A 115,343-nucleotide genomic window follows, 5' to 3' on the forward strand; every position below is an offset into this window, starting at 1 on the left:
GTGTCGACACCGGCCTGCGCCTGCAGATGCCGGGCAGCGGCGAGGCCGGCCCCGCCGGCGGACCGAACGGCGACCTGTACCTCGAGATCAAAGTGAAGCACCACGATGTCTTCAGCCGCGACGGTGACGACCTCCTCTGCACCCTCGAAGTGGCGATGACGGATGCGATCCTCGGCACGCACGCGAAGGTCCGGGCTCTCGATGGCGACATCGAGATCGAACTGAAGGCCGGCGTCCAGAGCGCAGACATCATCACGGTGAAGGATCGCGGGATCACGCACCTCCGTGGCAGCGGACGCGGCGACCTGCGGGTCGGCATCCAGGTCGTCACCCCGACGAAGCTCGACCACAAGGAGCGGGAGTTGATCAAACAGTTCGCATCCACGCACAAGCAGGAGGCGCCGGGCCTGGCCCGGTTCCAGCAGGGGTTGTTCGCGAAGCTCCGCGACCGTTTCCTCAACGTCTGAGCGCGGCGTGAGCTCCCTCTACCTGCGCGAGGACCTCGTGTCGACGTCGGTCGGCGAGCGGTTGTCGATCGTCGGCGCCGAGGCGAAACACGCGGCGACGGTGAACCGCACGCGACCGGGCGAAACGGTGACGATCGGGAACGGGCGCGGGCTGATGGCGACGGGGTCGGTGATCGCGGCGACGCCATCCGAGCTCACGATCGAGGTGGGTTCGGTCTCGCGGCTCGAGCGGCCCACTCCACTGCTCTCCCTTGCCCAGGCGCTCGCCAAAGGCGATCGCGACGAACTCGCGGTGCAGGCTTCCACGGAGCTCGGGATCGACGAGGTGCTCCCGTGGGCGGCCGAACGGTCTGTCTCGCGCTGGGACGGACCCAAGGTGGCGAAAGGCCGGGAACGCTGGAGCGCGATCGCGCGCGAGGCGGCCAAGCAGTCCATCCGCTCCTGGGTTCCCGAGGTCGGGGAGCTGGTGACGTCGAAGCAGCTCCCGGCACTGGCGAAGACGGTGCGGATGCTCGTCCTCGAGCCGACCGCGGAGGTGCCGCTCACCTCGGTCCGCCCGGACGGACGGGACATCGTCGTCGTCGTCGGTCCCGAGGGCGGCCTCTCCCAGGCCGAGCTCACCCGCTTCGCCGACGCCGGTGCCGAACTCGTGCGGCTCGGGGACACCGTGCTGAGGACGTCGACCGCCGGTCCTGCATCCATCGCAGTCCTGAACGCGGTGCTCGGTCGCTGGTGAACCCCTCGGTCTCACGCGCAGAGCCCTTAAGATAGACGTATGGCAACGGACGAGCGATCGATCTTCACGCGCATCATCGCGGGCGAGATCCCGGCCGACATCGTGTTCGACAACGAGCACATCATCGCCTTCCGTGACATCGCCCCCAAGGCGCCGGTGCACCTGCTGGTCGTGCCCAAGACGGAGCGATACCGCGACGTCGTCGAGCTCGCGGCGGGCGACCCGGGCCTTCTCGCCGAACTGGTCGCGACCGCGAACACCCTGGCCGAGGAGCACACCAACGGCGAGTTCCGTCTCGTGTTCAACACCGGCGCGAGCGCCGGCCAGACGATCTTCCACGTGCACGCACACATGCTCGGCGGACAGCTCGAGGAAGGAACCCTTGCCCAGTAGCGACTTCCCGTCCCCCGAAGGCCAGGCCGAAGCGCGCCTGCACATCGACGGTGTCGCCATGGTGCGCCTTCTCGGCCCCCAGGACCGACTGCTGACGACGATCGAACGCCAGTACCCGATGGTCAGCGTGCACGTGCGAGGCAACGAGATCACCCTTTCCGGCGACCCCGCACAGGTGGACGCTTCCCGACGACTCATGGAGGAACTACTCGTCATGGTGAAGAACGGCCAGGAGATCAGCCCGGCAGAGGTCACGAGTTCGGCGAAGATGCTGAGCACCGACCTCAATCTCAGCCCGGCGGATGTGCTGAGCCAGGCCATCCTGACGGCGCGCGGCAAGAGCATCCGGCCGAAGACCCTCGGGCAGAAGCAGTACGTCGACGCGATCGATCACAACACGATCGTCTTCGGCATCGGGCCTGCGGGTACCGGCAAGACGTATCTCGCGATGGCGAAGGCGGTCCAGGCGCTGCAGCGCAAGGAGGTCAGCCGCATCATCCTGACCCGTCCGGCTGTGGAGGCCGGCGAGCGACTGGGCTACCTGCCCGGCACACTCACCGACAAGATCGACCCGTATCTCCGGCCGCTCTACGATGCGCTCAACGAGATGATGGACCCTGAGCTCGTGCCGAAACTGCTGGCCGCCGGCACCATCGAGGTCGCGCCTCTCGCATACATGCGCGGCCGCACGCTGAACGACTCGTTCATCGTCCTCGACGAGGCGCAGAACACCACTCCCGAGCAGATGAAGATGTTCCTCACCCGGCTCGGTTTCGGTTCGCGCATGGTCGTGACCGGCGACATCACCCAAGTCGACCTGCCGACGGCCGCGAGTGGGCTGCGGCTCGTGACGCGTGTGCTCAAAGACATCGACGACATCCATTTCTCCCGACTGACCAGCGACGACGTCGTGCGGCACACCCTCGTCGGCCGCATCGTCGACGCGTACACCGTCTACGACGAGCAGAAGCAGGCGCTGCACTACGAACGCGAGCAGGCATCAGAATTCGCCAATCGTGCGGAACGCCGCTCCGGCATCCCACGCGACCGCCTTCCCAAGAGACGATAAGGGTCATTTCGTGAGCATCGAAGTCAACAACGAATCAGCGATCCCGGTCGACGAGGCGGCGCTGCAGAGATTGTCCGCGTACGCGCTCGAGGCGATGCACGTGCATCCGGATGCGGAACTCGCGATCGTGCTCGTCGACGAGGCGGCGATGGAACAGCTCCACGTGCAGTGGATGGACGAGCCCGGCCCGACGGACGTGCTCAGCTTTCCGATGGACGAGCTGCGCCCGGGCACCGAAGACCAGCCCACCCCGGCCGGTCTGCTCGGCGACATCGTGCTCTGCCCGCAGGTCGCGCAGGCTCAGGCGGAGACCGCCGGCCACAGCATGATGGAAGAGCTACTGCTCCTGACGACGCACGGCATCCTCCACCTGCTCGGATTCGATCACGCGGAGCCGGAGGAGGAGAAGGAGATGTTCGGCATCCAGCGCGACATCCTCGTCGGCTTCTCGATGCACGAACGACGACGATAGGGGCGCGTATGCTCGTCGCTGTCTTCTTCATCGTCGCCTTCCTGCTCGTGGCGTTCGGTGGCCTCATGGCTGCGGTCGACGCGGCGATCTCGGTGCAGTCGCGGGCGGATATCGCCGATCTCGCAGAAGGATCCCGGTCGAAGCGGTCGCTCCTGGCGATCGCGGCCGACCCCGGTGCGCACTTCAACGCGATCAACTTCATGCGCATCATCGCCGAGACCACGGCGGCGGTGCTGGTGACGCTGGCTTTCGCCATGATCTTCGAACAGTGGTGGCTGACGCTGCTGCTCGCAGCGCTCATCATGACGGGTGTCTCCTTCGTGCTTGTCGGCGCCAGCCCGCGCAGCGTCGGTCGTGCCAATGCGAAGATACTGCTGCGTCTGACGGCGCCACTCGTGCATTTCATCCGCGTCCTGCTCGGCCCGATCGCCAACGGGCTCGTCGCGCTCGGCAACCGCGTGACCCCGGGCCGGGCACGCACGGCCACGGTCGCGTCCGAGGAACAGCTGCTCAGTATCGTCGACGAGGCGACCGAACTCGACGTGCTCGAAGAAGACGATCGGGAGCTCATCCATTCGATCTTCGAGTTCAACGAGACGGTCGTACGAGAGGTGATGATCCCGCGCACCGACATGGTCACCATCGACACCACGGCGGGCCTCGGAAACGCGATGGGCCTGTTTCTCAGCAAGGGCGTATCCCGGGTTCCCGTCATCGACGGTGATCCGGACGAGGTCGTGGGAGTGCTCTATCTGCGCGATGTCGCGAAGCTCAGCTTCGAGAGCCCCCTGGGCGTCGACGACGTGACGATGGGTGAGCTCGCGCGCCCCGCGCTCTTCGTGCCCGAGTCGAAGAAGGCCGACCAGCTGCTGCGCCAGATGCAGCTCGAATCGAATCACCTCGCGATGGTCGTGGACGAGTACGGCGGCATCGCGGGCCTCGTGACCCTCGAGGACCTGATCGAGGAACTGGTCGGCGACATCTCAGACGAGTACGACAGGGAGGTCGAGCTCGTCGAGGAGGTCGGTGAGGGGCGTTACCGCGTCAGTGCGCGCCTTCCGGTCGACGAACTCGGCGAGCTGTTCGGGCTCGAGCTCGACGATGAGGATGTGGACACGGTCGGCGGACTGTTCGCAAAGGCGCTCGGACGGCTTCCCGGGCCCGGTGCCGTGGTCACGACGAGCGGACTGCACTTCACGGCCGACCGCACCGAGGGCCGACGCAAACGACTCAGCACCGTGCTCGTCGAGCGCGATGCGGCACTGATCAACGCGCAGGATGCGCTCATGAAGGAGAACGAAACATGAACGACTACCATGCGGGATTCGTCTCCTTCGTCGGACGTCCCAACGTCGGCAAGTCGACGCTCACCAACGCACTCGTCGGCGAGAAGGTCGCCATCACCAGTTCGAAGCCCCAGACGACCCGTCGCGCCATCCGCGGGATCGTGCACCAGAAGAACGGCCAGCTGATCCTGGTGGACACCCCGGGCATCCACCGGCCGCGCACCCTCCTCGGCGAGCGGCTCAACTCGCTCGTCCAGTCGACACTCGGAGACGTCGACGTCATCGGGATGTGTGTCCCTGCGAACGAGAAGATCGGCCCGGGCGACCGCTTCATCAACGACCAGCTCGACGAGTATCCGCGCGCGAAGAAGGTCGCGATCGTCACGAAGATCGACACGGCCAGCCGCACTGCGACGGCCGAGCAGCTGCTGGCCATCTCGGCGTTGCGCGAGTGGGAGGCGATCGTTCCGATCTCGGCGACCAGCCGCATCCAGCTCGACACGCTGACCGGTGAACTCGTCAGGCTGCTGCCGGTCTCACCGCCGCTCTACCCCGACGACGCCATCACCGACGAAGGTATCGAGGACCGCATCGCCGAGTACATCCGCGAAGCCGTGCTCGAAGGCGTCGACGACGAATTGCCGCACTCCCTCGCGGTCACGATCGACGACATCGTCGAACGCGACGACAAAGATCTCGTCGAGGTGTATGCGAACCTGTTCGTCGAGCGCGACAGCCAGAAGGCGATCATCATCGGCAAGGGCGGAAGCCGCATCCGCGACATCGGAGCCCAGGCCCGCCCGGCGATCGAGAAGCTCGTCGGCAAGCACGTCTTCCTGTCGATCCGGGTCAAGGTCGCCAAGGACTGGCAGCGCGACCCGAAACAGCTCGGACGCCTCGGCTTCTGACGAAACGTACATCTCGAGGATGAATTCGACCCGCTCGACGGGGCCAAACCGCACGATGGCCGCCGTCGGCACGTCCCGCGAGCCGTACGGTGGGAGGGTGTTCCACCGTTTCGTCGCGTTCCGCTGGGTGCTGGAGCCGGCAGTCGCCGTCGTGCTGCTCGTGTGCTGGCTCCTCTTCGGCTCGGTCGCAGAGGTGCAGAGCGCAGCGGCCGTCTCGTTCTTCTGCGGTGCGGTGGCGCTGTCGCGGATCGCGCCGGGCGTCGCGCTGGCCCTGGCATGGTGCGCGGCTCTGATCTCTCTTGTCGGGTCTTCGGTGCTGGCGTCGGCATCCGGCTGGATGGCGTACGCGGCTCTGCTCCTCACCCTCTTCGGTGTCGCGGCTCACGGAAAACGCGTCGTGCTCTGGCTGGCGCTCGCCAGTGCGCCGCTGCTCGGGTTCGCCGGAGCGATCGTGCTCGGGCGTCGGAACGCGGTCACCTTCCCGCATTTCGGTCCATCGATCGGCGGAATCTACGCAAGCGACGGTGTCGCGCTCCTCCTCACCTGGCTGGTGCTCAGCGCCGGACTCTGCACCGGCTGGTTCGTCGGCTACCTGGTAGCCCGTCAGCGCGTGAGCGAAGAGACGGCGGGCGCATCCGTGCTGGTCTGGCTCGCCCAGTCCGGTGGTGCGCCGCCCGGAGAGCCGGGCCAGGAGTCCGGGATGCTCGTCCGGCGCCTGACGACACGGCAGCTGCTCGCCGATGTGCTGATCGCTGTCGTCTTCGCCCTCGGTTGCGCAGTGGCAGGCGGAAGCGACCGCCCGTGGATCTTCGTCACGGTCGGCTTCACCGTCGCGGTGGCGCTTCGGCGGATGTCGCCGGCGGTCGCATTGGCGGTCGCCTGGTTCGCCGCGATCGTGCAGATGACCTCGGGGCTCGGCGTGCAGTTCAGCGACGTGGGCGTGCTGATCGTGCTCTATGCGACCGCGGCCTACGGCGACCGCATCGTCCGCTGGGCAGGCCTCGTCTCGGCCGGTGTGGGCGCTGCCGTCGCCGCCCTGTACCTTTCGGTGAGCGCGGCACTGGAAACGGGATATTTCGACCTGGTCTCCAGTCGGATCGCGTCCCTCGCGTTGCAGTTCGCCTTCCTGTTCGTCGTCTCGGCTACGGTCCTCGGACTCTCGTGGGTCCTCGGTCTGCTCATGCGCACCTGGAGGGCGGCCATCGCCAGCAGGCGGGCTCAGGCGGAGGCCGAGGTCGAGCGGCTACGCGCCGAGGAGGACGTGGTCGTCGAGCAGGAGCGCACGCGGATCGCCCGCGACATGCACGACGTGGTCGCCCATTCGCTCGCAGTGGTGATCGCGCAGGCCGACGGCGCGCGCTACGCGCGGACCAGCGATCCGGATGCTGTCGACGAGGCGCTGACCACCATCGCGGCCACTGCAAGGGAAGCACTCGGCGACGTCCGTCTGCTTCTCGGCGAGCTCCGGCACTCCGAGGCCGAAGGACCGCAGCCGGGCCTTGCAGACCTGGACCGCCTCGTCGATCAGCTCCGTGCATCCGGCCTTCCCGTCGAATTCGCGCGCACCGGGGAGGACGTGCAGCTCGGATCGGCGCATCAGATCGCTGTCTACCGCATCGTGCAGGAAGCCCTGACGAACGCGTTGCGCCACGGCGACACGACACGGACTGCCACCGTCGACATCGTCGGCGAATCGAACGGAGTGACGATCACAGTGACGAATGCCCTCAGGAACGCGGTGGCCGACGAGGGCCACCCGCAACGGGTCGGCCACGGGCTTCCGGGCATGCGCGAGCGGGCTGTACTGTCCGGCGGGTGGCTGAGCGCCGAGCCGAGAGACGATCGTTTCGTGGTGACGGCGTTCCTGCCTGCGCCCTCGGCCGTTCGGCAGGGAGGAGCCGCATGACCGGCGACCGCATCCGTGTCGCGCTCGTCGACGACCAAGCACTCTTCAGGGCGGGGATCCGGATGCTCGTGTCGTCGCAGCCGGATCTCGCGTTCGCAGGCGAGGCGGCGAACGGTCGCGAAGGCGTGTCCCTGGTGAGGGATGCGCGCCCCGACGTGGTGCTCATGGACATCCGGATGCCGGTGATGGACGGCATCGCCTCCACGGCTGCGATCATCGAGGCCGCCGATCGCGAAGGCTTCCGTCCGCCCAGGATCATCGTGCTGACGACGTTCGACCTCGATGAGGCCGCCGCGCGTGCCATCCGGGTGGGCGCCAGCGGCTTCGTGCTCAAGGACGCCGAACCCGAGTTCCTTCTCGCGGCGATCACGACCGTGCACGCGGGGAGTGCCGTGATCGCCGCGGGAGCCACGCGCGAACTCTTCCAGTTCTTCTCAGACGCCCAGCCCGAGAAGCGCCGCCCCGAGTCGTTCGGCTCGCTGACCTCCAGGGAGCGCGAGATCTTCATCCTCGCAGCGCGCGGGCTGAGCAATTCGGAGATCGCATCATCCGAGTACCTGAGCGAGGCGACAGTCAAGACTCACATCAGCCGGATTCTCGGAAAGCTGGGCCTGCGCGACCGCGTCCAGCTCGTCGTCTTCGCGTTCGAGCACGGGCTGACCTCCTGGGAATCATCCTGACGATGTAGGCCGTGTCGGTCCTGCGCCCGATTCGTTCGGCGGGTGCGCGACCGTAGCGTCGGAGCATGGATATCGAGAACACCGAAACCGGCCTCGTCGCGCGCGTCGCGAACGCCACCAAATCGTACGGAGCCGGAGCGGGGAGCGTGCACGCACTCGACGACGTCTCGATCGGTATCCGGGCGGGCCAGTTCACCGCGATCATGGGGCCGAGCGGGTCGGGCAAGTCGACGCTGATGCACGTGATGGCGGGGCTCGACTCAGTGAGCGCGGGACGCGTGTGGCTGGGCGACACAGAGATCACAGCGCTGGGGGATGCGCAGCTCACCGTCCTGCGCCGGCGTCGGGTCGGCTTCGTGTTCCAGTCGTTCAACCTCGTACCGACGCTCGACGTCTCCGGCAACATCCTGCTGCCCTTCGAATTGGATGGCCGCAAGCCCACCGCTGAAGAGCGTGCCTGGATCGACCATCTGATCGACTCCCTCGGTCTCGCCAACAGGCTCACCCACCGCCCGCACGAGCTGTCCGGCGGCCAGCAGCAGCGGGTGGCGATCGCGCGTGCGCTCGGGACGCGGCCGGATCTCATCTTCGCGGATGAGCCCACCGGCAACCTCGACTCGCGCACTGGACGCGAGGTGCTCGCCCTGCTCGCCGCGGCCAGCGTCAGCTACGGCCAGAGCATCGCGATGGTCACCCATGACCCGATCGCCGCGAGCTACGCGGACCGGATCATCTTCCTCGCGGACGGCCGGGTCGCCGACGAACGGACGCGATCGACCCCCGAAGAGATCTCGGCCTACATGCTCGGCATGGAGCAGCGGGCATGAGCGGCGCGATCACTGCTGTCCGAACGAACGGGCGCGAGCATCGGGCGAGCATCCTGGTCTCCGCCCTGAGCTCGGCATTCGGGGTCTCTCTGCTGGCTGCGACCGGGATACTCGCGACTTACGTCTCGCAGGATCGTGTCGGTCGGCACGGTGCTGTCCAGGTCGCGCTGTCGATCGTCGCCGGCGTCTTCATCGTGATCGCGGTGTACGTCGGTGCGATCGTAACGACGAACACGTTCGCGACGATCGTGGCCGGGCGCACGCGCACCATCGCACTCCTCCGGCTGATCGGTTCGAGTTCGCGTGCGCAGCGGCGAGCGGTGGCGGGCGAGGGGCTCGTCGTGGGCGTGATCGGAGCCGTCGGGGGAGCGGTCATCGGGGTCACCCTGACGATCGTCGCCGTGCGTATCTTCGTGGCGACGGGCACGTTGCCAGACCTCGCCTATCCGCTCGTCGAGCCCGCGTATTTCCTGCCCGTCGTCGTCGTAGTGCTCACGACCTGGCTCGCGTCGTGGGTCGGCAGCCGTCGCGTGCTCTCCGTGACACCGATCCAGGCGATCGGTGCCGCCCAGGAGCCGACAGGGGATGAGATCAGGCGCAAGCCGGTACGCAACGGCGTCGCCTTCGTTCTCATCGGCATCGGGCTCGTGCTCCTCGCCGGAGGCGTGCTCCTCGGCATCGTCAGTGCGCTCGGCGTCCTGGTCGGACTGGTCGGGGGAATCCTCTCCTTCACCGGGATCGTGCTCGCAGCGCACCTCTTCATGCCGTCTGTCCTGCGTGGCGTCGGGCTCCTGTTCGGTCGTTCGGCTCCGGCACGGCTCGCAGCTGCGAACGCCGTGCGCAACCCGGAGCGGAGCACGCGGACCACCATCGGGCTCGTGATCGGGGTCACCCTCATCACGATGTTCGTCGTCGCGTCGTCCTCGTACCAGCAGATGATCACACGCGCCGAGCAGACCGATCCTCAGCTGTACCAGGGTGTCGACAGCGTCCTCTCGGTGACGATGATCGTCTTCTCCGTGCTGGTCGGCTTCTCTGCTGTGATCGCCGCGATCGGCGTCGTCAACAACCTGTCCCTCAGCGTCCTTCAGCGCACCAGGGAACTCGGACTCCTCCGCGCCCTCGGGTTCAGCGCCGGGCAGGTGCGCAGGCTGATCCTCTCCGAAAGCGCCCAGCTGACCATCGCTGCCGTGCTCGCCGGGCTCGTCCTCGGTGTGCTGTACGGCTGGGTCGGGGCACAGTCGCTGCTCGGGTCGATCCCGGGCGGGGGGTTCGTGCCACCGGTCGTGCCGTGGGCGCTGCTCGTCTCCGCCGCAGTCGGGGCCGCGGGTCTGGCAGTCGTCGCATCCGTCGCGCCCACCCGGCGCGCCACCGGGGTGTCGCCTGTCGTGGCCCTCGCGGTCGACTGAAGGCTTTCTCAGACCTGAACGGCCCATTTGCACAGCCTTGACATCTCCTGCGAGCCGATAATGAGTCGGCACATCGATGAGAGGGGATGAGTTGGGCCCGCACTGGATAATGACGCTTCGGATCGATCAGCGTCCCTTCCTGACGACGATCGACCTCGTCGCCGTGGCGTTCGTCGTCTATCTGCTGGTGCGCAGGCCGAGCATCCGCTGGATCGTCACAGCACTCGTCGCCATCGCCGCGGGCATGGGACTCGGATTCGCAGTGTGCTGGCTCCTGGTCGATGTGCTCGACATCTTCGGAGTCGACCTGAGCGCCATCACGCGGATGTGGGTCGCCCTGGCATTTGCGGGCGTCGCCCTCGTCATCGTCAACCTCTGGCACTCGCGGTGGTGGCGCAAGGCCATCGCCATCGCTGCCGTCCCGCTGATCGTGGCCACGGCGGCCGCGGGGATCAACGTCGACTTCGGCGCCTACCGCAACCTCAACGACGCGGTCGGAGTCAACCCGTACAAAGTAGTCGCCGTCGGCCGGATCAGCAGGCCCGTGCACACCGCATCGATCCCGACCCTGAGTACCTGGACTCCGCCCGCCACGATGCCGAAGGCTGGCAGGATCGCATCGGTCGAGATCCCGGGAACCGTGTCGCACTTCGCAGCGCGGCCCGCCACGATCTACCTCCCGCCCGCCGCGCTCACCGTCGATCCGCCCGCGCTACCGGTGCTGATCACGATGGCCGGACAGCCCGGGCAGCCGTCGGACATGTTCACGGCCGGACATATCGGTACGGTCGTGGACGCCTACGCCGCCGCGCACCACGGCATCGCCCCGATCGTCGTCGAGCCGGACCAGCTCAGCAATCCGGAGCACAACCCGATGTGTGTCGACGGACCTCTCGGCAACTCGGCGACCTACATCCTGACCGATGTCGTCCACTGGATCAAGGCGCATTTCCGAGTGATGGCCACCCCGGACGGCTGGGCGGTCAGCGGATTCTCGCAGGGCGCGACCTGCGCCGTGCAGTTCGCTGCCGGGCACCCCGGCGTTTTCGGGACCGCGCTGGCCATCTCCAGCCAGCTGGGGCCGACCGTGGGGGCCGATACCGTGCAGAAGGGCTTCAGCGGGTCGCAGGCGCGTGCATCCGCTGCGCAGCCGACGGCACTGTTCGTCGCCCACGCGCCATACAAGAACTCGATGCTCGTCCTCGCAGTCGGTGCGGACGACTCGAAGTACCTTCCATTCGCGCGGGTTCTCCAGCAGTATGCGAACACGGCCGGGGTCGAGACGAAACTCATCGAATCCCCGGGCACGACGCATGACTGGAACACTGTTCGCTATGCCATCCGGGTCGGGATCCCGATGATCCTGCCGCACATGGGGCTCGCACCATGAGCGGCACGGCCCGAGGGGCGGCGAAGAGACCGATCTCCCGTCCCGACAGTGGGGGAGTCGGTCGCACGGCCGGCGCCCTGAACGGGATCGCCCGGCTGGTCGCCGGCCGGCCGTTCACGAGTTCGGTCGTGGTCGCCATCCTGACGCTCGCGCTCGTCACCGGACCGCTCAACGGTCCGGGCATCCACGTGCGCTCCTGGGCGGGAACAGGGTTCGAGCCGGTCGTCGAGGGCGGCCGATGGTGGACTCCGCTGACCAGCGTGTTCTTCACGGACAGTCTGTTCGAACTCCTCACCGTGCTGATCCTGGCCGTTCTTCTGCTCGGCTGGGCAGAGCGCCTCATGGGAACCAGGCGGACGGCGCTCGCGTTCGCGGCGACCACGATCGTGGGGACCCTCGCAGGCATCGGCCTCCAGGCGCTCGGCGCTCGTGGCGGTGAGCTGTGGGCGCATGGGGTGATCGAACTCGTGACGTTCGACCCGCTGACCGCGATCGGCGGTGCCATCGCTGCGGGGAGCGCCTTCGCAAGCGCTCTCTGGCGCCGGCGCATCCGGGTGCTGATCGTGCTCGTCTCGGTGATGTTCCTGCTGTACTCCGGTCAGCCGGACGACCTGTACCGGTTGCTGGCCATACTCGCCGGGCTCGGTCTCGGCGTGCTGCTCCACGACGGCAGGGTCTCGCGTACCTGGGTCCGCAGCTCACATCACGAAGTCCGCGTGCTTCTGGCGTCGGTGGTCCTCATCACCGCCCTCGGGCCGGTGATCGCGCTGCTGTCGTCGTCGCGCTTCGGACCGCTGGCGCCGATCGGCATGCTCTTCAGCAACGAGGTGCCCGCCCCGGGCGACGTCGTCGATCGCTGCCAGGCCTTCGCCGTCACCCGGGCCTGTGTGCGCGACGTCACCCTCGAGCGCATCAACGGGCTCGGACCGATCCTCGTGTCGGTGCTACCGCTGCTCGTGCTGCTCGTCGCGGCCTACGGTCTTCTGCGCGGGCGCCGGTTCGGCGTGTGGCTCGCGGTCGCGGTCAACCTGCTGCTCTCCGGCCTGTCTGCGGTCTACTTCGGCCTGCTGCCGCTGCCGGCCGCAGCCTCCGGCCCGCGCACGTCCGGACGGTATGCCGAACTCACGGTCGATTTCGCCGTCTCGGCGCTGCTGCCCCTCGTCATCGCCGTCGTGCTCATAGCGATGAGAAGTCATTTCCCGGTGCTGGCGTCTTCCGTGCGTCTGCGCCGGTACCTGCTCATCGTCGTGATCGCCGGTCTCTCCCTTGCTGCGCTTTATGTCTCCGTCGGCTGGGTGCTGCGCGAAACGGGGTTCACGCGCCCGGTCGGCGTTGAGGACCTGCTCAACGACGTCGTCGAACGGTTCATCCCGGTCAGTTTCCTGCGTCGCGAACCGGTCGGCTACCTTCCGACGTCCGCGCTCGGGACGATGGTCTACCACAACGTCGGCACGGTGTTCTGGCTGATCGTGGTGCTGGCGGCCATCCCTGTGATGCGCGACGACTCGACGCGGAACCGCGGGGGAGACGCAGCCCGGGCACGGCGGCTGCTGGGCGGCGGCGGCGACGCGATCTCCTTCATGTCGACCTGGCCGGGCAATTCGTACTGGTTCGACCCCGTCGATGAGGTCGCCGTCGCCTATCGGGTGATCGGGCGGATAGCGCTCACGACGGGTGGACCCTTCGGGGCCGCGCCTGGCCATGACACGCTCGGCCGCTTCGCACGGTTCTGCGACGACAACGGCTGGGTCCCTGTCTTCTACAGCATTGACGACGGCACGCGGGCGCGGTTCCAGTCGATGGGCTGGGAGACGATGGTGGTGGCCGAGGAGACGGTGCTTCGTCCGCAGCAGTGGGAGATGACGGGAAAGAAGTGGCAGGACGTCCGCTCATCCATCAACCGGGCGCAGCGCGCAGGGATCCGCGCCGAATGGACCACGTACTCCGAGCTTCCGCTGGCAACGGCGAACCAGCTGTCGGAGATCTCCGAGCAGTGGATCGCAGAGAAGGACCTGCCCGAGATGGGATTCACGCTCGGCGGACTCGATGAACTGCGAGATCCGGCTGTGCGGCTGATGCTCGCCATCGGCGACGACGGCCAGGTCGAAGGCGTGACCAGCTGGCTCCCGCGCTACCGGAACGGCGAGGTGGTCGGCTGGACGCTCGACTTCATGCGCCGCCGGCCGGGCAGTATCAACGGCGTGATGGAGTTCCTGATCGCCGAGGCGGCCATCCGGATGCGCGCCGACGGGGTCGAGACGATGAGCCTGTCCGCGGCACCGCTCGCGCACACCGCTCGCGGCGGAGACGCGGATCGGTCGGTGATGGATCGTGTACTCGGCTTCATGAGCGCCTCACTCGAGCCTGTGTACGGTTTCCGATCGCTGCTGGCGTTCAAACGGAAGTTCCAGCCTGAATATCACCCGCTGATCATGGCTTTTCCTGATCCGGTCGCCCTCCCGGCCATCGGTGTCGCGCTCGTGCGGGCCTACCTTCCCGGCATCTCGATGCGACAGGCGGCCGGCCTCGCACGCGGCCGCGGATGACGGGCGCCCTCGCAGGTGGTAGCGTTGACTTTGTGTACGGTCTGCTCCTCCTTAGCTGCCGCGACGAGTCCTAATCTGAGGCCTCACTCGTCGCGGAGTCTGTCGTTGGCTCACATCCACTCGCGAGGAGAACAGAGACCATGAAGAACAATCAGGCGCCGAGCGCCATGCCGATCCACAAGTACGCGCCGTATCACCAGCAGTTCTCGGTGAAACTGCCCGACCGCACCTGGCCGGATGCGACCATCACGAAGGCTCCGCGCTGGTGCGCAGTCGACCTCCGCGATGGCAACCAGGCCCTCATCGATCCGATGAGTCCCGAACGCAAGCGGATCATGTTCGACCTGCTGGTGCGGATGGGCTACAAGGAGATCGAGGTCGGGTTCCCGAGCGCGAGCCAGACCGACTTCGACTTCGTCCGCAGCCTCATCGAAGAGAACGTCATCCCGGACGATGTGACGATCCAGGTCCTCACGCAGGCGCGCGATCACCTGATCAAGCGCACCTACGAGTCCCTGGTCGGCGCGAAGCAGGCCATCGTCCACCTCTACAACTCGACGAGCATCCTCCAGCGCGAAGTAGTCTTCCGCACCGACAAGCAGGGCATCATCGATATCGCGCTGCACGGTGCCCGGATCTGCCGCGAGATGGAGTCGATGGTGCCCGGCACCACGATCTACTACGAGTACTCGCCCGAGAGCTACACCGGCACCGAGCTCGAGTTCGCCGTCGACATCTGCAACCAGGTGCTCGAGGTCTTCGAACCGACCCCGGAACGCAAGGTCATCATCAATCTGCCCTCGACGGTCGAGATGGCGTCACCCAACGTGTATGCGGACTCGATCGAGTGGATGTCACGCCACCTCGCGCATCGTGAGAACGTCATCCTGTCCCTGCATCCGCACAACGACCGCGGCACCGCGATCGCGTCCGCGGAACTCGGATACATGGCCGGCGCCGACCGCATCGAAGGCTGCCTGTTCGGCAACGGGGAGCGCACGGGCAACGTCGACCTGGTGGCGCTCGGGATCAACCTGTTCACGCAGGGGATCGACCCCCAGATCGACTTCAGCGACATCGACGCGGTCAAGCGCACCGCCGAGCACTGCAACCAGCTGCCCGTCCACGAGCGGAGCCCCTGGGCCGGCGACCTGGTCTTCACCGCCTTCAGCGGGTCGCACCAGGACGCGATCAAGAAAGGCTTCGAGGCCATGGCCGCGGACGCCGAATCGCAGGGCAAGTCCGTCGACGACCTGCAGTGGGCCGTCCCCTACCTGCCGGTGGACCCGAAAGACCTGGGTCGCAGCTATGAGGCGGTCATCCGCGTCAACTCGCAGTCCGGCAAGGGTGGCGTCGCGTACCTGCTGAAGACCGACCACTCGCTCGACCTGCCGCGCAAACTGCAGATCGAATTCTCGGGTGTCGTGCAGGCCAAGACGGATGCGGAGGGCGGCGAGGTCACCAGCGAGCAGATCTGGGAGATCTTCAAAGACGAGTACCTGCCCGCGCCGATGGAGGACGCCGACAACAAGTGGGGCCGGTTCGAGCTGGCGAGCATGAGCACGTCGAGTGACCTGAGCGGAAGCGTCGAACTGACTGTGACACTGCGTGACGGCGACACGGTCTCCAAGGCGGTCGGAGCCGGCAACGGACCGATCGCGGGGTTCCTCGACATCCTCAACCATCGCGGCGTCGACGTCCACCTCTACGACTACTCGCAGCACACGCTGTCGGCGAGCGAGTCGGCGTATGCGGCCGCCTACGTCGAGCTCGAGGTCGACGGCCGTCGCCTCTGGGGCGTGGGCATCGATGCTGACACGTCGACCGCATCCCTGAAGGCTGTCGTCTCCGCCGTGAACCGCGCGGTTCGCTTCGAGGCTCCCGACTTCGCCACCGCCGAGCCCGTCCACGCGTAGGTCTCGCCGAGAACAGGGTTCTTCCTGTTTCGCGTCGCGCCAACAAGGAACAACCCTGTTCTCGACGTCCTACTGGTCCGGGTTCGAGATGCGGTAGCGGGGGGAGCGTCGCGGCCAGCGCGGACGCGGGATGCGGCTGAGCGTTCGCTGCTCGGGCAGGCTCCATCCGAAACGCACGGCGAGCAGGCGGATGATCGTCGTCACGATCACGCAGACGATGGCCGCAACGCCGATCGGCACGTGAAGGTCGACCAGGACGACCAGCGTCGCCGTGCCCGCACCGGCCGCGACCGCGTAGAGAGACCCGACGTGCATGAGTGCGATTGGCAGGGTGAGCAGAACGTCGCGCAGGATCGAGCCGCCGACCGCCGACACGACTCCGACGAAGACAGCCGGTACCTCCGGGAGTCCGAGCGAAAGGGCTTTGGTCGTGCCGATCGCGCCGAACAGGCCGATCGTCAGCGCGTCGAGGAACGTGATCAGCGGGTCCAGGCGCCGGAAGACGCGTGCGAGCAGCATCCCGAGGAGGGCGGCGACCACCGTCATCGGGAGATACCAGTTCGTCGCGAGTGCGACCGGAGGCGTGACCAGCAGGATGTCGCGCATGAGACCGCCGCCGACACCGGTCGCGACGCCGATGATGGCGATGCCCAGCAGGTCGAGCCGTCTGTCCCGGAAACCCGACGCGAACATCGCGCCCTGAAGCGAGCCGACGCCGACCGCCACGAGGTCCGCCCAGAGGGGAATCGTGAAGACCGTTGCGCTCATAGCTCACTTTGTAGCATGCGCGGCACCGCCGCTCTGTCAGGCGGGCGGGGGATACTGGGAGGGTGCCCAAGGTTTACCGTGATGAAGCCGTCGTGCTCCGCACCCACAAGCTGGGCGAAGCCGATCGCATCGTCACGATGCTCACGCGCCAGCACGGCAAAGTGCGGGCGGTCGCCAAAGGCGTACGGCGCACGGCGTCCAAGTTCGGCGCACGCCTCGAACCGTTCATGGTCGCGGATGTGCAACTCTACGAAGGCCGCAGCCTCGACGTGATCACGCAGGCCGAATCGATCGGCTCGTACGGAGCCGCGATCGCCGACGACTACGCCAGCTACACAGCTGCGAACGCCATGGTCGAGACGGCCGATCGCGTGACAGAGGCGGAAGGCTCGCTCCAGCAGTACCTGCTGCTCGTCGGCGCGCTTCGTTCGCTCGCGCGCAAGGAGCACGGTGCAGCGCTCACGCTCGATTCCTACCTGCTGCGCGCGCTTTCGATGGCGGGATGGGCTCCCAGTTTCCTCGACTGCTCCCGCTGCGGGGCTCCGGGCCCGCACTCGGCGATCGTCGTCCAGCTCGGAGGTGTCGTGTGCGACGACTGCGCTCCGCAGGGCGCTCCACGACTCGACGAACCCACGGTCGCGCTCCTCGGCGCGCTGCTGACCGGCGACTGGGACGAGGCCGAGGCCGCGACCGACGCGACCCGGTCGAAGGCGAGCGGTGTGGTCGCCGCCTACACCCAGTGGCATCTGGAGCGCGGTCTGCGCTCCCTGCAGCACGTGTCGCGGGAACGACGCGATGACGCCGCACCGACCGAGACCGCACCCAGCGCATCCCAGGGGAGCCGATGACGCCGAAACCGTACACGCACAAAGACGCGGTCGAGTTCCGAACGCTCGACTGGACCGGGGTCTATCCGCCCGCCATTCCGCTGGCGGCAGTGCCCGACCATGTCGCGATCGTGATGGACGGCAACGGACGCTGGGCGAATGCCCGTGGCCTCACGCGGATCGAAGGGCACCGCGCGGGGGAGGCGTCGCTGCTGGACGTGGTGGCCGGCGCCATCCAGGTCGGCGTGAAGCATCTGAGTGTGTACGCCTTCTCGACCGAGAACTGGAAACGCTCGCCCGACGAAGTCCGTTTCCTCATGGGATTCAACCGCGACGTGCTGCACCGTCGGCGCGACCAGCTCAACGAGTGGGGTGTGCGCGTTCGCTGGGCCGGGCGCAAGCCGCGGCTGTGGTCGTCGGTGATCAAGGAACTCCAGTTCGCCGAGCGGCTCACAGCCGGCAACGATGTGCTCACGCTGACGATGTGCGTCAACTACGGCGGACGCACCGAGGTGGCGGATGCGGTGCGCGCGATCGCGGAAGATGTCTCGGCGGGCCGCCTCAAGCCAGCCGCCATCACCGAGCGGACCATCCAGCGGCACCTGTACACACCCGACCTTCCCGACGTCGACCTGTTCGTGCGGAGTTCGGGGGAGCAGCGCACCAGCAACTTCATGCTCTGGCAGAGCGCGTACGCCGAGATGGTGTTCCTCGACACGCTGTGGCCGGACTTCTCGCGCGTCGACCTCTGGCAGGCGATCGAGCTGTATGCCGGGCGCAACCGCCGGTTCGGCGGCGCGGTGGATGCGCCATCCGTCTGAGCACCTGACCTGCTTGTCGGAGACGGGCAGAATCTTGCGGGAATGAAACTTTCCGACGCCGGGTTGCCTCTTGCGTGAGTGAACCCATCAAAGTAGACATCTGGTCCGACATCGCCTGCCCCTGGTGCTACATCGGAAAGCGCAAATTCGAAGCGGGCAGCGGCCTGTTCGCCGGTTCGGGCGACGACCGCGGCGTGGTCGTCGAATACCACAGCTACGAGCTCTCGCCCGATACACCCGTCGACTTCGACGGAAGCGAGGTCGACTTCCTCGCCGGCCACAAAGGCATTCCCGCCGGCCAGGTTCAACCGATGCTCGAACGCGTGAGCGGAATCGCGTCGTCCGTCGGGCTCGAGTACGACTACGACAACCTCAAGCACACGAACACTGTGAAGGCGCACGAGCTGCTCCACTACGCCAAGGCGAAGGGCGCGCAGCTGGAGATGTCGGAACGCTTGTTCAGCGCATATTTCGTCGAGGGCCGCCATGTCGGTCGCATCGAGGATCTCGCCGACCTCGCCGCGGAGATCGGCCTCGACCGCGACGACGTCGTGCGCGCACTCGAGTCGGAGGAGTTCCTGTCGGACGTCCGTGCCGACCAGTCGACGGCGATCGAGTACGGCATCCAGGGCGTGCCGTTCTTCGTGATCGACGGGCGCTACGGTGTGTCGGGCGCACAGGAGGCCCAGACGTTCGCCCAGGTTCTCGAGCAGGTCTGGTCGGAGAAGGCCGCGGTGACGGCGTGAGCGCCTCGACGGATGCGACGCCCGCGCCCCTCGCATCCCCTGCTGTACTGTCTGCGCCCTCAGCCTTCTCGCTGACCCCTCTGGGCGATCCGTCCGCCGCCGCGTGCGACGGCGACGCCTGCGTTCTCCCGTAGCCGCCTCACCGGATGGGTCAACTTCCGCTAGTTCCAGTCTCGCGGACTAGCGGAAGTTGCCACTTGCGTGCGCGCGAAGGGCCGCGCGGACGCGCGCAACCGCTATCGCCGCCCCGTTGGCCATGTGCGAACGGTTGATTCGGATCGTCCTCCATCCGAGCTCATCGAGCATCCAGTGCCGATCGATGTCCCGGTCGTATTGCTCCTCGATGATCCGGTGATGACTGCCGTCGTACTCGACGACGACGCGGTGTTCACGGAACACGAGGTCACACAGAGCGACGAAACCGCCGAAAGTGTCAGAGACGATTCCGTTCACTTCAGGCAGGGGAAGGCCGGCCCGTCGAAGGGCCAGCCGCAGTCGCGATTCCATCGGGGAATCGGTGCCGGGGTGGGCGAGCTCGAGGGCCTTTCGCGCACGCCCTGCCCCTGCGCGACCCGCCATCTCTGCGGCCGCCGAAAGTAGCGCGTGGACGCTCGACAGTGGCCGCTTCCGACGAATCAGCCCGTCAGCGGCCACTGCGAGATCGTCGATGCTGAGCATCGATGCGAGTTCGGACCATGTCTCTTCCGGTGCGGCCAGTTGAAACCCGTCTCGTTCGACGACAAGGGTCGGTGAGATCGTGAGCTTGTGACCCCTGACGCCGGCGCGCCTCAGCGCGCGTGCCGGCGCGATCGTCGCGACATGCTCGACCCCCTCGTTCTCGAGGCGTCGAGGCAAGGGGATGCCCCAGAGGAACGCTGCTGTGGTGTGACTGAAGAAGTACCGGGCGCCCATCCGCCGGCTGAGGGCCCGGCACCGGTCCAGGCGGCCGTCCTGAGCGGAGACAGGAAGCCGTGTGCCCCAGAACGGTGTTGAGAGGTCGGATGCGCGCAGTCGAGACTCCGGCACGTCGGCCGATAGCGCCTCGGATACTGAGAATGCGCGATCCTGCAACCCGGGAGGGAGAGCGTTTCGACGGGGCATCCGTCCATGGTCACGCATCGTGACGTCGTGCGTCATTTGCTGTCCACAGCCCAGGTCGGTGCGCGACACAGGTGTCAGGTTCCGTTAGTTGCGGGATGCTGCCACTAGCGGAAGTTGGCCCCTGTGATGTTTGGGAACCGGCAGACGCTATTCGGGGTCGGAGATGTCGGCGACGGTTGCGTCGAAGGATGCGATGAGAGCGTCCGCGTCGACGAAGAGGGAGTAGCCGTGGGCGCCCGCGCCCATCGCGACCTCGTGACCGGCGATCGAGCTGTCGGCGTAGACGGGCCACGGGTTGGTGCTTCCGAACGGCGTGATGGTGCCGCGCTCGTAGCCGGTCGCCTCGAGCGCCACGGCCGCATCCGGCAGCTGCAGTTTGTTCACGCCGACCAGCGCGCGCAGTTTGGGCCAGGAGATCTTGCGGCCGCCGGGTACCAGCGCGAACAGGAAGGTGCCGTCGCTGCGTTTGACGACGAGCGTCTTGACGATTCCTGACGGCGGGAGACCGAGCAGCGCAGCCGCCTCCTCGAGACTTCGGGCGGCGGGGCGCTCCGTGATCCGGATGGGGACCCCGCGAGCGGCCGCATCTGCTTCGGCTCGCGCCCGGCCGGTGACGACCGGTTCGTTCGATCCATCCACAGCCTGAACGTCCTGAGTCATTTCCGCAGCCGCTTTCTGGGACAATTGGATGAGATGTCTTCCACAGCAACGATAAGCCCCGCACCCCAGCTGACCATCGGTCCGCTGGCCCTTGACGTGCCCGTGGTCCTGGCTCCGATGGCGGGAATCACGAACACAGCCTTCCGCCGCCTCTGCCGTGAGTTCGGCGCGGGTCTCTACGTCAGCGAGATGATCACTTCGCGTGCCCTCGTCGAGCGCACCCCGGAGTCGATGCGTCTGATCACGCATCACGAGTCCGAGACGCCCCGGTCGATCCAGCTCTACGGGGTCGATCCCAAGACCGTTGCCGAGGCCGTCACCATGCTCGTGGCCGAAGATCGCGCCGACCACATCGATCTCAATTTCGGCTGCCCGGTTCCGAAAGTGACGCGCAAGGGGGGTGGTGCAGCGCTTCCGTGGAAGCTTGGATTGTTCCGCGAGATCGTCGAGGGGGCGGTTCGAGCCGCCGGGCCGATTCCTCTGACGGTGAAGATGCGCAAGGGCATCGACAGCGACCATCTGACCTACCTCGAAGCCGCCAGGGCCGCGGAGGGCGCGGGGGTCGCCTCCATCGCGTTGCACGCGCGGACCGCTGCCGAGTTCTACTCGGGTCACGCGGACTGGTCGGCGATTGCCAAGCTGAAAGACACGATCACCGGCACCCCGGTGCTCGGCAACGGCGACATCTGGTCGTCGGCGGATGCGATCCGCATGGTCGACGAGACAGGGTGCGACGGCGTCGTGGTCGGCCGCGGCTGCCTCGGTCGTCCATGGCTGTTCGGTGACCTGGCAGCGGCGTTCCGCGCCCGTTCGGGCGAGCTCGACCCGGAGGTCGCCGCAGCGATCCAGGCACACCCCACGCTCGGTCAGGTTGCGGCCACGTTCCGACGGCACGCAGAACTGCTCGTCGAGTTCTTCGACAGCGAAGAGCGGGGGTGCCGCGACATCCGCAAGCATGTCGCCTGGTACTTCAAGGGATATCCCGTCGGGGGAGACCTTCGTGCGAGCCTTGCCACAGTGGACACACTGCAGCATCTCGACGACCTACTCGCGACGCTCGATTGGGATCAGCCATACCCGGGAGAGGGTGCCGAAGGTCCGCGCGGTCGTGCCGGCACGCCGAAGAACCCGTCGCTTCCCGACGGTTGGCTGGCCAGCCGTGAGCTCGACGGCTACCAGAAGGTCGAACTCGCCGAAGCCGAACTGAACAACAGTGGGGGGTAGCCGGTGATCGAGACTCGCCAAGCCGAGCCCGGATCGCCGGCCTATGCGCCGGAGGACCGCGAGCGCTGGCTTCCCGAGCAGCATTCCAGCCGCCGAAGCGACTTCGCGCGCGACCGCGCCCGTCTCCTGCATTCCTCTGCGCTGAGGCGTCTCGCCGCGAAGACCCAGGTTCTCAGTCCGACTGCCGGACTCGACTTCGCGCGCAATCGGCTCACGCACTCGCTCGAGGTCGCCCAGGTCGGGCGCGAACTCGCGACGAGTCTCGATCTCGATCCGGACATCGTCGACACGGCCTGCCTCGCCCACGACATCGGACATCCGCCATTCGGTCACAACGGCGAACGGGCGCTCAACCACTGGGCCGCCGACATCGGAGGGTTCGAAGGCAACGCCCAGACCCTGCGGCTTCTCACCAGGCTCGAACCGAAGGTGTTCGGGCCAGACGGCCGGGCGTACGGACTCAACCTGACGCGCGCGAGCCTCGACGCCAGCTGCAAATACCCGTGGCCGGCCTCATCCTCGGTCGCCGACCCGAGCGGTCGCGCGAAGTTCGGCTTCTACCCGGACGATCGACCCGCCTTCGAATGGTTGCGTGGCAGCGCGCCCGACCGGGTCCGCTGCATCGAGGCGCAGGTCATGGACCTGTCCGACGACATCGCCTACTCCGTGCACGATTTCGAAGACGCGGTCGTCAACGGGTACATCGATGTCCAGGCGCTCGGTCGTCGGGTTGACCACGACGAACTCGTCGCGTCGATGTACGAGTGGATCGGTGGCGAGTTCAGCCATGACCAACTGATCGCTGCCTTCGACCGCCTCGACACCCTCGATGTGTGGCTCGACGGCTGGGACTCCAGCCGCCGGGCACAGGCACGACTGAAGAACCTGACCAGTCAGTTGATCGGACGATTCGCCGGTGCGGCGACGCGAGCCACGCGCGAAGCAGCTTCGAGCCAAAGCCTCATCCGGTTCGGTGCCGACGTCGTCGTTCCACCGGCGATCCAGGCCGAGATCGCCGTGCTGAAAGGCATCGTCGCCACATTCGTCATGTCGCGGAACACACGCCAGCCCATCTACGCCCAGCAGCGCCAGGTTCTCTCGACGCTTGCCGACGTCCTGCTCGCCAGCGGCCCGCGCGAACTCGACCCGGGATTCGCAGAAGACTGGAACACTGCACCAGATGACCAAGCGCGCAAGCGTGTCGTCGTCGATCAGGTCGCGAGCCTCACGGACCAGTCCGCGCTTGCATGGTACGAACGGCTGGTGCAGCATTAGCGCGCAGCCTGCGAGCTGTGGGCCTTGTGCCTCAGGGCACTGTGCTGGATGCTGAGAAACACGGCCAACGGGAGGAAACGATGAGCGCGCCACAACCGCCGACGAATGGCGACGAGCCCACCACGGGCGCGGAAGCCACGGACGGCAGCGCGTCGACGCCGACCGGGACTCCCGCACCGAAACCGGCCCGTACGCCCGCGAAGGCCGCCCCTCGAAAGGCCGCACCGCGAAAGACGACGACAGGCACGGCCGCCACCCGAAAGGTGAGTGGCACCGCGGAAACCGCCCCAGCTGCGGAGACCGCCGCAGCCGCGGAGACCGCCGAGACGCAAGTGCTTCCGGCCGCCGACGAGACAGAAGTGTTGTCCGTCGGTGTCCCGGTCACGGCGGCCCCAGTCGTGCCGTCAGCCACGCCGACATCGACCACCCCATCGGAACCGTCCGTGCCAGAAACCGTTGCACCGCCGATCGCTGAGCCTGCGCCACCCGCTCCGCCGGAGGGCAGGGTTCCGCCGGCTCCGGCGCCATCCGATCAGCCCAACCCCACAGAGCCGCCCGTTTCGCACCAGGCGGCGCCACCGGCGCGCACGATCACCGAAGTGTTCGCCGACCGTCTCGACAACGACGGATTCTTCACGGCACTCTTCGACTTCACCTTCATGCGGTACGTCACGCGCAAGCTGGCGGGACCGGTCTACGTCGTCGGCCTGGTCCTGATCGGGTTGAGCACCATCCTCGCGCTCATCTACTGGCTCGGCCAGGCGATCGCGACCCAGTCCTTCCTCGGCGCATTCGTCTTCCTCTTCGGTCTGATCATCACCGTGGTGGGAAGCGCGCTCGCCATCCTGCTGCTCCGCGTCGCGATCGAAGTCTTCGTCGCCATCGTCGCGATCGCCGAGAACACCCGGCCGCGACGGAAGCAGGGGCCCTGAGCACACCATCCGCGCGGCCCGCCATGTCGGCCCGCTCAGTAGAATCACACTATGGCCGGCCGAATTCGACAGAGTGACATCGAAGAGGTCAAAGCCCGCACCAACATCGCCGACATCGTGGGCGACTACGTCAGCCTCCGCCCGGCCGGTGTCGGCTCACTCAAAGGCCTCTGCCCGTTCCACGACGAGCGAAGCCCCAGTTTCCACGTGCGACCCCAGGTCGGCATGTACCACTGCTTCGGCTGCGGCGAAAGCGGCGACGTGTACTCCTTCCTCCAGAAGATGGACCATGTCAGCTTCACCGAAGCCGTCGAACGACTCGCCGGTCGGGTCGGCCTCACGCTTCACTACGAAGACGGGGGAGCCGCACCCGAACAGGGCAACCGCGCGCGCATCCTCGCGGCCAATACTGCTGCCGAAGAGTTCTTCATCGAGAAACTCGCGGCGCCAGAAGCGGATGTGGGCCGACGGTTCCTCGGCGAACGCGGATTCGACGCCGCAGCCGCCGCACATTTCGGCATCGGCTTCGCGCCGAAGAGCTGGGACGAGCTCACGAAACACCTGCGCGGGCGTGGCTTCAGCCAAGACGAGCTGGCGGCCGCCGGCCTCGTCTCCGCCGGCGACAGGGGCGTGTACGACCGGTTCCGCGGCCGTCTCGTCTGGCCCATCCGCGACGTCACCGGCCAGACCATCGGGTTCGGGGCACGCAGACTCCTCGACGACGACAACGGCCCGAAATACCTGAACACCCCGGAGACTCCCGTCTACCACAAGGCGCAGGTGCTCTACGGCCTCGACCTCGCCAAACGCGAGATAGCGCGCAGCAGGCAGGTCGTCGTCGTCGAGGGGTACACCGATGTCATGGCCTGCCATCTCGCGGGCATCACGACCGCCGTCGCGACCTGCGGCACTTCATTCGGTGTGGACCACATCAAAGTGCTGCGCCGCGTCCTCGGAGACGATTCCGGGCTGGGCGAGGTCGTCTTCACATTCGACCCGGATGCCGCCGGACAGAAGGCCGCGATGCGCGCCTTCAGCGAAGAGCAGCGCTTCGCCGCGCAGACATTCGTCGCCGTCGGTCCCGATGGGCTCGACCCGTGCGACCTGCGCCTCGCGAAAGGCGACGACGCCGTTCGGCGCATGATCGACTCCAAGAAGCCGATGTTCGAGTTCATGATCAAGCAGGTGCTGACGCAGTACAACCTGGACACGGTCGAAGGTCGGGTCGCAGCGTTGCGGGCGGCCGCGCCCGTCGTCTCGGACATCCGTGACCCCTCACTGAAGCCGGGCTACACTCGCGAACTCGCACGGATGCTCGGAATGGAGCTCTCCGAGGTCTCGCGGGCCGTGGCGTCTGCTCGTTCGAGCAGCGCGCCGACGGGAGCGCAATCGAGCGCCGGCGGGCAGCCTGCACAATCGAGCGCACAGCGCGGAGGGGCGGATGCGCGCTCCGCAGCGACCGCCCAAACCCCGGCGATCGACGGTCCGTCCCTCGTCTCGCTCCCGACCGACCACGCCACCCGGCTTGAGCGCGACGCACTGATGGCGATGCTCCAGTATCCATCGATGGTGGGGATCGACCTGACCCGCCGGGCCACCCAGACGGCCTTCGCGAATCAGAGCCTCGCTGTCGTACGCGACGGCATCGCGACCACACTTGATTCCTTCGATTCACCCGACTGGCTCGCCCGGATCGCCCAGGAAGTGCCCGCGCCGTTCTCGACGCTGGTGACCGAACTGGGTGTCGCACCCATCCCGGAGCGCTCAGAAAAGGAGCTCTCCGCGTACGTGCGCGGCGTCACGAGCTCGCTGGTCGAACGCGATCTGCTCCGCCGCAAAGCAGACCTGCTCGGCCGGCTTCAGCGCGCCGATCCCGAACAGCGCGAGGCCTACACAGCACTCCAGCGCGAGCTTGTCCAGATCGAAGCGGACAGGCGCAAGCTGCGCGACGAATAATTGCGTCAACGTAAAGATCTCGCTACGAATCGCCGAAACGGTTCAAACCCACGCTGATTCTGTGTTATCAAGAATCAACGCAGTCCGGCGGTGCGCACAGCGCTGCCCACCGGACTGGCTGACCCCACACCAGGAAGAGGTAAACGGATATGACATCCGCCCACACGAGCGGCAGACGCATTCTGGCCGTCACCGCGGCATTCGCTGCGACGGCCATCGTGCTCGCAGGTTGCTCCGGAAACGCGAACAACTCGAGCTCTGGAAGCTCTGGCACGCTCACCGTCGGCACGACCGACAAGATCACCTCGATCGACCCCGCCGGCTCGTACGACAACGGCTCGTTCGCAGTGATGAACCAGGTCTACCCGTTCCTCATGAACTCGCCGTACGGCACCTCCGACGTGAAGCCGGACATCGCCGCCTCAGCCGAGTTCACGTCGCCGACCGAGTACACCGTAAAGCTGAAGCCGGGCCTCAAGTTCGCCAACGGCCACGACCTCACCTCGTCCGACGTCAAGTTCTCGTTCGACCGCCAGACCAAGATCAACAGCCCGGTCGGCCCCGCCTACCTGCTCGCGAACCTGGCCTCGACCGACGCTCCCGACCCGACCACGGTCGTGTTCCACCTGAAGGTGCCGAACGACCAGACCTTCGCCCAGGTGCTGTCGAGCCCGGCGGGCCCGATCGTCGACGAGCAGGTATTCTCGCCTGACAAGGTCACGTCGGACAACGACATCGTCAAGGGCGATCCCTTCGCCGGTCAGTACACGATCACGAGCTACAACTTCAACAGCCTCGTCGCTTACAAGGCGAACCCTGACTATCAGGGCCTGCTCGGCAAGCCGGCGACCGCCAAGGTCGACGTCAAGTACTACACCGACCCGTCGAACATGAAGCTCGACATCCAGAAGGGCGACATCGACGTCGCGTACCGCAGCCTGTCCGCGACGGACATCGCGAACCTGCGTACCGACAAGAACGTCAAGGTGGTCGACGGCCCCGGTGGAGAGATCCGCTACATCGTCTTCAACTTCAACACGATGCCGTATGGTGCCACGACAGCGCAGGCCGACCCGAAGAAGGCTCTGGCCATCCGCCAGGCTGCGGCCGACCTCGTCGACCGTGCAGCGATCGCGAAGCAGGTCTACAAGGACACGTACACCCCGTTGTACTCGTACGTTCCGTCCGGGCTGACCGGCGCGACGACCGTACTGAAGGACCTCTACGGTGACGGCAACGGAGGACCGAGCCTCGACAAGGCGAAGGCCGCGCTGCAGGCTGCAGGCGTCACTACGCCGGTCACGCTGAACATCCAGTACACGCCGTCCCACTACGGCCCCTCGTCGTCCGACGAGTACGCCATGATCAAGGACCAGCTCTCGCAGGGTGGCCTGTTCAACGTGAACATCCAGTCGACCGAGTACGTCCAGTACAACAAGGACCGCGTCAAGGACACCTACCCCGAGTACCAGCTCGGTTGGTTCCCTGACTACTCCGACGCAGACAACTACCTGACGCCGTTCTTCTCGAAGGACAACTTCCTGGTGAACCACTACAGCAACAGCGAAGTTCAGGACCTGATCACCAAGCAGGTCGGAACGACCGACAAGGCCGCCCGCACTCAGCTGATCGAGCAGATCCAGGCCAAGGTCGCTGCGGATCTGTCGACGCTTCCGCTGCTGCAGGGCGCGCAGGTCGCGGTCACGGGCAAGGACGTGAACGGCACCCAGAAGACCCTGGACGGCTCGTTCAAGTTCCGCTACGGCGCGATGTCGAAGGGCTGACGCCCACCGGCTAGAATCGCCTGACGAAGCTGGGGGCGGCTCGCGTGAGCGAGTCGCCCCTTCGCTTTCGGTTCCTTCACGATTGGTTAACATGACAGCGACTGTCACCGGCCCCGCGTCGCCCGCGGCGGCCGCCCCCACTCCTACAAAGAGATCGCGAGGATCGGGAGGTGGTCTGGGGCGTTACATCGCCATCCGAGCCGTCCTGATCATTCCCACCATCTTCATCCTGGTCACAGTGGTGTTCTTCATCATGCGTGCGACCGGCGACCCGATCACCGCAGCGTTGGGCGGCAAGCTCACCCCTACGCAGCTGGCCGCGCGCATCCATCAGGCCGGTTACGACCGCCCCCTGATCATCCAGTATTTCGAGTACATCGGTCACGTCTTCACCGGTAACTTCGGCACGACCCTGAGCGACAACCAGCCGGTTATCCACGTCCTGCTGACCTACGGTGCTGCCACCCTCGAGCTCGCCTTCTACGCGCTCATCGTGGCGTTCATCGTCGGTATCCCGCTCGGGATGGTCGCGGCGTACTACCGCGACAAGGGTCGGGATGCGTCACTGCGGATCTTCGCGATCCTCTGCTATGCGACTCCGGTCTTCTTCGCCGGCCTCATGCTGAAACTGATCTTCTCGATCTGGCTGAACTGGCTGCCGGTCGCGGGCCGCGCCTCCACCAGCTCGGAACTCGAGATGCAGACGCTCCCGAACAAGACGGGCATCTACCTCATCGACTCGTTCCTGACCGGCGACCCGTCCGTCACCAGTGATGTGCTCCTGCACGCCATACTGCCGGCGGTCACGCTCGGTCTGCTGACGGCCGGGGTGTTCCTCCGCCTCGTGCGTACGAACGTCATCGGGACGCTCTCCACCGACTACGTCGATGCGGCCCGCTCGCGCGGGGTCAGTGAGTACCGGCTCGTCCGGCGACACGCGTACAAGCCGGCACTCATCCCGATCATCACGGTCATCGGCCTGCAGATCGCGATCCTGCTGAGCGGCGCGGTGCTGACCGAGACGACCTTCGAATGGAAGGGTCTGGGTTTCCAGCTCGTCCAGTACCTGCAGTCCCGCGACTACGTGGCTGTGCAGGGCATGGTCGCCCTTCTCGCCGTGATCGTCGCCTTGACGAACTTCATCGTCGACGTCATCGCGGCCATCATCGACCCGAGAGTGAGGTACTGACATGTCGGACCAGGCAACACAGCCCGACACAGCAGCCACCACTGCGCCTGCGCCCAAGCGCAGCCTCCTCGACCGCATCCCGGTCATCCACCAGTTCCGGCAGAGCGTCGGCCTGCAGCGCGGCATGCTGGTCGCCGGTCTGGTCATCACTGCGCTTTTCGTGTTCGTCGCGATCTTCGCTCCGCTGATCGCCCCGTACGGTTTCTCGCAGTTGCGCGACGCCAGCGGTCCGTTCGGCTCGCAGAATCCTCCGAGTGCGGCGCACATCTGGGGCACCACGGTAGGCGGCTACGACGTCTATTCGCGCGTGCTGTGGGGCGCTCAGACCGCGATCCTCGTGATCATCGTCGCGGTCATCCTGTCGATCTTCGCCGGGATCTTCCTCGGCCTCGTCAGCGGCTACCTCGGCGGCTGGCTCGACCGGGTCCTCGTCGTGATCCTGGACGCGGTCTTCGCCTTCCCGTCGCTGCTGCTCGCCATCGTCGTCGCGATCGCGATCAGCGGCGGCCAGTCGAGCCTGTGGGGCGGAATCATGGCGGCGGCGATCTCGATCACCGTGGTGTACATCCCGCAGTATTTCCGTGTCATCCGCTCCGAGGCGGTCCGGATCAAAGCCGAGGCGTATGTCGAATCCGCGAAAGTGATCGGCGCCAGCAACTCGCGCATCATGTTCCGGCACGTCTTCCGCAACTCCACCCGCACGCTTCCGCTGATCTTCACTCTGAATTCATCGGAGGCGATCCTCACGCTCGCCGGCCTCGGCTTCCTCGGGTTCGGCATCGAGCCGACTGCCGCCGCCGAATGGGGCTACGACCTGAACAAGTCGCTGGCGGATGTGACCAGCGGCATCTGGTGGACAGCGCTCTATCCGGGTATCGCGATCGTTCTCGCGGTCCTCGGGATCACCCTCGTCGGTGAGAGCCTGAACGACCTTGCCGACCCGCGCCTGCGCGGCCGCAGGGCTGTCGCACAGGCGGCCGGCGAGGTCGCCGAGACCTCGGTGGTTCCCGGTGGCACGCTCACGGCCGGACCTGGCGGTCTGGACGGCCTCGAAGGCGGAGAGAGTTTCGACGAACACGGAATCGAGGTGCGGCCATGACCGACATCGTGGAGATCAACAATCTGGCCGTCTCGTTCTCGACGGATGCCGGCGCTGTGAAGGCCGTCGACGGCGTCACCCTGCATGTGGGGCCGGGCGAAGTGCTCGCGATCGTCGGGGAGAGCGGGAGCGGCAAGACCGTGACCGCGAAGACGATCCTCGGCCTGCTTCCCGAGACGGCGACGGCGTCGGGTGCTGTCGTCCTGCGCAGTCGTGACGGCGGGACCGAGGCGGACATCGTGCGCCTCACCAAGCGTCAGCTGCGCGAGGTGCGCGGCAGCGACGTCGCGATGGTGTTCCAGGAGCCGTCGAGCGCGCTCAACCCGGTCTACACGGTCGGGTGGCAGATCGAAGAGGGCCTCCGCGCCCACGGCAAGCTCTCGAATGCCGAGGCACGCGAAAAGGCGATCGAGATCCTCGGCCGGGTGGGCATCCCCGATCCAGAGCTGCGGTACAAGTACTACCCGCACCAGTTCTCGGGCGGCCAGAAGCAGCGCATCGTCATCGCGATGGCACTTGTGCTCAACCCCGGGCTCATCGTGGCGGACGAGCCGACCACAGCGCTCGACGTCACTGTGCAGGCCGAGATCCTCGACCTCCTTCGCCGATGCCGCGACGAGTTCGGCGCAGCGATCGTGCTCATCACGCACAACATGGGCGTGGTCGCCGACCTCGCCGATCGCGTTGCGGTGATGTACCAGGGCAAGGTGGTGGAGGAGGCGGATGTGAAGACGCTGTTCTCGGCGCCGAAGGATCCGTACACGAAGCGGCTCCTCGCATCTGTGCCGCACGTCGGACAGGGATCGCTGCAGACCCGGGAGCGCGCTGAGACGCGCCACGAAGACTGGCACGACGCGAAGCCGGTGGTCCAGGCGACAGACCTGCGCATCCAGTACCCCGGCCGGATGGGCCGGCCCGGCTTCGTCGCGGTCGACGGCGTCAGCCTGCAGATCCGTGCGGGCGAAGTACTGGGGCTCGTGGGGGAGAGCGGTTCGGGCAAGACGACGATCGGCCGGGCCATCGGTGGCCTCACCCGGGTCACCGGCGGTTCCCTCGACGTGCTCGGCATCGAGATGAACGGGGTCTCGGAGCGCCGGTTCAAGAAGGTGCGCAGCGACATCGGCTTCGTCTTCCAGGATCCGGCTTCGAGCTTCAACCCGCTGCTGACGATCGCGGAGTGTGTGGCCGAGCCGCTCGTCGTACACGGGCGCGCATCGAATCCCGGCGCCGCCAGGGCTCGCGTGAACGACCTGCTGGAGGCCGTGCAGCTGCCTCGAGCGTACGGCGACCGCTTTCCGCACGAGCTGAGCGGCGGGCAGCGCCAGCGCGCCAGCCTCGCCCGGGCCCTCGCACTCGAACCGACGCTGCTCATCGCGGACGAGCCGACCTCGGCCCTCGACGTGTCGGTGCAGGCGAGGGTGCTGGAGCTCTTCGCCGAGCTGCAGAAGGAGTTCGGGTTCGCCTCGCTCTTCATCAGCCACGATCTCGCGGTCGTCGACCTCCTCGCCGACCGGATCGCCGTTCTCCACCGCGGCAGGCTGGTCGAGGAGGGCACGGGTGAAGAGGTGCTCGGTTCTCCGAAGGACCCGTACACGCAACGCCTCCTGGCGTCGCTTCCCGTGCCGAATCCGGTCGAGCAGGCTGAGCGCCGGGCTGCCCTGCGCGCGCTGAAGGAGCAAAGCGCCTAGGGTCGAACTGTGAGTCCCATTCCCGCGATCGTTGTCAGCGACCTGTCGGTCGAGTATCCCGCCCGCGGGCCGAGTGCAGCGCATGTCGCGCTCCGTGGCGTCAGCCTGCGGGTGGAGCCGGGAGAGATCCTGGGTGTCCTGGGCGAGACCGGGTCGGGCAAGTCGACGCTCGCTCGAATCCTGTCGGGTCGGGGTGTCCCGCAGCGCGCGACGGACCCCGGTCCCAGGATCACTGGCGGGGATGCGACGGTGCTGGGCCATTCGCTCCGGCGTGCGCGAAAACGGGACATCGCCGAGATCACGTTCCACATCGGGTTCCTCGAACAGGAGGCGGCGAACACGCTCGAGCCGACGCTGACCGTCGCCGAGAACGTCGCCCTGCCGATCTTCGAACGCGACCACGGCTACAGCCGGCGCGCAGCAGGGGAGCGTGCGGCGACCATGCTCGACACGGTCCATCTGCCGCTCAGCGTGCTCGGCAAGTACCCGTACGAGCTGAGTTCCGGGCAGCGGCAGCGGGTGGCGCTCGCCCGTGCTCTCGTCCTCGGGCCCTCGGTGCTGGTGGCCGACGAGCCGACGGCCGGCATCGATGCGACGGTGCGCGACGCCGTCATCGACCTCCTCGGCCAGCTCCGCGAGCACCGCGGGTTCTCGGCGATCATCATCAGCCACGACCTCGCGGTCCTGCGGCGCGTGACGACCAATTCGGCCGTGCTGCACGAAGGGCGCGTCGTCGGCTACGGGCCGATCGACGACGTTCTGGCCGCACCGGAGCATCCGTTCGTCAGCGGTCTTGCGACTGCACTCAATCCACCCCAGAAACGCACGGAACGTCGTCCGCAGAAGCCGGGCGGCGGGCGCACCAGAACGATGGAAGGTCAGGCATGACACCGCACCCCAGGACCGGGCAGCATCGCGCCGTCGTGGCGGACGAGGGAACCGTTCTGCCGGAGGACGAGAGGCCGCAACCCGGGCCGATCGCCGTGCTCCCGCGACCAGGTCAGCTGTTCGTGGAGGCAGTGGCAGCGGGTGGCGGGACCGTCGCCGAGCTGTCCGACGACACACGCGGCCTGATCTGGCTCTCATACACGGCTGAAGCGGAGCTGCGTGAGGCGCTGAAGGCCCATCCGGGCATCGGATGGGTGCAGCTGCCGTATGCCGGCGTCGACGCGTTCGCGGACGTGCTGGCGAAAGAATCGCGCGATGGCCTGATCTGGACCAGCGCGAAGGGCGCGTACGCCGAGCCGGTCGCCGAACACGCCCTCGCCCTGACCCTCGCCCTTCTGCGCGTCCTGCCGAAGCGCGTGGTCGCGACCAGCTGGAGCACCGTGCCCGAGGGCAGGTCGCTGTACGGGCTGAATGTCGTCATCATCGGTGCCGGCGGTATCGCGCTGGAGCTCATGCGGCTGCTCGAACCGTTCGACGCGGACGTCACGATCGTCCGCCGGTCGGCGGAGCCTGTCGTGGGCGCAAGCCGTACGGTCCAGGTCGACCAGCTGCGAGACGTTCTTCCCGACGCAGACGTGGTGGTCGTCGCCGCCGCTCTGACAGGGGGCACGCGCCAGCTGATCGGCGCGACCGAGTTCGAGGCGATGAAAGAGTCCGCGTACCTGGTCAACATCGCGCGCGGCGGTCTCGTCGACACCGATGCGCTGGTGGATGCTCTCGCCGCTGCGAAGATCGCGGGCGCCGGCATCGATGTGACGGATCCGGAACCGCTCCCGGACGGACACCCGCTGTGGGCCGAACCACGCTGCCTGATCACGCCCCACTCTGCCGATACGCCGGAGATGACGGCTCCACTGCTGGCGGAGCGCATCCGCGTGAATGTGGAGGCCTTCCTCGGAGGAGGGCGCTTCGTCGGCATGGTCGACCCCGCCGCCGGCTACTGAAACAGCGGGTGAACGGCGTGCGACGCGCGCGAAGGTCGGCGTCGATTTGGCGCACCCGAAACCTTTGATAAAGTAGCTACGCTGTTCAAGCATTCCTCGATAGCTCAATTGGCAGAGCAGCCGGCTGTTAACCGGCAGGTTCTTGGTTCGAGTCCAAGTCGGGGAGCTGAGGCCCGGAGACTCCACTCTTCGGGCCTTCTTCTTTTTCGGCTACTCCCGCGGGAGTATCCAACGTTGGGCTTCCGGGCCGATTACACGTTCAGGCTCGCTGGCTAGCATGGGGAGATGCCACGCAGCCAGCCCGACGAGAGCTGGTCGAACCATGCCGGGGAGCAGCCCCGCTGGGGCGGGCCACCGGGCTGGCAAAGCACGGGGCCGCAGGGCCGGCAGGGCCGCAGGCCGCCCGGAGCGCGCTGGATCCCTGTCATCGTCTCGCTGATCTTCCAGCTCCCGGGCATCGCGATCGCCCTTCATGAATGGTCGAGCACGGCACTCGTCGTCGCGATGCTGGTCGCATTCGCATCCTCGTTCCTGCTGCTGTTGGCGCGATCGCAACCGGGTCCGGTCGTCGTCGCCATCGGCGCGTTGTGCATGCCGGCGATCGCGCTCGGCGCAGGTCCGCCCTTCGCTGCCGTTCCGCTGGCCTTCGCGGTGGTCAGCGCGGTCGTGCGCGGCGCGCGCACCTGGGCCTGGGGCACCGTTGCCGGGCTCGCTGTACTCGGGCCGCTCACCGCCTACCTGGTCTCAGGCACGACGCTCGCCCTCATCCGCCCGCTCATCACGGCGCTCATCCTCTCGCTCCTCGTCGGGGTCGGCGAGGCGTTGCGCAACCGTCGGGAACGCTATCGGGAGGTGTCGCGGCAGGTCGCGGCACGACGTGTGTCCGCAGCCGAGGCGGAGCGGGTGCGCATCGCCCGCGAACTCCACGACGTGCTCGCGCATTCGCTCTCGCAGATCAGCGTCCAGGCCGGCGTGGGGCTCCACCTGTTCGATACGCAGCCCGACAAGGCCAAAGAGGCGCTCGCGGCGATCAAGACGACCAGCGGACAGGCTCTCGAGGAGGTTCGCGGCGTGCTCGGCTTCCTGCGCACCGAGGGGGAGCAGGCGGCGCGTTCGCCGGAACCGGACCTGGCGCGCATCCCGATCCTCGTCGCGACCTACACGCGCGCAGGCCTCGACGTGACGTACGAGAACGCGCTGACTTCCACGCCGGCGCCTGCGGTCCAGCTCGCTCTCTATCGCATCGTGCAGGAGTCGCTCACCAATGTGGGCAGGCACGCGCAGGCGACGACCGTACGCATCCATCTGGGCGAGGAGGGCCGTGATTACGTGCTCACCGTCGCCGACGACGGGCGCGGTGTCGACAGTGCCGCCGATAACGAAGGCGGTGGGATGCTCGGGATGCGCGAGCGGGCCGAACTCCTCGGCGGTCGATTCGAGGCGACCAACCTGCCGGGCGCAGGTTTCCTGATCACCGCCAGTATCCCCATCCGCACGCTCGCCACGCCGTCCGACCGCGGGCCGCGGTGATCCGCGTACTGCTCGCCGACGACCAGCATCTGGTGCGCGCGGGCTTCCATGCGCTGCTCGACGCGGAGCCGGACATCGACGTCGTCGCGGAGGCGTCGACAGGGCGTGAGGCCGTTCAGCAGGCGCAGGAGTTCCGCCCGGATGTCGTCCTCATGGACATCCGGATGCCCGACGGCGACGGCCTGTGGGCGACGGAGCAGATCGTGGGCGACCCCGTACTCGCGTCGACCCACATCGTCATCGTGACCACCTTCGAACTCGACGAGTACGTCGCCCAGGCGATCCGCGCAGGTGCCAGCGGCTTCCTCGTGAAGGACACCGAGCCCGTCGATCTGATCCGTGCGGTCCGGGTGGCAGCGGCCGGGGATGCCCTGCTCTCCCCGGGCGTGACGAGGCGCCTGCTCGAACGCGTGGCCGGCGGTCTCAAACCCGTGCCGGAGACGACTGCGCTCGACAGCCTGACCGACCGGGAGCGCGAGGTGCTCGCCCTGGTCGGCCGCGGTCTGACGAACACAGAGATCGGCGCGGAGCTGTTCCTCAGCCCGCTGACGGCCAAAACGCACGTCTCCCGGATCATGACCAAACTGGATGCCCGCGATCGCGTCCACCTCGTCGTGGTCGCTTACGAGACCGGCCTGGTTCAGCCGGGCTGGCAGTAGCGCGCACCGAGCCGTTGCTCCCGGGGGAGTAGCCGGATTGACTCCGGCCGGCGGATTCGGATTCGAACCCGCACGGCGAGGCTGGTGTCAACGATTCGCACAAGCGGATCCGCACACCAACCGATTGGATCGCTCATCATGTTCACATCCCTCGCCGCCGTTCACGCGGCCGTCGTCTGCGCGACACCATGGGTCGGGTTCGGGTTCCCCTGGTTCTTCTTCCTCATCCCGCTGTTCTGGATCGGCATCTTCTTCCTGATCTTCGGGCTCGTCGGCCGCCGGTGGCGCCGCGCGGCCGCAGCCGGCTACGGACCGGGCCGCGGCTGGAACTCGGGCACGCGGGCGGCCGAGCAGACCCTCTCGGAGCGGTACGCCCAGGGCGACATCGACGAGACCGAATACCGGGCGCGCCTCGAGGTCCTGAGGTCGAACCGCCAGAACGGCAACTGACAACGCTCGGTAGACTCCTCTGGGCCGCACGCTCCGCAGGCGGCCCAGAGGGAGTTCTATGTTCGGCCCATCGAACGGCTGGTCCGTGATCGTCGCGATCGTCGCGCTGGTCGCGGCCGTCGTGTTCCTGGTGCTGTGGCTTCTGGCAAGATCCGCAGGACGCAGGCGAAACGACGAGCGGTCGGAGTCCGAGTGGACCCGCATCGATCGCGAACTCGAACTCGCCGAACAGGCGGGACGGATGCGCATCATCCGCGAGCTTCAGGATGTGGCCATCCAGGCGGTCGCTCGCCTCGTCACCCAGGCCGAGGGCATCCGTTACGCCGCCGACTCCGACCCGTCGGCGGCCGCCCGATCGGCTGGATCGCTCGAGACCCACGCCCGGGATGCGCTGGCGGACATGCGTCGCGTGCAGTCGGTGGTGCGGGAAGGCGAAGCCGTCTCGGTCCCGCAGCCCAGCCTCCACTCGGCGCGCGACCTTTTCCGCGTGATGCGCGAGGCCGGCCTCCAGGTCACCTTCACCGAGTCAGGCGACCGCTTCGAGTTGCGGCCGGGCGCTGAGCTCGCTGTGTTCCGCATCCTTCAGGGAACGCTCGAGAACGCACTCAAGCACGGCGGGGCCGGCACGGATGTGCGGGTCGCCTTCGGCTGGACCGGTGACGGTCTGCAGGTCACGGTCGACGATGACGGTATCCGGGCGGCGGCGCGGCGTGCGGGGCTCGACGCCGAGCAGGTGTCCGAGGCGACGCAGTACACGATCGACGACGACCTGAAAGCGCTCACCGAGTCGATCTCCGGCGCGGGCATCACCGAGATGAGGGAACGCGCCGAGCTGTTCGGCGGCATCCTGAGCGCCCGGACCGTTCCGGGAGTCGGGTTCTCGGTGTCGGTCGTGTTCCCCGCCCTGCGCTTCCACAACGGTGTCCACGGAGTGAACCTGTCGCGCTGAGCCTCGCGCGCCGTGCGCTCATTCGTCGCCGAGCACAGAGAAAAGCACGCCAATCGCCGCTGTGGAACAGCCTTTTCCTGTGCTCGACGGGTGGGCGTGGGGCGATCAGTCCTCGAGGTGGTCGACGCCGGGCGTCCAGCTGAGGCCGGGGACGCCCCAGCTGTTACGCCGGGATGCTTTGGTGGCCGCCTTCGCGTGCGGGTGCTCGAGACGATCGACGTAGAGCACGCCGTCGAGGTGGTCGAACTCGTGCTGGAAGATGCGCGCCAGCCAGCCGTCCGCGCGGATCTCGAACGGTGCGCCGTCGAGATCGACCGCTTGCAGGATGGCGCTCTGCGAGCGGACCAGGGGAAAGCGCTCGCCCGGAAACGAGAGGCATCCTTCCGAATCGGCGTCTTCGTCGGGACCGCCGGTCGGGGCCGGGCTGATCCAGAGCACCGGATTGATCGCGACCCCACGGTGCAGCACGTCATCGTCGTCGGTCCAGCCGAACACGAAGAGCCGAAGTGGCACGCCGACCTGCGGGGCGGCCAGGCCGACACCGGGCGCCTCATCCATCGTCTCGAACATGTCGTCGACGAGAGTTCTGAGCGCATCGTCGAAATCGGTGACAGGCGAGGCGGGCGTGTGGAGCACGGGTTCTCCGGAAATCCGGATCGGAAGGACGGCCATTCAGCAAGAATATCGGCACGAAACTAGGTATGGTCGTGGGGTGACTGTGGACTTGGCGGATGCGGTGGGGCAGCTCGCCCTCGAACCCAAACAGTTCCTCGGCATCCCCATCGCACTCATCGGCGCGTGCTTCCTGTCGGTGGGAGCGCAGCTCCAGCACCACGGCGTCGCGAAGGTCGAAGCCAGCACGCCCGACATGGCGGGTGGCGGCCTCAGCGGGCGCCAGCTCCTTCTTCTGCTTCGGCGTCCGTCCTGGGTGATCGGCACCCTGATGCTCGGGCTGGCGATCGTCTTCCAGCTCGTGAGCCTGTTCCTGTCCCCGCTGATCGTCGTGCAGCCGCTCGGTGCCGTCGCGCTTGTGATCACCGCGATCCTGAACGCGCGCGTCAGCCACGTCAAGCTCAACCGCAGTTCGATCATCGCGATCTGTCTGTGCGTGGGCGGTGTCGGCGCCTTCGTGCTGCTGGCTGCGTTCTTCGCCCGCGAGCTGCCGGTCACCGACCGGGACCTCATCCTCATCCTGATCATCCTGGCGATCGTGCTGGTCGTCTTCGCGTTGCTGTTCGTCTTCCTTCGCGCGCGTTTCAAGGCGCTGATGTACATCGTCGGAGCCGGCGTGCTCTATGGTTTCGTCGCCACCCTGGCAAAGGTCGTGATCGCCCGTCTCGTGCAACGCGACTTCGACGGTCTGCTCGTCCTGTGCATCGTCGCTCTGCTCGCAGCGGCCGCCCTCGGCGCCTATTTCGTGCAGAACGCGTACTCAGCCGGGCCGCCCGACCTCGTCATCGCCGGCCTCACCGTGATCGACCCGGTGGTCGCGGTGACAATCGGAATAGTGATCCTCGGCGAGGCGTCCCTGGCGCCGCTGTGGGTCGGAATCGGGTTCGTCCTCACCGGGGCGGTCGCGATCTACGGGGTCTTCCTGCTCGCGAAATACCACCCGCAGGCCGTCGATGCGACGCCGACTCTGGAAGCCGTCATCGCGCCGGCTACCGACACTGCGGCCCAGTCCGGCTTAGACTGAGCCATTGAATCAGCCAGCCGGCAAACAGTCGACCGGCGGCGAAACAGGCGCCGGATTCTCAGTTCCCGGCCACAAACGTAGGGATCACTCCACTTGTCCGATTCGAACGGTTCGCATGAATCCGTGCCCACCGGTTCACCTTCGGGAACGAAGAAACCCCTGAAGGTCCTCATCGGCGCCGACACGTTCGCGCCCGATGTCAACGGAGCAGCCCGCTTCGCCGAGCGTCTCGCGTCCGGCCTTGTCGCACGCGGCCACGAAGTGCACGTCGTCGCACCTGCCGCGTCGCGCAGGCATGGAACGTGGAGCGAACAATACGAGGGCCAGACGGTGACCGCCCACCGTCTCTACAGCTGGCGCTGGTATCCGCACGACTGGCTGCGGTTCGCGCTGCCCTGGCGCATCAAGCAGAACAGCGCACGCATCCTCGACGAAGTGAAGCCGGATGTGGTGCACTTCCAGTCGCACATCGTGGTGGGGCGCGGCCTGTCGATCGAGGCTGAGAAGCGCGGCATCCGCATCATCGGAACCAACCACTTCATGCCCGAGAACATGCTCGAATTCACGCTGCTTCCGAAGTGGATCCAGGAGTGGGCCATCGGGCTGGCGTGGAAGGCCGCGCGACGCACCTTCGGACGCGCAGAAGCCGTCACCACTCCGACGCGCAAGGCCGCAGACTTCCTCGAGAAGTTCACCGGGCTGCGCGGAGTGCACGCGATCTCGTGCGGCATCGACGCAGACAACTACACACCGGACTTCGCGCCGCGCACCGGAAACCGCATCCTCTTCGTCGGGCGGGTCACCGGTGAGAAGCAGATCGATGTCCTCCTGAAGGCGATCACGCTCCTGCCCGCTGGGCTGGATGCGAAGCTCGAGATCGTCGGCGGTGGCGACCAGTTCAAGAACCTCCAGCATCTCGCCGAGCAACTCGGCATCGCAGACCGCGTCACCTTCGCCGGCTACGTGACCGATGAGGAGCTGCGCCAGGCGTACACGCGAGCCACCGTCTTCGCCATGCCTTCGATCGCGGAACTGCAGTCCATCGCGACGATGGAGGCCATGGCATCCGCCCTGCCTGTCGTCGCAGCGAATGCGATGGCGCTCCCGCACCTGGTGCACGACGGTGAGAACGGCTACCTCTTCGAGCCGGGCAACGCCCAAGCGCTCGCCGACCGCCTGGAGCGCATCCTCGTGATGCCGCAGGACGAGCTCGACGTGCTCAAGAACGCATCCCTCGGCATCGTCGCGGCACACGACATCCAGCGCACGCTCTCCACATTCGAAAGCCTGTATCGTGGTGAGGCGGTGGCTGACCCGGTGACGGATGCGGCCCCGCGGGTGACGACGAAAGAGTAGTCGTCCCAGGGGCGGTAGCTCAGCTGGTTAGAGCATCGGACTCATAATCCGCCGGTCACGGGTTCAAGTCCCGTCCGCCCTACCAACACAAAGCCGCAGCTGCTGGGAATGCACAGCCGCTCAGTAGCATGGACTCGTGACGATCGCTGACTCGACCACGACCAGGCGCCTGACGGCGCGTGGTGCGAAGACGCGCGAAAGGATCGTCACCGCGGCTGCAGACCTGATGTACGTCGGCGGGGTCGGGGCGACCACGCTCGACGACGTAGTGGCGGCCAGTGGGGTGAGCAAGTCGCAGCTCTACCACCACTTCACAGGCAAGGACGCCGTCGTGAGGGCCGTCATCGACCTCATGGGTGAGCGCGTCATCGAGCGGGAGCGCGATGCGCTCGGCCATGTCTCGACTTTTGCGGGACTGCGACGGTGGCGGGATGCGCTGGTGCAGAACAACGCCCTGCGGAACGGTGCTTACGGCTGCGCGCTCGGCTCCTTCGCCTCCGAGGTCGCCGATCACGATGAGATCGCCCGTAGAGCTCTTTCGGCACTCTTCACCGAATGGCAGGATCTCCTGTCAGGTGTGTTGCGCCGGCTTCAGGACAGCGGTGCACTACCGGCGGAGGCACCTGTCGAGCAGCTCGCGACAGGACTCATGGGCGCCCTTCAGGGAGGGTACATGCTGGCCCAGACCGCGGGCGATGTGGCACCGATGGCAACGTCGATCGACATGGCCCTCGCGCATATCGAGAGCCTGTCGGCCCAGTGAGTCCGTTCGCGAACTGGGTCACTCCCACTCTTCACCTGTCGCGATACCAGGCACACCAAAGTGGACGAAACCGTCCAGTTTGTGTTTAGGATGGTCCGGTGAACAAGGAGCCCAGTTCACAAGAAGCTTGACGCGAGGAGGTGCCTGATGAAGGCGATTGTGGTGAGGGATCTGGCCGAGGGAATGGCCGGGATGAAGTTGGAAGACCGTCCTGAGCCGCGGCCGGCGATCAACGATGTCGTCGTCGAGGTGCGCGCGTCGGGATTCGTTCCGACCGAAGTGGACTGGTCTTCGACGTGGACCGATCGCGCCGGGCGTGATCGAGCGCCGTCGATCCTCGGGCATGAGCTGGCCGGAGTGGTGACAGCCCTCGGCTATGGCACGACAGGGCTGTCGCTGGGGCAGCGGGTGTTCGGGATCTCGGATTGGCATCGTGACGGGACCCTCGCGGAGTATGTGGCCGTTGAGGCACGCAACCTCGCGCCGCTCCCGGGTGATGTCGACTTCGCGGTAGGTGCAAGCCTGCCGATCTCGGGTCTCACCGCGTGGCAGGGCCTGTTCGATCACGGCCACCTGCGATCAGGGCAGACTGTCCTCGCGCACGGAGCGGCCGGTGCAGTCGGCACGATGGTGACCCAGCTCGCGCGGGAGGCGGGCGCGTATGTCATCGGCACCGGACGCGCGGCTGATCGTCAGAAGGCGCTCGAGTTCGGCGCGCATGAGTTCATCGATCTCGCCGATGACGCCCTCGAAGACGTCGGCGGAGTCGACCTGGTCTTCGACGTCATCGGCGGTGCCATCCAGGAACGATCCACGCGCCTGATCAGGCCAGGAGGCACGCTGGTCACGGTCACCGGGCTGGCTGACGCGCGACCCGAGGATGGTCTGGCGGTCGACTTCGTCGTCGAGTCCGTCCCCGCACAACTGGTCGAGATCGTCCAGCGGGTCCGGGATGGCCGGCTTCGCACGAACATCGGCACCGTCGCAACACTCGACGACGCCGTCGCCGCACTCAACCCGACCGAGCGACGCAACGGGAAGACCGTCATCAGCATCCGACCCTGACGACCAGGCGTCAGGCGACCAATCAGCAAAGGAACCCCATGACCAACGCAACCGGGCCGAACCGCGACGACTTCGAGTACCCCGATGAAGCCGGATATCCCGACGGAGCAGGCACCCTCACCCAGGACCAGGCTGTCCTCATCGACGAGGTGATCGAGGATGACCATGCCCCCGCGATCAGCTTCTTCGTCGTCAACGACGACAAGACCGGCACCTACGAGGCCATCACCGGCGACACAGTGATCGCCGGCCTGACCTACAACATTGCCGGCGACGACCGGCTCGTGCTGCTGGCCACCGCCGTGTTCCCCGAGTTCCGCAAACAGGGCATCGCGACCGAACTGATACGCCGCGTCCTCGACGACATTCGCAGCCAAGGGAAGACGGTCACCATCATGTGCCCGATCGTCTGGGCCTTCATCGAGCGCAACCCCGACTACGCCGACCTCATCGACCCGAAGCTTCCCGGGGTGCGGAAAGGCGCACACGGTTCCTGAAGCAGCTTCGCCAGCTCCGATAGTGTTCATCCAGGCCGAGCGCGGGAAGGAATCGCGATGAACCCGCGAACATGGCGGATCACTACGTGGTGGGGCAAGCTCATCTATGTCTTCGCGGCGTGGTTCGTCGCCGTCCGAGTCATCGATCTGTTGTTCGGCGTCCTCGGGGTCACCGGCCTCGGGGCAACCGTCTTCTTTCTCGTCTACGACTTCGCTGTTCTCTTGGTCGGTGCTCGCATCTTCCGGGGCAAGGGCGAGCCGGTGGCCGCTTCACGACCGTGGTGGCAGATGACGGCCCGGAAGAAGCTCAGCAACAATCTCGGCAGCTGGCTCGCGGTCGTGACGACGCTCGCGGTGGCCGCGCTCGTGATTTCGTTCTTCAGTCCTTTCGGCTCCTCTAAGTCCGACCTCGTGTTGTTGGTTCTCTATTTCGGAGTTCCGACCTACCTGTACCTCAACAGCGCGGCCCGCCTGCAGTCCGCGCCGAAGCCCGACGCTGATGCACCCCTGAGGTCGCTCGAGGCGTGACGACCGTCACCCCGTTCATCCGCCCATCCAGCCCCAGAAAGGTTCGTACAGATGGATCCAACTGCGATCGCGACCTGGGTGCTCGCCATCATCACGCTGCTCAGCGCCGGATTCGTCGTGTGGCAGCTCATCGATGGCACCCGCGCGCGAGTCGAACAGACGACGTTTCTGCGACGCCAGGAGACGCTGCGCCTGTACTCAGCGACGCAGGACAGCAGGCGGACGTCGAAGATCGGGCTTCCTCGCGACAGCGATTCGGAGGCAGTCGCCGCCTTCACCGAAACGGCGAGGACGGATGAGGATTATCGTCTCGCCGTGCGCGACTACCTGAACTACTGGGAGTCGATTGCGACCGGAGTCCGTTTCGGTGTGCTCGACGGAGGAATGCTTCGCGCGCTGGTCGGACCGCGTCTCGCCTCGATTCTGAAGAACTATCGTGCGCACATCGACTGGATCCGCGCTGAAGGCAAACCGTCGAACTTCATGATCGAACTCGAGAACCTTGTGCAGGACTGGGGTGAGGTGGAGCCCCTGGGTCGCGCTGACGCACCCACCACAACAGTGGCGCTGGATACGCAGAGTTGATAGGGTGACGCAGTCCGCGAAGCGAGAAGGAGGTGATCCCCGGTGAACGTCGTATCCATTGGGTGCTCCTCGTCTCTGCGACGGGCGGTCGACTGACCTGAGTGTCGTCGGGAGCGCCGTGAACAGGTGACCCCGAAAGGCACTACTCATGCACTTCTTCTCTCAGACGGCGTCGGATGGCGTCGTCGAAAAAACATTCGCCGTCGACGGCGTTCCTGGCGTGCTCTGGTCGCCGATCGGCGCATCCGATCCGGCTCCTCTCGTGCTCATGGGGCATCCTGGCGGCCTGCACAAGAAGGCGCGTGGCCTGGTGGCCCGTGCTGCACATCTTGTGACGGTCTACGGGTTCCACGCCGCGTCGATCGACGCCCCAGGGCACGGCGACCGCGAGCGATCCGCCGAGGACTCCGAGTGGGTCGACCGGATGCAGCGCGCCCGGACAGTGGGGGAGCCGCTCGGTGTCATCGTGTCCGAATTCAACGCATCCATCGCAGCCCGAGCCGTACCCGAGTGGCGAGCGACACTCGACGCGCTGCAGACGCTTCCCGAAATCGACCCGGACAGCCCTGTCGGCTTCAGCGGCATGACACTCGCGACCGAGATCGGCTTCCGTCTGGCAGCGGTGGAACCACGTATCGGTGCCGCCGGGCTGGGCGCTGCCTTCGCGTCGGAAGCACTGTTGGACGTGGCACGCAGCGTCACGGCACCTCTGCAGTACCTTTTGCCGTGGGACGACCCCGAAATCGATCGCGAGTCGGGTCTCGCCCTCTTCGACGCGATCGGTTCAGCGGAGAAGTCCCTCCATGCGTTTCCGGGCCCCCACCAGACTGTCCCGGCATACGAGGCAGAGGACTCCGCCCGCTTCCTCGCGCGTCATTTGGTGGCCAAGTGATCGCGCGGCCCTAGACTCGGGCGAACCGTCCACCGCACGACAGAAAGAGAGCGATGTCAGACTTGACCGCATCCGACATTGTTGACCCGTACGGGCACTCCTCGGGCAGCGCGCCGACCGCGCCTGTGCAGGACGCGCGCGCGCGCGAAAAGCTCGGTCGCCGGGCGATGATCATGGCGATCGCGGTCTTCGGGGTCTCGCTGGTGGTGTCGATCCTCATCGCGTTCTTCGGCACGACGATGTACACCTACGGCACGGCGACGTCTGCAGGGTTCCGGGTTGCGCCGAACCAGGTCGCTTTCGGGTTCCAGGCGCTGTTCGGCACTGTCTTCGGCACGTGGGCCGTCGTGCAGGGGATCGTCGCGGCCGCGAAGAACCGCGGGCGGTCGTTCGGAGTCGTCGCGATCGTCGTCGGCGCGTCCGCTCCGATCGTCAGCGTCATCGTGTGGCTGGTCCTCGGTGCCGCCTTCGGGCACCATGTCAGCTTGTAGGCCGGATCAGGGCGTACCGCTCACGAGCTCCATGGCTGCGTCGGCGAAGGTGTCGAACGGCCCGAAACCGAGCGGTGCTCCGGCGGTCGGAAGATCCTGAGGATAGGCGACGTAGCCGCCGTCCTCATTGATGATCTGGCCGACGCTCTCGGTGCCGTACGGGGTGTTGCGCACGATCGACCACGTCTCCGCCTCACTCACTTCGCAGAAGTAGTCGTTGCCGTCAAAGGTCGTCGTCCACTGCTCTTCGTTGCTCACGGGCCAACCATATTCGACACTCCGCAACCGGCGAAAGGTGGCCGCAGCTGCCGTGCCGTATTAGCGTGGGGCATGCGACGAGTCGCCCGAAGGCTCACCAGCATTGACAAGATGGCCGATTCCGGCCGCCGACAACACTGGTTTTGAAGGGCAATCCGATGCGTCCACTGCTGCGTACCGCTGTGACCGGGATGGCGGTGCTCGCCGTCGTCGCGGGTGTCGCGACCGGTGTGATGCAGCCTGCGAGCGCGTCCCCGGAGTCCACGCCGACACCGTCGGTCGCACCCACACCCACACTCGCGCCCGTCCCGGACGCGACACCCGCGCCCACGGCCACGCCCACTTCGCCCCCAGCACCCGCGCCGTCCCCGACCGCCTCTCCGAGCACCGCGCCGGCCGTGCCGCAGGCCGATCCCGTCACTGCCGATCCGTCGCTCGCGACGATGAACGCGGCGGGCAACCACAGCATGGGTTCCACCGTCGAGCAGTTCGAGGGCGCTCCGGCGCCGAAGGCGTCGGCCAGAATGGCCGCGCCGTTGGCGGCCACCGCAGCGGCGGGTACGCCGCCGGGCGTGCCCGGTCTCGATGTGAGCGGCTGGCAGGTTCTGAACTCCGCCAACTGGGCGACCATCCGGGCGAACGGCGCGCGCTTCGCCTACGTCAAAGCGACTGAGGCGACCGACTACACCAGCAGTCAGTTCTCCGAGCAGTACAACGATTCGTACGCCGCGGGTCTCGCCCACGGGGCCTATCATTTCGCGACGCCGAACACGTCGTCAGGCGCAGCCCAGGCGAACTGGTTCATGGCGCACGGTGGCGCCGGTACGAACGACGGACGCACGATGCCGCCCCTCCTCGACATCGAGTACAACCCGTACGGAGCCACCTGCTACGGATTGAGCCAGGCGGCGATGGTGTCGTGGATCCACGACTTCATCAACACGATCCACGCGAGGATCGGCCGGTGGGCGGCGATCTACTCGACCACGAACTGGTGGTCGGCCTGCACGGGCAACAGCAACCAGTTCGCGGCGAACCCGCTCTTCATCGCGCGCTACCCGAACAGCATCTCGGATGGCGCGGGCACCCTTCCGGCGAGCTGGAGCAGCTACACGCTCTGGCAGTATGCCGACTCCGGCGTGTTCCCCGGCGACCAGGATGTCTTCAACGGCAGTGGCGCAGGTCTGACGGCGTATGCGCTCGGCTCCAGTCTGGTGCGCACAGTGTCGAATGCCTCGGTCTACCTGATCTCAGGCTCGAACAAGTACCCGGTTCCGAGTGCCGGGGTCCTCACAGCTCTCTCGCCGATGGGAAAGGTCGCCTACGTTTCGCAGGCGTTCCTCGACACGCTGGCGACGCAGCAGGTCGTCACCCGCATCCTTCGTTCCCCCGGCGGCACGATCTACTTCGTCGACTCGGGCCTCAAGCTGCCTTTCAACTCGTGTGCGCAGGTCGCCGATTACGGTGGCAGCTGCGATACGAGCGGCTACGCGCAGGTTTCGGATGGGCAGATCGCTTCGTATGTGACAGGTGCGGCAGTCGGGCCGGTCATCAATACGATCTCCGCTGGCAGCTACTACATCAGCGGCGGTAAGCGGCACCAGATCCTCGACTCCGCATCGCTGACGGCGGCGGCCGTTCCTGCGTCGCCTGCCAACCGGCTCTCGAACGAATCCGTCGCCTACCTTCCGTTCGGTGCTCCGATCGCGCGGGACAGCGTGTACGTGGCGCAGACCGGCACGTCGGCGTACTACCTTCTCGCCGGAGGACTCAAGCACGCCGTCGACCCGGGAACCGTGGCTCTTGCCGGAAGCGCGGCACGTACGGCCGGCTCCCTCCAGGCGGGGAGCCTCGCCGTCATCCCGTCTTCGAGCGCGCCGTTCACCGGCGTGATGCAGGTGTCGGGAAATCCGACGATCTCCGTGCTCGGCACGGGAGGCGCGTACACCTGGGCGCAGGGGGTCGGGGGAGCGGCTTTCGGTCCTGTCACGGTGTCGCAGGCGTTTCTGAACTCGTATGCCGCCAAGGGCTCGATCGCGCCGGGTTCAGCTATCAAATCGGCCGCGGACGCGACGGTGTACCTGACGATGCCGACGCAGGTGCTTCCGGTCGGCGCGTGGGATTCGCTGATCGCGCTGTCGGGGGGAAAGACACCCACGATCGTGACGATTCCCCAGAAAGTGATCGCCTCCCTGAAATTCGGTCCTGTCGCCCTGACGGCCGGCGCTCTCGTGCGAACCCCTCAGGATGCGACCGTCTACCTCGTCAACGGGGTCACGAACAAGGTTGCCTTCAGCGATCTGGTCTATCCGAACCAGGCCGGGATCACGAAGCTCACGTTCACGACGCAGACCCGGTTGGATGCATACCCGACGGGGCCCGCCCGGCTCGTCTTCGGTATCACCTGCGGTTCGCAGTCCTATGTGAGCGCCGCAGGATCGGTCCACGCGATCGGTGCGTCCCTGTTGCCGCTCTACCCGATCACGTTCGTACCGCTCGATACGTTCACCTGCGCGCTCCTGCACAAGGGCACAGCGGCGACCTCCTTCATCCGGACCCCGAACGGTTCGATCTACTATCTCGATGCCGGAAAGAAGCGACCGATCACCAGCCTCGCCCGCTTCCAGCAGCTCTCGGGCGGCAAGGGCTACCTGAACGTGACCCAGAAGTTCGCGAACCTCATCCCCACCGGCGCGAAGGCCTGACGGGCTGCAGGCCGGCCCGGAGCGGGACGCTCAGGACGCCGGAACGATCGCCTGGACGGTCAGCAGGTGGATGTCCGGGTTGTTGCAGGCCTGGAGCGTCGTCATCGGGACGAAGGCCGAGCCGGTCGATCCGGGCGGGGCGATTCGGAAGCCATCCGGGGTCACAGCGGTGCAGCCTGCGAAGTTCTGGGCGATCGCGACGCGCAGCTGGGCGGTCACAGCCTGCCCGGGCTGCACGGTCTGGGTGGATGGTGTGGTCGTCGGGTCGTTGTCGGCAGGCGGGCCGATCTGGGTGCCGTTTCCCTGCCCGACGAACGCCACGGCGGGGTAGCCGTTGAGTGTGCACGCGGCGGTTCCCTTGTTGGTGAACACGATCGGCACGTAACGGCTGCCCGCGGCGCCCTGTGTCTCCCCGAGGGAGATCGTCAGGGTGGAGACCGTGCAGGCGCCAGCTCCGCTGGTCGACGTCGGCGTGGGCGTCGGTGACGGGGTAGGCGTGACGGATGGCGTAGGCGACGGGGTCGGACTGGGTGTCGGTGTCGGCGTGGCATTCGCTGTCGCCACCAGCCAGATGACGATGCCGATCAGTGCGGCGGCCGCCACACTGAGGATGACGATGGCGATCGTCTTTCCCCGCGTTCCGGGCTTCTTGTTTCCCGGCTCGCCACTGGTCGAATCGAGCTCGCTCATTATCCCGCCATTCGGTCGCCTGACGCGGGATGAGCCCACCCCGCTCACCTGTCAGTATGGTGCCCAATTCCGGCCCACCGCCAGAAGCGTGCCGAGGAGTCGCTCTTCCGGCAGCTCACTCCGCGAACCGGGTGAAGTCCTCGATCACGTCATCGATGACCCGCAGAGAGCGGCCGATTCCGGGAGAGTTCGTTCCCGCGTGCCCCGCTGCGACGATCAGCGCTTTCCAGAGCGTCCAGCCCCGCCCGCGCGCCCAGGTGTCGGAATCACGAGCGATCGACCTCCGGAACACCTCACGTGAGCCGCCGTCGAACATCGTCCAGGTGATCGCGAGGTCGCACGACGGATCGCCGACACCGCAGGTTCCGAAGTCGATGACGGCGCGGAGCACACCATCCCGGACCAGCAGATTGCCTGCGCTGACGTCGCCGTGGAACCAGACCGGCGGCGCCGTGAACGTCGCGTCCAGCGCAGCATCCCACACCCTCAGCGCAGCCCGGCCGTCCACGCGGTCGCCGAGAGCGGAGACCGCGCGCCGGGTTTCGTCGTCGTAGACCTCCAGCGGCCCACCACGGAAGAAGTTGTGCTCTCCTGGTTCCGGTCCGTCGGTCGGGTCGATATCGCTCAGCGCGAGGAGGAAGGCGGCCAGGTCTGCCGCGAATCGGATTCGATCGGAGATCGGCGCCCTGTCGGCGACCTGTCCGTCGATCCAGCCGTATACCGACCAGGGCCATGGAAAGGATGCGGATGCCCGTCCCAGCCCGATCGGCTCCGGAATCCGCAATGGAAGCAGTGGCGCGAGCGCCGGAAGCCAGCGATGCTCTTTCTCGACCTGGGGAATGTAGCCTGGGGCGCTCGGCAGGCGCACGCTCAGGCGGTCGCCGAGGCGGAAGGTGCGGTTGTCCCACCCGTCGAACTCGACAGGTCTTACCGCAAGACCCGCCCACTGCGGGAACTGGGCGGCGACGAGCTGTTCCACCAGGGCGGCGTCGATCGTTGGTGCCCGGTCAGCCACGGTATCAGCCGTCCCCGCCGCTGGAGTACCCGACCCGGACATCCTCGGCCAGCGCATCCAGCATGGCGACCTGCCCGGCGACGACCTTGTCCCGCGCGATCTCGAGCGGGAACCACCGGGCATCGTCGATCTCAGGGAACTCCTTCATCCGCCCCGACCGCGGCGGCCACTCGAGCGAGAAGGTATTGCTGACGATCGCATCGGCCGCGAAGTCGGTCTCGGCGGCGAAGGCGATGACGGTCTTGCCCGATGACTGCCGGAACTCGCCCAGCTTCTCGTAGCTCGCATCCGGCGCGGGCACACCGATCTCCTCGAGGAATTCGCGCCGGGCCGTGCGGAGCTCGTCGCCGTCGTCACCATCGTCGACGAGGCCTTTCGGAATCGACCAGGCGCGGTCGTCCTTTCCGGCCCAGTACGGTCCGCCCATGTGCGCGATCCACACCTCGAGGCCGTCATCGGCCGTCCGGCGGTAGAGCAGGATGCCCGCGCTCCTGACCGACGACGTCGGACTCATGCCGACCTCTTCTCGAGCATCTCCTGAAGCTGTTCGATCTGGGCGGACAGCTCCCTGATCTGCCCTCGCGTCGCGGTGCGGGCGTGGTCTTCGGTCAGGGCGACCCGTTCGACGATCCACGACGCGAGCGTCGCCGTGACGACACCGAGCATGGCGATGCCGCCCACCATGAGCCCGACCGCGATGAAGCGACCGGTCTCGGTGACGGGTGTGAAATCGCCGTAGCCGACCGTCGTGATGGTCACGAATGCCCACCACAGGGCGTCGCCGAACGTGGTGATCGTCGCCCCGGGCGCGTGACGCTCGCTGTCGAGCACGGCGAGGGCGGCCGTGAAGACGAGCAGGCTCGCCGCGCCCGCGACGTAGATGCTGACGCGGCCGCGGAAGGCCCTGCCCGCGGTCTTCTGGAGCACCGCGAGGATCGTCACCAGTCGTAGCAGGCGGAGCGGACGCAGCATCGGCAGAACGACGATGGCGAGATCGAACAGGTGAGTGTAGAACCATCGCCAGCGCTCGCGTGCGAGCGACAGGTTCACGAAGTAGTCGAGGAGGAAGACACCCCAGGTCGTCCAGATGATCACCTCGGCCGCCATGGCTTCGGGGCCCTGAAGATCTGCTATCACCTCCCACGCGTACGTTGCGAGGAAGATCGCGGCCACGATCGCGAGTGGCCACTCGGTCAATTGCTGCCAGCGTGCTTGGGTCATGGCGGAACTCTAGAACAACTCGCCCCACGAAGCGTTACGCGGCAGGTCGCCCGGGGAGCCGGGCGGGGCGCGGACGACTAACGTAGGAAGGGTGAATTCGGGCGACGCGTGGGTGGAAGGCCCGAACGGCGAGCGGTATTGGGGACGATTCGGCGCAGCCGGCCTCCTGGTGCTCGATCGTTACCGGGGCGTCCTCCTGCAGCATCGTGCCGAGTGGAGCCACCACGGGGGAACGTGGGGCCTTCCGGGTGGGGCGCGTCATGAGGGCGAGACGGCGGTCGAGGGCGCGCTGCGTGAGGCTGCCGAGGAGGCGGATGTGCCTCCTGGCGCACTGCAGCTGCTCTTCACGAGCGTTCTGGATCTCGGCTTCTGGTCGTACACGACGGTCGTCGTCGCTGCGACGGCCCCGTTCGAACCGCGCATCGTCGATGTGGAGAGCATCGAGTTGCGCTGGGTACCGGTCGGCGAGGTGAACGCGCTTCCCCTGCATCCCGGATTCGGCGCTGCCTGGCCCGAGCTCAGGGCGCGGATCGCCAGCCTGTCGGACTGACAGGCCGGACCCGCGACGCGTTCAGGAGGCGAGCGGTGTTCCGTAGGCGTTGCGCGGTGTCAGCAGGTGGCGTGGCACATCGATGAACCCCGGCACGCTGCCGAAGTAGCCGGCGTTGCCCGGGTAGCTCGCGTGTCCGGGGAAGCCCGGCGCGCCCGGGTAGCCGGGGTCGACGTGATGCGTCTGTGCTAGGCGCCAGAGCAGCCGGTTCTCGACCAGGGTTCCGAGATACGTGCCATCGCGGGTGGCGACGTCGTCATCCGACCACGCGAACCAGCCGATCCATTCCCCGTCAGGATTGAACAGGTAGCGGCCGTCGTATTCGGTGCGAAATGCCACGAAAGCGCCTTTGCTGTCGTACAGGTACACTGTCATCGTCGTCGCCTCCCGCGAGTGGTCAGAACTTGAATTGAATTATCCTCACTTTTGAGGATGGACGCAACGGGATGTCTGTGCCAGGCGTCACAATGGATCAGTGCACATCGTCCTGGCCCGCCTCGCTCCCGAGCGTGCGTTGGCCGTCGAACTCGATGACGGCGGCGTCGAACTCGGCTCACACGAGATCGGAGCCGACGGGCTCGGCGGATTCGTGAGAGAGGCGGAAACGCGTCGGCCGCGATGGGTGTGGAACGACACGCGGACATGGTACCCGGGGCTGCTCGCGCACGGCGTTCGCGTCGATCGGTGCGTAGACCTGGCGCTGAGCCACCGCATCCTGCGTCTGTCGACGCTGAGCGCACGCTCGGCGCTCGCGCTCGCGCCTCCTAGCGAATGGGATGCGCTCCCCGCCCTCGATGAGGCGGCAGCCGTGGCGACAGCGCTCTTCGACCTCGAGTCCGACCTGGCCGAGCCCGACCTCGTGCCCGACCGCTCATCCACGCTGACGGAGTTCCGCCTGCAACAGGATGCGGTCGCTGCGAGCCCTGAACCGGGGCGCCTTCGTCTGCTGCTGGCCGCCGAGTCCGCAGGAGCACTCATCGCCGCCGAGATGCAGTACGCAGGACTTCCATGGCGCAGCGATCGGCATGATGCGCTGCTGTCCGAGATGCTCGGTCCCCGTCCGATCCCGGGAGCGCGGCCGGCGAAGCTCGAGGCCCTCGCCGGTGAGGTGCGCGCCGCGCTCGATGCGCCCTCGCTCAACCCGGACAGCCAGGCCGAGCTGATGCGTTCGCTCCGGCGCTCGGGTCTCGTGGTCACCTCGACGCGCTCGTGGGAACTGAAGAAGATCGACCATCCGGTCATCCGGCCGCTCCTCGAGTACAAGAAGCTCTCGCGCCTGGCGAGCGCCAACGGCTGGACGTGGATGGACAGCTGGATCCGCGACGGTCGATTCCATCCCGACTACATTCCCGGCGGGGTGGTCACGGGGCGCTGGGCGACGCGGGGCGGCGGAGCCCTCCAGCTCCCGCGCCAGGTGCGTGGGGCGGTGGTCGCCGACGCGGGCTGGAAACTGGTTGTCGCCGACGCTGCACAGCTCGAGCCGCGCATCCTGACCGGGATGTCCGCCGACACCGCGATGGCCGCCGCAGGTCGGGGAAAAGACCTCTACGAAGGGATCGTCGCCTCCGGCGCAGTCGACGAACGGGCGCACGCGAAGGTGGCGATGCTCGGTGCGATGTACGGGGCGACGACGGGGGAGAGCGGTCGACTGATGCCGCGGCTCGCTCGCGCATTCCCGCGGGCGATCCGCCTCGTCGAAGATGCTGCGCGGGCCGGAGAACGCGGCGATGTGGTCACGTCCCGCCTCGGTCGGAGCTCGCCGCGCCCGGGGGCCGCCTGGCTCCAGACGCAGGGCAGCGCCTCCGCCCCGGATTCGACCGAGGCCGACGAGCGCCGTGCGCGAAGCCAGGCTCGGGACTGGGGACGCTTCACCCGCAACTTCGTCGTGCAGGCCAGCGCGGCCGAATGGGCGTTGTGCTGGATGGCCGAACTGCGCAAGCGACTCGGTGCGATGACGCCGCCGGGTGCCCGGATGGAGGAAGGGCCGCATCTGGTGTACTTCCTGCACGATGAGGTGATCGTGCATGCGCCGGACGACGTCGCCGAAGCGGTTGCCATTACGGTCGCGGAGGCCGCGCGTGAGGCCGGCAGGCTGCTGTTCGGAACGTTTCCGGTCGAGTTCCCGGTCACAACGGCCGTGGTCGACACCTACGCTGAAGCGAAGTAGCAATAAACCTGTGTCGAATCTGGTTAGGGCAGAAGACGTGAAAGAGGATGGACACCATGACTGAGACCGCTACCGCATCGGCCGACCCCCGCGAGGTGCTCGCGACCTATCACCGACGCCGTGAACAGGCCGTGACAGCCCCCAAGGGCAACCTGGCGCTCGTGAACACGCAGTGGATCACCGGAGACCCTGAAGCCCCCGCGCAGACCGTGTGGGGCGTGCCTGGGCTCTGGTCGCCACTTCCGGCCGGGCAGTCCGGGCTGAAGCTCACGGCGACCGCCGATGACGGCATCACGGTCGACGGCGAACTGGTCGACGGCGACGTCGTGGTGCGCGGCAAGGATGACCCGAACCCGGGTGACATCGTCTTCAGTGACACGGTGACCGGATTCGTGATCGCCAGTGAGGAAGGCGAATACGCGCTGCGGGTCTGGGATGCGAACTCGGAAGACATTCAGGCGTTCGGATCGATCGACGTCTTCGACTACAACCCGGATTGGGTGATCCAGGCCAGCTTCACGCCCATCGACGGCGGAATGACGGTCGGCTTCGAGCACCTCAAAGACGACGGCAAGACGCGGGACATGGTCATCCCCGGCGAGATCCGCTTCGAGAAAGACGGAGTCGGGTACAACCTCGCCGCCTTCAAGGCCGGGCGGGCCCTGCAGCTGGTCTTCTCCGACGCCACGAACGGGGACTCGACCTATTCCGTCGGGCGATTCCTGTTTCTCGCTCCCCACCCCGACGGCACAGTGACCCTGGACTTCAACCTTGCGGTCCTGCCGCCGTGTGCCTTCAGCTACAACTTCAACTGCCCGCTGCCGCCCAAACAGAACCGTTTCTCGGTCAAGATCGAAGCGGGCGAGAAGAACGTGCTCACGAAGTCGGGTGAGCTGCTGCACTGAGCGCGGATCAGTTCTCCGCGACAGTTTCTCCTGAGGTCTCCGAGATGGGTCGGCGGCCCCGGCGCGGGCGCTCGGTGCTGCGCTCCTGGTGCAGAACCGAGGGGTCGTCGTTGAGGGCTCTCGCGACCTCGTCGAGCCACTCGATCGCCGCCTGAGCGCCGAGGCATGCCGCCCGGTTCGCCGCCAGCACTGCGCGCGTGTCCGCATCGTGGTCGAGTTCGCGAATCTTCTCGGTGAAGGAACGTCGGTAGTCGGCGACCACCCGGAGCGCATCCGCTTCGGCGACGGACGCAGCGACCAGTACCTGGTCCTGCATCTCATCCCAGTCGGGGCGCGCATCCGCCGGCCCGTGGGTCAGCCAGGTCAGCGCCTGCTCACGTCCCGCATCCGTCAGCGCATAGAGCGGAAGACCGTCATCCGTGGCTCCAGCTGACTCCACCAGACCCTGGTCGGTGAGTCGGTCGAGCGTCGAATACACCTGGCCCGCGTTGAGCTGCCGGCGATGAGCGGCACGGGCGAGAAACTCGGCCTGCAGTTGCGAGCCGTATGCCGGCCCCAGCGAGAGCAGCGCGAGGAAAGCGTTCTGCACGGACATACGGCGGCCTCCTATATCTCTACTGAGCATGCTATTACGTGCGGCCGTCCGAACCGCCGAATCACAATCTTGTAACTCCGTGTGCTTGTACGGCATAATTCAACCAAGCGGCTTCGGCCGCACAACTTCATAAAGGTGCCGCAGGCATCCGTTCACTGGTCGTTGGGGAAGACGTACCAACCGAACGGAGGACACCATGGCAGCACCAACAGCTCGGGGAGTGCTTTTCGTGCACTCCTCTCCCGGCGCGCTCTGCCCGCACATCGAATGGGCAGCAGGTCGCGCGATGGGTCGCGCCGTCAACTTCACGTGGGAGGCGCAGCCCGTACTTCGCGGCGCCCACCGCACCGAGTTCTACTGGGAGGGGCCGCAGGGTACGGGAGCGGCGATAGCGTCGGCACTGCGCGGGTGGGAGCACCTGCGCTACGAAGTCACCGAAGACCCGGGTCCCGGCTTCGATGGCGCGCGCTGGATGCACACACCCGACCTCGGTATCTTCTTCGCGCAGACCGATTCCGCCGGAAACACCGTCATTCCCGAAGACCGCGTGCGCTATGCGATGGAAGTCGCGGGCAGCGACCCGCGCGAGCTTCACCGTGAGCTTCGGCTCGCGCTCGGCCAGGCGTGGGATGACGAACTCGAGCCGTTCCGTCACGCCAGCGATGTAACACCCGTCGTCTGGTTGCACAAAGTGGGCTGACGCCCGAGGGCTCCCACCAGCGGGCAGGATCAGGCACACGCGCTGCCGCCCGGGGGTGGTGAACGAAGAATCCCCGACTGGAAGGCTTCCCAGTCGGGGATTCTCATGTTTGGCTGCGCGCGAGCGCCCGGCGCTTCGCGCGCCCGGCGGTTGGTCAAGAGCGAGCACAGGAAAAGACTGCCCTGGAGCGAGTCTTAAGCCGTCTTTTCCTGTGCTCGACGGGCGGTCAGACGGAGCGGAAGGCGACGACGGCGTTGTGGCCGCCGAAACCGAACGAGTTGCTGATCGCGAGCAGGTCGCCGTCACCGAGCGGGCGAGGAGTCGTGACGACGTCCAGCGGGATGTCGGGGTCCTGATCCGTGAGGTTGATCGTCGGCGGGGCGACGCGCTCGTGCAGCGCCATCACGGTGAAGAACGCTTCGATCGCGCCCGCGCCACCCAGGAGGTGACCGGTGGACGCCTTCGTCGCAGACACGGGGATGCCGTGCAGCGCCTCGCCGAACACGCGGAGCAGTGCGTTGTACTCGGCGATGTCGCCGACAGGCGTGCTCGTCGCGTGCGCATTGATGTGGCTCACGTCGGACAGTGTCGCGCCCGAGTTCTTGATTGCCGCGATCATTGCGCGAGCCGCCGCCGACCCCTCGGGGTCCGGGGCGGTGATGTGGTACGCGTCGCTGGTGACGGCGCCGCCCACGAGCTCGGCGTAGATCTTCGCTCCGCGAGCCTTGGCGTGCTCTTCGGTCTCGAGAACCAGGGCCGCAGCACCCTCGCCGAGCACGAAGCCGTCGCGCGACACGTCGTACGGACGCGACGCGGTCGCGGGGGAGTCGTTGCGCTTCGAGAGTGCCTGCATTGCTGCGAACGAAGCGATCGGCAGCGGGTGGATCGCAGCCTCGGAGCCGCCGGCGATGACGACATCGGCGAGTCCCTGCTGCAGGTGGTCGTAAGCGTTGGCGATTGACTCGGTGCTCGACGCGCACGCCGAGACGACAGTGCGGATGCCGGCACGCGCGTGCAGGTCCATCCCGATCGCGGCTCCCGGGCCGTTCGGCATGAGCATGGGAACCGTCATGGGCAGCACACGTCGCGGCCCGCGCTCGCGCAGGGTGTCCCACGCGTCGAGCAGGGTCCAGACCCCGCCGATGCCGGTCGCCCAGTCGATGGCGAGACGCTCGGGCTCCACTTCGGGAGCTCCCGCATCCGCCCAGGCCTCGCGACCCGCGATGAGCGCGAACTGGCTCGACGGGTCGAGACGTTTGATCTCGTGGCGCTCGAGCACGTCTGCAGCAGCGACTCTGGCCTGCGCGGCGAAAGTCACGGGCAGCTGGGTCTGTTCCACCCAATCGTGCTCGAGGGTCGAAGCGCCGGATTCGCCGGCGAGCAGCGCTCTCCACGATTCAGCGGCGGTGCCACCGAGCGGCGACGCTGCGCCCACGCCGGTGACGACGATCTTCTTGGTCATAACGGCAACTCTCCGTAATAGGTACTGACCGCGTGCGACTGGCTCGCAGGCGGCAACGGACGAGGGCCGACCCGGACTGTGCTCGGGTCGGCCGCCCGTACGTGTGGTTCTAGTCCTGCGCCTTGACGATGAACTCGACAGCGTCGCCGACGGTCTTGAGGTTCTTGACCTCTTCGTCGGGGATCTTCACATCGAACTTGTCCTCGGCGTTGACGACGATGGTCATCATCGAGATGGAGTCGATGTCGAGGTCGTCGGTGAACGACTTGCCCAGCTCAACCGTGTCGGTTGCAATGCCGGTCTCGTCGTTGATGAGTTCGGCCAGGCCGGCAAGAACTTCTTCGGTGGACAATGCCATTGTTTTTCTCCTTGAGGGGTGTCGTTTGACCGTTGACAAGTTTAGGGCAGCACGACGACTTGCGCGCCGAACACGAGTCCGGCGCCGAAACCGATCTGCAGGGCGAGTCCGCCGCTGAGTTCGGGGTGCTCTTCGAGCAGTCTGTGGGTCGCCAGCGGAATCGAGGCGGCCGAGGTGTTTCCGGTGGTCTCGATGTCGCGAGCGACGATGACGGTGTCAGGAAGCTTGAGCTGCTTCGCGAACTCGTCGACGATCCGCATGTTCGCCTGGTGGGGGATGAACGCGGCGAGCTGGTCGGGGGTGACGCCCGCGGCATCCAGTGCCTGCTTGGCGACCTTGGCCATGTCCCAGACGGCCCAGCGGAAGACCGTCTGGCCTTCCTGCCGGAGGGTCGGCCACGGAGCCTCGCCGCGACGATACTCCTGGAGCGTGTGATCCATGCCGACCGCTCCCGCCTTCGAGCCATCGGAACCCCAGATGGTCTTCGAAATGCCGGGGAATTCGCTCGGACCGATCACGACAGCGCCTGCGCCGTCGCCCAGGAGGAACGAGATCGTGCGGTCGGTCGGGTCGACGACGTCGGAGAGCTTCTCGGCGCCGACGACCAATGCGTAGTGGGCGACGCCCGTGCGGATCAGGGCGTCGGCCTGCGCGATCGCATACGGATAGCCGGCGCACGCCGCGTTCACGTCGTAGGCGGCGGCAGGGTTCGCGCCGACACGGTCGGCGACGACCGCCGACATCGACGGGGTCTGCTGGATGTTGCTGATGGTCGCGATGATGACCGCATCGATGAGCTTCGGATCTACGCCGGACTTCTCGATCGCCTCCTTCGAGGCCTCGGTGGCGAGATCGACGGCCAGCAGGTCCTGGCTGGCGCGGGTTCGCGTGATGATGCCGGTGCGCTGGCGGATCCACTCGTCGGACGAATTGATCGGGCCGACAAGGTCGTCGTTGGGCACCACGATGTCGCCGCGTGCTGCACCGATGCTGAGGATGCGCGTGTACTGCGGACCGTGGGACTGCTGGAGGGTCGGGTGGGTCATGGGTGTGTCTTCCGTCCTTCTCAGGCCTGCTGGTCGATCAGCTCGAATGCTGCGGGGAGATCGTCGGGAGTCTTGACCGCGACTGCGGGAACGCCTTTGAGGCCGCGCTTGGCCAGGCCGACGAGGGCGCCGGCGGGTGCGACCTCGATGATGCCGGTCACGCCCGCGGATGCGAACGCATCCATGCAGAGGTCCCAGCGAACCGGGGAGGAGACCTGGCCGACGAGCAGGTCGACGAACGTCTTGCCGGACTCGACCAGCGAACCGTCGCGGTTCGTCCAGATCGGAAGCGTCGGGTCGGACGCGGCGAGGGTCCCGGCGAATGCCGTGAGATGCTCGACCGCGGGCTGCATGTACCGGGTGTGGAACGCGCCGGCGACCTGGAGCGGGATGACTCGGGCGCGCGCGGGGGGATTCTCGCCGAGCCCGGCCAGTGCGTCGAGGGCTCCGGCGACGACGATCTGGCCGCCGCCGTTGAAGTTGGCCGGGTACAGGCCGAGCGTGTCGAGCTGGGCGAGCAGCTCCGACTCGTCGGCGCCGATCACGGCGCTCATCCCTGTGGGAGTCTCGGCAGCTGCGCCGGCCATCGCCGCGCCGCGCTCGCGAACGAAGGCGACGGCATCCGTCTCGCTGAGGATGCCGGCGCCGGCTGCGGCGGTGAGCTCGCCGACCGAATGTCCTGCGATTCCGCCGACGCGTTCACGCCGTCCGTCGGCGAGAAGTGCCGAGAGTGTGAGGAGGCCGGCGGCCACGATGAGAGGCTGGGCGATCGCGGTGTCGCGGATGGTGTCCGCGTCGCTGACGGTGCCGTGTGCGACCAGGTCGATACCGACCGCATCCGAGATGCCGGTGAGCTGGTCGCGGAAGGTGGATTCAGCGATCCACGGGGTCAGGAATCCGGGGGTCTGGGAGCCCTGGCCTGGGCACACGATCACAATCACCGTACTAGTCTGCCAATCCGCCGCTGTGCGGCTGTGTCGAACGCATACCAAGTATTCGCCGAAACCTGTGCTGATCCCAACAAAGTGGGCTTGAGGCGGCCGTCGTTTCATCCTAGTTCGTCCCTCGACCCAGCCTTCACGAGCGGCGGGACGGTTACCTCAGGAGAAGTGGGCGGCGGTGAAGGCGAGATCGGCGGGGGCGAGGCGACGCCAGTAGGCCGCGTCGTGGCCGCCCGGCGTGAAACCGCCCGCAGGATGCGGAGCCAGCCCGGAGACGTAGTCGCGTACGGCGGGGTAGAAGCCGTCGCCGGTTCCGCAGTCGATGCGAATCGGGATGCCTGCGAGCGCTGACTCATGCCCGAACGGTGTGTTCGCGCCGAAATCGGCTGCGCCGTCGAAGGCGATGTGCGCGGCCTCGCCGGCGGTGTGCCACAGGGCCGGGCTCACGGCGGCGACCGATGAGACGCGTTCCGGTCCGAGCTGTGAAGCCAGGTGCAGCGCGCCGTAGCCGCCCATCGACCACCCGTAGAGCGCGAACCGCGTGATGTCCAGCCCGTGGCCGGCCAGCAGTGGTACGAACTCCTCGGCGACCATGGCGCCTGCGTCCTCGCCGGATGCACGGCGATGCCAGTAGGTGTTGCCGCCGTCGACGGATGCGATCGCGAACGGGCGGGAGCCGCCCTTCACCGCCTGTGCGAGAAAACGGTCCAGACCGAGATGGTTGGTCCCGAACGCGTTGCTGTGGTCGTCGGAATAGCCGTGGAGGGCGATGAGGACCGGAAGCTTCTCGCCGGGGCTGGACCCGGGTGGATAGCTGATCGCCCATCCGCAGTCGGCTCCGAGGCGCGCCTTCGACGTGAACGAGCCGCTGACCATCGTTCCCGGAGGGATGTTCGGAACCGTACCCGCCGGACCATTCAGGCCCAGCACCTTGTGCATGAGCGAGCGGCCGGGTAGCAGGCGGTTCTCGACAGCGAGACCCGCAGCACCCGTCAGAACCGCGAGTCCGACCACGCCTGCGCCCACTCCGATCAGCGTGCGACGCGACACCGCGCCGTGCTCGGCCCGGGTCTCGTCACTCGCGGTGCCGGAATCTGTGTCCTCTTCGATCACCGGAGGACGCTCAGGCGCGCCGCGGGGAGTCGGGCTCGGCGATGGAGCCGACGATGAGCGCAGCCTGCAGGATGAGCGCCTCGCGTGCGCCGGTCGCATCCCAGCCGATCACCTCGGAGACCCGTTTGAGTCGGTACCGCACGGTGTTCGGATGCACGAAGAGCTCCCGAGCCGTCGCCTCCAGTGAACGGCCGTTGTCGAGGTAGCACCACAGCGTCGTGAGCAGTTCGGTCGAGTGCGACTGGAGCGGCCGGTAGATCCGGTTGATCAGGGTGGCGCGGGCGAGGCCGTCGCCGGCCAGCGCGCGCTCGGGCAGCAGGTCATCCGCGTGGACCGGGCGAGGGCAGTTGCGCCACGCTTTGGCCACCGCGAAACCGGCGAGGGCGGCTTTGGCGCTCTTCGACGCATCCACCAGGGTCGGGACTTCGTGTCCGAGCACCAGGTGACCCGCGCCGAATCCCGGTTCGAGCTGGGTCGCGATCTCCATGAAGTTGACGAGCGGGGTCGCACCGATGGCGTCGTCGGGCGTCGAGTTGCTGGGCCAGGCGCGGCCGATGACGAGGACGAGGCGACTTCCCTGCACACCGATCAGGACATCCGCCGACATGTGGCGCGCTGTGCGCCGCAGCTGATCGACATCCAGCATTTTCGGCGCCGTGCCGACGAGCACACTCACCTCTCCGTGCCCGTGCCAGCCGAGGGCGGCGATGCGGCTGGGAAGCTCGTCGTCGTACTCGCCGGTGAGGATCGAGTCGACGACGAGGGCCTCGAGGCGTGCATCCCACAGTCCGCGGGCCTCCGCGGCCCTCGCGTACACGTCGGCCGCACCGAACGCGATTTCGCGGGAATAGAGGAGGATCGCTTCGCGGAGGTCTTCGCCGCCGTTCTTCACGCGGTCCTCGACCACCTCGACGGTGACCTTGATGAGCTGCAGCGTCTGCTGCAGACTCACGGACCGCAGAAGCTCGCGCGGCGCCGCGCCGAACACGTCGGCAGCGATCCACGGCGTCGACCGCGGGTCGTCGAACCACGAGATGAACGACGAGATGCCGGCCTGGGCGACCAACCCGACCGCGGACCGCCGCCCGGGGGGCATGTCGCGGTACCACGGCAGGGTGTCTTCGAGGCGTTTCAGCGTCGCCGTCGCCAGCTCACCGGAGATCTTGCGAAGCCAGGTGAGCGTCTCTTCCTTCGTCTTAGGCACTGGTGCCCGGCCCGGTGTCAGCTCTCGCCGCCGGCGGTTCCGGTGGTGCCGGCGTTGACATCGTGCAGACGGTACTTCTCGATCGCGCGGATGGGCGCGCTCGGGTCGACCTGTCCGCGCGCGGCGAGCAGTTCGAGAGTGCGCACCACAAGCGACGGGCCGTCGATCTTGAAGAACCTGCGGGCCGCGGCACGCGTGTCCGAGAACCCGAAGTCGTCGGCGCCGAGCGTGGCGAACTCGCCGGGCACGAACGGGCGGATCTGGTCGGGAACCGCGTGCATGAAGTCCGACACGGCCACGAAGGGCCCGTGTGCGCCGGACAGCTTGCTCGTCACGTAGGGAACGTGTCGCTCCTGGTCCGGGTGGAGGAAGTTGTGCTCCTCGGCGGCGAGACCGTCGCGACGCAGCTCCGACCACGAGGTGACGGACCAGACGTCGGCGGACACGCCCCAGTCCTGCGCGAGCAGGTGCTGAGCCTCGAGCGCCCACGGGACCGAGACACCGGATGCGAGCAGCTGGGCCTTGGGACCTGCGACATCGCCTTCGCGGAGCCGGTAGATACCGCGCACGACGCCGTCGATGTCGAGGCCGTCGGGTTCAGCGGGCTGCACGTGCGGCTCGTTGTAGACCGTCAGGTAGTACATGACATTCGGGTTCGGGTGCGCTCCGCCGTACATCCGGTCGAGTCCATCGCGGACGATGTGACCGATCTCGTAACCGTAGGCCGGGTCGTAGGAGACGACCGCCGGGTTCGTGGATGCGAGCAGCAGCGAGTGGCCGTCGGCGTGCTGCAGGCCTTCACCTGTCAACGTGGTGCGGCCGGCCGTTGCGCCGATCATGAAACCGCGTGCCATCTGGTCGCCGGCAGCCCACATGGCGTCCCCTGTGCGCTGGAACCCGAACATCGAGTAGAACACGTAGACCGGGATGAGCGGTTCGCCCTGGGTCGAGTAGGACGTGCCGACCGCGGTGAACGCTGCGAGCGCGCCGGCCTCGTTGATTCCGACGTGGATGATCTGGCCCTGCGGGCTCTCCTTGTAGGCGAGGAGGAGCTCGCGGTCGACCGAGGTGTAGTGCTGGCCGTTCGGGTTGTAGATCTTCGCATTCGGGAAGAACGCGTCCATGCCGAACGTGCGCGCCTCGTCGGGGATGATCGGCACGATGCGGTGACCGAAGTCCTTGGCGCGCAGCAGATCTTTGAGCAGACGGACGAACGCCATGGTGGTGGCGATCTCCTGCGTGCCGGAACCCTTCTTGGCGATTGCGTACGCCGAGTCGTCGGGCAGTGACACCTGGGTATGTTTCGTGCGACGCTCAGGAACGTAACCACCGAGGGCGCGACGGCGTTCGTGCAGGTACTGGATCGCCTCATCCTGCTCGCCGGGGTTGTAGTACGGCGGAAGGTACGGGTTCTCCTCGAGCTGCGCGTCGGTGATCGGGATGCGCATGCTGTCGCGGAACGTCTTCAGGTTGTCCAGCGTCATCTTCTTCATCTGGTGGGTCGCGTTGCGCCCCTCGAAGCTGGGGCCCAGGCCATAGCCCTTGACCGTCTTCGCGATGATGACCGTCGGCTGGCCCTTGTGCTCGCTGGCCGCCTTGAACGCTGCATAGACCTTGCGGTAGTCGTGGCCGCCGCGCTTGAGGTTCCAGAGCTGGTCGTCGGTGTAGCCCTCGACGAGTTTGCGCGTGCGCTCGTCGCGACCGAAGAAGTTCTCGCGCACGTAGGCGCCGTTCTCGGCCTTGTAGGTCTGGTAGTCGCCGTCCGGAGTGACGTTCATCAGGTTCAGAAGGGCGCCGTCCGTGTCGCGGGCGAGCAGTTCATCCCATTCGCGGCCCCAGACGACCTTGATGACGTTCCAGCCGGCACCGCGGAAGAAGCTCTCGAGTTCCTGGATGATCTTGCCGTTGCCGCGCACCGGTCCGTCGAGGCGCTGCAGGTTCGCGTTGATGACGAAGGTGAGGTTGTCGAGGCCTTCGTTCGCGGCGACCTGGAGCTGTCCGCGGCTCTCGACCTCGTCCATCTCGCCGTCGCCGAGGAACGCCCAGACGTGCTGATCGCTCGCATCCTTGATTCCGCGGTTCGTCAAGTACCTGTTGAGCTGGGCCTGATAGATCGCGTTGATCGGGCCGAGACCCATCGAGACGGTGGGGAACTGCCAGAACTCGGGCATGAGCCGAGGGTGCGGGTACGACGACAGTCCGTTGGGCGCGTGGGACTTCTCCTGGCGGAACCCGTCGAGCTGGTCGGCGCTGAGCCGGCCTTCGAGGAACGCGCGGGCATAGGTGCCGGGGGAGGCGTGCCCCTGGACGAAGACCTGGTCACCACCGCCCGGGTGGTCCTGGCCGCGGAAGAAGTGGTTGAAGCCGACCTCGTAGAGAGCAGCGCTCGACGCATAGGTCGAGATGTGGCCGCCGACAGCGATTCCGGGACGCTGCGCGCGGTGCACGAGGATGGCGGCATTCCACCGGATCCAGGCGCGGTAGCGGCGCTCGATCTCTTCATCGCCGGGGAACTCGGGCTCGTTCTCGGGGGAGATCGTGTTGATGTAGTCGGTGGTCGGGACCATCGGCACACCCAGGTGCAGTTCTTTGGAGCGCTTGAGCAGGCTCAGGATCACATCGCGTGCGCGCTGGTGTCCCTGGGCTGCAACCAGTGCGTCGAGGGATTCCTGCCATTCGGCGGTCTCCTCCGGGTCCGAATCGATGTGATTCACCGAGTACGGGTCCTGGTCGTTTACAGTCACTCTCGACCTCTTTCTTGTGTCGTATAGATCGTGTGTGGGGTGCATCACTGTCGGATTACGACAGGAAGGAGGCACCATCTGCCAGCCTAGCCACTCTTCGAGGGTCCTGTGGACCGCCCGCTGTGATGTGTGGGCGGACAGGTCTAAGCTGTGTGATCGTGCGTCCCAGAGCCTCGGCCGGGATGCGCGGCACAGGCACCGACAGGAGAGCACGATGGCACTGGAGAACGACACCCAGGCACCCGACTTCGAACTGGTCAACCAGTTCGGCGAGACGTTCCGACTGAGCGATTACCGCGGCACGCGCGCCGTCGCGCTCGTCTTCTTCCCGCTGGCATTCTCGGGCACCTGCACCGGCGAACTCTGCGAGTTGCGCGACAACCTGGCCCTGTTCAGGTCGCACGATGTCGAACTCGTCGGAATCTCCGTCGACTCGAAGTACGCGCTGCGGGTCTGGGCCGAGCAGGAGAACTACGATTTCACGCTGCTCGCCGACTTCTGGCCGCACGGTCAGGTCGCCAAGGAGTACGGCGTGTTCCTGCCCGAGAAGGGGTTCGCGAACCGCGCGACGTTCCTGATCGACGAGGCAGGCATCATCCGCGCGAGCTTCATCACCGCGCCGGGCGAAGCACGGTCGCTGGAGGCGTACCGCGCAGCGCTCGAGGAACTGCCGGCCCACGTCGGCTGACCGGGGCCGTCCCCGGTATCATTGACTCGTCGCTTCGGCGATGAGGGCCTTTAGCTCAGCTGGTAGAGCGCCACGTTTACACCGTGGATGTCATCGGTTCGATCCCGGTAGGGCCCACTTTTCCCTGTTCTGCTTGCCGAGCACAGTAAAAAGCACCTCATTCAGTTCTCGAAGCGTGCTTTTTCCTGTGCTCGACGTCGGTGGTGGCGGGTGGACGTGGGGCGACCCGTTGCGGTACTGCGCAGCCGCGGGGCAGCATCGATGCATGGGCAAATATCTCATCTCTTTTCCGAGCGAAGCCATGGTGCTCACCGCCGAGGAGTTCCCGATCGTCTCGGCCGACTCGCACGAGGTCATCCGGGAGGCGAAGGCCGCCGGGGTCTACGTCTTCGGCGGTGGCATCCTGGAGCAGGTCGACCCTGTGCTGGTCTCGGCCGACGGGTCGGTGAGCACCGAGATCTATCCGGGCTCCGAACTCACGGGTGGCTTCACGGTACTTGAGCTGCCGACGCGCGAAGACGCGGTCGAGTGGGCCCGGAAGATCGCAGTGGCCTGTCGCTGCTCGCAGGAGCTCCGCGAGTTCGGGTACGACCCCGAGAGCTGACCTCCGAGTGTGTTTCACGACGACGTCGGTGGTCGTGCGTAGTCTCGGTGCATGGATGAGCCGCACACGGTCGAGGTCGTCAGCGCGGTCGGCCACTACGACGGATTCTTCGAAGTGGTCGGCGTCAAGAAGCCCGGCGGGGGCGGATGCTGGTGCATGAGCTACCGGGACACCCGGCTGAACAACCTCGAGCGACCCCTCTACATGGAGGACGAATGCTCGCGCGAGCCCGGCCCGGGAGTCCTCGCCTACGTGGATGGTGAGCCGGCAGGCTGGTGTTCGATCGCACCTCGCTCCAGCTATCGGCGCCTGATGCATTCGCGGACGATCCCATTCCTCGACGAGCGCGACGCCTGGGCGGCCGTCTGCTTCGTGGTGCGACCGAGATTCAGGGGCCGGGGATTGATGAACGTGCTGCTGGACGGAGCAGTCGAACACGCTCGGTCGCACGGAGCCGAGGTGGTCGAGGGCTACCCGATCGAATCGGACACGCCCGGCAAGGTCGACATCATCTCCGGGTACGTCGGCACCACTCGCCTGTTCGAGCGCGCCGGCTTCCAACGGGCATCCGAGACCCTGGCGCACAGCGGGGGTCGGGCGCGCTGGATCATGCGCAAGGAGTTCGCCTGAAGTCCGAGCAGCCTCGCTCAGTCATCCGCGCGACTCGAGCAGCTCCTTCAGTTTCCGGTAGCTCACCGGCGCACCCTTGCGTGCGGCCGATCGGACCATCGGCAGCAGCGCGACACCCATGCCGTGACCTTCGAACGACAGCGCAAAGGTCACTCGAGATCCCGAACCTCCGTCGAGTGGCTCGATGGTCACCGTCATGTTCGGTCGGATGGGGCCGTCCGTTCCCCGCACCACCCATCGCGTCGGGACGTCGACCTCGACGATCTCCTGGTTCAACGTGCGATCGGCGGGCCCGATCCTGCGCGTCGTGCTGAATTGCGACCCGACGGTGGACGGGGTTCCGCTCACCATCCGCGCGTCGACCACATCCGCCTGCCACTCGCTGAACGTGCTCGGTTCGGTGCCGTACGCGAAGACGTCCGCGGGGCTTCTCGCGATGTCGATCGTGAAGGATTCATCGTCGCTCATGGCGGCAGCCTAAGCTCTTTCGGGTGAAACGTGCGATCGTGCTGGGCGGCAATGGTGTGCTGGGGCGGGCGATCGCTCTCCGGCTTGCAGCGGCAGGCTGGGCCACCGAAGTGACGGGACGCGACCCGTCGCGGTTTCCTTCCGAGCTCAGCCGGGCGGGAGTGCGGTTCCGCCGATCCGATCGGCGTGACGCGGGCGAGCTCGCCGAGGTGATCGGCCGCGGCGCAGACCTGCTGGTGGATGCTCGCTGCTACACCGCCGCCGACGCGCGGATGCTGCTGCCGCACCTCGGCGACATCCGCTCGACCGTGATGCTGTCGAGCAAGGCCGTGTACGTCGACCGCGACGGCAATCATGTCAACTCGGACATCCCGCCTCGATTCGAGGAGCCGATCCGCGAAGATGCCCCGACAATGCAGCCCGGGGACGGCGAGTACCGGTCGCGTGACGGCTACGGCGCGAACAAGGTCGCAGCTGAGCTGGTGCTTCTGGAGAGTGGACGGCCGGTGACGGTGATCCGCGCGTCCAAGGTGCACGGCGCGGGCGCAGCCAATCCGCGCGAGTGGATGTTCGTCAAGCGGGTTCTCGACGGACGCCGAGTCGTGCTGCTGGCGCGGGGCGGCCGCGGCGGCGATCACACGACCGCCGCTGCGAACACGGCGGCGCTGGTCGAGACCGTCGCTGCGAACCCTGGCGCGCGCATCCTGAACAGCGCCGACCCGGATGCGCCGACCGGTCTCGAGATCGCCCGTGCTGTTGCCGGTCCTCTCGGTCACGAGTGGCGGGAGGTCCTGCTGCCCGACGACGCGGATCCCGCCTTGGGCGCGCATCCGTGGGACTTCGTCCCGCCGATCGTGCTCGACACCACCGCATCCGCAGCGCTCGGCTACCGGCCGGTCGGGACCTTCGCAAAAACGGTCGGCGCTGAGATCGACTGGCTGGTGGCTTCGAAAGCGAACCGCCCGGCGGCTTCCGACGAGTACTTCGAACACCTCACCGACTACACCCGCGAGGATCGTTTCCTCGCGGGCTGACGGTTCAGCCGGACGCCAGCGCGTCGTCCGCGGTGGAGAGGGTGCGCTGGGCGCGTCGTGCTCCCCGTCGCCCCTTCGCCACGAGGATGAGTGAGGCGATCCCGATCGTGCCGATGAGCACCGTCGCAGCCGCGAGCAGTGAGCCGGCGACGACCTGCCATCCAGCGAGGCCGCCGAGCGCGGACCATTGCATCCCGAAGGTGCACATCGCAGCGAACGGGAATGTGAACGACCAGAAGCCGAGCGAGAACGTGAGCTTCATGTACCGCGGTAGCAATGCCACCTGCATCGCGAAGAAGAGGACGGTCAGTCCGAGCAGCGCGGTAGCCACGGCATCCGGATGCTCGCCCCGCATCGCGAACCAGGCGATGCCGGCGACCGGCGGGGGAGCCAGGATGATCGCGAGCGTCGGCACCAGCGGGTCGGGCAAGGGCGGGAGGAAGGCCATCCGCGTCACCAGCAGCGTGAGGATCACGATCCAGAAGAGGATACCGACCGCGAAAGCGCCGGTCGCGACAAGCGGGAATCCGACTTTGGCCGCGGTCGCCGACGCGACCAGCCCCGCGGCGACGGTCGGAAGGAAGTAGCCGCCGTGGATGACCTCGGGTTTCAACTGGCCGCTCATCCAGAATGCGAGGATCCAGCCGGCGAAGAGCGCCGCGACGACGATCGAGAGAGCTACGAGGATCTGGCCGCCGATCGGCCAGTAGACGAAGAGGTTCGCGCCCAGAAGCATTCCGACCACGGGGACGAGCGCCGCGATCGGACCCTGCGCTGGATGCTTCAGCTGGGTGATCAGGGACTCGGCGGTCCTCGAACCGCGCACCAGGTGCGCGACGATGAGCCACGCCCACGCGATCGCCGTGATGATCCACAGTACGTCGGGGATGGCGACCGGAACGCCGAGGAGTCGCACGGCCAGGGTCCAGGAGGTCGATAGTCCTGCGAGACCGAAGGCGATAGCGAGCGTGTTGAGCGGGATCCGCCCAGGAGAATGAGCGGCCGGATGGGCGCCGGGGCGACTGTCGGGGACCGCGTTCACCGTCCCAGTATGTCCGTCGGGGGCGACGGAATCCATGATTCCGCGCCCCCGCCCCGCCCCGTCCCGACTACTGGCGGGTCAGCGCGATGTTCAGCTGGTGATCCGGGTCGATGAGGTGATCGTGGCTGTCGTCTCCCGCATCGATCCGCACCCACTTGATCCGGCCGGTGAACTCGTTGCCGACGGGGCCGTAGTCGGACGAGACGGGCGAGGCGACGTCGGCACCGACATCCACGGTCTCGTCCATCGAGAAGAAGAACGGCAGCGTGCGTTCGACCCGGCCCTCGCCGACTGCGATCTCGCCGTCGAACAGCGTGACGGCGCCACCCTTGCCTAGGCCGCCACCGTCGTAGGCGAAATGCAGGCGCACTTCGTGGTCGCCGGGCGTGAGGACGACCTCGGAGCGGGTGAAATCGGTCTTGATCCCCATGATGTTGTAGGCGAAAGCGAGCTTGCCGTCGATCGCATAGAGACTCCATCCGCCGTACGCGCCGCCCTGGGCGATGATCACTCCGCTTGCGCCACCGTCGGGAGCGACCACCTGAGCCGTCACGGTGAACGACTTGTTCTTGATGTTGACGACCGAGTTCTCGCTGAGGCGCTTCATTCCGGGGTAGAGAATCTGGCTCTCGCCCTTCAGAAGCGTCGGGCGGCCGACGAGCTCGCCGTTGAACCGTTCGGCTGAGCGGACATCCATCGGCAGCACGTTGAACCGGGCGGCCTGGATGAGGAACAGCCGCTGAAGCTCAGCGAGGCGTGCCGGCTCCTGCGCCGCGAGGTCGTTGGACTGGGTCCAGTCCTCCTCGACGTTGTAGAGCTCCCACACGTCGTCGTCGAGTCCGTGTTCCGATGCCAGCCACGGGTCCTTGTGCTTGGCGACAGCCGTCCATCCCTGATGGAATATCGCGCGGTTGCCGAGCATCTCGAAGTACTGAGTGGTGTGCTGTTCGTCTGCCTCGGCATCCCCGAACGAGTAGTTCATCGGCGTGCCTTCATATGGACGCTGGGTGACGCCGTGAACGGTCGCGGGCTCGGGGATGCCGGCCGCTTCGAGCACCGTCGGTGCAACGTCGATGACGTGGGCGAACTGGTTGCGGATCTCGCCGCGGGAAGGGATCCCGTTCGGCCAGGCCACGATCGTGCCGTTGCGCGTGCCGCCCCAGTGGCTCGCGACCTGCTTCGTCCACTGGTAGGGCGTATCCATCGCGTGCGCCCACCCGATCGCGTAGTGGTTGTAGGAGCGCGGAGTGCCGAGATCGTCCTTGTGGGCGATCTTGTACGCGTCGTCCTCCATCTCTGTCATGTGGTTTATGGTGAACGCTTCGTTCGTGGTCCCAGTCATCGTGCCTTCGGCGGAGGCACCGTTGTCGCCGATGATCACGTAGACGAGGGTGTCGTCGAGGACTCCGAGTTCTTCGATCGCGTCGAGCAGCAGGCCCACGTGGTGGTCGGCGTACTCCAGGTACCCGGCGTACACCTCCATCTGGCGTGCCAGGACCGGCTTGAGCTCGTCACTCATCTCGTCCCAGGCCGGGATGCCGGGGCTGCGCTCGGTGAGCACCGCATCCGCCGCCACGACCCCGAGTTCTTTCTGACGAGCGAAGGTCCTCTCGCGCACCGAGTCCCAGCCCTGGTCGAACCTGCCCACGTACTTGTCCGCCCACTCCGCCGGTACATGGTGCGGGGCGTGCGTCGCACCGGGAGCGAAGTAGGTGAAGAACGGCTTGTCCGGCGCCAGGGCCTTCTGCTGGCGTGTCCAGTCGACGGCCTTCTGCGTCATGTCGGCCATGAAGTGGTAGCCCTGTTCCGGAGTGCCCCACGGCTCGACGGGCGAGGTGTTCTCGTAGATCGCCGGGTACCACTGGTTGGTCTCCCCGCCGATGAACCCGTAGAAGTACTCGAAGCCGCCGCCGGGGTGCGGCCAGTGGTCGAATGGGCCGACTGCGCTGGACTCCCATACGGGTACCTCGTGGCATTTGCCGAACTGCGCCGTGCTGTACCCGTTGAGTTTCAGCGTTTCCGCGAGCGGCGCACAGTTGTTCGGCCGTAGGGAGTTGTAGCCGGGCGCGCTGGTCGCGATCTCGGTGATTCCGCCCATCCCGACCGTATGGTGGTTCCGACCCGAGAGAAGCGCTGCGCGGGTCGGCGAGCAGAGCGCGGTGGTGTGAAAGCGCGTGTACTTGAGGCCCATGGCCGCGACGCGTTCGAAGTTGGGGGTGTTCACCGGGCCGCCGAACGCACTCGAGGCGCCGAAGCCGGTGTCGTCGATCAGGACGATGAGAACGTTGGGTGCACCGTCCGGAGGAAGGAGCCGCTTGATCGGTGGGTAGTGGGTGTCCGGCGAGGAGGCGTCGTAGGTGACGGTGCCGGTGTATGCCAGGTCGGGAATCGGAAGAGTCGACCGCTGAACATCATTCGAATTGTTGACCATGGTGCCCCCTAGTATTCGGTTCCGGATGTTTCCATCCTTTTTCGGAGTCTAGGTCGGCGGTCGCGCGCCCCGCTAGGGCACTGAGGTCACAACCCTTGTCCGCCGGCGGGTCCACCCGGCCGGTGTAAGATCACGAAGTCCGGTCGCGAATCTCGCGGCGATTTCACTGGCGATTCCGGCCGGCTGGGAGCGACGAAATTCGATCGGGGAACATGACAACTGGCAGCGCGGCGACCCACAACCTGGCCCTGGAACCGGCGGCCGAACCGGACAGAGAATTCGGGCCGAGCCGCGGTGACGGCGCGACGCCTCGCTCTTGGCCGAACACGCATCACCGGCCGGATGTCGTCATCCGCAAGGGTGTCGCCCGGCTCGTCAACGACCGGCTCACGCCCCACCAGGCTCTGGTCGAGGACCTGTTGTTCATCGGCGACGTCCTGACCGCTGCGGGTATCGAGTACCTGCTGGTGCGCGGCAACGACGAGCGACCCGTGATCGCCGTCGACCAGTCGCTGAAGGGGCGGATCGAAGCGGCCCTGGCGCACGCGTGCGCGGACGAACCGCTGTATTCGCGGACCATCGATGCGAAGGCCGTGCCGGTGCTGGTCGCAGACGGCGCCCTGTCGCCGAAGCGCAAGGCCCGGATCTTCCGCCTCTACCGGCCACGCATCGTTCCGGTGGGCGGGCTCAGCTACGGGGCCTCGACCGGCGTCGAGCTGCAGCTCTGGAGGTTCGGCGACGACGTCATCGACTGCCCGGTCGAGAACTCCCTCACGCGACGGCTACTGCCCCGGTCGGAAGCGATCCGAACGACCGTCGAACTCTACGGACGCACCTGGCAGACCTTCCGCGGGATGTTCGATCCGCACGCCTCGGATGTCCGCTTCGACATCGACATCGTCTTCAGCTGGGTCGACGGCACCGACATCGAATTCCAGCGCCAGCGCGCCAAGCGCATGAAGAGCTACGTGGTCGGCGAGGGCGACGACTCCGATGCGCGCTACCGCCAGATCGATGAACTCAAGTACGCCTTGCGCTCCGTCTACCTGTTCGCGCCGTGGGTGCGCCGCATCTTCATCGTCACGGATTCTCCGCGTCCCACCTGGCTGGACGAGCATCCCTCCGTCACGATCGTGCCGAGCGAGCAGTTCTTCAGCGACCCGAGCGCCCTGCCGACCCACAATTCGCAGGCGGTCGAAAGCCAGCTGCAGCACATCCCCGGACTCAGCGAGCACTTCCTGTACTCGAACGACGACATGTTCTTCGGTCGGCCGGTACAGCCGAGCATGTTCTTCTCCCCGGGCGGTGTCACCAAGTTCATCGAGGCGACTACGCGCATCGGGCTGGGTGAGAGCGACCCGGCGCGCAGCGGGTTCGAGAACGCTGCCCGGGTGAACCGGCAACTGCTCTGGGATCGGTTCGGCGTGGTGATCACCCGTCATCTCGAGCACGCGGCAACGCCGCTGCGCAAAAGTGTCCTGCTCGAGCTCGAACGGGAATTCGCCGAGGACTTCGCGCGGACTCAGCGCAGCGCCTTCCGCGCAGCGACCGACATCTCCGTGACGAATTCGCTGTACCACTACTACTCGCTCATCACGGGTCGCGCCGTGCAGCAGGAGCGCGCACGCGTTCGGTACGTGGATACGACGGCGCGAGCGCACCTCGCATCACTGCCCGGGATGCTCAAGGAGCGTTCCTACGACTTCTTCTGCCTCAACGACGGCAGTTTCCCCGAAGTCTCCGCGGAGGAGCGGGCCACGCTGGTGCTCGATTTCCTCGAGAAGTACTTCCCGATCGCGGCGCCATGGGAGAAACCGGCGTCCTGAACGGCGCCGGCGTGCCGGGTCAGACGCCGGCGAGGATCCCGATCGGTGTCGTCGGCGGCTCGCTCGGGGACGTGACCGGCCGCGTGGCCGCCGGCGCCGCAGGGATCGCGGGCGGGATCGAGATCTTCGAGCGACGCAGCAGTTCGGCCGACTCCTCGGGCGTCACGTAGGACACGGTCGGGTAGTGCCCGACCGGCACGACCGAATGGAGCACCGTCGATCCGTACACGTGCACCAGATTGAACGCCTGCGCGCCGTCACGACCACGCGTTCCGCCGATCGGCACATTCAGGTCCTGGGTGTAACAGGTCGCCGACGCGACAGAGACGGGGATGCCCGCGAAGGTCGCGTTCGTCGAATAATGAAGGTGTCCGGCGATGATGCTGCGCACATCCGACCCCTCCAGGACCTCGGCGAGTGAAGCCTGGTCGCGGAGCTCGACTGACACGGCGAGATCGAGCACGCTGGGCACCGGCGGATGGTGCATGGCGAGGATCGTTCCGTGCGGTGCCGGGATGGCGAGCTCTTCTGCGAGCCAGTCCAGCTGGGCACCCGTGACCTCGCCATGGTGCTCGCCGGGCACGGTCGAGTCGAGGGCGATCACGCGGAGACCGTTGACGTCGTGGACGCGATCGATCGCCGCCATCGACGGGGCGAGATCGAGCAGCTCGGTGCGGAAGGCCGCCCGGTTGTCGTGGTTGCCCATCACCCAGATGAGCTGGGCGCCGAGCCGATCGGCGACGGGCTCGACGATCGAGCGCAGTTTCGCGTACGCCGCCGGGTCGCCCTTGTCGGCCAGATCGCCGGTGAACACGAGGGCTTCGGGTCGTGCCCCCGCCTGTTCGAACTCGTCGAAGATCTGACGGAGGTGGGAGTCGGCGTCGACAGCGTCGTACAGAAGCTCGTCGCCGTGGATGAGGTGCGTGTCACTCAGGTGGACCAGGAAATGGCTCGGACGGGGATACTCCGCGATCCGTGCTGCCAGCGCCGGCGTGCTCATAAGGCAATCCCACCAGCACAAGCTGAACACGAGGTGGACAATGTGCGGCGCGTTGGAAAAGGACCGCGCCCAGCATTTCAGGCGGGAATTCAGGTGCGCGGGGCGGGAAGGTCGAGGTTCCAGTGTCGCGAGACCGTGACCGCGTACTCGTCGCCGTCCTCGGCGTGCTCACCCGGACCCCTCGAGATGAGGAAGCGCGAGATGACGCGCTGGCTGCCTTCCGCATCGCTGTAGAGGACATCGACGACGAACTGGTCCTCCGTCGCCAGATGTCTCCGGATGCGCTTCGAGAACTCCGTCTCCGGGTCGCGGATGGCGATCTGGCAGAATCCGGGATCGGTGGTCGGAATGTAGATGTCGCGGGTCAGGCGATAGAACTCCGACGGCTCGCCGGGCTCGCCCCGAGGGTCGTCCGGGATGTACCACCCGTGCAGCACAGCGAGCCCGCTGCCGACATTGCGAAGCGAGATGGCCGCGTACACGGCCTCGTCGGTGATCTCGACCGAGGCGCGCCCACCGTGCACGATGAGCCATTTGCCCTCGAGGTAGCGCACTTTCTGGACCGGGTCGCTCCAGTTCGACGGCAGGAGGATCGGCCGCAGACCTTCGAGGAGGGCACGTTCCGCGCTTCGGGCCGAACGATTGGCCGAGCGGGTCGCGACGAAGGTCGCGACGGCGAGAAGGGATGTTCCGAGCGCGGTGGCGAGGTTCGATACCAGTACCCAGTCGATCATCCGACTCCCTTCGCCGGTGCGGGCGAGCAGACGCTGGCGCTCGGTGAGCGCGAGCTGCATAGTTCTTGACTATGAAGATAGACGACGTGGTGGATCTGTCGGTGGCCGTCGGACCCGGGACACAGGTCTACCCGGGCGATCCCACGGTGGAGTTCGCCATTCATTCGACGATCGAGCGCGACGGCTTCAACCTGCTGAGCCTGCACCTCGGGTCGCAGACCGGCACCCACGTCGACGCGCCGTACCACTTCGACACGACCGGCAGGCGGATCGACGAAGTACCGCTCGACCGGTTCGTCGGAACGGGCGTGATCGTGGATGCGACGGGTATCGGACCGCGTGGCCGGATCACCTGGGAGCACATCGAACCCGTGGCGCGGCTGCTGGCGCCGGAGGTGATCGTCCTCCTGAAGACGGGATGGAGCTCTCACTACGGCACCCCGGAGTACTTCGACCACCCGTTCCTCGACGCCGACGCGTGTCGCCGGATGATCGAGGCTGGAGTGCGAACCTTCGGCCTCGACGCGCCCAGCATCGACGAGACGCCCCACGATGCGCATCCGGGCGAAGGCTTCCCCGTGCATCGCCTGATCGCGTCGGTCGATGGGATCATCGCCGAGAATCTCACCAATCTCGCTTCAGTGGACTTCGACCAGCCGTTCATCAGCCTGCTCCCGCTGGCCCTGGCCGGAGCGGACGGCGCACCCGTACGCGCTGTGGCGATGCGTACGCGCGCCTGAGCGGTCGCGGCTGCCCGCCCGCTCGATCTCAGCGGGCGAGCAGGGCCTCGGTCTCGGCGAGGAGCACTGCGGTGCTGAAGCCGTCGAGTGCCGTCCGCAGCTCGTCCAACGCGGGGAACGTGGGAGCGATCCGGATGTTGCGATCGCGCGGGTCGTCACCGTACGGGAAGGTCGCGCCGGCCGGTGTGACCGCGATACCCGCCTGGCCGGCGAGCGCCACCGCCCTGCGCGCGCATCCGTCCGCAACGTCGAGGCTGACGAAGTAGCCACCGGCCGGCTTGGTCCAGGTGCCGGCGCCGAACGGTGCCAGGCGTTCGCGGAAGATCGCGTCGACGGCGTCGAACTTCGGTTCGAGGATCGCGCGGTGACGCGCCATGTGCGCTTCCACGCCCGCTTGGTCGGCGAGCAGTTGCACGTGGCGCAGCTGGTTGATCTTGTCGGGCCCGATGGTCTGGACCGACATGTTGCGGACGATCCAGTCGATGTTGGCCTGCGAGCCGCCGAAGAAGGCGACTCCGGAGCCGGGGTAGGTGACCTTCGAGGTCGAGGCGAAGATCAGGGGTCGGTTCGGGTGGCCGGCCTCGGCGGCCAGCGCGAGCACGTCGATCGGCTCGGGACGCGCATCCGTCACGTGATGGACTGCGTACGCGTTGTCCCAGAACAGCCGGAAGTCGGGCGCCGCGGGGGCCGAGACCAGCTCACGGACGATCCGCTCGCTGTACACGATGCCCGACGGGTTCGAGTAGACCGGGACGCACCACATCCCTTTGATCGTCGGGTCGGTCGCGAGCAGGCTCCTGACGATCTCCGGGTCGGGACCTTCGTCGGTCATCGGCACGGCGATCAGGCGGATGCCGTAGCGCTCGCAGATCGAGAAGTGCCGGTCGTACCCGGGCACCGGGGCCAGGAAGGTAACGGTCTCCTCACGGGACCACGGCCGAACGCCGTCGGGGACCCCGTGGAGGAGCGCCTGCACGATGACGTCGTGCATCAGGTTGAGGCTCGAGTTGCCGAGTGCGAGCAGCTGTGCGGCCGGCACCCGCAGCGGACCCGCGAAGATGGACCGGAGTTCCGGGATGCCGAGCGGTCCGCCGTAGTTGCGCAGGTCGGTGCCCGCCTGATCGCGGAAGAGGCCTGCGCCCGGAAGCGAGAGCAGGTCACCCGACAGATCGAGCTGCTCCGCCGACGGTTTGCCGCGCGTCAGGTCGAGTTTCAGGCCACGCGCCACAAGGGCGTCGTACTGCGCCGAGAAGTCGTCGTGCAGGCTGCGGAGCTCGTCCTTGCCGCGTTCGGTCAGTGGGATTCCGGATGGTGCGCTTGCTGCTGTCACGCTCTGATCGTAGCCGCGCGCCGAGTCTTACGCCTCTGTCGATCCGCCCGGGATCGCGCGTCGTCCGCGCTGATCGTCCGGTTCGCGCGTCGCAGGGGAAACGGCCGGGGGATATGCGACGATCGGCACGTGGCTACAGTCGAACAACCGGTGCGCGGACGCTCGCGGCTGCGGATGAGCATCGCCTTCGTGATGGGTATTGTCGTGGCCGTCCTGACGGCGACGGTCACGTCATGGACGTACGCAGTCGTCGCGGGCTGGGCAGCGGCGTGCATCATCTACATCGTCTGGGTGTGGGCCGTCGTCTGGGGCTACGACCCTGTCGCCACCAAAGGGCATGCGCTCCGCGAGGACCCGGGTCGCGGGCTATCGGATGTGCTCCTGCTGGTCGCCAGCGTGGCCAGCGTCGTCGCCATCGTCGTCATTCTGGTGCAGGCGCACCAGCTCCACGGGTTCGAACGGGGGATCCTCGCGTTTCTCGCGGTCGTCAGCGTCGCGCTCTCGTGGATCCTGGTGCACACGCTGTACATGCTCCGGTACGCCCAGCTGTACTTCGAGGACGACACCCGGCCGATCGACTTCAACGAGAAGGCGACCCCGCAGTACAGCGATTTCGCCTACCTGTCGTTCACCCTCGGGATGACGTTCCAGGTCTCCGACACCAACGTCTCGAGTGTGCGCGTGCGCAAGACCGTTCTTCGGCACACTCTGCTCTCGTACGTCTTCGGCACGGTGATCCTGGCGACGACGATCAACTTGGTCGCCGGCCTGACCGCCTAGGTCGTGGTCGCGCGGTCGTAGCGCACGAAGCGGTAGCGGAGCCCTGTGCGGGAGCTGTGCCAGCCGGTCGCCGGATCGCGTTGCGCCTCCGACCATCCGTCGCCGACCGCCGGAGCGAAGGTGTCGCCGTCGACGGCGAGGTCGATCTCCGTCACCTCGAGACGGTCGGCGCGGGAGATCGCCGACGAATACAGCTGGGCTCCACCGATGACCCAGATCGTCGCATCCGCGTCGGCTCCGGATGCAGTGATCGCGTCTTCGAGGGAATGCGCGACCATCGCACCGTCTGCCACCCATCCCGGCTGGCGGGTGACGACGATGTTCCGGCGCCCCGGCAGGGGACGGAACCGCTCGGGCAGAGAGTCCCAGGTGCGCCGGCCCATCACGACCGCCGAGTCGCCCGTCACGGTTCGGAAGTGAGCGAGATCTTCCGGCAGGTGCCACGGCATCGTCCCGGCGGCGCCGATGACGCCACCACGGGCCTCGGCCCAGATGAGGGCGAGGCTCACACTGCTACCGCTGCGCGAATGGCCGGGTGGTGCTGGTACTCCTCGACCACGAAGTCCTCGAACCGGTAGTCGAAAATGCTGTCGCGGCGCGTCTGGATGCGCAGCCGCGGAGCAGGGAAAGGTTCGCGCGAGAGCTGCTCGGTGACCTGCTCGACGTGATTGTCGTAGATGTGGCAGTCGCCACCTGTCCAGATGAATTCACCGGGCTCGAGCCCGACCTGCGCCGCGACCATCACGGTCAGCAGAGCGTAGCTAGCGATGTTGAACGGCACCCCGAGGAAGAGGTCGGCGCTGCGCTGATAGAGCTGGCACGACAGTCTGCCGTCGGCGACATAGAACTGGAAGAACGCGTGGCACGGAGCCAGGGCCATCTGGGGGATCTCGGCGACATTCCAGGCCGACACGATCATCCGCCGTGAGTCCGGATCGGTGCGCAGGGTCTCGATCACCTGGCTGATCTGGTCGATGTGGCTGCCGTCGGGGGTGGGCCAGGAGCGCCACTGGACACCGTAGACAGGGCCGAGCTCGCCGGATTCGTCGGCCCACTCGTCCCAGATGGTCACGCCGTTCTCCCGGAGCCAGCCGACGTTGCTCTCGCCCCGGAGGAACCACAGCAGCTCGTAGGCGATCGACTTGAAATGCACCCGCTTGGTCGTGATCAGCGGGAAGCCGTCGGCGAGATCGAACCGCAGCTGGCGACCGAACACGCTTCGTGTCCCGGTGCCGGTTCGATCGGATTTGGGGGAACCGTTCGCGAGGGTGTCGCGGAGAAGGTCTTCGTACGGGGTGGGGATCGTCGCGCTCATCGAGTCGATGGTACGACGAGAGAGGGCCCGACGCGCGGATGACCCCCGGACTGGCGTCACCCGAAGCCGCGAGCGCCCTGAAAACGGGCAGTGAACCGGCTCAACAGAGAGTGGGCGTCGCTAGGCTTTTCACATGGGCAGCGATGAGGCCGGCGACGACGTCCCCGTCGTGTACGAGCCCGGCCGGCGGCGGGCGACGTACACCCCACCGGTGCGCCGCAAACCGGTCGGGAATCCCACGGAGAACGGCGACGACCAGGAGGTCGCCGACCCGCTCCATGACGACGACGAGCTCGCGAGTGCGCTCGAGCATCAGGTCTCGCAGCTGACGGTCAGCACACCTGTCGTTCAGACGCCGCAGAGCGCGGGACACCAGCCCGACGATGTGGAACCGGCCTCCGGGGATGGCGGCCCGGACTCGGAGCCTGAGGCGCCGGCGACCGAAGAGCCGGAGCAGGCGGGCGACGAGACTCAGCGGCCCGACGATTCCGCGCCGTCGGAGGCCGTGATCCTGACGGATGACCAGGTCGTGAAGCTCATCGACGACGACATCGCCTCCCACGGCGACACACTGAGCGCGATCGAGAAGCTCGAAGAGGTGCTGGCGGTGAGGGCCGCGACTATGGCCATCCCGATCCAGTACCAGAACGCATCCACAGCCACGCCGGAGCCGGTTGAGGAGGCCGAGCCCGAGCCGGAGGCAGAGCCGGTTGAGGAGGCCGAGCCCGAGGCGGCCTCCGAGGACGCCGACGCGCCGACCGCGCCGACAGCCGTTCCCGTATCGACCAGCTTCGACGACATCCTCAATCCGCGCGAGCCGGAACAGCCCGCGGCCGAGCCCGAGCCGACCTTCAGCAGCTGGATCGCTCCCGTGGCGATCGCGACCGGCATGATGCCCGTCATCTCAGCGCCGCCGCCCTCGCCGCCGAGGGACTCGGAGCCGACGGAGGCCGAGCCGCAGGGTGAACCGGAACCGCCGACAGAACCAGAGCAGCCGACACAACCCGAGCCGATCGGCGCGAACGAGCCACTAGACCGGGTGCCGGTCTCCGAAGCGCCGGAGTCGGAGCCCGAACCCGAGCCCCAACAGGAGGATTCCGCCTCCGTGGTCGAGGACATCCTGATTCTCGCGCCGTTGAGCGTGGATTCGGTTCCTCTGCCGATCGCGGAGCCGACTGCCACGCAGACCCAGACCGTGATCCCCGAAGGCCTTGACGCCGACGTCGAGGACGACGCCGACGATGTCCGCATTCCGGCGTCTGCGGCGGCCGTGCTCGCTCCGATGGCGAGCCCGCGCGTCGGTTCGGACGAGGAGGTGCTCTTCGACGGCGAGCCGGTCGCACAGCCCGTGTTCGAAGCCGAGCGCGAGTCGCTCGAACCGACTCCGCTCGATCGACGGGTCGGCCGCGCCGCGCGCATGTTCTGGCTCTGGTTCGGCGCGACCTCATCGCTCGTGAGTGTCGGCGTCGGTGCGCTCCTGTTCGCCTTCGGACTGAGCCTTCGACAGATGATCGTCGCCGCTCTGATCGGAGTCGCCCTCTCGTTCCTCCCTCTCGGCCTCGGCACACTCGCCGGAAAATGGAGCGGACAGCCCACGATGGTGGTCTCCCGGGCGACGTTCGGCATCAAAGGCAACGTCGTCCCTGCCGTCCTCGCCTTGGTCACCCGGCTCTTCTGGGGTGCGGTGCTGCTCTGGCTCGTGGCGACGGCCGTCTCGTCCCTGTTCACATCGCTCGGGGTGCTCGTCGACCCGCTCGTTCCCACGGCCGGCGCGCTCCTGGTCGCCATCGCGATCGCGGCCGTGATCGCCTACTTCGGCTATGCGCTCGTCGCGCGCGTCCAGTTGATCGTCACGATCGCATCCGCAGTGCTCATCATCGGCATGATCGCGGTCACCTGGCGATCGGTCCACTTCGGCGTCGCGCTGGCCCAGCCCGATGCGGTCTGGCTGAAGGTCGTCACCGGGGCGGTGCTGGTCTTCAGCTATCTCGGCCTGGCCTGGGCCAACAGCAGCGCGGAGCTCGCCCGCTACCAGCGCGTGGGAGCGTCCGGTGCCGCATCCATGCTCTGGGCGACCTTCGGCGCCGCCCTCCCACCGTTCCTGCTGATCTCCTACGGCGGGCTGCTGGCCGCATCCCAGCCGGGCCTCGCCGCCGACCTCGCACATAATCCGGTGCGAGCTTTCACCCAGCTCGGCCTGCCGGTCTGGTATCCGGTCCCACTGCTCCTCGCCGTCGTCGTCAGTCTCGTTTCGGCGATCGTCCTCAACATCTACTCCGGTGGTTTCAGCCTCCAGGCGCTCGGAGTCCGCCTCGAGCGGCGCTGGAGCGTACTGGCGGTCGCCGCCGGAATCGCCGTGGTCGGCGCTGTACTGCTCACGGTCGTCCCGGACTTCACAGGCGTCCTCGGCCTTCCGACGACACTGGCCGTGCCCGTGGCGGCCTGGGCGGGGCTCTTCGCTTCCGACATGATGATCCGCAGCCGTCGCTTCCACCCCGAATCGCTTCTTCGCAGCGGCGGCGTGTATCCCGACTGGCAGTGGCTCAACCTGATCATGCTCGTCGTGGCGACCGTCATCGGACTGGGGCTGGTGCGCTCGAGCATGCCGTGGCTCCAGTGGGAAGGCTTCGTCTACCGGCTGATCGCAGTCAACCCCGACGGTGACCTCGGGATGAGCAACATCGGCGTCCTCGTGGCGCTCGGACTCGGACTGGTGACTCCACTCGTCGCCGGGATCCCCGCCGTCCGGCGCCAGGAGAATGCGGAATGAACCAGGGCCGATACGTGCGGGGGAGCAGCAAGTAGGCTCTATCCGTGCCCCATTCACTTGCCGACGTCCGCGGAGCCGTCGAGAAACTCTGGCCGCTGTCCGGAGCGGAGAGCTGGGATGCGCCCGGGCTGACCTCCGGTGACCCGGCCGAGACGATCGAGACCGTCCTTCTGGCGGTCGATGCGGTGGGCGACACGGTCGACGAGGCGGTCGAAGCCAACGCGGACCTCCTGCTCGTGCACCATCCTCTCCTGCTTCGCGGAGTGACGAGTGTCGCTGAAGACCGCTACAAGGGCGCGCTGCTGGCACGCCTCATCCGCGCGAACTGCGCCCTTCTGGCAGCCCACACGAACGCCGACGTCGTCTCGGATGGAGTCTCCGCTGTCATCGCCGACCGTCTCGGGCTCGTCGACGCCGTACCGATCGTGGTCGGCGCCGATGGCGCGACCGGCATCGGCCGGGTCGGCATGCTGCCCGAACCGATCTCACTCGGGCACCTCGCCCGCGAACTCGCAGAACTGTTGCCGCCGACCGCCGGCGGGGTGCGCGTCGCCGGCGACTACAACCAGCCGGTGCAGCGGATCGCCCTCTGCGGGGGAGCAGGGGACTCGCTGCTCTCGGCGGATACGGTGCTCGGCTCCGACGTGTACATCACCGCAGACCTGCGCCACCATCCCGCCTCCGAAGCCCGCGAACAGGCACGGATCGGCGGGGGTCCGGCGCTGGTCGACGTGTCCCATTGGGCGAGCGAATGGCTGTGGCTCGACACGGCTGCACGCCAGCTAACCGAAGCCCTGCCCGGCCTGGTCGTCACCGTGAGCGAAACACGCACCGACCCGTGGGATTTCGTGGTCGTCCAGTGACCCGGACAGCGCATCCCACCAGCACATCCGAACCAACATCGAAGGTCAGGAACCCGTGAAAGCCAGCCCCGCCGACCAGAACGAACTCCTCCGACTCCAGACGGCCGACACGCGACTCCAGCAGTTGCAGCATGCGGAGGCGAACCTGCCCCAGACGGCCGAGCTCGCAGCGCTCACGCCCGACGTCGACGCGATCCGCTCCCGGTGGATCACCCGGACGGGAGAACTCGACGACGCCCGCACGGAGCTCAAGCGCGCCGAATCGGATGTCGAGGTGGTCGAGGCGCGCATCGACCGCGACTCCGGCCGGCTGCAGCACACGTCATCCGTCAAAGACGTGCAGGCACTCGAAACCGAGCTGTCGGCGCTCCGCAAACGGCGCAGCGACCTGGAAGAGATCGAGCTGACAGTGATGGAGCGCATCGAAGAACTCGAAGCGGTCGTCAACGACATCGACGAAGAACGCTCGGTGCTGGCGGCGCGAGTCGACGCGCTCGAATCCGCCCGGGCAGACGAGAAGAGCAAGCTCGACGAGCAGCGCGAGGGTCTCGCGAAAGACCGGGCAGCCATTGCCGGCGCGATCCCGGCCGAACTCGTCGAACTGTACGAGAAGCAGCGGGGCCGGTACGGCATCGGCGCCGCCCTGCTCGTTCGCGGGGTGTCGATGGGGAGCAACGTGAAACTCACCGAATCCGACCTCGCCGTCATCAGGCGAGCGGCCCCCGACGACGTCGTGCTGTGCCCCGACAGCAGCGCCATTCTCATCCGCAACGAGGAATCGGGCCTCTGAGGCATCCCTTCGCGCCGATGGACGAAACCGCACCGGTAAGATCAAGACGAATGGGCCGGCAAGACGGTCGCGTCGGTCCGCTTCGGTGGGCCGCCGAGGAACGTCCGGGCTCCACAGAGCAGGGCGGTGGGTAACACCCACCCGGGGCAACCCGCGAGACAGTGCCACAGAGAACAGACCGCCGCGTACCTTCGGGTACAGCGGTAAGGGTGAAACGGTGGTGTAAGAGACCACCAGCGACCGGGGCGACCCGGTCGGCTCGGTAAACCTCGCCCGGAGCAAGGTCAGACAGGGAACGTTGAGGCTGCTCGCCGAGTTCCCGGGTAGACCGCTAGAGGGCTGCGGCAACGTAGTCCCGAGATAGATGGCCGTCCACGGCGCTTACGCGCCCGGACAGAACCCGGCGTAGCGGCCGGCCCATTCACCCTTCGGGTTCAAGGGCGGGCTGCTGGTGCTTATTTGCGCGCCGCCGCTCCTGCGGCGCGCGGTGCGAAGCGCCGTACACGCCGCCGCTTCGCACCGTGCCGGCCCATACGCCTCTTGCCGACGCCACCGCGATTGGTTGCCAAATGATCGGCGAACTCTTCGATTGGTCGCCAAATGATCGGCGAACTCTTCGATGGGTTGCCAAAAGATTGGCGAACGTTTCGATGGGTTGCCAAAAGATTGGCGACCAACGGTGGCGGATGTGCGGGGCGCGACCTAGTCGGGGTCGGGGGTGAAGCGGTAGCCCATGCCGGGCTCGGTGAGCAGGTAGCGCGGGTGCGACGGCTCCGGTTCGAGCTTCTTGCGGAGCTGCGCCAGGTACAGGCGGAGGTAGCCGGTGTCGTTGGTGTATTGAGGCCCCCACACCTCCGTGAGCAGCGACTGGCGCGTGACCAGACGGCGGGGGTTCCGAAGCAGCACCTCGAGGATCTGCCATTCGGTCGGAGTCAGCCGAACGCTCTCCGTGCCGGTCGCGGTGGTCCGTTCGACCTGGCGCGCCGCGAGATCGACCGTGATGGAGCCGAATCGCACGACCGGCTCATCAGCGACGGTCGGTGACCGCCTGGTCAGGGCCCGGATGCGAGCCAGCAGCTCGTCCGCCGCGAACGGCTTGGTCACGTAGTCGTCCGCGCCGGCATCCAAGGCGCCCACCTTGTCGGTGGAGCCCGTGCGACCGGAGACGACGAGGATGGGCACCTGGGTCCATCCTCGGAGACCTTCGATCACCTCGATGCCGTTGAGTTCCGGCATTCCGAGATCGAGGATGACGAGCTCAGGGTGGTGCTCCACGGCCTGATTCAGGGCCTCGGCGCCGGTCCGCGCCACAGACACCTCGTATCCGCGGGCCGTCAGCATGATGCGCAGGGCGCGGAGGATCTGCGGATCGTCGTCGGCGATCAGGATTCTCATGGGTCCTCATTCGGGTCGACAGGCGTGGATGCGCTCCGACCGGCGGTGGGAAGCGACACCACCATGGTCAGCCCCCCGCCCGGGGTGTCCTCCGTGGCGAGTGTTCCGCCCATCCCCTCGACGAATCCTTTGGACAGTGCCAGACCCAGTCCGATGCCCGTCGTGTTATCGGTGTCCCCGAGGCGCTGGAAGGGTACGAAGACCGCATCGCGACGAGCCTCGGGGATGCCGGGACCGTGATCGACGATCCGTACCTCGACGTTCCCGCCGAACTCGCTCGCACCGAGGATGGGCCGCGACCCGGCCGGGCTGTAACGGATGGCGTTGGTGAGAAGGTTCACCAGCACGCGTTGGAGCAGCACAGCATCCGCCATGACGGGCGACAGCTCGGCTGGGAGGTCCAGTTCCACGTCGGCGGGCCCCAGGCCGAGCTCATCGAGCACCGGCGGGATGAGATCGTCGATGTCGGTGGACGCCAGTGCCACGGCGAGCACCCCTGCCTGCAGTCGGCTCACGTCGAGCAGGTTGGTCACGAGGTCCGCGAGGCTGCCGAGGCTGACTTCCGCGGTCTCCAGCAATGCTTCGCGGTCGGCGGTCGACCAGTTGACATCGGTCGAGCGGAGCGAGGTGACGGCTGCCGTGGCGGCGGCGAGCGGTCGGCGCAGATCGTGGCCGACTGCGGCCAGGAGTGCACTGCGCACACGATCCGCCTCCGCGAGAGGTGCGAGCTCGCTCGCGGTCGCCGCGAGCTCCCGGTGCTCGAGCGCCGCATCCAACTGGCTGACGATCACAGCGAGGAGCCGTCGATCGGCCGCGGGCAGGTCACGACCCGAAAGCTCCAGTGTCCCGTGGTCTCCGACGGGGATGCTCTGGGTGTGCTCATGCTCGGCCGGTTCGCCGTCGGTGTAGAGCACCTCACCGCCCGAGACGAGACGCACTCCTGTCAGGCTGAATGCCTCCCGGGTGCGGGTGACGAGTGCCTGCAACGCGTCTTCGCCCCGGATCACCCCGCCGGCCACGGTCGCGAGCAGTTCCGCCTCGGCGGTCGCTCGTTTCGCCGCGCGGCTGCGACGGGCCGCCTGGTCGACGACGAGGCTGACGAGCGCTGCGATGACCAGGAAGAGCACCAGCGCGAGAAGGTGCAGCGGCTCACTGATGGTGATCGTGTACAGGGGGGCGACGAAGAAGTAGTCGAGGGTGATTCCCGAGAGCAGGGCAGCGAACAGTGCGGGCCAGATGCCGCCGACCAGCGCCACCAGTACGACAAGCAGTTGATAGCTGAGTACGTCGGCCGTCATCGATTCGGGCGACCGGAGTGATACGAGCAGCACGGTCAGCAGTGGCCCGGCGATGAGTGCGAGCGCGAAGCCGTAGATCCTTCTGCGCGCCGTGAGACCGCCGCTGTAGCGGGGGAGCGCGAGGCCGCTCCCGGCCGCAGCGTGCGACACGATGTGGACATCGATGTCGCCCGACTCCCGGATCACGGTGGATCCGATCCCGGGACCGGTCAGCAGAGCGCTCAGCCGGCTTCGCCTGCTTACGCCGATCACGAGCTGCGTGGCATTGCTCGCCCGGGCGAAGTCGACGAGGGCCCGCGGGATGTCGTCTCCGACGACCTGGTGATAGCTGCCGCCCAGCTGCTCGACCAGTGTTCTCTGCGCTGCCAGGGCGCCGGGGTTCGCCTCGCGCAGGCCGTCCTGGGTGGTGACGTGGACGGCGAAGAGTTCGCCGCCGGCCGACCGGGCTGCGATGCGAGCGCCCCGACGGATGAGCGTCTCACCCTCCCGGCCGCCGGTCAGCGCGACGACGACCCTCTCCCGCGCCTCCCATTTGCTGTCGATCCCGTGCTCCGACCGGTACTGCTGGAGCGAGCTGTCGACCTCGTCGGCCAGCCAGAGCAGCGCCAGTTCTCGGAGCGCGGTGAGATTGCCGAGTCGGAAGTAGTTGGACAGGGCGGCGTCGATCCGTGCCGCAGGGTAGACCTCGCCGTCGGAGAGCCTGGTCCGGAGTGCGTCCGGTGCCAGGTCGACCACTTCGATCTGGTCGGCGGCGCGCACGACGGAGTCGGGAATCGTCTCCCGCTGCGGGACACCGGTGATCTGCTCGACGACGTCGTTGAGCGATTCGATGTGCTGGATGTTCACGGTCGACATGACGTCGATGCCGGCGTCGAGCATCGCCTCAACGTCCTGCCACCTTTTGTCATTCGTCGACCTGGGCGGGTTCGTGTGGGCCAGCTCGTCGACCAGCGCGAGGCCGGGCCGGCGGGCGAGCACAGCATCCAGGTCCAGCTCCGGCAATTCGACGCCACGGTGCGAGACGACGTGGCGCGGAACGACCTCCAGTCCTTCGAGAAGGGCAGTCGTCGCCGAGCGGCCGTGCGTCTCCACCAGGGCGACGACCACATCCTTGCCCAGGTCCTGGAGGCGGTGACCCTCTTCAAGCATTGCGAAGGTCTTGCCGACGCCCGGTGCGGCGCCCAGCATGACACGAAGCCGTCCGCGGGTCATTCACGCTCCGGCACTAGGGTGTGCCGGGCCCTGCCAGCGCAGCCGCCCCGAGGATGCCCGCATTGTTGCGGTGCACGGCAGGCACCATCGGCGTCTTGAGGTCGAGGAGCGGCATGAACTCCTGGTAGTTCTTCGAGACGCCGCCTCCGACGATGAAGAGGTCGGGAGTGAACAGGAATTCGACATGAGAGTAGTAGCGCTGCAGGCGGTTCGCCCATTTCTCCCAGCTGAGGTCTTCGCGCTCCTTCGCCGCGTAGGAGGCTCGGGATTCCGCATCCGCCCCATCGATCTCCAAGTGGCCGAGTTCGGCGTTCGGGATGAGGACACCGTTGTAGATCAGTGCCGACCCGATGCCGGTGCCGAGGGTGGTCAGGATGATCAGGCCGTCTTTGTCTTTGGCAGCGCCGAACCGGGACTCGGCGTACCCCGCGGCGTCCGCATCGTTCACGAAGTGGATGTCTCGCCCGAGCCCAATCTCGAAGAGCTTTTCGGCCTCGAGTCCGATCCACTTCTTGGAGACGTTGGCAGCCGACATCGTGATGCCGTGACTCACGATCGCAGGAAAGCAGACGCCGACCGGAGCGGTCGGATCCTCGGCTGCGAGTCGTGAGACGATCTCTTTCGTCGTCTCGACGATGTCGTTGGGCTTTCCTCCCACGGGCGTCGGGAGCTTCACCCGCTCGCTGATGAGTTCGCCGGTCGTGAGGTCGACGAGCCCTCCTTTGATTCCCGTTCCGCCGATGTCGATGCCGATTGCGGTCGTCTGCGAGCCCATACCGAAAATCTACTCTCTAGGGCAGTGTGAGCACGTCGGCACCCCGCTCGGTCACGACCAGGGTGTGCTCGAACTGGGCCGTCAGGCTTTTGTCGCGGGTGGTCACGGTCCAGTCGTCGGCCCAGATGTCCCATTCGTGGGTACCGAGGGTGAGCATCGGCTCGATGGTGAACACCATCCCGACCTGCATTTCGGTGTCGTAGACGGGAGCCGAGTCGTAGTGGGGGATGATCAGACCCGAGTGGAACGAAGCGCCGACACCGTGGCCGGTGAAGTCGCGCACGACCCCGTAGCCGAAGCGTTTGGCGTACGACTCGATCGCGCGACCGATGACGTTCACCTGCCTGCCGGGGGCGACAGCCTTGATACCGCGGTTGAGCGCCTCCCTGGTGCGGTCGACGAGGTCTCTCACCGCTTCGGATGCGCTCCCGGCCATGAAAGTTCGGTTGCTATCCCCGTGGAACCCGTTCTTGAACGCTGTGATGTCGATGTTGACGATGTCGCCGTCGTCGAGCACAGTGTCGTCGGGGATCCCGTGGCAGATGACCTCGTTCACCGATGTGCAGATCGACTTGGGGTAACCCCGGTAACCCAGAGTCGAGGGATACGCGTCGTGGGCGACCAGGAACTCGTGACCGATCGCGTCGAGCTCGTCCGTGGTGACTCCTGGTCGAACGGCGGCGCCGACGAGCTCGATGGCTTCCGCGGCGATGCGCCCCGACTCGCGGATCAGCTCGATCTCGGCCGCGTTGTAGACGTCGCCGCGCGTGGACGGCGTCGGGCCCGGCCGCCCGACGTATTCCGGCCGCGGAATACTCGCGGGAACGGCGCGCATCGGTGAGATGCGGCCGGGAACGAGGTGACCGGCGGAATCCTTGGGCATAGGATCAAGCTTATGACCGCCGAGAACAACCACGGCATCACTCAAGATGCCGAGCATCGCTACTGGTACAACATGAAGACCGGCGCGGTGGAACAGGGTTTCATCTCGCCGTCGCCCGACCGGGTCGGACCGTTCGACACCCGCGTCGAGGCGGAGCACGCGCTCGAGAAGCTGCGCGAGAACAGCGCGAAGTGGGCTGAAGAGGACGCGCGCGACGATCGGTAGCCTCCGCTACGGTCGCCCGCGTGGTCGCGCACTACTCGTATGAGTGTTCCGGCCCGGGGTACACGCCGCGTTCGACGTCGGCTTTGAACTCTGCCGCGGCGCCGGAGAGCACGCCTTTGAGGTCCGCGTACTGCTTCACGAATTTGGGGATTCGCCCGGTGCTGAAACCGGCCCAGTCGGTCCAGACGAGCAATTGGCCGTCGACGTGGGGACCTGCGCCGACGCCGATGGTGGGGATGCGCAGCTCGGACGTGACACGTGCTGCGACCTCCGCGGGCACCATCTCCATGACGACCGCGAATGCGCCCGCCTCTTCCACGGCGTGGGCGTCGGCGAGCAGCTGCTCGGCTCCGGCGCCGCGGCCCTGGATGATGTGGCCGCCCAGGCCGTGTTCGCTCTGCGGCGTGAAGCCGATGTGCGCCATCACCGGAATGCCGGCGTCGACGATGCGGCCGATCTGCTCGGCACTGCGCACGCCGCCCTCGAGCTTGACAGCGTGGGCCCCGGTCTCCTTCATGAATCGGATGGCCGTGTGCAGCGCTTCGAGGGCACCGGTCTCGTACGACCCGAACGGCATGTCGGCGATCACGAACGCACGCTTGACAGAACCAGCCACCGCGCGAGTGAGGGGGATGAGTTCGTCGACGGTGACGGGGAGCGTCGTCTCGTAGCCGAGGACGTTGTTACCCGCAGAGTCGCCGACAAGGAGGAAGTCGATGCCCGCGGCGTCGAAGATCTGCGCCGTCAGCTGGTCGTAGCTGGTCAGCCCGGTGATCTTGATGCCCTGCTCTTTTGCGGCCTGGAAGTGTCTGGTGCGCACCCGCTTCAGATCGGGAAACGATGGACCCGGTGAGAGCTCTGACATGCGCTCAGTCTAACGATCGACGGGTGCCGCGGTTCGGCACGATTTGGGCTGCTCACCCAGTAACCTAGGAGGGCTGACGAAAGGGGCAGGATGGACAAGCAGCGCGACTTCGTTCTTCGCACGATCGAGGAACGTGGCATCAAGTTCGTGCGGCTGTGGTTCACCGACGTCGTCGGCACGCTGAAGTCCGTCGCGATCGCGCCGGCCGAGGTCGAGGGCGCATTCGCCGAGGGCCTTGGTTTCGACGGCTCGGCGATCGAGGGATTGACGCGTGCGTTCGAATCCGACCTTCTCGCGCATCCCGACCCCACGACGTTCCAGATCCTTCCCTGGCGCGGCGAGGTCGACCCGACTGCGCGCATGTTCTGCGACATCACGACTCCCGACGGTCAGCCCTCGGTGTCCGATCCGCGCAACGTGCTGAAGCGCACCCTCGAAAAGGCTGCTGACCGCGGGTTCACGTTCTACACGCATCCCGAGATCGAGTTCTACCTGCTCAAGTCGTCGCAGTTCGGTCCGGAGGGACCCGAGCCGGTGGACTCCGCAGGATATTTCGACAACGTCCCCGGGGGCACCGCTCACGACTTCCGCCGTCGTTCGGTACGGATGCTCGAAGACCTGGGGATCTCGGTCGAGTTCAGCCACCACGAAGCCGGCCCGGGCCAGAACGAGATCGACCTCCGTTACGCCGATGCGCTGACGACGGCCGACAACATCATGACCTTCCGCACGGTGATCAAGGAGGTGGCGATCGAGCAGGGCGTGTACGCGACCTTCATGCCGAAGCCGCTGTCCGGTTTCCCAGGGTCGGGGATGCACACGCACATGTCGCTCTTCGAGGGTGACACGAACGCTTTCTTCGAAGCCGGTGCGCAGTACCAGCTGTCGAAGATCGGCCGTCAGTTCATCGCGGGTCTTCTCCGGCACGCGCCTGAGATCACAGCGGTGACGAACCAGTTCGTCAACTCCTACAAGCGGCTGTGGGGCGGCGACGAGGCGCCGAGCTTCGTGTGCTGGGGCCACAACAACCGGTCCGCTCTCGTCCGTGTCCCGCTCTACAAGCCGAACAAGGGCCAGAGCTCGAGGGTCGAGTACCGCGCGATCGATTCCGCGGCCAACCCGTACCTGTCGTTCTCACTGATGCTGGCCGCAGGCCTCAAGGGCATCGAAGAAGGCTACGAGCTTCCGCCCGAGGCCGAGAACAACGTCTGGGCCCTGAGCGACACCGAACGACGTGCGCTGGGCTACAACCAGTTGCCGGCGAGCCTCGACCACGCCATCCAGCTGATGGAGGAGTCCGAACTGGTCGCCGAGACGCTCGGAGAGCAGGTATTCAACTACGTCCTGCTCAACAAGCGGCAGGAATGGCAGGCCTATCGTGCACAGGTCACCCCGTACGAGCTGCAGACGAACCTCGAAATCCTCTAGGCGCGACCCTCACCGGCAGTCCTTTCGATGACGCGCGAGCAGCTCACCCTGACGGCCCTGGCGCGAGCCGGGTTCGTCGACCTCGGCAAGGCGGGGGAGCGTCTCGAGGAGCTGTCCGATCTGTCGGCACTTCCCGCAGAGACCCTGCTGGGAAGTTTCGCGGTGTCCGCTGAACCCGATTCCGCGCTGACTGAGGCCCTCACGCTTCTCCGACGGGTGCCCGACCGGGTGAGGCCGTTCTTCGAGCGGGCGGTTGACGCACAGCGCATCCTGCGGGTCATCGGTGCATCCTCGGGTCTCGCCGAGTTCTTCGTCAGGCAGCCGGCCGAGCTGGCCTGTCTTGCAAGGCCGGTCGAGACGCTGCCGACGGCTGACGAGCTCCGGGCTGATCTCCTCGACGCTGTCGGCGCGACGGATGGACTCGCTGAACTCGTCGACGAAGAGGCGTGGACGAGACTGCGCGTGCGCTACCGGCGCCGACTCGCAGAGATCGCAAGCTACGACCTCGAACAGTCGGACCCGGTCGATGGGCTGGACGCGGTCGCAGAGACGCTGTCCGACCTCGCTGCGGCCGCCATCGAAGCATCGCTCGCCGTCGCCCGCCGTATGACGAGCGGGTCGGGACCGGGCCGTTTCCCCGAAGCCGAGGTGCGCGCCACCCGATTCGCCGTCATCGGGATGGGCAAGGCGGGCGCACGCGAACTCAACTACGTCAGTGACGTCGACGTGATCTTCGTCGCCGAGGGCGATGAGGCTGCGGGCGTGTCGTCAGGTCGAGCGGTCGATATCGCCACCCGTCTTGCCGTCGTGATGATGCGCGGCATCGATGCGCCGGCACTCGAGCCGGGGCTCTGGGAGGTCGATCCCAACCTTCGGCCGGAGGGCAAGGACGGCGCACTCGTGCGCACGTTGGAGTCGCACATCGCCTACTACGACCGCTGGGCGAAGGGCTGGGAGTTCCAGGCGCTCCTGAAGGCACGTCCGCTGGCCGGCGACCCCGGTCTCGGTGCGCGCTACATCGAGGCCCTCGCTCCCAAAGTCTGGGCGAGCGCATCCCGGGAGAACTTCGTCGAATCCGTGCAGCGGATGCGCGAACGCGTCACAGACAACATTCCGGACGACGAGGTGGAGTATCAGCTCAAACTCGGCCCAGGGGGCTTGCGCGACATCGAGTTCACCGTGCAGCTCCTCCAGCTGGTGCACGGCCAGCTCGACGACCGCGTCCGGCAGGCGGGCACCCTTCCAGCCCTTTCGGCACTGGCCGCCCAGGGGTACATCGGCCGGGGTGAGTCCGCCGACTTCTCACGCGACTACCGGACACTCCGGCTCATGGAGCACCGGCTGCAGCTTCGGTACCTGCGGCGCACCCACCTCATGCCGCGCGACGAAGGCGATGTGCGGGTACTGGCCCGCGCGACAGGACTCGCCTCCGGGGCCGTAGAGCTTGAGGATCGCTGGCTCGCGATCAAGCACCGCGTCCGCGGCCTGCACGAGCGCCTGTTCTACCGACCGCTTCTGAGCGCGGTCGCCGCTCTTCCGAACGAGGGACTCAACCTCACGAGCGCGCAGGCCGAGGCGCGACTGGCAGCGATCGGTTTCCGCGACCCACGCGGCGCCCTGGTCCACATCGGTGCGCTGACCGGCGGTGTATCCCGCCGGGCCGCCATCCAGCGCACCCTGATCCCGGTGATGCTTCAATGGTTCGCCGACGGCGCCGATCCTGACTACGGCCTTCTGACCTTCCGGCGCCTCAGTGAAGACCTCGGTTCCACCCACTGGTTCCTTCGGATGCTGCGGGATGCTTCCGGTGCGGCCCAACGTCTCACGCGCGTACTGTCGGGCTCCCGGTTCGCCGGGGAGTTGCTCGGCGGCATCCCCGAGTCGGTGGCCTGGCTGGAGTCGGAAGAGGAGCTTCGGCCCCGGCCGGCTGCACTGCTGCACGAGGAGACCCGCGCCATCCTGGCACGTCATTCCTCCGCGGAAGCCGCGGCCGCAGCGTTGAGGGCGGCGCGCAGACGTGAAGTCCTGCGTCTGGCGTTCTCCGCCATTCTGGGTTTCTGCACTGTCGACGAACTCGCATTGGGCCTGACGGACGTTACCGAGAACGTCATCTCCGGCGTTCTGGAGGCGATCCGACAGGAACGCGCTGACGGCCGCAGCATCGAATTCGCGGTGATCGGGATGGGCCGTTTCGGCGGACGCGAGCTCGGGTTCGGCTCGGACGCCGACGTCATGTACGTCTTCCGTGCGGGCGAGTCCGACCTCGACGCAGCCCACACCACGGCGAAAGCCATCGTGAGCGAACTCGGTCGTCTCACCGAGGACAACCGTCTGCCCCTCGATCTAGATATCGGGCTGCGCCCGGAGGGCAAGAACGGGCCTTCCGTGCGCTCGCTCGACTCCTATCGGGCCTACTACGAGCGCTGGTCGCTCACCTGGGAGGCGCAGGCGCTCCTGCGTGCCCGTGGCGTGGCAGGCGACACAGCATTGCTCGACGATTTCACGACGCTCGCCGACGAGGTGCGCTACCCCGCTGAGATCAGCGAGCAGGCCGTCCGCGAGGTCCGCCGCATCAAGGCACGGGTCGAGAACGAACGGCTGCCGCAGGGGGCCGACCCAACACGTCATCTCAAACTCGGACGAGGGTCCCTGAGCGATGTCGAATGGTTCGTGCAGCTCATCCAGCTCGAGCACGCGGCCGGATTCCCGGCATTGCGCACCACTTCGACGCTCGAAGCGCTGGCTGTCGCGGCCCACGCCGAGCTCGTGTCGGAGCCGGATGCGGGTCGCCTGCGAGAGGCGTGGATCTTCGCGTCGCGTGCGCGATCAGCGATGACGTTGTGGTCGAACAAGACGGCAGACGTGCTCCCCGTCGACCGTGTGCAACTCGACGGTGTCGCGCGCCTTCTCGAGTATCCGCCCGGCTCGGCCAGCGCACTCGAACAGGACTACCTCGCCGTGACGCGACGGGCGCGGGCCGTCTTCGAGCGGTCGTTCTACGGCAAGGTGGAGCGGCCCACACCATCCACCGCTTGACGCCGAGATGAACCCGATGTGTCGGCCATGTAAATTCTGGCCGGGCATCGATCGCGATCAAGAGCGCGAAGCTGAGCGTATCCGAAGGAGACTGCCGCGGCCGTCTCGTGTAACCCAGTGCCCGTGTGAACAGCCCGGTGAAACAGCATCACCGTCGCGTCAAAACCTCTCCTGAACAGGCGATACCTCGGCCACTCGCCCGATCGGGAGGTGGCAGCCGAGCGTTCACGCGGATGTCCTCACTCCGGCGGACAGACAGTCGGCTACACCCGGCCGGCGGTTCGACGATCTCGCCCGAGCCGGACCGATCGCGATGATCGCGAAGGGGTTGAAGGTCGACCTCAGCGACACCCATACTGGGGGCACCGATTCCCAACGAGTCCTCAATGATGTGGATGCCACCCCCGATTCTGCGAAAGCAGGTGCGGCCGTGTTCATCTTTCTACTCCAGATTCGCCACATGCTCGGCGGTAATCCCGAGCTCTACCTCTTCGCGGTGTACTCCGCGTTCATCTGGTTCCTGTGGCTCCTGAAGGTCGTCCTCTCGAGTCGCTACCGGCCGTATCTCGACGACTTCGCCGTCACGACGAGCGTGGTCGTGCCCGTCGTCGACGAGCCCCTGGACCTCTTCAGAGACGTGCTCGGCCGCATGGTCGAGCAGCGTCCCGGAGAGATCATCGTGGTCATCAACGGCGCCCCCAACCCCGGACTCGTCGAGGTGTGCGGCGAATTCGCGCCCCTCGTGCGCTGGGTCCACACCCCCATCCCGGGCAAGCGCAACGCCGTGATGATCGGCACGAAGCTCTCCACGGGTGAGATCACTGTGCTCGTCGACTCCGACACCGTGTGGACCACGGGAACCCTCCGGGAGCTGGTGAAGCCGTTCGCGGATTCGCGCGTCGGCGGTGTGACAACCAAACAGCGCATCCTCGAACCGGCCCGCAGCCTCATCACTCGCTGGGCCGACTGGCTCGAGAATTCGCGTGCTCTCTATTCGATGCCGGCACAGAGCGTCCTCGGACAGGTCGGATGCCTTCCAGGGCGCACGATCGCGTTCCGCCGCTCGATCATGATGCGCGTCATGGAGAAGTTCATGAATGAGAGGTTCCTCGGTGTCTTCCTCGAGGTCTCAGACGACCGGACCCTCACCAACCTCACGCTCAAGGAGGGCTACCGCACCGTGTACCAGCACACAAGTCTCGTCTACACGGATGCCCCGCTCAAGGTGAAGAAGCTCTTCAAGCAGCAACTTCGCTGGGCGCGCGGAAGTCAGTACAACACGCTGCGCATGCTTCCGTGGATGCTCAGTCATGCGCCGGTGCTCGCGTTCTTCTTCCTGACCGACATCATCCTCCCGTTCCTTCTCGCCGGGGTAATGGGCGGTTGGATCTATCGATCGCTGACGGGCCAGGGCTACAACTTCTACGAGGGCTTCCTCGCCACTTACGGCGTACAGGCAGGCGTCCTGACCGTCGTGGCCCTGATGATCGCTTCGTCGGTGATCAGCATGTCAATCCGCCAGATCAGGCACCTGTCCGAGAAGCCTACGGACTTCTTTCGGCTGCCGTTCTTCATCATCATTTCGACGTTCTTCCTGATGCCCATCCGCCTCCTCGGGTTCTTTCGAATGGCCCACGCCAGTGGGTGGGGTACCCGGGCCGGCGCATACGCGGGCGGGTCCTCCGAGACGACCCTCGGTCCGCTCGACGTCGGCGAGATGAGTGCGGCGCCGAGTTTCGGTGCCGAGGACCCCGAGCGTCCGCTGGACCGCTCGCCGGGGGACGGTTCCATCCTGGTTCGTACCGCCGCCCTACCTGTCGTCGCGGCTCCGACGGCCAGGAATGTCACCCACACCGCCCGGCGGGTCCGGAGGACGCGCCCTCACTTCAACCCGCTGGCCCTCATCCCGTACCTCATCGGTATCGCGATTCTGGCCTTGGAGGCGATGATCCTTGTCTGAAACCATCTGGTGGGCGCGAAGCAAGACCAACGCCCGTGTGACGACCGCCGCTCTGACCGTCCTCGCCCTGGTCCTGGCCTCTATCTCCTATTTCGTCTGGGCGTCTCCGTCGAGCCCGGTTCACCGGGCGGCGGTGACGGGCGCAAGCGCCATCAACCCGCTGAGCGCAGAGAACGAAGACCTCAGGAAGAAGCTGACTGTCGCGAACGTGACCATCTACGAGCAGTCCAAGAAGCTTGAGAAGGTGACCGCGGCATCCGTCGCCGCACAAGCGGCGAATGCGAAGAAGCTCGCCGTCGCCCAGCAGAAGATGATCGCCGCCGAGCAGGCGCTCGCGCGTTCGCAGTCGCACTCCTCCACGGGCGGCGCGGACCAGGCAGCCGGGAGCGGGGCCGGTCATTCAGGCAGCACGGGAGCATCGGGGGAATCCGGCACGACTGTCGCGGCGATCACCGCACCGAGCCGCGCGCAGCTCCTCGCACCGGCGAAACGCTACTTCGGCATGTACACCGAGCAGGCGCCGTTCAACTGGGCGACCTTCGACTCGACCAGCGCGAAGATCGGCGTGCAACCGAACCTCGTCGGCTACTTCAGCGGCTGGGATGAGAACTACCGCGCCAACGCCGTCACTCGCGCCTGGGCCCAGGGCCGATTGCCGATGATGACGTGGGAGTCCCGGCCGATCTCCGCGGGAAACAACTCGAACTCCGCGCCGGACTATTCGCTTCCAAAGATCATCGGCGACCCCGCCAAAGGGATCCCGGGTACGTTCGACACGTATCTCCACCAGTACGCCAAAGCAATCGTGGCTACCGGCTTGCCGCTGGCGATCAGGCTCGACCATGAGATGAACGGCACCTGGTATCCGTGGTCGGAGCTGAACGGCTCGAACAAGGCGATCAACGGAAACCGTGTCGGTGACTACGTGAAGATGTGGCGGCATGTGCACGACATCTTCCAGCAGGAGGGTGCCAACGCGCTCGTGATCTGGGTATGGGCACCGAACATCGTCAATAACCTGCAGCCCAGCTCGCACGCCAGCCAGCAGTATCTCGCGAGCCTGTACCCAGGCGACGCCTACGTCGACTGGGTGGGCCTGTCCGGCTACTTGCGCCCGCCGTATCGCGCGGGCAACAACTTCACTTTCGGCTACACGTTCGACACGAGCCTCGGTCAGCTGAGGGCGCTCACGAAGAAGCCGATCATCCTCGCCGAGGTCGGCGCCTCGGAGACCGACGGACACAAACCGACCTGGGTGAAGAGCTTCTTCGACGGCTTCGCCGACCCGAAGAACTCGGACGTCATCGGGTTCTCGTGGTTCAACCTGGCCATCACCAGCTACGTCGGGGGCGAGAGATCGACCAACGACTGGCGGATCGATTCACGATCCGATTCCCTGCAGGCATTCATCACCGGCCTGACTCGGCCCGAAGACGATTTCACACTCATACCAGCTCGGTAGGACCCGCGAAGGAGGAAAGCGACATGAGCATGACAGCAAAACGCGAGCGAACGGTCGGAGGACCAGTGGTCCCGCAGCCTCGGATCAGCGTGATCGGCACCGGCTACCTCGGCGCGACGCACGCGGCGGCAATGGCCGAACTCGGCTTCGACGTGGCCGGCGTCGACTCCGACCACCAGAAGGTCGACGCGCTCCAGCGGGGTCGCCTTCCGTTCTACGAGCCTGGTCTTCCCGAGCTCATCGCCAAGCATGTCCGCAGTGGCCGGCTGCGGTTCACCGCGGACCTTGCCGAAGCGGTCGCCCTCGCCGACGTGCATTTCATCTGCGTCGGAACGCCGCAACTCTCGACCAGCTTCGGCGCGAACCTCGGCTACGTCGAAAGCGCCGTGCGCGCTGTTGCTGCGAGCCTGACTCACGATGGTCTCATCGTCGGCAAATCGACGGTGCCGGTGGGAACTGCCGCACGGCTGAGGGAGGTAATGGCGGATGCGCTTCCCGAGGGAATTCGTGCAGAACTCGTCTGGAACCCGGAATTCCTTCGCGAGGGCAAGGCGGTCGAGGACACCCTCTCACCCGATCGCCTGGTCTTCGGCGGCACGGGAGTGGAATCCGAAGCAGAACTCCGGACGATCTACGCGCGGCCGATCGCTGACGGAACTCCTGTGCTCGTCGTCGACCTCGCGACCGCCGAACTCGTCAAGGTGAGCGCCAACGCGTTCCTGGCGACGAAGATCTCGTTCATCAACGCGATCTCCGAAGTGTGCGACGCGGCCGGTGCCGATGTCGGTCAGCTGGCGGATGCGCTGGGCCACGATCGCCGAATCGGCAGGCAGTTCCTGAACGCCGGTCTCGGCTTCGGAGGCGGCTGCCTGCCGAAGGATATCCGCGCTCTCATGCATCGCTCAGCCGAGCTCGGCGCGCACTCGGCCGGTCGTCTGCTGCAACAGGTGGACGAGATCAACATGGGCCAGCGTCAGCGGGTGATCGACCAGACCTTGGCGGCGTGCGGCGGCTCGGTCCTGAATCGCCGGGTCGGCATCCTCGGTGCTGCCTTCAAACCGTTCACCGATGATGTGCGGGATTCGCCCGCGCTCAACGTCGCCGCTGCGCTGCACCTGCGCGGGGCACAGGCCGTCGTCTTCGATCCGCAGGCGGGAGCCACCGCGCGACGGATGTTCCCGACGCTCGGGTACGCCCAGTCCACCGAGGAGGCCGTAAGCGGAGCGGATGTGGTGCTCGTTCTCACGGAGTGGCCCGAGTTCACCTCTGCGAACGCCGTCAAGCTGGGAGCACTGGTCACCTCGCGGGTAGTCATCGACGCCCGGAACTGCCTGGACGCCGAAGCGTGGAGTGCTGCAGGATGGACGGTCTACACGATGGGCCGCCTTCCTGTCGGTCCAGGCGACGGCGCGGTCGTGCCGCTCGCTGAACTCGTGGGAGTGATGCACTGACGGACTGTCGCGCGGGCTGGAACCTACGGATAGAGTGCGGACATGACTTACGTGATCTCGTTCGAGGGCAGACCCGACCACGATTCTCGCGTGGTGGACACCCTTCCGCCGCTCGTGATCTTCCCAGACGGGATGATCTACGACCCGCCGACCGATCTGCCAGTCGAGGACGCGGCGGAGACCCAGCCTGTCGCGTTCCGCTTGCGGGCGCTGGATCCGGATGCGGCAACCCCACCCGTCCTGCCGCTGGACAACGGCTCGTCGACCGAATGGAAGACGGCGGACGCCGGCTATACCCTCACACAGGTCGACGCGGACACGATGACCGTCACAGTCGCAGGGAACGCTGATTACGAAGTCCTGATCACACGCACAGGGGAGTTCTACGACATCCAGTCGAACTCCGAGGAGGGCACCTTCACCGGCACCGCCCAGAACTGGGAGGAGATCCTCGTGAACTTCCTCGGTCTTCCTCGCAAGGCCTGACAAACGCGAAGCCCCGGCCAGGACATCCTGACCGGGGCTTTTCGCGCTACTGGTGATTACACGCCGTAGTAGAGCTCGTACTCGAACGGGTGCGGACGCTGCGCGAGAGGCTTGATCTCCTTCTCGCGCTTGTAGTCGATCCACGTCTCGATGAGCTCCGGGGTGAACACGTTACCCGCGAGCAGGAAGTCGTGGTCGGCCTCGAGTGCGTCGAGCACCTCGGCGAGGGTGCCGGGCACCTGGGGGATGCTCTTGGCCTCCTCGGGCGGCAGCTCGTACAGGTCCTTGTCGACCGGCTCGTGCGGCTCGATGCGGTTCTTGATTCCGTCGAGGCCGGCCATGAGCTGGGCGGCGAAGGCGAGGTAGGGGTTGCCCGAGGCGTCCGGCGCGCGGAACTCGATGCGCTTCGCCTTCGGGTTGGTGCCCGTGATCGGGATGCGGATCGACGCCGAACGGTTGCCGGCCGAGTAGACCAGGTTGACCGGAGCCTCGAAGCCCGGAACCAGGCGGTGGTACGAGTTCACCGTCGGGTTCGTGAAGGCGAGCACCGCGGGAGCGTGCGCCAGGAGTCCGCCGATGTACCAGCGGGCGATGTCGGACAGGCCGCCATAGCCGGCCTCGTCGTAGAACAGCGGCTTGCCGTCGTTCCAGAGGGACTGGTGGGTGTGCATGCCCGAACCGTTGTCGCCGAACAGGGGCTTCGGCATGAACGTCGCCGTCTTGCCCCACTGGTTCGCCGTGTTCTTGACGATGTACTTGAACTTCAGGATGTCGTCTGCCGCGTGCACCATCGTGTCGAAGCGGTAGTTGATCTCCGCCTGACCGCCGGTGCCGACCTCGTGGTGTGCGCGCTCGAGGATGAGACCGGCGTCGATCAGCTTGAGCGAGATGTCGTCACGCAGATCGGCCTGCTTGTCGACGGGGCTGACCGGGAAGTATCCGCCCTTGTACGGAGTCTTGTTGGCGAGGTTTCCGCCCTCCTCTTCGCGTCCGGAGTTCCAAGCGCCTTCCTCGGAGTCCACCGAGTAGAAGCTCGAGTTCTGCTTCACCTCGTAGCGCACGTCGTCGAAGATGTAGAACTCGGCCTCGGGCGCGAAGAAGGCCGTGTCCGCGATCCCCGTGGAGGCCAGGTACTTCTCGGCCTTCTTGGCGACCTGGCGCGGGTCCTTCGCGTAGATCTCACCGTTGCGCGGGTTGTAGATGTCGAACACCATGATGAGGGTTCGCTCCACCCGGAACGGGTCGATGTAGGCAGTGGACACGTCGGGGATGAGCTGCATGTCGGACTCGTGGATCGACGCGAAGCCGCGGATGGACGAGCCGTCGAAAAGCTGGCCGACGGAGAAGAACTCTTCATCAACGGTTGAGGCGGGGATGTTGAAGTGCTGCTGGACACCGGGAAGGTCGGTGAAACGGATATCAAGGAACTTGACGTCAGTGTCCTTGATGAACTTGAGCACCTCGGAAGAATCACGGAACATGCGGAGGACTCCCAATGGCTTGGAACGGGACGGACCGCACCTGCGGCCCGCTCTCTGAGGGTATGGGGAGGGGGTTTCCCTGCGGTGTCGCTAATGTTTCCAACATGTTACGCGTACTCGGGGCCGGTAAACTCAGGGGGTGCCAAGCCAGAATGCCCAGCCTGCCCGCTTCGGGGATATGGCTCCCAGTCGTTATCCGGGGGAGCGCCTCGGTTTCCCAGACGAGGGACGAGGATCGATAGCCCGCCCTGGCAGGCGCATCATCGCCCTGGTGATCGACTGGGGTCTTGCGATCCTCATCGGGTGGCCGTTCTTCCACAATGACCCCTGGGCGAACCTCGGCATCTTCGTGCTCATGCAGATCGTGTTCATCCCGACCATCGGCGGCAGCATCGGTCACCGGTTGCTCGGGTTGCGGGTCGTCGCACTCAAGGGTGGATGGATCGGTGTCTGGCGGCCGATCGTGCGTACCCTGCTCCTCGCGATCGTCGTGCCGGCACTGATCTGGGATTCAGACCAGCGCGGATTCCACGACAAGATCGCCGGAACGGTGTTGCTGCGCCTGTAGCGCCGCGCAAGAAAGGTTACCGGGAGCGCTGCGGACGTACCTTGAGAGGATCGACGCCCTTCGGGATGGGCATCGGAGAGCCGAGCGAGCTCAGCCGGTTGCTGATGGCCAGAACCTCGGCCTTGGTCAGTGTCGGCTTGATTCGCGTGAGTGCACGGGGGACTTTGTGCAGCGGGACGGAGTCGGCATCGGGCCCGACGCTGATCGTGGTCACCGGCACGTTGGGCAGCACGCGAGTCACGCGGCGGCGCTCCTCATCGATCATTCGCCCCGTCCGCGACTGCGGACCTTCGCTGATGAGGACGACGCCTCCGCGGCCCACGGCGCGGTAGACCGCATCGTGCGTCTTGCCGTTGACGGCGACTGGCATCTCCGACCCGCGCCAACTCTTGCGCAGGGAACTCCGCAGCACGGCGCCGACGGCCCCGGGCTGACCCTCGATCTGCGAATAGGCCGCGCGTTCCGCTCGCCGACCCAGAATGATCAGGGCGAGCAGCACACCGGCCAGTACACCGGCGACGATCCACAGCACCATCGTGAAGACGCTGCCGTCGGACAGGAAGATCGCGAGCAGGACGCCGGCGATGATCGGGAGCGAGAATCCACCCACGATGTAGAGCAGCGCACGGGAGTCGTAGCGGCGGGTCATCTGGAACACCTGCCACATCTGCTTGAGACGGCCTGGTTCCTTCGTCGCGGACGTGTCCTTGCTGCGTGCCATAGTCTCTAGGATACCGACTCGTTCGGCCGTGCCGTGACCGTGTTCGCGTTCAGGAGACGGCCTGGGCGAAGCCGAGGGACGCATCCGCCAGATGCCTGAGGCCTTCGGGAACTTCGCGCCCCTTCGCGAGCATGGACTGCGCCCACAGACGACCCGCGCGATACGACGACCGGACCAGCGGACCTGCGAGAACACCGAGAAAGCCGATCTCCTCGGCTTCATGTTTCAGTTCGACGAATTCCTCCGGGTGCACCCAGCGGGCGACCGGCAGGTGTCGGGGGCTGGGACGCAGGTATTGGGTGATCGTGATGATGTCGGTTCCGGCGTCGTGCAGGTCCTGCAGCGCCTGGCTGACCTCGGAACGCTCCTCACCCATCCCGAGGATCAGGTTCGACTTCGTGATCAGGCCCGCGTTGCGTCCCTGGGTGATCACGTCGAGCGAGCGGTCGTAGCGGAACGCCGGCCGGATGCGCTTGAAGATGCGCGGCACCGTCTCCACGTTGTGGGCGAAGACTTCCGGATGGGCGCCGAAGACCTCGCCGAGGTATTCGGGGTTGCCCGAGAAGTCGGGAACCAGGATCTCGACTCCCGTGCCAGGGCTCTGGCGGTGGATCTCCCGGATGGTCTCCGCGTAGAGCCAGGAGCCCTCATCCGGCAGATCGTCACGCGCCACACCCGTGACGGTGGCGTACCTCAGGCTCATCTGAGCGACCGACTCAGCGACACGACGGGGCTCATCCGTGTCGTAGTCGGCGGGCTTGCCCGTGTCGATCTGGCAGAAGTCGCAGCGCCGCGTGCACTGCGAACCGCCGATCAGGAAGGTCGCTTCGCGGTCTTCCCAGCACTCGTAGATATTGGGGCAGCCGGCCTCCTGGCAGACCGTGTGGAGCTCTTCGCTCTTCACGAGCGCCTGCAGCTGGCGGAACTCGGGCCCCATTTTGGCTTTGGTCTTGATCCACTCGGGTTTGCGTTCGATGGGGGTCTCTGCGTTGCGAATCTCGAGCCGGAGCATCCGGCGTCCTTCGGGCGCTGCCGTCATGCCACGGTCTCCAGTTCTGCGTTTCCGAAGACGCGTACGAACGCGTCCGTGATGAGCGGAACGATATCGCTCGGCGTCACCGTGCGCCCGAGGACCTCGCTGATCGAGGTGACCCCGGCGTCGCGGATGCCGCACGCGACGATGTGGCCGTACGCCTCGAAACCGTTGGAGCAGTTCAGTGCGAAACCGTGCATCGTCACCCCCTCGGCGACACGGATGCCGATGGCTGCGATCTTGCGGTCCGGTCCGTCGCCGACGATCCACACTCCCGATCGTCCCTCGACACGTACCCCGGGGACGCCGAGCGTCGCGAGCACGTCGATCAGCATCCCTTCGAGGCGGCGCACGTAGTCGACGACGTCGATCGGTTCGGCGAGGTGCAGGATCGGGTAGCCGACGAGCTGCCCAGGCCCATGCCAGGTGATCTTGCCCCCACGGTCGACATCGATGACGGGCGTGCCGTCTGTCGGCCGTTCAGAGTCCTCGGTGCGCTTGCCGGCGGTGTACACCGACGGGTGCTCGAGGAGGATGACGGTGTCTGGCGCCCGGCCCGCAACGACGGCCGCGTGAAGGTCACGCTGCTGCTGAAGAGCCTCGAGATACGGCACGGAGTTGGCGCTTAGCCCCGTGGCGACGAAGTCGATCACTGCCTCAGTCTATGCGCACTTCAAGGCCGATTCGGACTAAATGGACTGAGTACAAGAATTACGTCGGCACCTTCCTTCGACGGCTCCTCCCCAGCAGGAGGTCGCTGGCATCCATCCACGGTTTCGGATGCGGACCCGTGTCCGGACCGCCGACTGCGATGCGATGGGTGGATGAGGATGCGTCGTGAACGAGAAACACTGGAGTCCAAGGCGCAACTGGAGTTGCGGGTCGACGCGGAAGCGGCCAGGGCCGGATTGCGGGTCCTCCGGGACCTCGGAGACGGCGGAACATCTCGCGTGTGCCTCGCGGTTCCGATCGACGCCGACCCCTTCGGGCCGCTCGACGCGCCACGCACCGCACTGAAGGTCGCCCGATTCTCCGGAAAGGATGCTCGTCCGACACGAGAGGACCGGGTGCTGGCTGCCGTGCGGTCGCCGCACGTCGTCGCGCTGCTCCGCACTCTCGGACCCGGATCGACGACGCTCCTGCTCGAGTACGTGGCAGGCGGAACTCTCGCGGAGCTCCTGGCGCGGAGAGAATTCGTCCGGCTGGGTGAAGCCGTGACGATCGTCGTCTCCGTGCTGCGCGCGCTCCGGGCGATTCACGGGGAAGGTTATGCCCACGGTTCGCTCTCGGCCTCGAAGGTGATGTTCGCGGCGGATGGCAGGCCTATCATCGTCGGGCTGTCGCACGCGTCATCCCTTGAGACGAAAGCCGGAGCGTCCATCATCCAGACACCGGACACCGACGGCTTTCGGGAGATCGTCCGTCTTGTCGCCCGCGCAGTCGGCGATCCGGTGATCGTCCCGGAGGCGGAGGAGTTGGCCGCGTTGGCGAAGTCCGCACTGCCCCAGGCTGCCGACTCCGCGGGCTGGGAGCAGCTCGAGGCCGACGTGTTCGCGATCGGTCGTCCGGAGCCCGTGCTGCTGGTTCCGCCGGGTGGGCCGGTGGTGCACGGCGCCGATTCGACCGCCGACGACACTCGTCAACGGGCCGAGGGCAGGCGTGAATCGGTCGGCGCCTTTCGCACCTGGCATGATCGCGTGGATGGTGCGGCAATCCGGCGTCGGCTGCGCGAGAAACGCAGGCTCGTGATCTACTCGGCAGGATGCATCGCACTCGCTGCCACGACCGTTGCCGTCGTGGTGGGTGCACCGCAGAGCAATGAGCAGTCCCGGTCGGCGCCCGCGCCGGTGTCGGGTACTTGGACGCCATTGTCGGCCGGCGAGACGCCTGGGACGGAGTCGCAACCGACTGCACCGGCCCATCCTCTGCCGACGCCCGGCGATACTGGTCACGGCACGACGGACCCGGGCCCGGACGAAGACCCTGTCGACGCCGCGGATCGGCTGTTGCGCGCGCGCCTTGCGTGCTTTTCAGCGACGCCGCTCAACGGGGATTGCCTCGATGCGCTACTCCAGCCCGGTTCGGCCATGGATGCGATCGACCGTGCCGAGCTGAGGGTGGCTGTGTCGGCCGGCGCAGCGAGCGAGCGGGACTACCGCGACTACGAGGTCTCGCTCCTGGAACGCATGGGCGATGCTGCACTTGTCGCGCTGACGCCCAGCACATCCTCGGACTCGGCTCGGAAGTCGACGCAGACCAAACCGGCCTCGCTCCTGATCGTCAGGGGCGAGGCCGGGTGGAGGCTGCGAGAGCTCTTCGAGAACTAGTCCGCGACTAGATTCCGAGGTTCGGTTCGAATGCGCCGCCCTCGAGGCGGTTCTTCACCGCGACCAGGAAGCGTGCGGCGTCGGCACCGTCCACGATGCGGTGGTCGTACGACAGGGCCAGGTACACGGTCGAGCGGATCGCGATCGAGTCCGAGCCGTCAGCGGTCACGACGACAGGCTTCTTGGAAACGATGCCCGTTCCCAGGATCGCCACCTGAGGAAGGAAGACCACCGGGGTGTCGAACAGCGCGCCGCGCGAGCCGGTGTTCGTCAGCGTGAAGGTTCCCCCCGCGAGCTCGTCCGGCTTCAGGCGGTTCTCGCGCGTACGCTCCGCCAGATCTGCGATCTCGCGAGCAAGACCGGCGATGTCGAGGTCACCGGCGTTGCGAACGACCGGGGTGAGGAGACCGCGCTCAGTGTCGACCGCGATCGAGATGTTCTCGTGGTCGGGGTAGACGATCGAGTCGCCGTCGATTGTCGCGTTGATGACCGGGTACGCCTTCAGCGCTTCGGCTGCAGCGAGTCCGAAGAACGGCAGGAACGAGAGCTTCACGCCCGTCTTGGCCACGAAGTCGGCCTTCACCCGGTCGCGCAGAGCAGCGACCTTGGTGACATCGACCTCGACGACGGTCGTGAGCTGTGCCGACGACTGCATGGAAAGGACTGCGCGCTCGGCAACGACCTTGCGCAGCCGTGACATCGGCTGCGTCGTGCCGCGAAGAGGCGAGACCTCCAGCGGAGCGGGGGCAGCGACGGGCGCCTCTGCAGGCGCAGGAGTCGAGGGCGTGCCCGCGTCGAGGATGTCCTGCTTGCGAATACGGCCACCGACACCGGTTCCCGTCACGTTCGACAGGTCGACGCCCTGCTCGTTGGCGAGCTTGCGAACAATCGGGGTGACGTAGCCGGAACCGACGTGCGCGCCGGTCGGTGCTGCGGCAGGAGCGGGAGCGGCGGGAGCAGCGACAGGTGCAGCCTCCGCGGCAGGTGCCGGTGCCGCTACGGGCTCCGGCGCAGCCGGTGCCTCGGCGGCGGGCGCCGCCACCGGCTCGGCCGCGACCGGCTCGGGCACGACGGGCGCCTCGGCGACCGGTGCGGGAGCCGCGACGGGCTCTGCCGGTGCGGGAGTCGCTACCGGCTCGGCGGGAGCCTCTGCGGGCGCCTGAGCAGGCTCTGCGGGGGCAGCAGGGGCTTCAGCGGCCGGCGCCGGTGCCTCGGGAGCAGCAGCAGGCTCGGCCGGAGCGGCCTCAGGCTCAGCGGGCGCAGCCGGGGCTTCGGCCGGAGCGGCTTCGGCAGCGGGCGCGGCCGGGGCCTCGCCTCCACCGGATCCGTCACCGATCGTTACGAGCGCAGTGCCGACCTCGACGGTCTCGTCCTCCTGCACGAGGATCGCCTCGATCACACCTGCCACAGGGGAGGGGATCTCGGTGTCGACCTTGTCGGTCGATACCTCGAGCAGGGGCTCGTCGACCTCGACACGGTCCCCTACGTTCTTCAACCAGCGGGTGACCGTGCCTTCCGTGACACTCTCACCGAGTGCCGGGAGGCTGACGGATTCGCTCATGACGTTGTCTCCTTCAAAACCAATTTCGTTCAGTAGCTTATTGCAGGTCCGGGGCGCGAGTCGCCGGATTACAGGGTGTGGAGCGGCTTGCCCGCGAGGTACAGGAACGCCTCGCCGAGAGACTCGTTCTGCGTGGGGTGCGCGTGAACCAGCGGGGCGATGTCCTCGGGGTAGGCCTCCCAGTTCACGGCGAGCTGGGCTTCGCCGATGAGTTCGCCGACGCGGGCGCCGATCATGTGCACGCCGACGACCGGGCCGTCGTTCACGCGAACGACCTTGACCGAACCGGAGGTGCCGATGATCTCGCTCTTGCCATTGCCTGCGAGGCTGTAGTCGTAGCTCGAAACGTTGTCGGCGCCGTACTGCTCGACGGCGCGCGACTCGCTGAGACCGACCGAAGCGACCTCGGGGTCGCAGTAGGTGACCTTCGGGATGTTCACGTCGGGGATCACGACGGGGTTGAGGCCCGCGATCTCCTCGGCGACGAAGATGCCCTGCTGGAAGCCGCGGTGCGCGAGCTGGAGGCCGGGAACGATGTCGCCGACGGCGAAGACACCCGGGATGTTGGTGGCGAGTCGCTCGTTCGTGATGACGAACCCGCGGTCCATGGTGACGCCGACCTCTTCGTAGCCGAGGTCGGCCGTCAACGGGCCACGGCCGACCGCGACGAGCAGGAGCTCTGCCTCGACGGTGTCGCCGTTCTCCAGCGTGACGACGACGCCGTCGTCGTTCTGGGTGACACCCTGGAAGCGGACGCCGAGGCGGAAGTCGATCCCGCGGCGGCGGAACGCGCGCTCGAGCGCCTTGCTGATCGCTTCGTCTTCGTTGGGGACCAGGTGAGGCAGTGCCTCGATGATGGAGACCTCGGCGCCGAACGACTTCCAGACGCTGGCGAACTCCACGCCGATGACACCGCCGCCGAGCACAGCGACCTTCTTCGGTACGAAGTCGAGCTCGAGCGCCTGCTCGCTCGTGATGACACGTCCGCCGATCTCGAGACCGGGAAGCGAGCGCGAGTACGAACCCGTTGCGAGAATCACGTTCTTGCCGACGATCGTGTCGTCGCCCACCTGGACGGTGGTGGGGGAGATCAGGCGGCCGGTGCCTTCGATGACCGTGATGCCGCGCGCCTTCACCAGACCCTGGAGGCCCTTGTACTTCTTGGCGACGATGCCCTCGCGATACGTCGTGACACCGGCGATGTCGATGCCCTCGAACGTCGTGTTGATGCCGTACTTCGACGACTCACGCGAATAATCCGCGACCTCCGCCGCGTGGAGCAGGGCCTTCGTGGGGATGCAACCCCGGTGAAGACAGGTGCCTCCGACCTTGTCCTTCTCGATCATGCCGACAGTGAAACCGAGCTCGCTCGCGCGCAATGCTGCCGCGTAGCCTCCGCTCCCACCGCCGAGCACCACAATGTCAAAGTTCTGCTCAGACACCCAGCTACTCCCTCGCGCATCAGGATTCGTGACACGACCCTGCCCTTGAGTGGTAACTCGGGGGCAGGCGTTGAAAGGCAAGAATTTCTTGCCTCTACGACCTTACTACTGTCGCGAAAAGTCCTCGGCCAGACGGATGAGCGCGCGTACGCTGACGGCGGACGGACCTTTGCCGGTGAATCCGTAGGGGGCGGCCGGGCCCTTCGCCGGTCCTGCGATGTCGAGGTGCGCCCAGGGGATGCGCGCGGCGTCATCGCCGTCTCCGTTGGTTCCGACGAATTCCTGGAGGAACACGCCGGCGAGCAACATTCCCCCCGCTGTGTTTCCCGGGTTAGCGTTCGCGATGTCGGCGATGTCCGAGTTGATCGTCGCGCGCAATTCGCCCGGGAGGGGCATCGGCCAGAGCAGTTCGCCGGTCGCCGTGGCGGCGTCGACGACCTGCCCGACGAACGCGTCATCGCCCATGACGGCCGCGTAGCGCGTGCCGAGCGCGACCATCGCAGCCCCGGTCAGGGTCGCGACGTCCACGATGGCGTCGGGATGCTCTTCACTCGCGGCGACGAGGCCGTCGGCCATGACGAGACGCCCTTCGGCGTCCGTGTTCAGCACCTCGACCGTCTTGCCGCCGCGGATGCGGAGCACGTCGTTCGGGCGGATGGCGTTGCCCGAGGGCATGTTCTCGGCGATGCACAGCCACGCGGTGACGCGCACCGGAAGCTGGAGCTGCGCCGCCGCGAGGGTGACGGCCAGAACCGTCGCCGCGCCGGTCATGTCGTATTTCATGCCGACCATCCCGGTCGGCGGCTTCAGCGAAAGGCCCCCGGTGTCGAAGGTGATTCCCTTTCCGACCAATGCGAGGTGCTTGCCTGCACCGGCCGGCGAATACGCGACCTTCACGAGGCGTGGACCGCGGGTCGACCCCTGGCCCACCCCGAGGATTCCGCCGAATCCTTCCGCTTCGAGCGCCGCCTCATCCCAGATGGTGACGTCGACGGGAAGGCCTTCACTGCTGTCCGCCGCGGCCCTGGCCAGAGAGGCCGGGTACAGGTCCAATGGGGGAGTGTTGACCAGGTCCTTCACGAGAGTGACGGCCTCGGCGACGGCTGTCGCGTGTGTGACCAGCGCATCCGCATCCGCCACGTCTCCGACGATCACGACGGACGAAACGGGCTCTTTCACCGAGGCGGCCGACGACACCCGGTAGGCCGTGAAGGCGTACGCGCCGAGGGCCGCACCCTCGAGGAGCGCGCCTGCTTCGGCGTCGCCGCTGAACGGGATGGCGACGGCCACCCGCTGAAATCCGGCGAGCTGGCGGATGGCCGACCCGGCCGCATAGCGCAGCGCATCCTCAGTGCGTTCCGCAGGGATCCCGATCACTGCGACCGGCGCCTCGCCGGCTCCCCGGGGAAGCCGGACGAGCTCGTCCTTTCCTCCACCGAAACCGATGGCGTCGAGTTGCGCTGCGATCGCGCCGAAGTCGGATGCGGCGACCAGCGCGACAGACCCGTTCGTGACCGTGGCGCCGATCACCACCACGTCGAGATCGGTGCTGGGAGGGACGGATGCGGAGAACGCGAGTGCAGGCACAGTCATGGTTCGAATGTAGTCGCATGCAGGTGTTCGCTCTCGGCGTGCGCACTACCCCGCGGTTCCCGGCAATGCCGCAGCGGGCGCCGTTTAGAGTTGAATCATGCAGGACCCAGCCGACCTCTATGAACGCAATCCTGACCTCCGCGAGGTCCCGGAAGGGTTGAACCTGGTCGCCGGCCTGACCGGATTCGCCGATGCCGGGGCGGGCGTCACCCAGCTCGGCACCTATCTTCTCGGCACGTTGGACCACGATGTCGTCGCGACGTTCGACGCGGACATCCTGCTCGACTACCGCGCGCGCCGCCCGACGATCTACTTCGACCAGGACCACCTGACCGACTATGAGCCGGCGACACTCAAGCTCTATCTCGCGTACGACGAGCTTCGTCAGCCGTTCCTTCTTCTCACCGGTTTCGAGCCCGATTTCCAGTGGGAGCGTTTCACCACGGCTGTGCTCGGCCTGATCGACAAGCTCAAGGTCAAGGGCGTCACCTGGGTGCATTCCATTCCCATGCCTGTTCCTCACACCCGGCCGATCGGGGTGACGGTGAGCGGAAACCGCGCGGACCTGATCGACGCGATGTCGATCTGGAAACCGCACACACAAGTCCCGGCGAACGCTCTCCACCTCGTCGAGTACCGGCTTCAGCAGCTCGCGTATCCGATCGCCGGTTTCATCCTGCTGGTCCCGCACTATCTCGCCGACACCGAATATCCGGCCGCCGCGATCACGGCGCTCGAGAGCATCAGTGCCGCCACGGGCCTGATCTTCCCGACCGACCGCCTCCGTCAGGAGGACCGCGATTTCGTCGCCAACATCGACGAACAGGTCGCATCGAACCCCGAACTCGGTAAGCTCGTCGGCGCTCTCGAAGAGCGTCACGACAGCTATATGCAGGACACCAACCTCCGCTCCCCGCTCACGGACGAAGACGGCGAATTGCCGTCGGCCGACGAGATCGCCCAGGAGCTTGAGAACTTCCTCGCCTTCCGTCGCCATGGCGACGATGAGAACGGCCAGTCGCGTTAACGGGATGGCCGGGTCGTCCTTCCTCGACGTCGCACGCGCGGCCTACGACACGGTCGCAGTCGACTACGCGGCACTGCTGAAGGACGAGCTCAGCGTCAAGCCGTGGGATCGCGCGATGCTCGCGACCTTCGCCGAGCTGGTGCTCGCCGACGGCTCCGGCCCGGTGGCGGATCTCGGATGCGGTCCGGGACGGATCACCGCCCACCTCCACCATCTCGGTCTCGACGCCTTCGGCATCGACCTGTCGCCTGGCATGATCGCCGTGGCTCGCGCCGCGTATCCCGACCTCAGGTTCTCGGAAGGGACGATCACTGCCCTCGACCTCGCGAGCGGGTCCCTCGCCGGGGCGGTCGCGTGGTATTCGATCATCCACACCCCGCCGCCGGAGTTGCCGGCCGTCTTCGCCGAGTTCGCCCGGGTGCTCGCTCCGGGTGGCAGACTCCTTCTCGCGTTCCAGGTCGGCGACGAGCGGCGTCACCTCGACCAGGCGTACGGGCATGCGATCTCCCTCGACGCCTGGCGGCTGTCTCCGGAGTCTGTGGTGCGTCAGCTCGGCGAGGCGGGACTCGAGGCGGATGCGCGCCTCGTCAGGGAACCCGACGCGTTCGAGAAGGTCCCGCAGGCGTTCATCGTCGCCCGCCGTCCGTAGCCGGCGAAGGTCGTTCCTCCGGCGTATTAGCCTCTAAGGGTGAACTCGCGACGATCCTGGCTGATCTTCGCGGTCGGTGTATTCGGCTACCTGGTGGCCGTGATGCAGCGCACGACCATTGGTGTCGCGGGTGTGGCGGCGACCGAGCGGTTCCACAGCACGGCATCCGTCCTGTCGACGCTCGCCGTCGTGCAGCTCATCGTCTATGCAGCCATGCAGATCCCGGTCGGCGTGCTCATCGACCGGGTCGGGTCGCGCTGGCTGATGACCGTCGGCACAGCCCTGATGATCGCAGGACAGGTCACCGTCGCGCTGGCGCCGACCATCGGGATCGCCGTCATCGGCCGCATCCTGGTCGGGGCCGGCGACGCCACGATCTTCACCTCGCTCATCCGGCTGACGAGCTCCTGGTTCACCGGGCGTCTCGTCCCTCAGCTCTCCCAGTGGATCGGCAACATCGGGCAGCTGGGCCAGGTTCTGTCGGCCATCCCGTTCGCGCTGATACTCCACCAGTCGGGCTGGACGACCGCATTCCTGAGCGCGGCATCGCTTTCGGTCGTCGCGCTCGTCGGCATCGTGGCGTTCATCCACGACCGACCGGTCGGTTCTCGTGAGGGACCGCGGCCCACGAACTGGGCCGAGTCGCTGCGTCTGCTCCGCGTCAGCCTGCAGCGGCCGGGCACACAGCTCGGATTCTGGTCGCACTTCGTGACGCAGTCGTCCGGCACGGTATTCAGCCTCATGTGGGGTTTCCCGTTCATGGTCTACGGGCTGGGGATCGACCCGAGCCTCGCGGCCGGTCTTCTCATCGTGATGGTCGTTGCCGGGCTGATCTCCGGGCCCATCCTCGGCCTGCTCACGGCACGGTTCCCACTACGACGGAGCAACCTGGTCCTCGCCATCGTCGCCATGATGGGCCTCGCGTGGGCGACCGTCCTGCTCTGGCCGGGCACACCGCCGTTCTGGCTGCTCATCCTGCTTCTGGTCGCCATCGGGATCGGGGGACCGGGGTCGCTCATCGGTTTCGACTTCGCCCGCACCTCCAATCCGTTGCACAGCCTCGGATCGGCGAACGGAATCGTCAACGTCGGAGGATTCCTCGCGAGTTTCGTGATGATGTTCCTGATCGGCGTGGCGCTCGATGTCGAGAACAATCTGCACATCGCGGCTGGCCAGCCGTCCGATCTCTACGCACTCGACTCCTTCAGGTGGGCGTTCGCGATCCAGTACGTCATCATCGGCATCGGCGTCGTCTTCCTCGTCCGCGCCCGCAGGCGCACGCGCCGCCGACTCGCCCGGGAAGAGGGAATAGAAGTGGCACCACTCTGGGTTGCATTGAGTGAAGCGTGGAGGCGGCGCGGGCGTGAAGCCTGACAAAGGCCGTGGCTGGGGGCTCACCTAAAGCGTGCAATAATTGATGATCGGACCCGTTCATATCCTGGGCGCGGCGTATCTACGATCGTCGCGAAAAAGACTCAGGACTTGACATGGGTCTTAGTAATGTCCGCATGCAACCTGAGCCAGGCAGTGTCACACGAGTGCGAACCCGTCTCCGCTTGGTATGAAAGGTGTTCACATGGCAACCCGACCAGCAAAGACCGTTGAGGCGGAGGCGCCCGCAGAGGCGACCGCAGCTGCGGTGAAGCCGGCCCTCAAGCCGGCCGCGACGAGCAAGGCCGCGACCGCCAAGAGCGGAACGAAGACGACTGCCGCGCGCGGCGCTGCAGCGAAGACGGTGGTGAAGCCCGTCGCGAAGACGACTCCCGTCGCCGAGGCGAAGCCGAAGAAGCGCGCGAGCGCGAAGGCCGCCGACGACGATGACGAAGAGGTCGACCCCGAGGCCGTCGTAGAGATCGACGAGACCGACGAGGCCGAGGTCGAGGTCGTCGACCCCAAGGCCGAGACGGAAGACGCCGACGCTGACGCCGACGGCGGCGATGACGACGAAGAGAAGCCGGCCTCCCCGGAGGAGCCGCTGCCCACTGGTGCGCTCGTCCTCCGTGCGGTCGACGAAGACGATGACATCCCCGTCTACTCAGCGGCGATCACCGGAGCCACGGCCGACCCTGTCAAGGACTACCTGAAGCAGATCGGTAAGGTCGCACTTCTGAACGCGGCCGAAGAGGTCGAGCTCGCGATGCGCATCGAGGCCGGACTGTTCGCCGAGGACAAGCTCGCCAACACGCCCAACCTCCCCAAGGAGCTCGAGCGCGAGCTCAGGTGGGTCGCGCGCGACGGACAGCGGGCGAAGAGCCACCTGCTCGGAGCGAACCTCCGTCTGGTCGTTTCGCTCGCGAAGCGCTACACCGGTCGTGGCA

106 protein-coding genes, 3 tRNA genes and 1 other RNA gene (2 of these 110 running past the window's edge) are annotated in these 115,343 nt (G+C 66.7%); 72 read left to right on the plus strand and 38 right to left on the minus strand.

Translation table 11 applies throughout. From position 1 onward, the window contains the following. The 14 genes from dnaJ to leuA all read left to right on the plus strand — a co-directional run. Window positions 1-467, plus strand: partial view of a molecular chaperone DnaJ gene (gene dnaJ, locus AAYO93_RS08060; protein ID WP_345764464.1) — the 3' portion only. It extends 643 nt beyond the left edge of the window; 467 of the gene's 1,110 nt are visible here — the last part of the coding sequence; its start codon lies beyond the left edge, outside the window; it ends in the stop codon at window positions 465-467. Window positions 468-474: 7 nt separating this feature from the next. Next, entirely contained in the window at window positions 475-1,203 is a 729-nt protein-coding gene (locus tag AAYO93_RS08065) for a 16S rRNA (uracil(1498)-N(3))-methyltransferase (protein ID WP_345764465.1), read from the plus strand. Between the two features lie 39 nt (window positions 1,204-1,242). Next, window positions 1,243-1,596 (plus strand): histidine triad nucleotide-binding protein, encoded by a 354-nt coding sequence (locus AAYO93_RS08070; protein ID WP_345764466.1) that lies wholly within the window; start codon window positions 1,243-1,245, stop codon window positions 1,594-1,596. Window positions 1,597-1,654: 58 nt separating this feature from the next. Further along, window positions 1,655-2,665 carry a PhoH family protein gene (locus AAYO93_RS08075; RefSeq protein ID WP_345764848.1) on the plus strand — a complete coding sequence of 337 codons (1,011 nt, stop codon included), beginning with the start codon at window positions 1,655-1,657 and terminating at the stop codon, window positions 2,663-2,665. Between the two features lie 10 nt (window positions 2,666-2,675). Then, window positions 2,676-3,137, plus strand: coding sequence for an rRNA maturation RNase YbeY (ybeY, locus tag AAYO93_RS08080; RefSeq protein WP_345764467.1), 462 nt, complete (start codon window positions 2,676-2,678; stop codon window positions 3,135-3,137). Between the two features lie 8 nt (window positions 3,138-3,145). Further along, window positions 3,146-4,444 (plus strand): hemolysin family protein, encoded by a 1,299-nt coding sequence (locus AAYO93_RS08085; RefSeq protein WP_345764468.1) that lies wholly within the window; start codon window positions 3,146-3,148, stop codon window positions 4,442-4,444. Beyond that, complete coding sequence (gene era, locus AAYO93_RS08090) at window positions 4,441-5,331, plus strand: GTPase Era (protein WP_345764469.1); 891 nt, start codon at window positions 4,441-4,443, stop codon at window positions 5,329-5,331. The genes AAYO93_RS08085 and era overlap by 4 nt, the downstream gene beginning before the upstream one ends. Window positions 5,332-5,428: 97 nt before the next feature. Further along, window positions 5,429-7,237, plus strand: coding sequence for a sensor histidine kinase (locus AAYO93_RS08095; RefSeq protein WP_345764470.1), 1,809 nt, complete (start codon window positions 5,429-5,431; stop codon window positions 7,235-7,237). Beyond that, entirely contained in the window at window positions 7,234-7,917 is a 684-nt protein-coding gene (locus AAYO93_RS08100) for a response regulator transcription factor (protein ID WP_345764471.1), read from the plus strand. Before AAYO93_RS08095 ends, AAYO93_RS08100 begins: the two co-directional genes overlap by 4 nt. 65 nt (window positions 7,918-7,982) lie before the next feature. Next, window positions 7,983-8,744, plus strand: coding sequence for an ABC transporter ATP-binding protein (locus tag AAYO93_RS08105; RefSeq protein WP_345764472.1), 762 nt, complete (start codon window positions 7,983-7,985; stop codon window positions 8,742-8,744). Beyond that, window positions 8,741-10,153, plus strand: a complete 1,413-nt coding sequence (locus tag AAYO93_RS08110; protein ID WP_345764473.1) for an ABC transporter permease — start codon at window positions 8,741-8,743, stop codon at window positions 10,151-10,153. Before AAYO93_RS08105 ends, AAYO93_RS08110 begins: the two co-directional genes overlap by 4 nt. A 109-nt stretch (window positions 10,154-10,262) precedes the next feature. Continuing rightward, complete coding sequence (locus tag AAYO93_RS08115) at window positions 10,263-11,543, plus strand: alpha/beta hydrolase (protein ID WP_345764474.1); 1,281 nt, start codon at window positions 10,263-10,265, stop codon at window positions 11,541-11,543. Beyond that, window positions 11,540-14,089, plus strand: coding sequence for a bifunctional lysylphosphatidylglycerol flippase/synthetase MprF (locus AAYO93_RS08120; RefSeq protein WP_345764475.1), 2,550 nt, complete (start codon window positions 11,540-11,542; stop codon window positions 14,087-14,089). The genes AAYO93_RS08115 and AAYO93_RS08120 overlap by 4 nt, the downstream gene beginning before the upstream one ends. 140 nt (window positions 14,090-14,229) lie before the next feature. After that, window positions 14,230-16,005, plus strand: coding sequence for a 2-isopropylmalate synthase (leuA, locus tag AAYO93_RS08125; RefSeq protein ID WP_345764476.1), 1,776 nt, complete (start codon window positions 14,230-14,232; stop codon window positions 16,003-16,005). A gap of 69 nt (window positions 16,006-16,074) precedes the next feature. On the opposite strand, the gene AAYO93_RS08130 is transcribed toward leuA, so the two are convergent. Next, entirely contained in the window at window positions 16,075-16,773 is a 699-nt protein-coding gene (locus AAYO93_RS08130; protein WP_345764477.1) for a trimeric intracellular cation channel family protein, read from the minus strand. Window positions 16,774-16,835: 62 nt separating this feature from the next. On the opposite strand from AAYO93_RS08130, the gene recO reads away from it, so the two are divergent. The 3 genes from recO (at window position 16,836) to AAYO93_RS08145 (ending at window position 19,167) form a co-directional block, all read left to right on the plus strand. Further along, on the plus strand, window positions 16,836-17,621 hold the full coding sequence (recO, locus tag AAYO93_RS08135) for a DNA repair protein RecO (protein WP_345764478.1): 786 nt from the start codon (window positions 16,836-16,838) through the stop codon (window positions 17,619-17,621). Further along, on the plus strand, window positions 17,618-18,421 hold the full coding sequence (locus AAYO93_RS08140) for an isoprenyl transferase (protein WP_345764479.1): 804 nt from the start codon (window positions 17,618-17,620) through the stop codon (window positions 18,419-18,421). Before recO ends, AAYO93_RS08140 begins: the two co-directional genes overlap by 4 nt. Window positions 18,422-18,495: 74 nt before the next feature. Beyond that, complete coding sequence (locus AAYO93_RS08145; protein ID WP_345764480.1) at window positions 18,496-19,167, plus strand: DsbA family oxidoreductase; 672 nt, start codon at window positions 18,496-18,498, stop codon at window positions 19,165-19,167. A 180-nt stretch (window positions 19,168-19,347) separates the two neighbouring features. On the opposite strand, the gene AAYO93_RS08150 is transcribed toward AAYO93_RS08145, so the two are convergent. Both AAYO93_RS08150 and AAYO93_RS08155 read right to left on the minus strand, forming a co-directional pair. After that, a complete protein-coding gene (locus tag AAYO93_RS08150; RefSeq protein WP_345764481.1) occupies window positions 19,348-20,268 on the minus strand; it encodes an endonuclease domain-containing protein in 921 nt (306 codons plus the stop codon). 147 nt (window positions 20,269-20,415) lie between these two features. Beyond that, window positions 20,416-20,928 (minus strand): aminoacyl-tRNA deacylase, encoded by a 513-nt coding sequence (locus AAYO93_RS08155; protein ID WP_345764482.1) that lies wholly within the window; start codon window positions 20,926-20,928, stop codon window positions 20,416-20,418. A 33-nt stretch (window positions 20,929-20,961) separates the two neighbouring features. Between AAYO93_RS08155 and dusB the strand changes: the two genes are divergently transcribed. The 15 genes from dusB (at window position 20,962) to AAYO93_RS08230 (ending at window position 37,555) form a co-directional block, all read left to right on the plus strand. Beyond that, window positions 20,962-22,152 (plus strand): tRNA dihydrouridine synthase DusB, encoded by a 1,191-nt coding sequence (dusB, locus tag AAYO93_RS08160; RefSeq protein ID WP_345764483.1) that lies wholly within the window; start codon window positions 20,962-20,964, stop codon window positions 22,150-22,152. A 3-nt stretch (window positions 22,153-22,155) separates the two neighbouring features. After that, window positions 22,156-23,427: a deoxyguanosinetriphosphate triphosphohydrolase gene (locus AAYO93_RS08165; protein WP_345764484.1), complete on the plus strand. Its 1,272-nt coding sequence runs from the start codon at window positions 22,156-22,158 to the stop codon at window positions 23,425-23,427. A gap of 80 nt (window positions 23,428-23,507) precedes the next feature. Next, the gene (locus tag AAYO93_RS08170) at window positions 23,508-24,359 is read left to right on the plus strand and encodes a DUF4282 domain-containing protein (RefSeq protein WP_345764485.1); all 852 of its coding nucleotides are present in this window, start codon (window positions 23,508-23,510) and stop codon (window positions 24,357-24,359) included. Between the two features lie 51 nt (window positions 24,360-24,410). Beyond that, window positions 24,411-26,315, plus strand: a complete 1,905-nt coding sequence (dnaG, locus tag AAYO93_RS08175) for a DNA primase (protein WP_345764486.1) — start codon at window positions 24,411-24,413, stop codon at window positions 26,313-26,315. Between the two features lie 149 nt (window positions 26,316-26,464). Continuing rightward, entirely contained in the window at window positions 26,465-28,099 is a 1,635-nt protein-coding gene (locus tag AAYO93_RS08180) for an ABC transporter substrate-binding protein (protein ID WP_345764487.1), read from the plus strand. Between the two features lie 91 nt (window positions 28,100-28,190). Further along, complete coding sequence (locus tag AAYO93_RS08185) at window positions 28,191-29,288, plus strand: ABC transporter permease (protein ID WP_345764488.1); 1,098 nt, start codon at window positions 28,191-28,193, stop codon at window positions 29,286-29,288. A 1-nt stretch (window position 29,289) separates the two neighbouring features. Continuing rightward, window positions 29,290-30,387, plus strand: coding sequence for an ABC transporter permease (locus AAYO93_RS08190; protein ID WP_345764489.1), 1,098 nt, complete (start codon window positions 29,290-29,292; stop codon window positions 30,385-30,387). Further along, a complete protein-coding gene (locus AAYO93_RS08195; RefSeq protein ID WP_345764490.1) occupies window positions 30,384-32,075 on the plus strand; it encodes an ABC transporter ATP-binding protein in 1,692 nt (563 codons plus the stop codon). The genes AAYO93_RS08190 and AAYO93_RS08195 overlap by 4 nt, the downstream gene beginning before the upstream one ends. Before the next feature lie 9 nt (window positions 32,076-32,084). After that, entirely contained in the window at window positions 32,085-32,963 is an 879-nt protein-coding gene (locus AAYO93_RS08200; protein ID WP_345764491.1) for a dipeptide/oligopeptide/nickel ABC transporter ATP-binding protein, read from the plus strand. Beyond that, window positions 32,960-33,967, plus strand: coding sequence for an NAD(P)-dependent oxidoreductase (locus AAYO93_RS08205; protein WP_345764492.1), 1,008 nt, complete (start codon window positions 32,960-32,962; stop codon window positions 33,965-33,967). The genes AAYO93_RS08200 and AAYO93_RS08205 overlap by 4 nt, the downstream gene beginning before the upstream one ends. A 93-nt stretch (window positions 33,968-34,060) precedes the next feature. Further along, window positions 34,061-34,133: transfer RNA gene (locus AAYO93_RS08210), tRNA-Asn, on the plus strand. Window positions 34,134-34,252: 119 nt separating this feature from the next. Then, the gene (locus AAYO93_RS08215; RefSeq protein WP_345764493.1) at window positions 34,253-35,497 is read left to right on the plus strand and encodes a sensor histidine kinase; all 1,245 of its coding nucleotides are present in this window, start codon (window positions 34,253-34,255) and stop codon (window positions 35,495-35,497) included. Then, complete coding sequence (locus AAYO93_RS08220; RefSeq protein ID WP_345764494.1) at window positions 35,494-36,156, plus strand: response regulator transcription factor; 663 nt, start codon at window positions 35,494-35,496, stop codon at window positions 36,154-36,156. The genes AAYO93_RS08215 and AAYO93_RS08220 overlap by 4 nt, the downstream gene beginning before the upstream one ends. A gap of 138 nt (window positions 36,157-36,294) precedes the next feature. Then, window positions 36,295-36,606, plus strand: coding sequence for an SHOCT domain-containing protein (locus tag AAYO93_RS08225; RefSeq protein WP_345764495.1), 312 nt, complete (start codon window positions 36,295-36,297; stop codon window positions 36,604-36,606). Between the two features lie 58 nt (window positions 36,607-36,664). Further along, window positions 36,665-37,555 carry a sensor histidine kinase gene (locus tag AAYO93_RS08230; protein WP_345764496.1) on the plus strand — a complete coding sequence of 297 codons (891 nt, stop codon included), beginning with the start codon at window positions 36,665-36,667 and terminating at the stop codon, window positions 37,553-37,555. A gap of 105 nt (window positions 37,556-37,660) precedes the next feature. On the opposite strand, the gene def is transcribed toward AAYO93_RS08230, so the two are convergent. Then, window positions 37,661-38,227, minus strand: a complete 567-nt coding sequence (gene def, locus AAYO93_RS08235; RefSeq protein ID WP_345764497.1) for a peptide deformylase — start codon at window positions 38,225-38,227, stop codon at window positions 37,661-37,663. A 40-nt stretch (window positions 38,228-38,267) separates the two neighbouring features. Here def and AAYO93_RS08240 point away from each other — a divergent pair, with 40 nt between their 5' ends. The 10 genes from AAYO93_RS08240 to AAYO93_RS08285 all read left to right on the plus strand — a co-directional run bounded on the left by AAYO93_RS08240 (window position 38,268) and on the right by AAYO93_RS08285 (window position 45,428). Beyond that, complete coding sequence (locus AAYO93_RS08240) at window positions 38,268-39,251, plus strand: multidrug DMT transporter permease (protein WP_345764498.1); 984 nt, start codon at window positions 38,268-38,270, stop codon at window positions 39,249-39,251. A gap of 123 nt (window positions 39,252-39,374) precedes the next feature. Then, window positions 39,375-40,607 (plus strand): glycosyltransferase, encoded by a 1,233-nt coding sequence (locus tag AAYO93_RS08245; RefSeq protein WP_345764499.1) that lies wholly within the window; start codon window positions 39,375-39,377, stop codon window positions 40,605-40,607. Window positions 40,608-40,615: 8 nt separating this feature from the next. Then, window positions 40,616-40,692: transfer RNA gene (locus AAYO93_RS08250), tRNA-Ile, on the plus strand. Between the two features lie 51 nt (window positions 40,693-40,743). Beyond that, window positions 40,744-41,370: a TetR/AcrR family transcriptional regulator gene (locus AAYO93_RS08255; protein WP_345764500.1), complete on the plus strand. Its 627-nt coding sequence runs from the start codon at window positions 40,744-40,746 to the stop codon at window positions 41,368-41,370. Between the two features lie 147 nt (window positions 41,371-41,517). After that, window positions 41,518-42,435: an NADP-dependent oxidoreductase gene (locus tag AAYO93_RS08260; protein WP_345764501.1), complete on the plus strand. Its 918-nt coding sequence runs from the start codon at window positions 41,518-41,520 to the stop codon at window positions 42,433-42,435. A gap of 38 nt (window positions 42,436-42,473) precedes the next feature. Then, on the plus strand, window positions 42,474-42,932 hold the full coding sequence (locus AAYO93_RS08265) for a GNAT family N-acetyltransferase (protein WP_345764502.1): 459 nt from the start codon (window positions 42,474-42,476) through the stop codon (window positions 42,930-42,932). A gap of 57 nt (window positions 42,933-42,989) precedes the next feature. Then, complete coding sequence (locus AAYO93_RS08270) at window positions 42,990-43,460, plus strand: hypothetical protein (RefSeq protein WP_345764503.1); 471 nt, start codon at window positions 42,990-42,992, stop codon at window positions 43,458-43,460. 51 nt (window positions 43,461-43,511) lie between these two features. Next, window positions 43,512-44,045, plus strand: a complete 534-nt coding sequence (locus tag AAYO93_RS08275; protein ID WP_345764504.1) for a DUF4760 domain-containing protein — start codon at window positions 43,512-43,514, stop codon at window positions 44,043-44,045. A gap of 148 nt (window positions 44,046-44,193) precedes the next feature. Then, window positions 44,194-44,937 (plus strand): alpha/beta hydrolase, encoded by a 744-nt coding sequence (locus AAYO93_RS08280; RefSeq protein ID WP_345764505.1) that lies wholly within the window; start codon window positions 44,194-44,196, stop codon window positions 44,935-44,937. Window positions 44,938-44,990: 53 nt separating this feature from the next. After that, on the plus strand, window positions 44,991-45,428 hold the full coding sequence (locus tag AAYO93_RS08285) for a hypothetical protein (RefSeq protein WP_345764506.1): 438 nt from the start codon (window positions 44,991-44,993) through the stop codon (window positions 45,426-45,428). Window positions 45,429-45,434: 6 nt separating this feature from the next. Here the strand turns inward: AAYO93_RS08285 and AAYO93_RS08290 are convergent, their stop codons facing one another. Continuing rightward, window positions 45,435-45,686: a hypothetical protein gene (locus AAYO93_RS08290; RefSeq protein ID WP_345764507.1), complete on the minus strand. Its 252-nt coding sequence runs from the start codon at window positions 45,684-45,686 to the stop codon at window positions 45,435-45,437. Between the two features lie 158 nt (window positions 45,687-45,844). On the opposite strand from AAYO93_RS08290, the gene AAYO93_RS08295 reads away from it, so the two are divergent. Then, window positions 45,845-48,391 carry a lysozyme gene (locus tag AAYO93_RS08295; RefSeq protein WP_345764508.1) on the plus strand — a complete coding sequence of 849 codons (2,547 nt, stop codon included), beginning with the start codon at window positions 45,845-45,847 and terminating at the stop codon, window positions 48,389-48,391. Window positions 48,392-48,421: 30 nt separating this feature from the next. On the opposite strand, the gene AAYO93_RS08300 is transcribed toward AAYO93_RS08295, so the two are convergent. From AAYO93_RS08300 to AAYO93_RS08315, 4 genes are all read right to left on the minus strand, one after another. After that, window positions 48,422-49,081: a DUF4232 domain-containing protein gene (locus tag AAYO93_RS08300; RefSeq protein ID WP_345764509.1), complete on the minus strand. Its 660-nt coding sequence runs from the start codon at window positions 49,079-49,081 to the stop codon at window positions 48,422-48,424. Window positions 49,082-49,196: 115 nt separating this feature from the next. Further along, window positions 49,197-50,096: an aminoglycoside phosphotransferase family protein gene (locus AAYO93_RS08305; RefSeq protein ID WP_345764510.1), complete on the minus strand. Its 900-nt coding sequence runs from the start codon at window positions 50,094-50,096 to the stop codon at window positions 49,197-49,199. A 4-nt stretch (window positions 50,097-50,100) separates the two neighbouring features. Then, a complete protein-coding gene (locus tag AAYO93_RS08310) occupies window positions 50,101-50,610 on the minus strand; it encodes an NUDIX domain-containing protein (protein WP_345764511.1) in 510 nt (169 codons plus the stop codon). Continuing rightward, window positions 50,607-51,317: a potassium channel family protein gene (locus tag AAYO93_RS08315; RefSeq protein ID WP_345764512.1), complete on the minus strand. Its 711-nt coding sequence runs from the start codon at window positions 51,315-51,317 to the stop codon at window positions 50,607-50,609. The genes AAYO93_RS08310 and AAYO93_RS08315 overlap by 4 nt, the downstream gene beginning before the upstream one ends. 91 nt (window positions 51,318-51,408) lie before the next feature. Between AAYO93_RS08315 and AAYO93_RS08320 the strand changes: the two genes are divergently transcribed. Further along, a complete protein-coding gene (locus tag AAYO93_RS08320) occupies window positions 51,409-51,867 on the plus strand; it encodes an NUDIX hydrolase (protein WP_345764513.1) in 459 nt (152 codons plus the stop codon). A 21-nt stretch (window positions 51,868-51,888) separates the two neighbouring features. Here AAYO93_RS08320 and AAYO93_RS08325 read toward each other — a convergent pair whose 3' ends face one another. Next, the gene (locus AAYO93_RS08325; RefSeq protein WP_345764514.1) at window positions 51,889-52,242 is read right to left on the minus strand and encodes a hypothetical protein; all 354 of its coding nucleotides are present in this window, start codon (window positions 52,240-52,242) and stop codon (window positions 51,889-51,891) included. Window positions 52,243-52,342: 100 nt separating this feature from the next. Between AAYO93_RS08325 and AAYO93_RS08330 the strand changes: the two genes are divergently transcribed. Together AAYO93_RS08330 and AAYO93_RS08335 are read left to right on the plus strand one after the other, a co-directional pair. Continuing rightward, complete coding sequence (locus AAYO93_RS08330; RefSeq protein WP_345764515.1) at window positions 52,343-54,034, plus strand: bifunctional 3'-5' exonuclease/DNA polymerase; 1,692 nt, start codon at window positions 52,343-52,345, stop codon at window positions 54,032-54,034. A 56-nt stretch (window positions 54,035-54,090) separates the two neighbouring features. Further along, the gene (locus AAYO93_RS08335; RefSeq protein WP_345764516.1) at window positions 54,091-54,939 is read left to right on the plus strand and encodes a DUF1684 domain-containing protein; all 849 of its coding nucleotides are present in this window, start codon (window positions 54,091-54,093) and stop codon (window positions 54,937-54,939) included. A gap of 7 nt (window positions 54,940-54,946) precedes the next feature. Here the strand turns inward: AAYO93_RS08335 and AAYO93_RS08340 are convergent, their stop codons facing one another. Then, the gene (locus tag AAYO93_RS08340) at window positions 54,947-55,534 is read right to left on the minus strand and encodes a PadR family transcriptional regulator (RefSeq protein ID WP_345764517.1); all 588 of its coding nucleotides are present in this window, start codon (window positions 55,532-55,534) and stop codon (window positions 54,947-54,949) included. Window positions 55,535-55,730: 196 nt separating this feature from the next. On the opposite strand from AAYO93_RS08340, the gene AAYO93_RS08345 reads away from it, so the two are divergent. Beyond that, a complete protein-coding gene (locus AAYO93_RS08345; RefSeq protein ID WP_345764518.1) occupies window positions 55,731-56,234 on the plus strand; it encodes a DUF3145 domain-containing protein in 504 nt (167 codons plus the stop codon). A 226-nt stretch (window positions 56,235-56,460) separates the two neighbouring features. Here AAYO93_RS08345 and AAYO93_RS08350 read toward each other — a convergent pair whose 3' ends face one another. From AAYO93_RS08350 to aceE, 7 genes are all read right to left on the minus strand, one after another. Beyond that, complete coding sequence (locus AAYO93_RS08350) at window positions 56,461-57,696, minus strand: beta-ketoacyl-[acyl-carrier-protein] synthase family protein (RefSeq protein WP_345764519.1); 1,236 nt, start codon at window positions 57,694-57,696, stop codon at window positions 56,461-56,463. Window positions 57,697-57,805: 109 nt separating this feature from the next. Continuing rightward, a complete protein-coding gene (locus AAYO93_RS08355; protein ID WP_345764520.1) occupies window positions 57,806-58,054 on the minus strand; it encodes an acyl carrier protein in 249 nt (82 codons plus the stop codon). Window positions 58,055-58,095: 41 nt separating this feature from the next. After that, window positions 58,096-59,100 carry a beta-ketoacyl-ACP synthase III gene (locus AAYO93_RS08360; RefSeq protein WP_345764521.1) on the minus strand — a complete coding sequence of 335 codons (1,005 nt, stop codon included), beginning with the start codon at window positions 59,098-59,100 and terminating at the stop codon, window positions 58,096-58,098. A 20-nt stretch (window positions 59,101-59,120) separates the two neighbouring features. Further along, entirely contained in the window at window positions 59,121-60,041 is a 921-nt protein-coding gene (locus AAYO93_RS08365) for an ACP S-malonyltransferase (protein ID WP_345764522.1), read from the minus strand. Between the two features lie 159 nt (window positions 60,042-60,200). Next, window positions 60,201-61,154 (minus strand): alpha/beta hydrolase, encoded by a 954-nt coding sequence (locus AAYO93_RS08370; RefSeq protein ID WP_345764523.1) that lies wholly within the window; start codon window positions 61,152-61,154, stop codon window positions 60,201-60,203. A gap of 10 nt (window positions 61,155-61,164) precedes the next feature. Next, window positions 61,165-62,358, minus strand: coding sequence for a PucR family transcriptional regulator (locus tag AAYO93_RS08375; protein ID WP_345764524.1), 1,194 nt, complete (start codon window positions 62,356-62,358; stop codon window positions 61,165-61,167). Window positions 62,359-62,375: 17 nt separating this feature from the next. Next, on the minus strand, window positions 62,376-65,102 hold the full coding sequence (gene aceE, locus AAYO93_RS08380) for a pyruvate dehydrogenase (acetyl-transferring), homodimeric type (protein ID WP_345764525.1): 2,727 nt from the start codon (window positions 65,100-65,102) through the stop codon (window positions 62,376-62,378). Window positions 65,103-65,316: 214 nt separating this feature from the next. On the opposite strand from aceE, the gene AAYO93_RS08385 reads away from it, so the two are divergent. The 4 genes from AAYO93_RS08385 to AAYO93_RS08400 all read left to right on the plus strand — a co-directional run bounded on the left by AAYO93_RS08385 (window position 65,317) and on the right by AAYO93_RS08400 (window position 67,024). Beyond that, a complete protein-coding gene (locus tag AAYO93_RS08385; protein ID WP_345764526.1) occupies window positions 65,317-65,790 on the plus strand; it encodes a peroxiredoxin in 474 nt (157 codons plus the stop codon). 44 nt (window positions 65,791-65,834) lie between these two features. Continuing rightward, a tRNA-Val gene (locus tag AAYO93_RS08390) sits at window positions 65,835-65,907 on the plus strand. Window positions 65,908-66,055: 148 nt separating this feature from the next. Next, window positions 66,056-66,394, plus strand: coding sequence for a YciI family protein (locus AAYO93_RS08395; protein WP_345764527.1), 339 nt, complete (start codon window positions 66,056-66,058; stop codon window positions 66,392-66,394). 51 nt (window positions 66,395-66,445) lie between these two features. Next, complete coding sequence (locus tag AAYO93_RS08400; RefSeq protein ID WP_345764528.1) at window positions 66,446-67,024, plus strand: GNAT family N-acetyltransferase; 579 nt, start codon at window positions 66,446-66,448, stop codon at window positions 67,022-67,024. 21 nt (window positions 67,025-67,045) lie between these two features. On the opposite strand, the gene AAYO93_RS08405 is transcribed toward AAYO93_RS08400, so the two are convergent. Next, window positions 67,046-67,492, minus strand: coding sequence for an SRPBCC family protein (locus AAYO93_RS08405; protein ID WP_345764529.1), 447 nt, complete (start codon window positions 67,490-67,492; stop codon window positions 67,046-67,048). Window positions 67,493-67,515: 23 nt separating this feature from the next. Here AAYO93_RS08405 and AAYO93_RS08410 point away from each other — a divergent pair, with 23 nt between their 5' ends. After that, a complete protein-coding gene (locus AAYO93_RS08410) occupies window positions 67,516-68,526 on the plus strand; it encodes an NAD-dependent epimerase/dehydratase family protein (RefSeq protein ID WP_345764530.1) in 1,011 nt (336 codons plus the stop codon). Between the two features lie 4 nt (window positions 68,527-68,530). Here AAYO93_RS08410 and AAYO93_RS08415 read toward each other — a convergent pair whose 3' ends face one another. Continuing rightward, window positions 68,531-69,568, minus strand: coding sequence for a transporter (locus tag AAYO93_RS08415; protein WP_345764531.1), 1,038 nt, complete (start codon window positions 69,566-69,568; stop codon window positions 68,531-68,533). Between the two features lie 67 nt (window positions 69,569-69,635). Continuing rightward, window positions 69,636-71,999, minus strand: a complete 2,364-nt coding sequence (locus AAYO93_RS08420; RefSeq protein WP_345764532.1) for an arylsulfatase — start codon at window positions 71,997-71,999, stop codon at window positions 69,636-69,638. Between the two features lie 212 nt (window positions 72,000-72,211). On the opposite strand from AAYO93_RS08420, the gene AAYO93_RS08425 reads away from it, so the two are divergent. Then, complete coding sequence (locus AAYO93_RS08425) at window positions 72,212-73,825, plus strand: stealth family protein (RefSeq protein ID WP_345764533.1); 1,614 nt, start codon at window positions 72,212-72,214, stop codon at window positions 73,823-73,825. Window positions 73,826-73,844: 19 nt separating this feature from the next. Here AAYO93_RS08425 and AAYO93_RS08430 read toward each other — a convergent pair whose 3' ends face one another. Both AAYO93_RS08430 and AAYO93_RS08435 read right to left on the minus strand, forming a co-directional pair. Beyond that, window positions 73,845-74,825, minus strand: coding sequence for a phosphodiesterase (locus AAYO93_RS08430; RefSeq protein WP_345764534.1), 981 nt, complete (start codon window positions 74,823-74,825; stop codon window positions 73,845-73,847). Window positions 74,826-74,914: 89 nt separating this feature from the next. Further along, window positions 74,915-75,619 (minus strand): hypothetical protein, encoded by a 705-nt coding sequence (locus AAYO93_RS08435; RefSeq protein WP_345764535.1) that lies wholly within the window; start codon window positions 75,617-75,619, stop codon window positions 74,915-74,917. A gap of 11 nt (window positions 75,620-75,630) precedes the next feature. Between AAYO93_RS08435 and AAYO93_RS08440 the strand changes: the two genes are divergently transcribed. Continuing rightward, window positions 75,631-76,299: a cyclase family protein gene (locus AAYO93_RS08440; RefSeq protein ID WP_345764536.1), complete on the plus strand. Its 669-nt coding sequence runs from the start codon at window positions 75,631-75,633 to the stop codon at window positions 76,297-76,299. 28 nt (window positions 76,300-76,327) lie between these two features. Here the strand turns inward: AAYO93_RS08440 and AAYO93_RS08445 are convergent, their stop codons facing one another. Continuing rightward, window positions 76,328-77,629, minus strand: a complete 1,302-nt coding sequence (locus tag AAYO93_RS08445) for an aminotransferase class I/II-fold pyridoxal phosphate-dependent enzyme (RefSeq protein ID WP_345764537.1) — start codon at window positions 77,627-77,629, stop codon at window positions 76,328-76,330. Window positions 77,630-77,758: 129 nt separating this feature from the next. Between AAYO93_RS08445 and AAYO93_RS08450 the strand changes: the two genes are divergently transcribed. Continuing rightward, entirely contained in the window at window positions 77,759-78,409 is a 651-nt protein-coding gene (locus AAYO93_RS08450) for a DUF1345 domain-containing protein (RefSeq protein ID WP_345764538.1), read from the plus strand. On the opposite strand, the gene AAYO93_RS08455 is transcribed toward AAYO93_RS08450, so the two are convergent. Both AAYO93_RS08455 and AAYO93_RS08460 read right to left on the minus strand, forming a co-directional pair. Further along, window positions 78,406-78,918 carry a dihydrofolate reductase gene (locus tag AAYO93_RS08455; protein ID WP_345764539.1) on the minus strand — a complete coding sequence of 171 codons (513 nt, stop codon included), beginning with the start codon at window positions 78,916-78,918 and terminating at the stop codon, window positions 78,406-78,408. The genes AAYO93_RS08450 and AAYO93_RS08455 overlap by 4 nt on opposite strands. Further along, window positions 78,915-79,724 (minus strand): thymidylate synthase, encoded by an 810-nt coding sequence (locus tag AAYO93_RS08460; protein ID WP_345764540.1) that lies wholly within the window; start codon window positions 79,722-79,724, stop codon window positions 78,915-78,917. The genes AAYO93_RS08455 and AAYO93_RS08460 overlap by 4 nt, the downstream gene beginning before the upstream one ends. 133 nt (window positions 79,725-79,857) lie before the next feature. On the opposite strand from AAYO93_RS08460, the gene AAYO93_RS08465 reads away from it, so the two are divergent. The 4 genes from AAYO93_RS08465 to rnpB all read left to right on the plus strand — a co-directional run bounded on the left by AAYO93_RS08465 (window position 79,858) and on the right by rnpB (window position 84,571). Further along, entirely contained in the window at window positions 79,858-82,494 is a 2,637-nt protein-coding gene (locus AAYO93_RS08465; RefSeq protein ID WP_345764541.1) for a purine-cytosine permease family protein, read from the plus strand. Between the two features lie 44 nt (window positions 82,495-82,538). Further along, complete coding sequence (locus AAYO93_RS08470) at window positions 82,539-83,357, plus strand: Nif3-like dinuclear metal center hexameric protein (RefSeq protein ID WP_345764542.1); 819 nt, start codon at window positions 82,539-82,541, stop codon at window positions 83,355-83,357. A gap of 55 nt (window positions 83,358-83,412) precedes the next feature. After that, on the plus strand, window positions 83,413-84,147 hold the full coding sequence (locus AAYO93_RS08475) for a zinc ribbon domain-containing protein (RefSeq protein WP_345764543.1): 735 nt from the start codon (window positions 83,413-83,415) through the stop codon (window positions 84,145-84,147). A gap of 51 nt (window positions 84,148-84,198) precedes the next feature. Further along, window positions 84,199-84,571: RNase P RNA component class A (gene rnpB / locus AAYO93_RS08480), an RNA gene on the plus strand. A 278-nt stretch (window positions 84,572-84,849) separates the two neighbouring features. On the opposite strand, the gene AAYO93_RS08485 is transcribed toward rnpB, so the two are convergent. From AAYO93_RS08485 to map, 4 genes are read right to left on the minus strand one after another with little or no spacing between them, the layout of a single operon-like run. Beyond that, entirely contained in the window at window positions 84,850-85,542 is a 693-nt protein-coding gene (locus AAYO93_RS08485) for a response regulator (protein ID WP_345764544.1), read from the minus strand. Further along, complete coding sequence (locus AAYO93_RS08490; protein ID WP_345764545.1) at window positions 85,539-88,052, minus strand: DUF4118 domain-containing protein; 2,514 nt, start codon at window positions 88,050-88,052, stop codon at window positions 85,539-85,541. The genes AAYO93_RS08485 and AAYO93_RS08490 overlap by 4 nt, the downstream gene beginning before the upstream one ends. A gap of 13 nt (window positions 88,053-88,065) precedes the next feature. Continuing rightward, the gene (gene ppgK, locus AAYO93_RS08495) at window positions 88,066-88,827 is read right to left on the minus strand and encodes a polyphosphate--glucose phosphotransferase (protein ID WP_345764546.1); all 762 of its coding nucleotides are present in this window, start codon (window positions 88,825-88,827) and stop codon (window positions 88,066-88,068) included. 16 nt (window positions 88,828-88,843) lie between these two features. Then, complete coding sequence (gene map, locus AAYO93_RS08500; RefSeq protein ID WP_345764547.1) at window positions 88,844-89,710, minus strand: type I methionyl aminopeptidase; 867 nt, start codon at window positions 89,708-89,710, stop codon at window positions 88,844-88,846. 12 nt (window positions 89,711-89,722) lie between these two features. Between map and AAYO93_RS08505 the strand changes: the two genes are divergently transcribed. Further along, window positions 89,723-89,935 (plus strand): SPOR domain-containing protein, encoded by a 213-nt coding sequence (locus AAYO93_RS08505; RefSeq protein ID WP_345764548.1) that lies wholly within the window; start codon window positions 89,723-89,725, stop codon window positions 89,933-89,935. Between the two features lie 31 nt (window positions 89,936-89,966). Here the strand turns inward: AAYO93_RS08505 and panB are convergent, their stop codons facing one another. Beyond that, entirely contained in the window at window positions 89,967-90,800 is an 834-nt protein-coding gene (gene panB / locus AAYO93_RS08510; protein ID WP_345764549.1) for a 3-methyl-2-oxobutanoate hydroxymethyltransferase, read from the minus strand. 90 nt (window positions 90,801-90,890) lie between these two features. Here panB and glnA (AAYO93_RS08515) point away from each other — a divergent pair, with 90 nt between their 5' ends. From glnA (AAYO93_RS08515) to AAYO93_RS08540, 6 genes are all read left to right on the plus strand, one after another. Next, entirely contained in the window at window positions 90,891-92,228 is a 1,338-nt protein-coding gene (gene glnA, locus AAYO93_RS08515; protein WP_345764550.1) for a type I glutamate--ammonia ligase, read from the plus strand. 27 nt (window positions 92,229-92,255) lie between these two features. Further along, window positions 92,256-95,264: a bifunctional [glutamine synthetase] adenylyltransferase/[glutamine synthetase]-adenylyl-L-tyrosine phosphorylase gene (locus tag AAYO93_RS08520; RefSeq protein WP_345764551.1), complete on the plus strand. Its 3,009-nt coding sequence runs from the start codon at window positions 92,256-92,258 to the stop codon at window positions 95,262-95,264. Between the two features lie 430 nt (window positions 95,265-95,694). Next, a complete protein-coding gene (locus AAYO93_RS08525) occupies window positions 95,695-97,224 on the plus strand; it encodes a glycosyltransferase (protein WP_345764552.1) in 1,530 nt (509 codons plus the stop codon). Then, window positions 97,217-98,686: a glycoside hydrolase family 26 protein gene (locus AAYO93_RS08530; protein WP_345764553.1), complete on the plus strand. Its 1,470-nt coding sequence runs from the start codon at window positions 97,217-97,219 to the stop codon at window positions 98,684-98,686. Before AAYO93_RS08525 ends, AAYO93_RS08530 begins: the two co-directional genes overlap by 8 nt. A gap of 29 nt (window positions 98,687-98,715) precedes the next feature. After that, a complete protein-coding gene (locus AAYO93_RS08535; RefSeq protein ID WP_434056681.1) occupies window positions 98,716-100,137 on the plus strand; it encodes a UDP-glucose dehydrogenase family protein in 1,422 nt (473 codons plus the stop codon). Between the two features lie 42 nt (window positions 100,138-100,179). Next, the gene (locus AAYO93_RS08540; RefSeq protein WP_345764555.1) at window positions 100,180-100,623 is read left to right on the plus strand and encodes a hypothetical protein; all 444 of its coding nucleotides are present in this window, start codon (window positions 100,180-100,182) and stop codon (window positions 100,621-100,623) included. A gap of 56 nt (window positions 100,624-100,679) precedes the next feature. On the opposite strand, the gene glnA (AAYO93_RS08545) is transcribed toward AAYO93_RS08540, so the two are convergent. Beyond that, window positions 100,680-102,104 (minus strand): type I glutamate--ammonia ligase, encoded by a 1,425-nt coding sequence (gene glnA, locus AAYO93_RS08545; RefSeq protein ID WP_345764556.1) that lies wholly within the window; start codon window positions 102,102-102,104, stop codon window positions 100,680-100,682. 178 nt (window positions 102,105-102,282) lie between these two features. Here glnA (AAYO93_RS08545) and AAYO93_RS08550 point away from each other — a divergent pair, with 178 nt between their 5' ends. Next, entirely contained in the window at window positions 102,283-102,672 is a 390-nt protein-coding gene (locus AAYO93_RS08550) for an RDD family protein (protein ID WP_345764849.1), read from the plus strand. A gap of 16 nt (window positions 102,673-102,688) precedes the next feature. Here the strand turns inward: AAYO93_RS08550 and AAYO93_RS08555 are convergent, their stop codons facing one another. From AAYO93_RS08555 to lipB, 3 genes are read right to left on the minus strand one after another with little or no spacing between them, the layout of a single operon-like run. Next, window positions 102,689-103,393, minus strand: a complete 705-nt coding sequence (locus AAYO93_RS08555) for a DUF4191 domain-containing protein (protein WP_345764557.1) — start codon at window positions 103,391-103,393, stop codon at window positions 102,689-102,691. Window positions 103,394-103,442: 49 nt separating this feature from the next. Then, entirely contained in the window at window positions 103,443-104,432 is a 990-nt protein-coding gene (gene lipA, locus AAYO93_RS08560) for a lipoyl synthase (protein WP_345764558.1), read from the minus strand. Next, window positions 104,429-105,079 carry a lipoyl(octanoyl) transferase LipB gene (lipB, locus tag AAYO93_RS08565; RefSeq protein ID WP_345764559.1) on the minus strand — a complete coding sequence of 217 codons (651 nt, stop codon included), beginning with the start codon at window positions 105,077-105,079 and terminating at the stop codon, window positions 104,429-104,431. Before lipB ends, lipA begins: the two co-directional genes overlap by 4 nt. A 177-nt stretch (window positions 105,080-105,256) precedes the next feature. Between lipB and AAYO93_RS08570 the strand changes: the two genes are divergently transcribed. Next, window positions 105,257-106,753 (plus strand): protein kinase domain-containing protein, encoded by a 1,497-nt coding sequence (locus tag AAYO93_RS08570; protein WP_345764560.1) that lies wholly within the window; start codon window positions 105,257-105,259, stop codon window positions 106,751-106,753. Window positions 106,754-106,760: 7 nt separating this feature from the next. Here AAYO93_RS08570 and sucB read toward each other — a convergent pair whose 3' ends face one another. The 3 genes from sucB to AAYO93_RS08585 form a co-directional block, all read right to left on the minus strand. After that, a complete protein-coding gene (sucB, locus tag AAYO93_RS08575; RefSeq protein ID WP_345764561.1) occupies window positions 106,761-108,314 on the minus strand; it encodes a 2-oxoglutarate dehydrogenase, E2 component, dihydrolipoamide succinyltransferase in 1,554 nt (517 codons plus the stop codon). Between the two features lie 68 nt (window positions 108,315-108,382). Further along, entirely contained in the window at window positions 108,383-109,756 is a 1,374-nt protein-coding gene (gene lpdA, locus AAYO93_RS08580; protein ID WP_345764562.1) for a dihydrolipoyl dehydrogenase, read from the minus strand. Between the two features lie 105 nt (window positions 109,757-109,861). Further along, window positions 109,862-111,349 carry a leucyl aminopeptidase gene (locus tag AAYO93_RS08585; protein ID WP_345764563.1) on the minus strand — a complete coding sequence of 496 codons (1,488 nt, stop codon included), beginning with the start codon at window positions 111,347-111,349 and terminating at the stop codon, window positions 109,862-109,864. Between the two features lie 97 nt (window positions 111,350-111,446). On the opposite strand from AAYO93_RS08585, the gene AAYO93_RS08590 reads away from it, so the two are divergent. The 4 genes from AAYO93_RS08590 to AAYO93_RS08605 all read left to right on the plus strand — a co-directional run. After that, window positions 111,447-112,376 carry a proteasome assembly chaperone family protein gene (locus tag AAYO93_RS08590; protein WP_345764564.1) on the plus strand — a complete coding sequence of 310 codons (930 nt, stop codon included), beginning with the start codon at window positions 111,447-111,449 and terminating at the stop codon, window positions 112,374-112,376. A 4-nt stretch (window positions 112,377-112,380) separates the two neighbouring features. After that, window positions 112,381-113,025: a class I SAM-dependent DNA methyltransferase gene (locus tag AAYO93_RS08595; protein WP_345764565.1), complete on the plus strand. Its 645-nt coding sequence runs from the start codon at window positions 112,381-112,383 to the stop codon at window positions 113,023-113,025. 39 nt (window positions 113,026-113,064) lie between these two features. Next, entirely contained in the window at window positions 113,065-114,399 is a 1,335-nt protein-coding gene (locus AAYO93_RS08600; protein WP_345764566.1) for an MFS transporter, read from the plus strand. 202 nt (window positions 114,400-114,601) lie between these two features. Further along, window positions 114,602-115,343, plus strand: the 5' portion of a protein-coding gene (locus tag AAYO93_RS08605; protein WP_345764567.1) for an RNA polymerase sigma factor. It continues 644 nt past the right edge of the window; 742 of the gene's 1,386 nt are visible here — the first part of the coding sequence; it begins with the start codon at window positions 114,602-114,604; the stop codon falls past the right edge of the window.

This window comes from Diaminobutyricibacter sp. McL0608, assembly GCF_039613825.1.
Lineage (GTDB): Bacteria > Actinomycetota > Actinomycetes > Actinomycetales > Microbacteriaceae > Diaminobutyricibacter.

Coding starts and splice junctions, on each gene's coding strand:
- AAYO93_RS08110 (WP_345764473.1), top strand. CDS start 8,741: ATGAGCGGCGCGATCACTGCTGTCCGAACGAACGGGCGCGAGCATCGG.
- AAYO93_RS08485 (WP_345764544.1), bottom strand. CDS start 85,542: ATGAGAATCCTGATCGCCGACGACGATCCGCAGATCCTCCGCGCCCTG.
- AAYO93_RS08350 (WP_345764519.1), bottom strand. CDS start 57,696: ATGACCAAGAAGATCGTCGTCACCGGCGTGGGCGCAGCGTCGCCGCTC.
- AAYO93_RS08275 (WP_345764504.1), top strand. CDS start 43,512: ATGGATCCAACTGCGATCGCGACCTGGGTGCTCGCCATCATCACGCTG.
- AAYO93_RS08230 (WP_345764496.1), top strand. CDS start 36,665: ATGTTCGGCCCATCGAACGGCTGGTCCGTGATCGTCGCGATCGTCGCG.
- AAYO93_RS08265 (WP_345764502.1), top strand. CDS start 42,474: ATGACCAACGCAACCGGGCCGAACCGCGACGACTTCGAGTACCCCGAT.
- AAYO93_RS08385 (WP_345764526.1), top strand. CDS start 65,317: ATGGCACTGGAGAACGACACCCAGGCACCCGACTTCGAACTGGTCAAC.
- AAYO93_RS08185 (WP_345764488.1), top strand. CDS start 28,191: ATGACAGCGACTGTCACCGGCCCCGCGTCGCCCGCGGCGGCCGCCCCC.
- AAYO93_RS08360 (WP_345764521.1), bottom strand. CDS start 59,100: ATGACCCACCCGACCCTCCAGCAGTCCCACGGTCCGCAGTACACGCGC.
- AAYO93_RS08195 (WP_345764490.1), top strand. CDS start 30,384: ATGACCGACATCGTGGAGATCAACAATCTGGCCGTCTCGTTCTCGACG.
- AAYO93_RS08140 (WP_345764479.1), top strand. CDS start 17,618: ATGACGCCGAAACCGTACACGCACAAAGACGCGGTCGAGTTCCGAACG.
- AAYO93_RS08315 (WP_345764512.1), bottom strand. CDS start 51,317: ATGACCCAAGCACGCTGGCAGCAATTGACCGAGTGGCCACTCGCGATC.
- panB (WP_345764549.1), bottom strand. CDS start 90,800: ATGTCAGAGCTCTCACCGGGTCCATCGTTTCCCGATCTGAAGCGGGTG.
- AAYO93_RS08585 (WP_345764563.1), bottom strand. CDS start 111,349: ATGACTGTGCCTGCACTCGCGTTCTCCGCATCCGTCCCTCCCAGCACC.
- era (WP_345764469.1), top strand. CDS start 4,441: ATGAACGACTACCATGCGGGATTCGTCTCCTTCGTCGGACGTCCCAAC.
- AAYO93_RS08420 (WP_345764532.1), bottom strand. CDS start 71,999: ATGGTCAACAATTCGAATGATGTTCAGCGGTCGACTCTTCCGATTCCC.
- AAYO93_RS08340 (WP_345764517.1), bottom strand. CDS start 55,534: ATGTCCGTGCAGAACGCTTTCCTCGCGCTGCTCTCGCTGGGGCCGGCA.
- AAYO93_RS08335 (WP_345764516.1), top strand. CDS start 54,091: ATGACTGAGACCGCTACCGCATCGGCCGACCCCCGCGAGGTGCTCGCG.
- dnaG (WP_345764486.1), top strand. CDS start 24,411: ATGGCCGGCCGAATTCGACAGAGTGACATCGAAGAGGTCAAAGCCCGC.
- AAYO93_RS08225 (WP_345764495.1), top strand. CDS start 36,295: ATGTTCACATCCCTCGCCGCCGTTCACGCGGCCGTCGTCTGCGCGACA.
- AAYO93_RS08425 (WP_345764533.1), top strand. CDS start 72,212: ATGACAACTGGCAGCGCGGCGACCCACAACCTGGCCCTGGAACCGGCG.
- lipA (WP_345764558.1), bottom strand. CDS start 104,432: ATGACGGCAGCGCCCGAAGGACGCCGGATGCTCCGGCTCGAGATTCGC.
- AAYO93_RS08270 (WP_345764503.1), top strand. CDS start 42,990: ATGAACCCGCGAACATGGCGGATCACTACGTGGTGGGGCAAGCTCATC.
- AAYO93_RS08285 (WP_345764506.1), top strand. CDS start 44,991: ATGTCAGACTTGACCGCATCCGACATTGTTGACCCGTACGGGCACTCC.
- AAYO93_RS08430 (WP_345764534.1), bottom strand. CDS start 74,825: ATGAGCACGCCGGCGCTGGCAGCACGGATCGCGGAGTATCCCCGTCCG.
- AAYO93_RS08440 (WP_345764536.1), top strand. CDS start 75,631: ATGAAGATAGACGACGTGGTGGATCTGTCGGTGGCCGTCGGACCCGGG.
- AAYO93_RS08180 (WP_345764487.1), top strand. CDS start 26,465: ATGACATCCGCCCACACGAGCGGCAGACGCATTCTGGCCGTCACCGCG.
- leuA (WP_345764476.1), top strand. CDS start 14,230: ATGAAGAACAATCAGGCGCCGAGCGCCATGCCGATCCACAAGTACGCG.
- AAYO93_RS08075 (WP_345764848.1), top strand. CDS start 1,655: ATGGTGCGCCTTCTCGGCCCCCAGGACCGACTGCTGACGACGATCGAA.
- AAYO93_RS08540 (WP_345764555.1), top strand. CDS start 100,180: ATGACTTACGTGATCTCGTTCGAGGGCAGACCCGACCACGATTCTCGC.
- map (WP_345764547.1), bottom strand. CDS start 89,710: ATGCCCAAGGATTCCGCCGGTCACCTCGTTCCCGGCCGCATCTCACCG.
- def (WP_345764497.1), bottom strand. CDS start 38,227: ATGGCCGTCCTTCCGATCCGGATTTCCGGAGAACCCGTGCTCCACACG.
- AAYO93_RS08300 (WP_345764509.1), bottom strand. CDS start 49,081: ATGAGCGAGCTCGATTCGACCAGTGGCGAGCCGGGAAACAAGAAGCCC.
- AAYO93_RS08310 (WP_345764511.1), bottom strand. CDS start 50,610: ATGAGTCCGACGTCGTCGGTCAGGAGCGCGGGCATCCTGCTCTACCGC.
- AAYO93_RS08535 (WP_434056681.1), top strand. CDS start 98,716: ATGACAGCAAAACGCGAGCGAACGGTCGGAGGACCAGTGGTCCCGCAG.
- AAYO93_RS08150 (WP_345764481.1), bottom strand. CDS start 20,268: ATGCCCCGTCGAAACGCTCTCCCTCCCGGGTTGCAGGATCGCGCATTC.
- AAYO93_RS08155 (WP_345764482.1), bottom strand. CDS start 20,928: ATGACTCAGGACGTTCAGGCTGTGGATGGATCGAACGAACCGGTCGTC.
- AAYO93_RS08070 (WP_345764466.1), top strand. CDS start 1,243: ATGGCAACGGACGAGCGATCGATCTTCACGCGCATCATCGCGGGCGAG.
- AAYO93_RS08215 (WP_345764493.1), top strand. CDS start 34,253: ATGCCACGCAGCCAGCCCGACGAGAGCTGGTCGAACCATGCCGGGGAG.
- AAYO93_RS08105 (WP_345764472.1), top strand. CDS start 7,983: ATGGATATCGAGAACACCGAAACCGGCCTCGTCGCGCGCGTCGCGAAC.
- AAYO93_RS08505 (WP_345764548.1), top strand. CDS start 89,723: ATGACCGCCGAGAACAACCACGGCATCACTCAAGATGCCGAGCATCGC.
- AAYO93_RS08555 (WP_345764557.1), bottom strand. CDS start 103,393: ATGGCACGCAGCAAGGACACGTCCGCGACGAAGGAACCAGGCCGTCTC.
- AAYO93_RS08260 (WP_345764501.1), top strand. CDS start 41,518: ATGAAGGCGATTGTGGTGAGGGATCTGGCCGAGGGAATGGCCGGGATG.
- AAYO93_RS08120 (WP_345764475.1), top strand. CDS start 11,540: ATGAGCGGCACGGCCCGAGGGGCGGCGAAGAGACCGATCTCCCGTCCC.
- AAYO93_RS08100 (WP_345764471.1), top strand. CDS start 7,234: ATGACCGGCGACCGCATCCGTGTCGCGCTCGTCGACGACCAAGCACTC.
- AAYO93_RS08465 (WP_345764541.1), top strand. CDS start 79,858: ATGGGCAGCGATGAGGCCGGCGACGACGTCCCCGTCGTGTACGAGCCC.
- AAYO93_RS08520 (WP_345764551.1), top strand. CDS start 92,256: ATGACGCGCGAGCAGCTCACCCTGACGGCCCTGGCGCGAGCCGGGTTC.
- AAYO93_RS08400 (WP_345764528.1), top strand. CDS start 66,446: ATGGATGAGCCGCACACGGTCGAGGTCGTCAGCGCGGTCGGCCACTAC.
- AAYO93_RS08460 (WP_345764540.1), bottom strand. CDS start 79,724: ATGAGCGCGACGATCCCCACCCCGTACGAAGACCTTCTCCGCGACACC.
- AAYO93_RS08550 (WP_345764849.1), top strand. CDS start 102,283: ATGGCTCCCAGTCGTTATCCGGGGGAGCGCCTCGGTTTCCCAGACGAG.
- AAYO93_RS08115 (WP_345764474.1), top strand. CDS start 10,263: ATGACGCTTCGGATCGATCAGCGTCCCTTCCTGACGACGATCGACCTC.
- AAYO93_RS08345 (WP_345764518.1), top strand. CDS start 55,731: ATGGCAGCACCAACAGCTCGGGGAGTGCTTTTCGTGCACTCCTCTCCC.
- AAYO93_RS08170 (WP_345764485.1), top strand. CDS start 23,508: ATGAGCGCGCCACAACCGCCGACGAATGGCGACGAGCCCACCACGGGC.
- AAYO93_RS08570 (WP_345764560.1), top strand. CDS start 105,257: ATGCGTCGTGAACGAGAAACACTGGAGTCCAAGGCGCAACTGGAGTTG.
- AAYO93_RS08280 (WP_345764505.1), top strand. CDS start 44,194: ATGCACTTCTTCTCTCAGACGGCGTCGGATGGCGTCGTCGAAAAAACA.
- AAYO93_RS08490 (WP_345764545.1), bottom strand. CDS start 88,052: ATGACCCGCGGACGGCTTCGTGTCATGCTGGGCGCCGCACCGGGCGTC.
- AAYO93_RS08395 (WP_345764527.1), top strand. CDS start 66,056: ATGGGCAAATATCTCATCTCTTTTCCGAGCGAAGCCATGGTGCTCACC.
- AAYO93_RS08085 (WP_345764468.1), top strand. CDS start 3,146: ATGCTCGTCGCTGTCTTCTTCATCGTCGCCTTCCTGCTCGTGGCGTTC.
- AAYO93_RS08130 (WP_345764477.1), bottom strand. CDS start 16,773: ATGAGCGCAACGGTCTTCACGATTCCCCTCTGGGCGGACCTCGTGGCG.
- AAYO93_RS08295 (WP_345764508.1), top strand. CDS start 45,845: ATGCGTCCACTGCTGCGTACCGCTGTGACCGGGATGGCGGTGCTCGCC.
- dusB (WP_345764483.1), top strand. CDS start 20,962: ATGTCTTCCACAGCAACGATAAGCCCCGCACCCCAGCTGACCATCGGT.
- sucB (WP_345764561.1), bottom strand. CDS start 108,314: ATGAGCGAATCCGTCAGCCTCCCGGCACTCGGTGAGAGTGTCACGGAA.
- AAYO93_RS08355 (WP_345764520.1), bottom strand. CDS start 58,054: ATGGCATTGTCCACCGAAGAAGTTCTTGCCGGCCTGGCCGAACTCATC.
- ppgK (WP_345764546.1), bottom strand. CDS start 88,827: ATGGGCTCGCAGACGACCGCAATCGGCATCGACATCGGCGGAACGGGA.
- AAYO93_RS08205 (WP_345764492.1), top strand. CDS start 32,960: ATGACACCGCACCCCAGGACCGGGCAGCATCGCGCCGTCGTGGCGGAC.
- AAYO93_RS08405 (WP_345764529.1), bottom strand. CDS start 67,492: ATGAGCGACGATGAATCCTTCACGATCGACATCGCGAGAAGCCCCGCG.
- AAYO93_RS08325 (WP_345764514.1), bottom strand. CDS start 52,242: ATGACAGTGTACCTGTACGACAGCAAAGGCGCTTTCGTGGCATTTCGC.
- AAYO93_RS08590 (WP_345764564.1), top strand. CDS start 111,447: ATGCAGGACCCAGCCGACCTCTATGAACGCAATCCTGACCTCCGCGAG.
- AAYO93_RS08190 (WP_345764489.1), top strand. CDS start 29,290: ATGTCGGACCAGGCAACACAGCCCGACACAGCAGCCACCACTGCGCCT.
- AAYO93_RS08595 (WP_345764565.1), top strand. CDS start 112,381: ATGGCCGGGTCGTCCTTCCTCGACGTCGCACGCGCGGCCTACGACACG.
- glnA (WP_345764550.1), top strand. CDS start 90,891: ATGGACAAGCAGCGCGACTTCGTTCTTCGCACGATCGAGGAACGTGGC.
- glnA (WP_345764556.1), bottom strand. CDS start 102,104: ATGTTCCGTGATTCTTCCGAGGTGCTCAAGTTCATCAAGGACACTGAC.
- AAYO93_RS08435 (WP_345764535.1), bottom strand. CDS start 75,619: ATGCAGCTCGCGCTCACCGAGCGCCAGCGTCTGCTCGCCCGCACCGGC.